Origin of the sequence: Aeromonas media (assembly GCF_020423125.1) — a bacterium.
Classification (GTDB): domain Bacteria; phylum Pseudomonadota; class Gammaproteobacteria; order Enterobacterales; family Aeromonadaceae; genus Aeromonas; species Aeromonas media.
This window is the reverse complement of sequence record NZ_CP075564.1, coordinates 2,144,951-2,260,293: the sequence shown is the minus strand read 5'-3', so window position 1 is coordinate 2,260,293 and position 115,343 is coordinate 2,144,951. Positions and strand designations below refer to the sequence as shown.

At 60.3% G+C, this 115,343-nt stretch carries 106 protein-coding genes (2 of these 106 running past the window's edge); 41 read left to right on the top strand and 65 right to left on the bottom strand.

The window, feature by feature from the left end; all coding sequences use genetic code 11:
• From KI797_RS10360 to KI797_RS10305, 12 genes are all read right to left on the bottom strand, one after another.
• On the bottom strand, positions 1 to 1,457 hold the 5' portion of the coding sequence (locus tag KI797_RS10360; protein ID WP_226172943.1) for a replication endonuclease. Its footprint begins 820 nt before the window's first position; only the first 1,457 of its 2,277 coding nucleotides appear in the window; its start codon is at positions 1,455 to 1,457; its stop codon lies beyond the left edge, outside the window.
• A complete protein-coding gene (locus KI797_RS10355; protein ID WP_042871646.1) occupies positions 1,454 to 1,711 on the bottom strand; it encodes a hypothetical protein in 258 nt (85 codons plus the stop codon). The genes KI797_RS10360 and KI797_RS10355 overlap by 4 nt, the downstream gene beginning before the upstream one ends.
• Complete coding sequence (locus tag KI797_RS10350; RefSeq protein WP_226172941.1) at positions 1,708 to 2,010, bottom strand: hypothetical protein; 303 nt, start codon at positions 2,008 to 2,010, stop codon at positions 1,708 to 1,710. The genes KI797_RS10355 and KI797_RS10350 overlap by 4 nt, the downstream gene beginning before the upstream one ends.
• Complete coding sequence (locus KI797_RS10345; protein ID WP_103472448.1) at positions 2,007 to 2,216, bottom strand: hypothetical protein; 210 nt, start codon at positions 2,214 to 2,216, stop codon at positions 2,007 to 2,009. Before KI797_RS10345 ends, KI797_RS10350 begins: the two co-directional genes overlap by 4 nt.
• Complete coding sequence (locus KI797_RS10340; RefSeq protein WP_226172939.1) at positions 2,213 to 2,410, bottom strand: hypothetical protein; 198 nt, start codon at positions 2,408 to 2,410, stop codon at positions 2,213 to 2,215. The genes KI797_RS10345 and KI797_RS10340 overlap by 4 nt, the downstream gene beginning before the upstream one ends.
• Positions 2,407 to 2,580, bottom strand: a complete 174-nt coding sequence (locus tag KI797_RS10335) for a hypothetical protein (RefSeq protein ID WP_201302844.1) — start codon at positions 2,578 to 2,580, stop codon at positions 2,407 to 2,409. The genes KI797_RS10340 and KI797_RS10335 overlap by 4 nt, the downstream gene beginning before the upstream one ends.
• Before the next feature lie 2 nt (positions 2,581 to 2,582).
• Positions 2,583 to 2,846: a helix-turn-helix domain-containing protein gene (locus KI797_RS10330; RefSeq protein ID WP_226172938.1), complete on the bottom strand. Its 264-nt coding sequence runs from the start codon at positions 2,844 to 2,846 to the stop codon at positions 2,583 to 2,585.
• Positions 2,847 to 2,848: 2 nt separating this feature from the next.
• Positions 2,849 to 3,037: a hypothetical protein gene (locus KI797_RS10325; RefSeq protein WP_226172936.1), complete on the bottom strand. Its 189-nt coding sequence runs from the start codon at positions 3,035 to 3,037 to the stop codon at positions 2,849 to 2,851.
• 66 nt (positions 3,038 to 3,103) lie between these two features.
• Positions 3,104 to 3,559 (bottom strand): hypothetical protein, encoded by a 456-nt coding sequence (locus KI797_RS10320; protein ID WP_226172934.1) that lies wholly within the window; start codon positions 3,557 to 3,559, stop codon positions 3,104 to 3,106.
• Between the two features lie 10 nt (positions 3,560 to 3,569).
• The gene (locus KI797_RS10315) at positions 3,570 to 4,079 is read right to left on the bottom strand and encodes a phage regulatory CII family protein (RefSeq protein WP_226172932.1); all 510 of its coding nucleotides are present in this window, start codon (positions 4,077 to 4,079) and stop codon (positions 3,570 to 3,572) included.
• A 37-nt stretch (positions 4,080 to 4,116) separates the two neighbouring features.
• Positions 4,117 to 4,386: a DNA-binding protein gene (locus KI797_RS10310; RefSeq protein WP_226172930.1), complete on the bottom strand. Its 270-nt coding sequence runs from the start codon at positions 4,384 to 4,386 to the stop codon at positions 4,117 to 4,119.
• Between the two features lie 21 nt (positions 4,387 to 4,407).
• Entirely contained in the window at positions 4,408 to 4,605 is a 198-nt protein-coding gene (locus tag KI797_RS10305) for a Cro/CI family transcriptional regulator (RefSeq protein ID WP_226172928.1), read from the bottom strand.
• A 119-nt stretch (positions 4,606 to 4,724) separates the two neighbouring features.
• On the opposite strand from KI797_RS10305, the gene KI797_RS10300 reads away from it, so the two are divergent.
• The 13 genes from KI797_RS10300 (at position 4,725) to KI797_RS10240 (ending at position 20,721) form a co-directional block, all read left to right on the top strand.
• Positions 4,725 to 5,423 (top strand): LexA family protein, encoded by a 699-nt coding sequence (locus KI797_RS10300; RefSeq protein ID WP_226172925.1) that lies wholly within the window; start codon positions 4,725 to 4,727, stop codon positions 5,421 to 5,423.
• Between the two features lie 124 nt (positions 5,424 to 5,547).
• Positions 5,548 to 5,958 carry a hypothetical protein gene (locus tag KI797_RS10295; protein ID WP_226172923.1) on the top strand — a complete coding sequence of 137 codons (411 nt, stop codon included), beginning with the start codon at positions 5,548 to 5,550 and terminating at the stop codon, positions 5,956 to 5,958.
• Positions 5,951 to 6,337 carry a hypothetical protein gene (locus KI797_RS10290; RefSeq protein ID WP_226172922.1) on the top strand — a complete coding sequence of 129 codons (387 nt, stop codon included), beginning with the start codon at positions 5,951 to 5,953 and terminating at the stop codon, positions 6,335 to 6,337. Before KI797_RS10295 ends, KI797_RS10290 begins: the two co-directional genes overlap by 8 nt.
• 380 nt (positions 6,338 to 6,717) lie before the next feature.
• The gene (locus tag KI797_RS10285) at positions 6,718 to 7,707 is read left to right on the top strand and encodes a phage integrase (RefSeq protein ID WP_226172920.1); all 990 of its coding nucleotides are present in this window, start codon (positions 6,718 to 6,720) and stop codon (positions 7,705 to 7,707) included.
• A 409-nt stretch (positions 7,708 to 8,116) separates the two neighbouring features.
• Complete coding sequence (pheS, locus tag KI797_RS10280) at positions 8,117 to 9,100, top strand: phenylalanine--tRNA ligase subunit alpha (RefSeq protein WP_226172919.1); 984 nt, start codon at positions 8,117 to 8,119, stop codon at positions 9,098 to 9,100.
• Between the two features lie 12 nt (positions 9,101 to 9,112).
• The gene (gene pheT, locus KI797_RS10275) at positions 9,113 to 11,500 is read left to right on the top strand and encodes a phenylalanine--tRNA ligase subunit beta (protein WP_226172918.1); all 2,388 of its coding nucleotides are present in this window, start codon (positions 9,113 to 9,115) and stop codon (positions 11,498 to 11,500) included.
• 3 nt (positions 11,501 to 11,503) lie between these two features.
• The gene (gene ihfA / locus KI797_RS10270; RefSeq protein WP_005300715.1) at positions 11,504 to 11,800 is read left to right on the top strand and encodes an integration host factor subunit alpha; all 297 of its coding nucleotides are present in this window, start codon (positions 11,504 to 11,506) and stop codon (positions 11,798 to 11,800) included.
• A gap of 54 nt (positions 11,801 to 11,854) precedes the next feature.
• A complete protein-coding gene (locus KI797_RS10265; protein ID WP_226173072.1) occupies positions 11,855 to 15,787 on the top strand; it encodes a response regulator in 3,933 nt (1,310 codons plus the stop codon).
• Position 15,788: 1 nt separating this feature from the next.
• On the top strand, positions 15,789 to 17,033 hold the full coding sequence (locus tag KI797_RS10260) for a response regulator (protein ID WP_226172916.1): 1,245 nt from the start codon (positions 15,789 to 15,791) through the stop codon (positions 17,031 to 17,033).
• A gap of 3 nt (positions 17,034 to 17,036) precedes the next feature.
• Entirely contained in the window at positions 17,037 to 17,651 is a 615-nt protein-coding gene (locus KI797_RS10255; protein ID WP_226172914.1) for a GNAT family N-acetyltransferase, read from the top strand.
• Between the two features lie 72 nt (positions 17,652 to 17,723).
• Positions 17,724 to 18,497, top strand: a complete 774-nt coding sequence (cobB, locus tag KI797_RS10250) for a Sir2 family NAD+-dependent deacetylase (protein WP_161507196.1) — start codon at positions 17,724 to 17,726, stop codon at positions 18,495 to 18,497.
• A gap of 86 nt (positions 18,498 to 18,583) precedes the next feature.
• Entirely contained in the window at positions 18,584 to 19,066 is a 483-nt protein-coding gene (locus tag KI797_RS10245; RefSeq protein WP_005329679.1) for a hypothetical protein, read from the top strand.
• The gene (locus KI797_RS10240) at positions 19,063 to 20,721 is read left to right on the top strand and encodes a GGDEF domain-containing protein (RefSeq protein ID WP_226172912.1); all 1,659 of its coding nucleotides are present in this window, start codon (positions 19,063 to 19,065) and stop codon (positions 20,719 to 20,721) included. The genes KI797_RS10245 and KI797_RS10240 overlap by 4 nt, the downstream gene beginning before the upstream one ends.
• Positions 20,722 to 20,784: 63 nt before the next feature.
• Here KI797_RS10240 and KI797_RS10235 read toward each other — a convergent pair whose 3' ends face one another.
• From KI797_RS10235 to KI797_RS10205, 7 genes are all read right to left on the bottom strand, one after another.
• On the bottom strand, positions 20,785 to 21,813 hold the full coding sequence (locus KI797_RS10235) for a substrate-binding domain-containing protein (protein WP_226172910.1): 1,029 nt from the start codon (positions 21,811 to 21,813) through the stop codon (positions 20,785 to 20,787).
• Positions 21,813 to 22,745 (bottom strand): ribokinase, encoded by a 933-nt coding sequence (rbsK, locus tag KI797_RS10230; RefSeq protein ID WP_226172906.1) that lies wholly within the window; start codon positions 22,743 to 22,745, stop codon positions 21,813 to 21,815. Before rbsK ends, KI797_RS10235 begins: the two co-directional genes overlap by 1 nt.
• 102 nt (positions 22,746 to 22,847) lie before the next feature.
• The gene (gene rbsB / locus KI797_RS10225; protein WP_041205808.1) at positions 22,848 to 23,723 is read right to left on the bottom strand and encodes a ribose ABC transporter substrate-binding protein RbsB; all 876 of its coding nucleotides are present in this window, start codon (positions 23,721 to 23,723) and stop codon (positions 22,848 to 22,850) included.
• A 21-nt stretch (positions 23,724 to 23,744) separates the two neighbouring features.
• On the bottom strand, positions 23,745 to 24,710 hold the full coding sequence (gene rbsC, locus KI797_RS10220; protein WP_041205806.1) for a ribose ABC transporter permease: 966 nt from the start codon (positions 24,708 to 24,710) through the stop codon (positions 23,745 to 23,747).
• Positions 24,707 to 26,278 (bottom strand): ribose ABC transporter ATP-binding protein RbsA, encoded by a 1,572-nt coding sequence (gene rbsA / locus KI797_RS10215; protein ID WP_161507192.1) that lies wholly within the window; start codon positions 26,276 to 26,278, stop codon positions 24,707 to 24,709. The genes rbsC and rbsA overlap by 4 nt, the downstream gene beginning before the upstream one ends.
• A gap of 21 nt (positions 26,279 to 26,299) precedes the next feature.
• Positions 26,300 to 26,719 (bottom strand): D-ribose pyranase, encoded by a 420-nt coding sequence (gene rbsD, locus KI797_RS10210; protein WP_226172903.1) that lies wholly within the window; start codon positions 26,717 to 26,719, stop codon positions 26,300 to 26,302.
• A 207-nt stretch (positions 26,720 to 26,926) separates the two neighbouring features.
• Positions 26,927 to 27,544 carry a glutathione S-transferase family protein gene (locus KI797_RS10205; protein WP_171269822.1) on the bottom strand — a complete coding sequence of 206 codons (618 nt, stop codon included), beginning with the start codon at positions 27,542 to 27,544 and terminating at the stop codon, positions 26,927 to 26,929.
• Between the two features lie 279 nt (positions 27,545 to 27,823).
• Between KI797_RS10205 and KI797_RS10200 the strand changes: the two genes are divergently transcribed.
• Complete coding sequence (locus KI797_RS10200) at positions 27,824 to 28,582, top strand: DUF2189 domain-containing protein (RefSeq protein ID WP_042648238.1); 759 nt, start codon at positions 27,824 to 27,826, stop codon at positions 28,580 to 28,582.
• Between the two features lie 16 nt (positions 28,583 to 28,598).
• Positions 28,599 to 29,276, top strand: coding sequence for a DUF2987 domain-containing protein (locus tag KI797_RS10195; RefSeq protein WP_139750708.1), 678 nt, complete (start codon positions 28,599 to 28,601; stop codon positions 29,274 to 29,276).
• Positions 29,277 to 29,348: 72 nt separating this feature from the next.
• On the opposite strand, the gene ttcA is transcribed toward KI797_RS10195, so the two are convergent.
• From ttcA to ccoN, 11 genes are all read right to left on the bottom strand, one after another.
• Positions 29,349 to 30,257: a tRNA 2-thiocytidine(32) synthetase TtcA gene (ttcA, locus tag KI797_RS10190; protein ID WP_042648240.1), complete on the bottom strand. Its 909-nt coding sequence runs from the start codon at positions 30,255 to 30,257 to the stop codon at positions 29,349 to 29,351.
• A 67-nt stretch (positions 30,258 to 30,324) separates the two neighbouring features.
• Positions 30,325 to 31,272 carry a universal stress protein UspE gene (gene uspE / locus KI797_RS10185; protein ID WP_042648241.1) on the bottom strand — a complete coding sequence of 316 codons (948 nt, stop codon included), beginning with the start codon at positions 31,270 to 31,272 and terminating at the stop codon, positions 30,325 to 30,327.
• 137 nt (positions 31,273 to 31,409) lie between these two features.
• Complete coding sequence (locus KI797_RS10180; RefSeq protein WP_005329643.1) at positions 31,410 to 32,165, bottom strand: FNR family transcription factor; 756 nt, start codon at positions 32,163 to 32,165, stop codon at positions 31,410 to 31,412.
• 68 nt (positions 32,166 to 32,233) lie between these two features.
• Entirely contained in the window at positions 32,234 to 32,920 is a 687-nt protein-coding gene (locus tag KI797_RS10175) for a sulfite exporter TauE/SafE family protein (RefSeq protein WP_041205801.1), read from the bottom strand.
• A complete protein-coding gene (gene ccoS, locus KI797_RS10170; protein WP_005329639.1) occupies positions 32,904 to 33,092 on the bottom strand; it encodes a cbb3-type cytochrome oxidase assembly protein CcoS in 189 nt (62 codons plus the stop codon). Before ccoS ends, KI797_RS10175 begins: the two co-directional genes overlap by 17 nt.
• A gap of 135 nt (positions 33,093 to 33,227) precedes the next feature.
• Entirely contained in the window at positions 33,228 to 35,612 is a 2,385-nt protein-coding gene (locus KI797_RS10165; protein ID WP_226172900.1) for a heavy metal translocating P-type ATPase, read from the bottom strand.
• 89 nt (positions 35,613 to 35,701) lie between these two features.
• Positions 35,702 to 36,190, bottom strand: a complete 489-nt coding sequence (locus KI797_RS10160; protein ID WP_005329637.1) for a FixH family protein — start codon at positions 36,188 to 36,190, stop codon at positions 35,702 to 35,704.
• Between the two features lie 125 nt (positions 36,191 to 36,315).
• Positions 36,316 to 37,293: a cytochrome-c oxidase, cbb3-type subunit III gene (ccoP, locus tag KI797_RS10155; RefSeq protein ID WP_042648242.1), complete on the bottom strand. Its 978-nt coding sequence runs from the start codon at positions 37,291 to 37,293 to the stop codon at positions 36,316 to 36,318.
• A complete protein-coding gene (locus tag KI797_RS10150) occupies positions 37,293 to 37,472 on the bottom strand; it encodes a cbb3-type cytochrome oxidase subunit 3 (RefSeq protein WP_005329633.1) in 180 nt (59 codons plus the stop codon). The genes ccoP and KI797_RS10150 overlap by 1 nt, the downstream gene beginning before the upstream one ends.
• An 11-nt stretch (positions 37,473 to 37,483) precedes the next feature.
• Positions 37,484 to 38,098, bottom strand: coding sequence for a cytochrome-c oxidase, cbb3-type subunit II (gene ccoO / locus KI797_RS10145; protein ID WP_005329630.1), 615 nt, complete (start codon positions 38,096 to 38,098; stop codon positions 37,484 to 37,486).
• 18 nt (positions 38,099 to 38,116) lie between these two features.
• The gene (gene ccoN / locus KI797_RS10140) at positions 38,117 to 39,541 is read right to left on the bottom strand and encodes a cytochrome-c oxidase, cbb3-type subunit I (RefSeq protein ID WP_005329626.1); all 1,425 of its coding nucleotides are present in this window, start codon (positions 39,539 to 39,541) and stop codon (positions 38,117 to 38,119) included.
• Between the two features lie 281 nt (positions 39,542 to 39,822).
• On the opposite strand from ccoN, the gene KI797_RS10135 reads away from it, so the two are divergent.
• The 14 genes from KI797_RS10135 to rmf all read left to right on the top strand — a co-directional run bounded on the left by KI797_RS10135 (position 39,823) and on the right by rmf (position 60,297).
• Complete coding sequence (locus KI797_RS10135; protein WP_041205799.1) at positions 39,823 to 40,281, top strand: hypothetical protein; 459 nt, start codon at positions 39,823 to 39,825, stop codon at positions 40,279 to 40,281.
• Between the two features lie 111 nt (positions 40,282 to 40,392).
• Positions 40,393 to 40,851, top strand: a complete 459-nt coding sequence (locus KI797_RS10130) for a GAF domain-containing protein (RefSeq protein ID WP_005329612.1) — start codon at positions 40,393 to 40,395, stop codon at positions 40,849 to 40,851.
• Positions 40,852 to 40,952: 101 nt separating this feature from the next.
• Positions 40,953 to 41,594 carry an RNA chaperone ProQ gene (gene proQ / locus KI797_RS10125; RefSeq protein WP_226172897.1) on the top strand — a complete coding sequence of 214 codons (642 nt, stop codon included), beginning with the start codon at positions 40,953 to 40,955 and terminating at the stop codon, positions 41,592 to 41,594.
• Positions 41,595 to 41,602: 8 nt separating this feature from the next.
• The gene (gene prc, locus KI797_RS10120; RefSeq protein WP_041205797.1) at positions 41,603 to 43,615 is read left to right on the top strand and encodes a carboxy terminal-processing peptidase; all 2,013 of its coding nucleotides are present in this window, start codon (positions 41,603 to 41,605) and stop codon (positions 43,613 to 43,615) included.
• 138 nt (positions 43,616 to 43,753) lie between these two features.
• Positions 43,754 to 46,378, top strand: coding sequence for an aminopeptidase N (gene pepN / locus KI797_RS10115; protein WP_226172894.1), 2,625 nt, complete (start codon positions 43,754 to 43,756; stop codon positions 46,376 to 46,378).
• Positions 46,379 to 46,441: 63 nt separating this feature from the next.
• The gene (locus KI797_RS10110) at positions 46,442 to 46,663 is read left to right on the top strand and encodes a DUF2835 family protein (protein ID WP_043131825.1); all 222 of its coding nucleotides are present in this window, start codon (positions 46,442 to 46,444) and stop codon (positions 46,661 to 46,663) included.
• 456 nt (positions 46,664 to 47,119) lie between these two features.
• The gene (locus KI797_RS10105; RefSeq protein WP_226172891.1) at positions 47,120 to 51,961 is read left to right on the top strand and encodes an NAD-glutamate dehydrogenase; all 4,842 of its coding nucleotides are present in this window, start codon (positions 47,120 to 47,122) and stop codon (positions 51,959 to 51,961) included.
• Positions 51,962 to 52,007: 46 nt separating this feature from the next.
• A complete protein-coding gene (gene pyrD / locus KI797_RS10100; protein ID WP_005329600.1) occupies positions 52,008 to 53,018 on the top strand; it encodes a quinone-dependent dihydroorotate dehydrogenase in 1,011 nt (336 codons plus the stop codon).
• 85 nt (positions 53,019 to 53,103) lie between these two features.
• Positions 53,104 to 53,640, top strand: coding sequence for a cell division protein ZapC (locus KI797_RS10095; RefSeq protein ID WP_226172889.1), 537 nt, complete (start codon positions 53,104 to 53,106; stop codon positions 53,638 to 53,640).
• A 284-nt stretch (positions 53,641 to 53,924) separates the two neighbouring features.
• Positions 53,925 to 56,096, top strand: a complete 2,172-nt coding sequence (gene rlmKL, locus KI797_RS10090; protein WP_226172887.1) for a bifunctional 23S rRNA (guanine(2069)-N(7))-methyltransferase RlmK/23S rRNA (guanine(2445)-N(2))-methyltransferase RlmL — start codon at positions 53,925 to 53,927, stop codon at positions 56,094 to 56,096.
• On the top strand, positions 56,096 to 56,326 hold the full coding sequence (locus KI797_RS10085) for a glutaredoxin family protein (protein ID WP_005329597.1): 231 nt from the start codon (positions 56,096 to 56,098) through the stop codon (positions 56,324 to 56,326). The genes rlmKL and KI797_RS10085 overlap by 1 nt, the downstream gene beginning before the upstream one ends.
• A gap of 68 nt (positions 56,327 to 56,394) precedes the next feature.
• Positions 56,395 to 58,305: an ATP-binding cassette ATPase Uup gene (gene uup, locus KI797_RS10080; RefSeq protein ID WP_043131835.1), complete on the top strand. Its 1,911-nt coding sequence runs from the start codon at positions 56,395 to 56,397 to the stop codon at positions 58,303 to 58,305.
• A gap of 8 nt (positions 58,306 to 58,313) precedes the next feature.
• Positions 58,314 to 59,960: a DUF3466 family protein gene (locus KI797_RS10075; protein ID WP_226172885.1), complete on the top strand. Its 1,647-nt coding sequence runs from the start codon at positions 58,314 to 58,316 to the stop codon at positions 59,958 to 59,960.
• A gap of 157 nt (positions 59,961 to 60,117) precedes the next feature.
• Entirely contained in the window at positions 60,118 to 60,297 is a 180-nt protein-coding gene (rmf, locus tag KI797_RS10070; protein WP_005315693.1) for a ribosome modulation factor, read from the top strand.
• 83 nt (positions 60,298 to 60,380) lie between these two features.
• Here the strand turns inward: rmf and fabA are convergent, their stop codons facing one another.
• The 4 genes from fabA to KI797_RS10050 form a co-directional block, all read right to left on the bottom strand.
• Positions 60,381 to 60,941, bottom strand: a complete 561-nt coding sequence (gene fabA, locus KI797_RS10065) for a 3-hydroxyacyl-[acyl-carrier-protein] dehydratase FabA (protein WP_005329590.1) — start codon at positions 60,939 to 60,941, stop codon at positions 60,381 to 60,383.
• 78 nt (positions 60,942 to 61,019) lie between these two features.
• The gene (locus tag KI797_RS10060) at positions 61,020 to 62,996 is read right to left on the bottom strand and encodes a Lon protease family protein (protein ID WP_226172883.1); all 1,977 of its coding nucleotides are present in this window, start codon (positions 62,994 to 62,996) and stop codon (positions 61,020 to 61,022) included.
• A gap of 201 nt (positions 62,997 to 63,197) precedes the next feature.
• Positions 63,198 to 64,475, bottom strand: a complete 1,278-nt coding sequence (locus KI797_RS10055) for a tyrosine-type recombinase/integrase (RefSeq protein ID WP_226172882.1) — start codon at positions 64,473 to 64,475, stop codon at positions 63,198 to 63,200.
• 288 nt (positions 64,476 to 64,763) lie between these two features.
• A complete protein-coding gene (locus KI797_RS10050) occupies positions 64,764 to 65,069 on the bottom strand; it encodes a YebG family protein (protein WP_139750698.1) in 306 nt (101 codons plus the stop codon).
• Positions 65,070 to 65,293: 224 nt separating this feature from the next.
• Between KI797_RS10050 and KI797_RS10045 the strand changes: the two genes are divergently transcribed.
• From KI797_RS10045 to rsmF, 4 genes are all read left to right on the top strand, one after another.
• Positions 65,294 to 65,938: a paraquat-inducible protein A gene (locus KI797_RS10045; RefSeq protein WP_226172881.1), complete on the top strand. Its 645-nt coding sequence runs from the start codon at positions 65,294 to 65,296 to the stop codon at positions 65,936 to 65,938.
• The gene (locus KI797_RS10040; RefSeq protein ID WP_182785493.1) at positions 65,916 to 66,524 is read left to right on the top strand and encodes a paraquat-inducible protein A; all 609 of its coding nucleotides are present in this window, start codon (positions 65,916 to 65,918) and stop codon (positions 66,522 to 66,524) included. The genes KI797_RS10045 and KI797_RS10040 overlap by 23 nt, the downstream gene beginning before the upstream one ends.
• 55 nt (positions 66,525 to 66,579) lie before the next feature.
• Positions 66,580 to 69,132 (top strand): MlaD family protein, encoded by a 2,553-nt coding sequence (locus KI797_RS10035; RefSeq protein WP_226172879.1) that lies wholly within the window; start codon positions 66,580 to 66,582, stop codon positions 69,130 to 69,132.
• Positions 69,133 to 69,261: 129 nt separating this feature from the next.
• The gene (gene rsmF, locus KI797_RS10030; RefSeq protein WP_226172877.1) at positions 69,262 to 70,692 is read left to right on the top strand and encodes a 16S rRNA (cytosine(1407)-C(5))-methyltransferase RsmF; all 1,431 of its coding nucleotides are present in this window, start codon (positions 69,262 to 69,264) and stop codon (positions 70,690 to 70,692) included.
• Positions 70,693 to 70,887: 195 nt separating this feature from the next.
• On the opposite strand, the gene KI797_RS10025 is transcribed toward rsmF, so the two are convergent.
• From KI797_RS10025 to KI797_RS09950, 16 genes are all read right to left on the bottom strand, one after another.
• Complete coding sequence (locus KI797_RS10025) at positions 70,888 to 71,145, bottom strand: RepB family protein (protein WP_226172875.1); 258 nt, start codon at positions 71,143 to 71,145, stop codon at positions 70,888 to 70,890.
• A gap of 199 nt (positions 71,146 to 71,344) precedes the next feature.
• Positions 71,345 to 72,373: a site-specific integrase gene (locus KI797_RS10020; protein ID WP_226172874.1), complete on the bottom strand. Its 1,029-nt coding sequence runs from the start codon at positions 72,371 to 72,373 to the stop codon at positions 71,345 to 71,347.
• Positions 72,374 to 72,660: 287 nt separating this feature from the next.
• Complete coding sequence (locus KI797_RS10015; RefSeq protein ID WP_226172873.1) at positions 72,661 to 73,440, bottom strand: TatD family hydrolase; 780 nt, start codon at positions 73,438 to 73,440, stop codon at positions 72,661 to 72,663.
• An 18-nt stretch (positions 73,441 to 73,458) separates the two neighbouring features.
• Positions 73,459 to 74,406 carry a DNA polymerase III subunit delta' gene (holB, locus tag KI797_RS10010; protein WP_226172872.1) on the bottom strand — a complete coding sequence of 316 codons (948 nt, stop codon included), beginning with the start codon at positions 74,404 to 74,406 and terminating at the stop codon, positions 73,459 to 73,461.
• On the bottom strand, positions 74,391 to 75,032 hold the full coding sequence (tmk, locus tag KI797_RS10005; protein WP_226172870.1) for a dTMP kinase: 642 nt from the start codon (positions 75,030 to 75,032) through the stop codon (positions 74,391 to 74,393). Before tmk ends, holB begins: the two co-directional genes overlap by 16 nt.
• On the bottom strand, positions 75,032 to 76,033 hold the full coding sequence (gene mltG, locus KI797_RS10000; RefSeq protein WP_226172868.1) for an endolytic transglycosylase MltG: 1,002 nt from the start codon (positions 76,031 to 76,033) through the stop codon (positions 75,032 to 75,034). Before mltG ends, tmk begins: the two co-directional genes overlap by 1 nt.
• A complete protein-coding gene (pabC, locus tag KI797_RS09995; RefSeq protein ID WP_226172867.1) occupies positions 76,023 to 76,829 on the bottom strand; it encodes an aminodeoxychorismate lyase in 807 nt (268 codons plus the stop codon). Before pabC ends, mltG begins: the two co-directional genes overlap by 11 nt.
• A gap of 67 nt (positions 76,830 to 76,896) precedes the next feature.
• Complete coding sequence (fabF, locus tag KI797_RS09990) at positions 76,897 to 78,138, bottom strand: beta-ketoacyl-ACP synthase II (RefSeq protein WP_226172866.1); 1,242 nt, start codon at positions 78,136 to 78,138, stop codon at positions 76,897 to 76,899.
• 81 nt (positions 78,139 to 78,219) lie between these two features.
• Positions 78,220 to 78,456: an acyl carrier protein gene (gene acpP / locus KI797_RS09985; protein ID WP_005300909.1), complete on the bottom strand. Its 237-nt coding sequence runs from the start codon at positions 78,454 to 78,456 to the stop codon at positions 78,220 to 78,222.
• 157 nt (positions 78,457 to 78,613) lie between these two features.
• Positions 78,614 to 79,348: a 3-oxoacyl-ACP reductase FabG gene (fabG, locus tag KI797_RS09980; protein ID WP_042866380.1), complete on the bottom strand. Its 735-nt coding sequence runs from the start codon at positions 79,346 to 79,348 to the stop codon at positions 78,614 to 78,616.
• Positions 79,349 to 79,361: 13 nt separating this feature from the next.
• Entirely contained in the window at positions 79,362 to 80,297 is a 936-nt protein-coding gene (gene fabD / locus KI797_RS09975) for an ACP S-malonyltransferase (protein ID WP_226173070.1), read from the bottom strand.
• A 72-nt stretch (positions 80,298 to 80,369) separates the two neighbouring features.
• Entirely contained in the window at positions 80,370 to 81,329 is a 960-nt protein-coding gene (locus KI797_RS09970) for a beta-ketoacyl-ACP synthase III (RefSeq protein WP_005329561.1), read from the bottom strand.
• Positions 81,330 to 81,335: 6 nt separating this feature from the next.
• Entirely contained in the window at positions 81,336 to 82,355 is a 1,020-nt protein-coding gene (plsX, locus tag KI797_RS09965) for a phosphate acyltransferase PlsX (protein ID WP_226172864.1), read from the bottom strand.
• Positions 82,356 to 82,364: 9 nt separating this feature from the next.
• On the bottom strand, positions 82,365 to 82,532 hold the full coding sequence (gene rpmF / locus KI797_RS09960; RefSeq protein WP_005300935.1) for a 50S ribosomal protein L32: 168 nt from the start codon (positions 82,530 to 82,532) through the stop codon (positions 82,365 to 82,367).
• A gap of 20 nt (positions 82,533 to 82,552) precedes the next feature.
• Complete coding sequence (yceD, locus tag KI797_RS09955; RefSeq protein WP_025326977.1) at positions 82,553 to 83,074, bottom strand: 23S rRNA accumulation protein YceD; 522 nt, start codon at positions 83,072 to 83,074, stop codon at positions 82,553 to 82,555.
• Between the two features lie 270 nt (positions 83,075 to 83,344).
• The gene (locus KI797_RS09950; protein WP_226172862.1) at positions 83,345 to 83,998 is read right to left on the bottom strand and encodes an START domain-containing protein; all 654 of its coding nucleotides are present in this window, start codon (positions 83,996 to 83,998) and stop codon (positions 83,345 to 83,347) included.
• Positions 83,999 to 84,142: 144 nt separating this feature from the next.
• On the opposite strand from KI797_RS09950, the gene KI797_RS09945 reads away from it, so the two are divergent.
• Positions 84,143 to 84,724: a Maf family protein gene (locus tag KI797_RS09945; RefSeq protein ID WP_226172861.1), complete on the top strand. Its 582-nt coding sequence runs from the start codon at positions 84,143 to 84,145 to the stop codon at positions 84,722 to 84,724.
• A gap of 72 nt (positions 84,725 to 84,796) precedes the next feature.
• Here the strand turns inward: KI797_RS09945 and KI797_RS09940 are convergent, their stop codons facing one another.
• Both KI797_RS09940 and rluC read right to left on the bottom strand, forming a co-directional pair.
• Positions 84,797 to 85,444 (bottom strand): HAD family hydrolase, encoded by a 648-nt coding sequence (locus tag KI797_RS09940; protein WP_226172860.1) that lies wholly within the window; start codon positions 85,442 to 85,444, stop codon positions 84,797 to 84,799.
• The gene (gene rluC, locus KI797_RS09935) at positions 85,444 to 86,388 is read right to left on the bottom strand and encodes a 23S rRNA pseudouridine(955/2504/2580) synthase RluC (protein ID WP_202619452.1); all 945 of its coding nucleotides are present in this window, start codon (positions 86,386 to 86,388) and stop codon (positions 85,444 to 85,446) included. Before rluC ends, KI797_RS09940 begins: the two co-directional genes overlap by 1 nt.
• 413 nt (positions 86,389 to 86,801) lie before the next feature.
• Here rluC and rne point away from each other — a divergent pair, with 413 nt between their 5' ends.
• Complete coding sequence (gene rne / locus KI797_RS09930) at positions 86,802 to 89,978, top strand: ribonuclease E (RefSeq protein WP_226172859.1); 3,177 nt, start codon at positions 86,802 to 86,804, stop codon at positions 89,976 to 89,978.
• Positions 89,979 to 90,625: 647 nt separating this feature from the next.
• On the opposite strand, the gene KI797_RS09925 is transcribed toward rne, so the two are convergent.
• From KI797_RS09925 to apbC, 4 genes are all read right to left on the bottom strand, one after another.
• Positions 90,626 to 92,098: an inorganic phosphate transporter gene (locus tag KI797_RS09925; RefSeq protein ID WP_226172857.1), complete on the bottom strand. Its 1,473-nt coding sequence runs from the start codon at positions 92,096 to 92,098 to the stop codon at positions 90,626 to 90,628.
• A gap of 348 nt (positions 92,099 to 92,446) precedes the next feature.
• Complete coding sequence (gene dcd, locus KI797_RS09920) at positions 92,447 to 93,028, bottom strand: dCTP deaminase (protein ID WP_005328350.1); 582 nt, start codon at positions 93,026 to 93,028, stop codon at positions 92,447 to 92,449.
• Between the two features lie 63 nt (positions 93,029 to 93,091).
• Positions 93,092 to 93,736 (bottom strand): uridine kinase, encoded by a 645-nt coding sequence (gene udk / locus KI797_RS09915; RefSeq protein WP_041205758.1) that lies wholly within the window; start codon positions 93,734 to 93,736, stop codon positions 93,092 to 93,094.
• A 108-nt stretch (positions 93,737 to 93,844) separates the two neighbouring features.
• On the bottom strand, positions 93,845 to 94,927 hold the full coding sequence (gene apbC / locus KI797_RS09910; RefSeq protein WP_226172855.1) for an iron-sulfur cluster carrier protein ApbC: 1,083 nt from the start codon (positions 94,925 to 94,927) through the stop codon (positions 93,845 to 93,847).
• 185 nt (positions 94,928 to 95,112) lie between these two features.
• Between apbC and metG the strand changes: the two genes are divergently transcribed.
• Positions 95,113 to 97,146 (top strand): methionine--tRNA ligase, encoded by a 2,034-nt coding sequence (gene metG / locus KI797_RS09905; RefSeq protein WP_226172853.1) that lies wholly within the window; start codon positions 95,113 to 95,115, stop codon positions 97,144 to 97,146.
• A gap of 67 nt (positions 97,147 to 97,213) precedes the next feature.
• Here metG and KI797_RS09900 read toward each other — a convergent pair whose 3' ends face one another.
• Together KI797_RS09900 and KI797_RS09895 are read right to left on the bottom strand one after the other, a co-directional pair.
• Positions 97,214 to 97,957 carry a CHAD domain-containing protein gene (locus KI797_RS09900; protein WP_226172851.1) on the bottom strand — a complete coding sequence of 248 codons (744 nt, stop codon included), beginning with the start codon at positions 97,955 to 97,957 and terminating at the stop codon, positions 97,214 to 97,216.
• Between the two features lie 19 nt (positions 97,958 to 97,976).
• The gene (locus tag KI797_RS09895) at positions 97,977 to 98,249 is read right to left on the bottom strand and encodes an acylphosphatase (RefSeq protein ID WP_226172849.1); all 273 of its coding nucleotides are present in this window, start codon (positions 98,247 to 98,249) and stop codon (positions 97,977 to 97,979) included.
• An 85-nt stretch (positions 98,250 to 98,334) separates the two neighbouring features.
• On the opposite strand from KI797_RS09895, the gene KI797_RS09890 reads away from it, so the two are divergent.
• Positions 98,335 to 99,765 (top strand): methyl-accepting chemotaxis protein, encoded by a 1,431-nt coding sequence (locus KI797_RS09890; RefSeq protein ID WP_226172848.1) that lies wholly within the window; start codon positions 98,335 to 98,337, stop codon positions 99,763 to 99,765.
• A gap of 139 nt (positions 99,766 to 99,904) precedes the next feature.
• Here the strand turns inward: KI797_RS09890 and KI797_RS09885 are convergent, their stop codons facing one another.
• A complete protein-coding gene (locus tag KI797_RS09885) occupies positions 99,905 to 101,479 on the bottom strand; it encodes a flagellin N-terminal helical domain-containing protein (protein WP_226172847.1) in 1,575 nt (524 codons plus the stop codon).
• Positions 101,480 to 101,775: 296 nt separating this feature from the next.
• On the opposite strand from KI797_RS09885, the gene KI797_RS09880 reads away from it, so the two are divergent.
• Positions 101,776 to 102,969, top strand: coding sequence for a class I SAM-dependent methyltransferase (locus KI797_RS09880; RefSeq protein ID WP_043131905.1), 1,194 nt, complete (start codon positions 101,776 to 101,778; stop codon positions 102,967 to 102,969).
• Between the two features lie 412 nt (positions 102,970 to 103,381).
• On the opposite strand, the gene KI797_RS09875 is transcribed toward KI797_RS09880, so the two are convergent.
• On the bottom strand, positions 103,382 to 104,026 hold the full coding sequence (locus KI797_RS09875) for a glutathione S-transferase family protein (RefSeq protein ID WP_226172846.1): 645 nt from the start codon (positions 104,024 to 104,026) through the stop codon (positions 103,382 to 103,384).
• Between the two features lie 329 nt (positions 104,027 to 104,355).
• On the opposite strand from KI797_RS09875, the gene selD reads away from it, so the two are divergent.
• Genes selD through KI797_RS09860 form a run of 3 tightly spaced genes read left to right on the top strand, consistent with a single transcriptional unit; the run spans position 104,356 to position 107,214 of the window.
• Positions 104,356 to 105,393 (top strand): selenide, water dikinase SelD, encoded by a 1,038-nt coding sequence (gene selD, locus KI797_RS09870; protein WP_226172845.1) that lies wholly within the window; start codon positions 104,356 to 104,358, stop codon positions 105,391 to 105,393.
• Positions 105,394 to 105,445: 52 nt separating this feature from the next.
• Entirely contained in the window at positions 105,446 to 106,576 is a 1,131-nt protein-coding gene (gene mnmH / locus KI797_RS09865) for a tRNA 2-selenouridine(34) synthase MnmH (RefSeq protein WP_226172844.1), read from the top strand.
• A complete protein-coding gene (locus tag KI797_RS09860) occupies positions 106,570 to 107,214 on the top strand; it encodes an MBL fold metallo-hydrolase (RefSeq protein WP_182788767.1) in 645 nt (214 codons plus the stop codon). Before mnmH ends, KI797_RS09860 begins: the two co-directional genes overlap by 7 nt.
• On the opposite strand, the gene KI797_RS09855 is transcribed toward KI797_RS09860, so the two are convergent.
• The 5 genes from KI797_RS09855 to hrpA form a co-directional block, all read right to left on the bottom strand.
• Positions 107,190 to 108,206, bottom strand: coding sequence for a response regulator (locus tag KI797_RS09855; protein ID WP_226172843.1), 1,017 nt, complete (start codon positions 108,204 to 108,206; stop codon positions 107,190 to 107,192). The two genes, KI797_RS09860 and KI797_RS09855, sit on opposite strands and share 25 nt — an antisense overlap.
• Entirely contained in the window at positions 108,203 to 111,373 is a 3,171-nt protein-coding gene (locus KI797_RS09850; RefSeq protein WP_226172841.1) for a hybrid sensor histidine kinase/response regulator, read from the bottom strand. The genes KI797_RS09855 and KI797_RS09850 overlap by 4 nt, the downstream gene beginning before the upstream one ends.
• Before the next feature lie 203 nt (positions 111,374 to 111,576).
• Positions 111,577 to 111,864, bottom strand: a complete 288-nt coding sequence (gene rplY / locus KI797_RS09845; RefSeq protein ID WP_041205748.1) for a 50S ribosomal protein L25 — start codon at positions 111,862 to 111,864, stop codon at positions 111,577 to 111,579.
• A 163-nt stretch (positions 111,865 to 112,027) separates the two neighbouring features.
• Entirely contained in the window at positions 112,028 to 112,870 is an 843-nt protein-coding gene (locus KI797_RS09840; protein ID WP_226172838.1) for a hypothetical protein, read from the bottom strand.
• Positions 112,871 to 112,968: 98 nt separating this feature from the next.
• On the bottom strand, positions 112,969 to 115,343 hold the 3' portion of the coding sequence (hrpA, locus tag KI797_RS09835; protein ID WP_226172836.1) for an ATP-dependent RNA helicase HrpA. The gene runs 1,552 nt beyond the window's last position; the window shows 2,375 of its 3,927 coding nt (coding positions 1,553-3,927); the start codon falls outside the window, past its right edge; it ends in the stop codon at positions 112,969 to 112,971.

Below are 115,343 nucleotides of genomic sequence, written 5' to 3'. Positions count from 1 at the left end.
CGCAGCTCGCGCCATACCCCGACCGGGGCGCCGCCTATTTGCTGGAAGGTACGGATCCCCCACCAACTAGCCCAGGCAACCGCATGCATGGCGGCTTCATTTGCGGGGGCATCAGCTTCTTCGTCGTCATCCAAATAGGCACCATCAATGTTCTTGGCGATGTACTTGGCGATATAGCCCGCCGCATCGCCTTTGGTTGGATCGATCTCCTTCCAGTCAAAGCGCGGAGTGAAGTCGGTATGAGAGGGGAGCCCCTTGGGATCACGGATCAACTCTGCACGGTCATGGCTCAAGGCATACCGCTGCAGAGTGCTGATCACCCGCCATTTGTCGGCAGGGCGCATAAACAGCAGCAAGTGCCAGTGTGGGGTGCCGTCGTGGTGAGCCTCGCAGACCCGAAAGCCATAAACAGGTGCATCGCCCCGTTTGAGGGCCGCGCGGGTCAGGCTCCACAGCTTGGCCAGATAGGCGCAGGTTTCGCGTGGTGTGGCGCCCTCGTATTTCTCATTTTCGACTGTCTTGCCATTGCGGCCAGTCTTCCAGGCATGGAAGCGGGAAGGGGCTGTCCAGGTGAAGAAGACGCCCACATGGCCCTGCTCCTCGGCGTAGTCGCTGAACCCCCGAGCACGCACCATCATCTCGTTGCGGCGGTTGACTGGGTTAGCATTGCTGGCCTCCCAGCAATCCTTCATCGAGATCACCAGATCATGCTTGGTGTTTATCACCTCCGATTCGGCCAGCCAGCGCATCATGGCCCGTTTACGCTCGCGCACTACCTTCATGGTGGCGTTCGACACATAAGCGGACACCCCTTTGCGTACCTTGCCGAGCAGGATGTTGATGTGTTCTTGCAGACGGTCCCAGGTGCGGTTGATTCGCTTCTCCCACCACTTGGCCGAGAGCAGGCGCACCATCACGCTCAAGATCCAGTTATCACGCACCTCCTCGGTTTTGAACTCAGGCAGCTCTCCAATAAACCCCCACTGGTCGGCCGGTTGGCGGATGGCTTCCCAGGTGAGTAGCAGATCCGGCTCCTCACCGGCTTTGATGCCTTGCTCGATGTGGCGCCAGATCGCGGCCGTCTGGTTGGCGAACAGGTGGGCGACACGCTTGCGCCCCTCTTCATCGCGCATGGTATGCGGGTCGGCCGGGATCGCCTGGATCAGGCCTCGCACCCACTTGGTCCGTTCACGCAGCCAGATGTTGGCGTTGCGGCAATTGCGGCTGGTGCCATCTTTGCGGCGGCGCACGTACTGCTTGAACAAGGTCAGAGTGAGCTGTTGTGACAGGCCATCGAGCAGTTGGATGGCCCAGACCAGATCGCTCTGGCCCGGGGTGCCGGTAAAGACGGGACCGAGGGCGCTGATGTCGAGGTGGGGCAGGGCGTTGGCAAGGGTATCGATGCGCTGCCGCAGTGTCCGTTTGGACAGCGGCAGCTTGGTGGTGTTGCGGGTCATTGGGCAGTAGTACCTAGCAGCGAGTTGAGGGCGCAGCGGTGGCCCTTGATCACGAAGGAGGAATGAGCACAGATGCGACGGGCCGCCGCGCACTGGCGCAGGGTCAGCGCTATGGTGGCCCTTGGCCGTGGCGAGAGTTGGCGGCACTCAATGAGCAGACGCTGGTAGCCCTGCAGGCGTGCACTGGCACCCCGCAGGTCCTCCCACCACCACCCCAAGTCCCGTTCCATCATTGATATCAGGCGGTAGTTCATTTGATGGTTTCCCCCAGACCGTGCATGGGCGACACATCTGCCCACCAGTTCGCAATGGTGGTCGCCAGTGCGGCTTCACCACAGCCCAGCGCCAGCCAGTACAAGGCGCGTATCGCGCCCAGTGCCAGCAGCTCCGCCACCTCGCCGTTCTCCGGGGCGATGAGGTATTCACCCATCGCCGCTTGCCAGTGTTTGGTCAGCTGGCTGACCGGTGCCGGTGGCTGCATATGGGCTGGGCCTGCTTCACCGCCGCCCGCGTCATCAACTGGGGCCTCCAGTTCAAACAGGCCTGCTGTCATGCCTCGTCCCCCATCACGGAATCGTCATCCAGCAGATCTTCCTGCTTGCTGGTCACGATCAATTGCACCTGGATGTATTGGTCGCCCGAGTAGAGATCCCCCAGGGCGATGCGGTTCTCCTGTTCGCCGCTGGCCAACAGCTCGGTTAGCAACGGCAACACGGCCAGCTCGGCTCGTTGGGCGATATGAATGGCGTCAATGCTCATGCCGACTCCCTCTGATTCAGCGCGCGAAACAGCTGATGCCAGCGCAGGTTTTGTTGGGCTTGAGCTCGAAGGGAGTTCCCCTCCGAGCCACGGTAGAGATAAGAATGCCGGGTATGGCCCTGGAGCCGGGTCGACAGCTCATGCAGGGCGGCGATGGCCGCCTGCGGATGAATGTGGTTAAACAGATCTTTCATGCGATCCCCTCCACGATGCGGATAGCGCCAGACGTCAGGCGTTCCATGCGGGCGTATCCGTGCTGGCCACGTAGCCAGGTAGTGCCGCAGTTGATGTAACCGCGGCTGGCCAGATAGGCACTGGCGGCCTTGATAGTGGGTTCGGTGTGGCGAGTGGTAACGGCGGCCATGGTTAGGTCTCCGCTATCTGGTTGGGGGCTTGCCCGGTCAGCAGCCAGTCGAGGTGCTGTTTCAGGTCTGCATGGTTGGCAATGAGCAGGAACAGGCCACCACCAATCTCGCGGTAGCCCAGCTCGTAGTTCTTGAGCGTGGTAGGGGGGATATCCAGCAGCGCTGCAAACTTGGGGCGGCTCAGAGCCAACTGCTCCCGCAACTGGCGCAGGCGCTTGGCGGCATGATGGTTCAACAGATTGATTTGGGTCGGTTGTGCGGTCATGGTCAGGCTCCTTGTTGAGCAGTGCAGGGGTTGATACGGTGAAACAGAGAGGCCCAAGCCAGGGCAGTGGAGCGCTCGATAAGTGCCACGCCGTCCGGGTGTTGGCTAAGACGGGTGCCATACCGGCCCGTCAGCTTGCGTTGCTGGATGCGAAGGTTGCGCAGGGCGCAGGGGATCGCTAAAGTTGTCATGTCGACTTCCTGTGGAGGTTGTTGATAAGGGCCCGCTTGGAGTTACAGCTCCGTAATGCGGGCTTTTTATTGCCCGATGGGTCGTGGGCCTTGTTGGCACATCGCAATACCTGCCGCGATAGCGCGTCTTTGTTGCAGCCTGGCTGCACGTTCCTTCTTCTCTCTTTCGATATCTCCGACAGGCCGGGTGACCGGTGCGGGATGCCATACTTTGCTGTCACAGCCGCCACTAAATTCCCCTTGATAATCCAGTGCCAGTACCGCCAAGCGGATTGCCTCGCGCTGCGAATGTGGCAGGGTAGAAAGGGTCGCCGTCATCAGCTGGCCGCGTGACTGACGGGCGATGGTGCAGATGGCGGCCTTCTTGGCTGAGCTGATCGCCAGCCAGTCGGTATCCAGACTGGAGCGGGTTTTGCCGAAAATCTCGCGCAGCAGCATGCAGCCTGCGGTGTTCATGGCGACCTGTTCCGCTGGGGTCAGGCCGGCGAGGTTGCGTTGTTCTGAATCAATGTGTTTTTGCATGGGTTCCCCCTTACATGGTCGCGGCTTGCATCAGGATGTCTGATGCACAGGCCAGGGCAGGTATCGCTTGAAAGCGTTGTTCGACGTCATGGATCAAGATGGCCAGTGAGCCCATGGCCGAGGTGGCCACGCTCACCAGGGTGTTGCGTTCAGAGCGGGTGATCCGGCCGCGGTCGGTCAGCTCCAGCGCCCGTTGGCCAATGCTGGCGATCTTGGCGTTCAGGTCGATCGCCTGATGGGGCAGGGAAGGGGCCCGTTCTGCTTGGGGGATGGCAACGGCCGTCAAGCCACAGCCAAACAGGGCACCATCGAACAGGGTTTCATCGCCGTCACTCGCTTGGGTGATGGCAATCAGCTCAGCTACCGTCAGTTCATGGGGCTGATCGGGGTTTAACTTGTTGCGCAGGAGCTGCGGGTTCATGCCGACTCGTTGGGCGATCTGGGCCATGTTGTGACTGGCCGCAAAGCGTTGGCAGGCGCTAATCCAATGCGGATGTTTGCTGGCGTATTCGGTAAACATGCGAGGTTCTCCTTGACCCGTTATGGTGTCTGCAGGCTCATGAGAGCGTCATGGTGACGAAGCGCTCGGCCTGATAACGGGCCTGCAGGAACAGGGCGTAAAGGTTGACCTCGCGAGGTGCGCCCGGACCGTCTTGCAAGATGGGCAACTGGCCGCGGTCGGCGCGTTTCTTGATGGCCCCAATGCTCATGCCCTGGCGTTTGGCATACTCCTCCAGGCTTTCGCTGACGCGATTGCCAAAGGGGTAATCGAGCGGCAGCTGGCTCACATCGCTGGGGATGCGGATGGGTTTGATACGAGTAGTCATGATGAATCCTTCTCAGGGGGTTCAAACACAGGGGGTGGGTTGTTGCGAGGTACTGCGAGAGTCGGCCTTTAACTTGCCGCCGGTCAGCACCTCGATTTGGTAGGCTCGACCTTTGGGGATGGTTTCGTCCCACTTGCTGACAGCGGCGTGAGAGATCCCAATGGCCTTGGCTATGGCAGTGATGCTGCCGAAGTGTTCTAAGACGTCATGTTTCTGCATTTCCGGCCTCATGAATATAACTTAAGGATCATTTATGGCTGGAGCGTAACTTATGTAATAAGCAGGAGTCAAGAGAGTTTGATACTTAAGTGTGACTTCAGAGTGGTAACTTAGGTTTCATGGAAACGATTAATGACCGCATAACTGCCAGCCGGCAGGCACAAAAAATGAGTAAGGCTGAGCTTGCTCGGCGTGTAGGCATTTCTCATGCGTCTGTTAGCAAGTGGGAGTCGGGACTTAACCAGCCAAAAGGTCGCTATCTCAATGATTTAGCTGCAGCGCTGGGGGTTACTGTTGACTGGCTTTTGACTGGGTACGGGGAGATGAGGGAACAGCCTGTACCAGAGGCAATGCCCGGATATCACAACGTCGAACCGGCAGTGATTCCTCAAGGAACGCGTGTGCCTGTGCTGAGCTATGTTCAGGCTGGCCACTGGCACGAGATGTGTGAGCAGGCCACCATGTTCGATGGCAATGTCGAGTTTGTGACGGCGGGGGTGGATGTCGGCCCTTGTGGTTTCGGTCTCTGGTTGCGTGGCAAGTCGATGGAACCCTTCTTCAAGGAAGGTGACCTCATCATCGTTGATCCTGACGAAGCGCCCCAACCAGGGGATTTCGTCGTTGCCAAGAACGGCAGCGAAGAGGCTACCTTCAAGAAGTATCGGCCCCGCGGTATCGACGAGAGTGGACAAGAGGTGTTTGAACTAGTCCCCCTCAACGATGATTTCCCCACCATGCATTCCGATCGGCAGCACATCCAGATAATCGGTGTGATGGTAGAGCACAGGTCATATAGAAAAAGACAAATAGGGCGCTGACTTTTTGGTGTTATCTTCAGAAGCAGCCTTCTATTAAGAAAGTTTTTCTAACTGTAAGTTACTGTATAGTTACCATGCCCCTACATATGGGTAATGTAATGCCCTACTATGGTGGAATTGTCTCTTGAAAGAAGAATCTGTAGAGCAAATTGTTAAAAAGAACCCCTTCAAGATTAGGATTACCCCTAAACAGCTTGATGATTTTTTTGTTGCTAAAAAGGTCAATTTAGTCTGTCCGATGTGCGGTAATGAGCACTTTAAGATGCCTACGGCTCTAATCCCAGAGCATGTAGTCGAAGACTCCAGTTCATCTGAAAGTGACAAATCTAAGACGGAATGGGTCGATGCCTCAGCGCAACTTTTCATACAAACCTTTGTTACAAATGGTTTATTTGATTTCAATCTCGCTGTTGCACCAATGGTGTGCAAAAAATGTGGGTATATAGCGCAGTTTTTGGCTGATGATATTGAGGAGTGGGTTAGCGCAGAAAAGCATAGTAATGATCTGACCACCAAAGGAGAGGATCATGCTTAAGCCTGTCATAGCCTATTCCGATTACACTCGCCCCACCAATAGTGGTGGCGGGGGAGGGAATGATGGTATGGAATCACGTGTAGCCAAGCTTGAGTCTGATGTTGATTACATCAAACGAGATGTTACCGATATAAAAACAACTCTGAGTAAGATTGACTCGGGAGTCACGGATATCAGAATCTCTATGGCCACACTGACATCAAAATTTGACTCGATTGAGTCAAAGCTTGATTCGTTTGATAAAAAATATGCAACTAAGGCAGACTTACAAGAAGCGTTCTCTAGCCAGTTAAAGTGGATAATTGGGACTATGCTGGGGCTTGCTAGCTTGGTTGCAGCTGTTGCTGTAGCTGCAACCAGAATATTTTCTGCTAGCTGAAATTAAAGACTACGCCTGAGGCCTTGTATGAGTCCTCATTGCGTCTGGTCATCAAGGCCTTTGAGGCGTAAGTCAAAATGGGAGGTGATCTCCTCCCAAATAACCTTGTTCAGTACCATTATCTCGATTACTTCGCTGCCCCAGATGTTTGGCTAAGAGATGGATAATGAGATCCTAATATAGCCCAACTCGATATCTACATCTCCAGCTTCCCTATGTATACAGTAGCCTCCCCGAAACACTATCCATCATGATTTTGTTCTGTATAAAGTCACATTTATTTGGTGGCGTGCAACGAGTGCGAGAGCACAGGTGTTAGGAACTATGTCACGGTGTCTTTTCCAAAGTATGGTGATTCCCTTCTTATATAAGGAGGTGCAATGAGCATCAAGTCTACTCCTGAGGGTTATGTGGTCGATATCCGTCCGCAGGGGAGGGAGGGCAAGCGGATCCGCAAGCGCTTCAAGACCAAGTCAGAAGCCCAGCAGTTCGAACGCTGGGTGATCGCCACCGAACATAATAAAGAGTGGGTTGATCGCCCAGCAGACAACCGGCCGCTCTCTGAGCTCATCGAGCTCTGGTGGCGTTACCATGGCCAGACTCTGAAGGCAGGGGAGGCGGTGCGCAAGAAACTCCACAATATAGATGCTGCTTTGCGCCATCCGCTGGCAAGGCAATTGACCCGGGCGCTGTTCTCCGAGTATCGGGCGCAGCGACTGCATGCTGGCCGTCAGCCCAAGACGGTCAACCGTGAGCAAGAGATGCTGGGTGGGGTGTTCTCGGTACTCATTGATCTTGGCCATTACCACCATGAACATCCGCTCAAAGAGATGAAAAAGGTCAAACTGGTTGAGCGGTCGATGGGCTACCTGACCCAGGAAGAGATCAGCGAAGTCTTGGCCGCGTTATCGGGTGATAACCTGAAGGTGGTCAAACTCTGTCTGGCCACGGGGGCGCGTTGGAGTGAGGCAGCCAATCTGCGCCGCGAGGATGTGCTGGCCAGTCGGGTGACCTACATCAACACCAAGAATGGCAAGAACCGCACAGTGCCGATCTCTGCCGAGCTGACTAAAGAGATAACAAACGGGGTAAACCGGGGCCCGCTATTCCGTGACCTCGACTATATGTTGGTGCGTGAGGTGATCAAGTCAGTGGCACCGGATCTGCCAGCAGGGCAGGCGGTGCATGTGTTTCGGCACACTTTTGCATCACATTTCATGATGTCGGGTGGAAACATCCTCGCGCTGCAAAAAATTTTGGGCCATCACAACATTCAGCAGACCATGACCTATGCCCACTTCGCACCGGACTACCTGAGCGATGCTGTGCGCTTCAACCCGCTGGAAAATCCGCTGCCACCACATGACTAAATGTCCACAAATTGCCCCAAACAGGGTCACCTGGTGTGACCAAGCGTCACCCCCTGTAGTACCTAACTCATTGATTGCTATCTAAGTCATTGTTTTTATTAGGTATAGCAAGGCGGCTCAGGCCTCCTTTTTTGTTGTCCGTTTTTTACTTTCGACCCTGTTTGCCACACAGCGCATCAGCTGTGGTTGCTGACGTGAAAATGTCTGATATGCCAACAAACTGCTACAGGTATTCAATATTTTAGCGAGTGAGAAGGACGACTTGAGACTCGCTTGATATAACAAAATGATTTATAGGGAGAAAAGCCCGCCGTAACTATGGTCAGCGAAGGGGCTTTTTTTGTATTATTCCCCTCTTGACCTTATTTAGCCTACAGGCTCCTGTTTCGGGAGTGGTGACGAGGAAGACATGCAACAGCTTGAAGAAGTAGTCGGCCAGGCCAAGGCCGAAATTGAGGGCGTGAGCGACATCGCCGCCCTCGACGAAATCCGGGTCAAATATCTGGGTAAAAAGGGCTTTTTTACCGAGCAGATGAAGGGCCTGGGTGCTCTGTCTGCTGAAGAGCGTCCCGCCGCGGGCGCCGTGATCAACCAGGCCAAGCAGCTGGTTCAAGATGCCTTGAACGCGCGTCGTGACGCCCTCGAAGTTGCCGTGCTGAACCAGAAGCTGGCCGCCGAGACCATCGACATCAGCCTGCCGGGTCGTCGCATCGAGAACGGTGGCCTGCACCCGGTGACTCGCACCATTGAACGCATCGAGCGCCTGTTTGGCGAGATGGGTTTCAAGGTCGAGCGCGGTCCCGAGATTGAAGATGGCTTCCACAACTTCGATGCGCTGAACATTCCGGCTCATCATCCGGCGCGTACCGATCACGATACCTTCTACTTCAATCCTGACCTGATGCTGCGTACCCACACCTCCGGTGTGCAGATCCGCACCATGCAGCAGCAACAGCCGCCGATCCGCATCATAGCGCCGGGCCGTGTCTATCGTAACGACTACGACATGACCCACACCCCGATGTTCCACCAGGTCGAAGGCCTGCTGGTCGACGAGCATGCCAGCTTTACCGAGCTGAAGGGCGTCCTGCACGACTTCCTGCGTAACTACTTCGAGGAAGACCTGACCATTCGCTTCCGTCCTTCCTACTTCCCGTTCACCGAACCGAGCGCCGAAGTAGACGTGATGGGCAAGAACGGCAAGTGGCTGGAGGTGTTGGGCTGCGGCATGGTGCACCCGAACGTGCTGCGTTCGGTCGGCATCGATCCGGAAAAATACTCCGGCTTTGCCTTCGGCATGGGCGTTGAGCGCCTCACCATGCTGCGCTACGGGGTCAATGACCTGCGTGCCTTCTTCGAAAACGACCTGCGCTTCCTCAAGCAGTTCAAGTAAGGGCGAGAGAACATGAAATTCAGTAAATCCTGGGTGATGGAGTGGGTCCGCACCGAGTTGAGTGACAACGCGCTGGCCGAGCAGATCACCATGGCCGGTCTGGAAGTGGACGCCGTGGAAGCGGTGGCTGGCCAGTTCAACAATGTGGTGGTGGGTGAGGTGGTCGAGTGCGCCCAGCATCCGGACGCCGACAAGCTGCGGGTGACCAAGGTCAACGTGGGTGAGGCCGAGCTGCTGGACATCGTCTGCGGCGCGCCGAACTGCCGCGCCGGCCTGAAAGTCTGCGTGGCCAAAGTAGGGGCGACCCTGCCGGGTGATTTCACCATCAAGAAGGCCAAGCTGCGTGGCCAGCCGTCTCACGGCATGCTCTGCTCCTTCAGCGAGTTGGGTATCGATGTCGAAGCCGATGGCATCATCGAGCTGCCGCTTGATGCGCCTATCGGGACCGATATCCGCGAATACCTCGCACTCAACGACGTCAGCATCGACGTGGATCTGACCCCGAACCGTGCCGATTGCCTCGGTATCGCGGGGCTCGCTCGTGAAATCGGCGTGCTCAACAGCGTTGACGTGGTCGAGCCGACCTGGGCGCCGGCTGTTGCAACTATTGATGCGACCTTCCCGATCCGGGTTGAAGCAACCGCCGATTGCCCCCGTTATCTGGGCCGCGTCATCAAGGGGCTGAACCTGCACGCCATGAGCCCGCTCTGGATGCAAGAGAAGCTGCGCCGTGGCGGTATTCGTTCCATCGACGCCATCGTCGACATCACCAACTACCTGCTGCTGGAATACGGTCAGCCGATGCACGCCTTCGATCTGGCCAAGCTGGAAGGGGAACTGGTGGTGCGCCGCGCCCGTAGCGATGAGCCGATGACTCTGCTCGATGGCAACGAGGTGAAGCTCAAAGAGACCACGCTCGTTATCGCAGACGCCCAAGGCCCTGCCTGCATGGCCGGCATCTTCGGCGGCGATCGCACCGGTGTGTCCGAGACCACCACCGACATCCTGCTGGAGTGCGCCTTCTTCGCGCCGCTCTCCATCACCGGCCGTGCCCGTGCCTACGGCCTGCACACCGACTCCTCCCACCGCTTCGAGCGCGGGGTGGATCCGGAACTGCAGACCAAGGTGATGGACCGTGCTACCCGTCTGCTGCTAGATATCTGCGGTGGTGAAGCCGGTCCGGTCATCGAGGTCAAATCCGATGCCCATCTACCCAAGTCTGCCCCCATCAAGCTGCGTCGCGCCAAGCTCGACAAGGTGATCGGCATCAGCGTGGCGGATGCACAGGTGGTCGAGATCCTGACCCGTCTCGGCATGCAGGTCACTGTGGATGCCGACGGTTGGACCGCGCTGGCGCCCTCCTGGCGTTTCGACATTGCCATTGAAGAAGACCTCATCGAGGAAGTGGCCCGCATCTACGGCTATAACAACATCCCGAACCTGAAACCGGCGGCCTCTCTGGCCATGGTTGAGCAGGCAGAAGGGCAGGTGACCTTGAAGCGGGTGCGCGACCTGCTGGTCGATCGCGGTTTCCAGGAAGCGATCACCTACAGCTTCGTGGATCCCAAGGCTCAGCAGACCCTGTTCCCCCAGAGCGATGCCATCGTGCTGCCGAACCCCATCTCGGTCGAGATGTCCGCCATGCGCGTCTCCCTATTCCCGGGTCTGGTGCAGGCTGTGGTCTACAACCAGAATCGCCAGCAGGGTCGTGTGCGTCTGTTCGAGCAGGGCCTGCGTTTCATCAAGGACGCGAGCGCCGAGAACGGCATCCGTCAGGAGCCCATGCTGGCCGGCATCATCACCGGCAACCAGAGCAACGAGCACTGGGACGTCAAGAGCCGTGGCAGCGACTTCTTTGATTTGAAAGGGGATCTGGAAGCGGTATTGGATCTCACCGCCGAAGGGGCCACCTTCAGCTTCGAGCGTACCGAGCACAGCGCCCTGCACCCGGGTCAGAGTGCCGTTATCCTGCGCAATGGCGCCGTCATCGGCCATATCGGCGTGATCCACCCTAGCCTCGAGAAGAAGCTGGGACTCAAGAGCCGCGCCGTGATGTTCGAGCTGGAGCTGGACAAGCTGACCCCTGCCAAGGTGCCGGTTGCAGCCGAAGTATCCCGCTTCCCGGCCAACCGTCGTGATATCGCCGTGGTGGTAGATCGTCAAGTTCTGGCAGGCGACGTACTGGCAGTAATTAAAAAAGTTGGCGGAAATCAGTTAGTTGGAATAAACTTGTTCGACGTATACCAGGGTGCTGGTATGGCAGAGGACAAGAAGAGCCTGGCCATCAGTCTAGTGTTGCAAGACACCCAGCGCACCCTGGAGGAGAAAGAGATTGCCGAGACCGTAGACAATGTCGTGCGGGCCCTTGGTGAAGAGTTGAATGCATCCTTGAGGGATTGATCTATGGCGCTTACCAAAGCCGACATTGCAGAGCACCTGTTCACCCAGCTCGGGATGAGCAAGCGTGAAGCCAAAGACATGGTGGAAGCCTTCTTTGAGGAAATCAGACAGGCGCTCGAGCGCGGTGAACAAGTCAAAATTTCAGGCTTCGGTAACTTTGATCTTCGTGAGAAGAACCAGCGTCCTGGACGTAACCCAAAGACGGGTGAGGATATTCCCATCAGCGCCCGTCGTGTGGTGACCTTCCGGCCTGGCCAGAAGCTCAAGGCCAGGGTAGAAAATGTTGAACCCAACGAGTAAAAGAAAGCCAGGCAGATGCCTGGCTTTTGCGTTTCTATGATAAAGACCCTATTTCTGCTCGGTGCGCTGCTGGCCCTGCCGCTGCATGCCGCCATACTCCCCCTGTCAGCCGAGACCCAGGCGTATACCGATACGCTCACCGAGCTGACTTTCTGTTACCCGGTCCTGCAGCGTCCTCCCTATCTGGAGGAGCAGGGGGGGTTGCTCATCGATCAGATGAAACGACTGGCCCTGCAACTGCCGGTGCCGCTGCGCTTCGAAAAATTGCCAAACTGGACGGCAACTCTGCAGGGCTTGCAGCACGGGCAGTGCGATCTCATCCCCCATGTGGGACCTGCCAGGGAGACCCTGCCCGGTACGGCCTTGAGCCGGGCCATGCTGGAGGCGGAGTCCGCCATCCTTTATCGGGGGGAGCTCGAGCAGGCGACCTTCCTGGTCTCGCCCATCTGGCAGGCAGAGGAGACCCTGCAGCGGCTCTATCCCCACTCTTCCCAGTTGCGCCTGACGGATGCGGAGAACTGGTATGGGGCTCTGGTGGCGGGCAGAGGCAGCGCCTACCTCGGCGACTATCTGCAACTGCGCTATCTGATGCGGGAGTTCCCGGATGAGGGGCTGCGCTTGCGGCGGTTGCGCAGCGACGATCTGGTGATCAGCTACCGGCTGATGATGGGCGACAGGCCGCAATTGCACGAGCTGATAGACACGGCGATCCGCTTCCTGCCACCGGGTAACCTCTACCGGGATCTGGGGCGCTATCTGCCCCAGAGCGAGCAGGACATCAATCCCTTGCACTTCACCGACAAGGAGCAGGCCTGGCTGGTCGGTAGCGCGCGCACCATCAAGCTGGTGGCGGATCCCGGCTTCATGCCCTATAGCGGCGTCAATCAGCAGGGTGAGCTCGTCGGCTGGAGCGGCGATGTGCTGCGGGAAGTGAGCCGCCAGACGGGGCTGAATTTCGAGCTCATCCCCGTGACAAGCAAGGAGGAGGCGCTGGCCAGGTTGCGCAGCGGGGAGGCCGCCATGATGGCCGGTCTGCTGGAGTCTCCGACCCTGCACGAGGAGTTCGAGTTCACCCGTGCGGTGGCAACCAGTCGCTATGCACTGGTCAGCCGCAAGCGGGGGGCTTATCAAGCCCTTGCCGAGGTCAAGGGCAAGGGCAAGGTGGTCGTGCCTCGTATGCTCTACGACACCAGCCTGCTGGCCCGGTTCGGGCAACACGACTGGGCGGTGACCGACAACCTGCAGCAAGGGTTGGCTGCGGTGCAGAGCGGTGAGGCCGATGCCATGCTTGCCGAGCTCTATCAACTGCAATATCCGCTGCGCAACAACCAGCTGAGTGAGCTGAGCATCACGGAGCTGCCGGAGGTGTTTGGCCTCGGCTTTGCCATCAGGCGGGATCAGCCAAGGCTCGCCGGGGTGCTGGAGCAGAGCCTGATGACGATTAACGACAGGCAGGTAAGCGAGCTGGTACAACGTTGGCGGCGCCTCGTCCTGAACCAGCAAGAGGGGGTCAGTTACGGATTCTGGCTTGGCTCTGTCCTGTTGGCGCTCTTGATCAGCGCGGCAGTGATCTGGTCAGTCTGGCGCTCCCGTCAGCAGCTGGCCCAGGAGGCGCGCGAGCGTCATAAGGCCGAGCAGGCGTTGGCGCTGGAGAGCAAGTTCAGGGAGTCCCTGTTCCAGGCGTTGCCCGTTCCCGTGTTTTTGCGCAATGACAAGGGGGAGGTGATCAAGCGCAACAAGCGGGCCAAACGGATGGAGGCGCGTTACGCCACCGATCTCGTCCTGCCGTCTCCCCAGTTGCAAGGGGCTGAAGGGGAGATCGCCTTGCGGGATCAGGTTTACTCCTATGCCCAGATCCCGCTGCGCCTGGGACCCCAGGCGCCCGCCGGGGACCTCATCGCCCTGTCCGACATCAGCGCCTTGCGCGAGCGCACCCGCTTGCTGCGCCAGGCGGAGCGCCGCCTGCGGGCCCTCACCAATACGGTGCCCGGAGTGGTGCTGCAGTTCACCCTGCTCGGAGGGGCCATCACCCGGGTGGAGTTTGTCAGTCGCGGCAGCCATGAGCTGCTGGGGCTGGCCAGTCAGCAGATCCGCCTCAATCCCAACGAGGCGCTCACCCGCATCTCGCACCAGGACAGGCGGGAGATGCGGGCTCCCATGCTGGCCATGTTGCAGGCCGGGCGCCCCTTCTCCCACCTGCTGCGCTACCAGCATCCGGGCAAGGGCACGCGCTGGCTGCAGTTCTCCGGCAGAGGGCGCCGGCAGGGGGAGGGGTGGCGTGTCTTTGGGGTGGTGCAGGATGTGACCAACCGGGTCGAGCAGGAGCACTCCCTGCAACTCTCCCACGAGCAGGCCCAGCAGGCTGTGCTCGCCAAGGGACGCTTCCTCGCCGCCGTGAGCCACGAGATCCGCACCCCCATGAACGCCATCCTGGGTCTGCTGGAATGGCTGGATCAGACCGAGCTCTCTGCGGAGCAGGCCTCGGTGCTGGCGCACGTCAGGCAGGCGGGCAACGAATTGCTGGGGCTGCTCAACGACGTGCTCGACTTCAGCCGCAACGAGAGTCGCCAGCTGCGGCTCTCCCTGCAGCCGACCGATCTGGTGGAGCTGTGCGAGCATGTGGCGGCGGTGCACTGGTCCAAGGCGCGTTCCAAACGCCTGCAACTGCGTCTCAACCTGGACCCGACGCTGCCCGCCCTGATGGCGCTGGATCCTCACCGGGTGCAGCAGGTGCTGCACAACCTGCTCTCCAACGCCATCAAGTTCAGCGAGCGGGGCGAGGTGGTGCTGTGGGCCCGCCGGCACGGGGAGTGGATCTGGTGCGGGGTAGATGACGAGGGGCCCGGCATCAGTGCCGAGTTGTTGCCTCGGCTGTTCCTACCCTTCGAGCAGGGGGAGGAATTGGGACAGCTGAGGGCCCAGGGTACTGGTCTCGGGCTGGCCATCTGTCGTCAGTTGATGGAGCAGATGGGAGGGAACATCCGGTTCGAGCCGGTGGCCACCGGCGGCAGCCGCTTCATTTGCGCCTGGCCACTCAGGCAGGTGCAGGAGAAGGCGCCCTGGCAGCCACGGTTCAAACAGATTTCTCTGCAGCTCCCCCCCGAGGCGCTGGCATACATGCGGGCCTGGCTCGCCGAGTTTGGCGTGACCGAGGAGGCGATGGCGCCCGTTCTTGCCGTCACCCTGGATGAGCAGGGGTTGAGTGCCTGGTCCTGGCAGGGAGAGCCCTGGATCCCGGGCTCTGTGGTGAGCCTGCTGCAACCCAGGTTGGTTCAGGGGGGCGGGGAGGTCGCGGATCTGCCGGGAGCCGGTATGCGTGTCCTCTTGGTGGAAGATCACGAGGTGAACCGGGTGTTGATCAGCATGCAGCTGAGTCAGCTGGGAGCCCAGGTACTGAGCGCCGCCAATGGCCGTCTGGCGCTGGACATCCTGAAATCGGAATCGGTGGATCTGGTGCTGACCGACCTGCAGATGCCGGTGATGGACGGTGCCGAGCTGTGCCGGCAGTTGCGGGCTTCGGCGCGCTGGCAGCAGTTGCCCGTCTATGTGATCACCGCCGATCTCAGCGAGCAGGCGGCGCAACGTCTGGCCGATTGTGGTTGCCAGGGCCATCTGGACAAACCCGTCCTGTTGAAGGAGCTGGCCATCTTGCTGCGCACCGTCTCGGGTCGCAGCAGTGTGCCTCTGGCGGAGGAGGCGGCCGTCAATGCCACGCCCATGACGACCCTGCTCAATCCGGTACTCATCAACCTCTACCTGGTGTCGGCTCGCCAGGATCTGGCCGACATTGAGGGGTGCGTCACGGCAGGGGATGAAGGCGCCCTCAATACGGCTTTACACAAGATGAAGGGGGCCGCCAAAATGGTGGGGGCCGCCGCCTTGGTTCAGGTGATCGAACGCTGGCAGCGAGCCCCCGGGCAACCCCTGGTGGAAGAATTGAAGCCGGCCGTGGAAGAAGTCTGCCGGCAACTGGGCGAGAGAGCATGAAATGATCATCACAGATGAAGAGTTATTGGCGTTGCTGGAGTCTGATGTCAGCCAGGAACCCGTATTTCACCCCGTCAGCGTCTATGCCCTGGACGCTGTCTCACACCGGGCAGCAAAGGAGGCAGGCTTGCCGGCCTATGCCAGCCTGCACCGTACTCGACCCGACGCGAGCTGGCAGTGGGAGGGGTTGTTCGCCGCCGGGGCCATCGCCCTGTTCGATCCCGCCTCCCATGCGGGAACCGACTATCTGCCGCGGCTGCAGACCCCAGGGGTGGGGATTTATCGCCTGTCGGATCCCTGGCTTGAGGGGGTGGAGGTTCGGGAGCAGGGGTGGCGGGAGTGGCTCGCCCAGCTCCAGATCCTGCTGCTCGAGGATCATCCCTTCCAGGGAGCCTGCATCCAGCAGGAGATCCAGGCGCTGGGACTGCCCTGCCACTGGGTGCAGGACGGCGAGGGTTGCCTGCAGGTGCTGGAAGAGGGGGATGTGGGACTGCTGGTCTGCGATCTCAGTCTGGCGGAGCAAGATGCCATCAGTCTCTTGATGAACCACCCCCAGTACCGTCGTTTGCCCATCATATTGCTGTCCGCCCACGATCAGACCCTGATTGACGGGGCCAGACGCCTGCTGCACGACGCCGGTTTCAACGTGCTGGCCGCGTTGGCCAAACCGCTGCAGAGCGACGATCTGCTGCGTCTGCTCAAGACGCTCTATCTGGGGCCGCAGCGTCAACGCAGACTGGGTGGCTTGAAGCGCACCATTCGCAGCTGGCAGGGAGAGGCGCGGGGTCAGCTTGGTTTGCTGGCGGATGCGGCCTCTTGCCCTCTGCCGGTCTGGCTGGCCGTGAGCAGCCTGCCCCCGCACTGGGAGCCCCTCAAGGCATGGCTGGAGCAGCATGGCCGGCAGGCGAGCGAGCTGACCCTGGTCATCCACCGGCGGGATCACCTGCTGAGCCAGGCGGATCGCTTCGCCCTGGTGTTGCAGGCGAGTCTGGCGGGGGCCAGGCTCGCCCTGCTGCTCGACAATGCCCAGCACCTGCCTTTCGATCAGCTGGAGCGACTGCCGCTCCAGAGCCTGCTGCTGGGGCAGCATCTGCTGCCGGAGCTGGAGGCGATGGCCGCGGACTCCCTGCTGGCGCGCTTTATCGGGCGGGCTCGCGAGCTCGGCCTGGCGCTCTATCTCGACGATCCCTTCAACCTGCAGGATGCCGCCCAGTGGCAGGATCTCGGCATGGCGGGGCGCTGGTAGCCGGTGGCGCGCTACCTCTGCTGGCCTCCCGATGAGGCGCGCCTGCAGCGGGCCCTGACGGGCTGGGTGCACCCCGGCTCGCGGGCCGCGCTGCCCTTGATGATGGAGGTGGGTGGCATCCCCTGCCGGCTGCAGGAGCTGGCCGGCGCCGATCCTGAGCGGCTGAAGGCGGCCTACGAGGCCCTGAGCGAGCAGAGTGTCTATCTGCGCTTCATGCGCGCCAAGCAGCCCGCCACCGCCGAGCAGCTCGCCTTCTTTCTGGACTATCCCAGAGCGCCCCAGATAGGCTTGCTGCTCACCGACGAACAAGGCGCTCCGCTGGCCATGGCCCAGTCCATCCGGCGCCGTCTGCATACCGACAGGGCCGAGTTCTCCTGCATAGTCGCGGATCATTTTCAGCATCGGGGCGCCGGGCGCCGCCTCTTGCTGGCGCTGGCCCTGCTGGCGCGCGGGGAGGGGATCCGCGAGTGGACCGCCGAGGTGCTCGGACAGAATCGTCCCATGCTGGCCCTGCTGAAGGGGTTGGGGCTTCCGCTCACCCTGGTGACGGGCCGGGAGATGGTGTTTGTCCGGCTGGACTTGAGCGTCCTCGATACCCTGATGCCCCGACATGCATAAGACCAAGGGCGAATGTGCCGGGCCGACCTGCTGTGCTAAGGTCAGCCTGTCACCCGTTGGAGGAAATCAACCATGGTGCAGTCAGCCAAACATATCGTGATCCTCACCGGCGCCGGCATCTCGGCCGAATCCGGTATCAAGACCTTTCGGGCCTGCGACGGCCTGTGGGAGGAGCACAGGGTGGAAGACGTGGCCACCCCGGAGGGCTACGCACGGGATCCTGAGCTGGTGCAACGCTTTTACAACGCACGGCGCCATCAGTTGCAACGAGTCGAGATCCACCCCAATCCCGCCCATTATGCCCTCGCACGCCTCGAGCGCCTGCTGCCGGGTCGCGTGACCCTGGTCACCCAGAACATCGACAACCTGCACGAGAGCGCCGGCAGCAAGAACCTCATTCACATGCACGGAGAGCTACTCAAGGCCCGTTGCCCGGTTTCCGGGCAGGTGATCGAGTGGCGCGGGGAGCTTCATCAGGCGGAGCTCTGCTCCTGCTGCCAGTTGCCCCAGCCGTTGCGGCCTCATGTGGTCTGGTTTGGCGAGATGCCGCTCGGACTGGATCGCATCTACTCGGCACTGGCGCAATGCGATCTCTTCATCTCCATTGGCACCTCGGGTGCCGTCTATCCAGCGGCGGGGTTTGTGCATGAGGCGGGCCTCAACGGTGCTCACACGGTCGAGCTCAACCTGGAGCCGAGCGAGGTTGGCAGCCAGTTTGACGAGAAGCGCTATGGCCCTGCCTCCCTGCTGGTGCCGGCTTTCGTGGACGAATTGTTGCAAAGCTGCGGCATACACCAGCCCAAACAGATCGACGGTCATAACTGGATGGAGATGCGTGGACCATAGTCTATTGAGTCACAACATAGTTGCATTGGCTCAATGAAGCCGCCACACTGACCCGTAAAATAGAGGATGCAGCTGGCGCAAGGTATATGGACATTTTCAAGCGTGGGACCGTTTTTCTTCTGCTGGTGCTGACAACGTTCAGCACTCAGGCCGCCGCTTCCTCACCTCTGTTGCTGCTGATCCTGCCAGACAAGCGGGAGATCCCTCTGGATGAGGCGACACTGGCCGCCTTGCCGCAGACAGAGTTCGAGACGGCGACCCCCTGGACCGTCGGGGTTCACCGTTATCGTGGCCCGACCCTGAAGGCGATGCTGGTGGCTCAGGGGCTCAAGGATGTCACTCAAGTCCGGGTGACCGGCCTCAATGACTATCAACAACAGTTCAATCTTGCCCGGTTTGCCCAAGTGCCGCTGACTCTGGTGCGCTATCAGGATGACAAGCCGTTGACCCGTCGCAACAAGGGGCCAGTCTGGCTGCTGATGCCCTTCTCGGAATATCCTGAACTCGATGTCTCCTCCATCCACAGCTACATGGTGTGGCAACTGGTGCGCATCGAGGTCATCCCGTGACTCGTCGACAGCGCCACAATCTGCTGCTCGCGGCCATCTCTCTGCTGTTTCTCTTTTCTTCCGTCTGGGGACTGTTGCTGCAGAATCGGCACGAGCAACTGGTCGATATGTTCTATCGCAACACCCACTGGAACATCAGCCAGGTCATGCTGGAATCCCAGCGTTTCCTTTACGATTTGCGCCTCTATCGGGCGGGAGCCCTCGAGATGGAGACCCTGAGCCTGGATTACGATCTGCTGTGGAATCGGCTGGATGTGTTTCTGGTCAGCAGCGAAACCGCCGATGCGCGCACTCGTCATGGATTGGGAAGCGTGCTGGCCAGGTTGTTTGAGGAGGTCAAGGCACTCGAACCCCAGATGCAGGCCGGTAAGCTGCAAGAGGGCAAGGCCCTTGTCCGTTCGCAGGCCCGGATTGCAGCACTGACCCGCCAGGTGGAGCAGATAGGGGATCATATTCTCTCCGGGCAGGAGCGGGAAGCCTCGCTCAATCAACTGCGCCAGAGCCTGTTCTGGATCCAGATCTGGCAATTGATCCTGCTGGTGATGGGAGGCGTGCTGGTGTTTGCCCTGATCCGTACCAATCTGCAGAATCGCCGCCTCTCCCTGCTCGACCCCATGACCCGGCTTGGCAATCGCCGCGCCTTGCAGGGACAGCTCAGACAATCCCTGCAGCGCAATCATGCCCAGGCCCTGGTGGTGCTGGATCTGAAACGGTTCAAGCAGGTCAATGATCTGCTCGGTTACCAGGTCGGCGATCGCCTGCTGCAGGCGGTCTCCGCCCGGCTGCGGCAAGCCTATCCTGGTCGGGCTTACCGGCTGGGGGGGGACGAATTTGCAGTGGTCCTGGCCGGCGAGCAGCCCGGCCTCGAATCCCAGATGGACGCCATGGTGAGCCTGTTGCAGTTCGAGTTCGTGACCCGGGAGAGCAGCTTCGATCTTGCCTGTCGTTTCGGGGTAGCCAGGGCTATGGAAGGGGAGGACGCGGATCAGCTGTTGGAGCAGGCCATACTGGCACTGAATCAGGCCAAGCGGGACAATGCGACCCTGATCTGGTTCCAGCCAGCGATGAAGGCCTCCCTGAGCATGAGTCAGCGTCAGCTGCATCAGTTGCGGGAGTGGTTGGCAGGGACGGCACCCTCGCCGCTGGAGACGATATCACAGACCCTGGAGGATGAGCGGGGGCAGCGGGTGCTGAACATCAGCCTGCGCTGGCGGGTGGGACAGCAGGGGTGCGACATGGACTGGATGCAGGAGCGCGGTGTGCTGGGACAAGTGGTGGCCAGGTTGCTGACGGACGCCGAGCATCAGCAGCCGTTGCTGCTGGTGCTCCATCAGCAGTCTCAGCTGGCTCATGTCCTGGCCTACCTGCCCCCCTTGGAAGAGAAAGTGCTTATCCTGGCGCTGCCGACCCTGACGGAGGATGCCGCCCTGCTGGAAAAAGTCAGCCAGCGCGGCTGCGTACTGGCATTGCGTGAGCTGGGCAGTCGCGCCCCCGCACTGTTGCGCGCGGGCTGGCCGGTGCGCTACTGGCTGCCCGACCCCTCGGATCACGATGTCTTGTTGCAGCCCCTGGCGCGGCAATTGGGGCTGTTGCGTCTGGGTCGCCCGGCAGAAGAGCAAGAAGGGGAGATGAGGAAACAGCGGGAGCCCTGTTGACTCGGTGGCGATGAAGGAAAACGACAAGGGCGGCCCGAGGCCGCCCTTGTCGTTTTGAGCAAATCACTGCGGGTGGAGGGCCGCGGGGGGCGGGAAGGGGGCGCAGGAGTCTCTGATCACCATATCTGGGTCCACGGTGATCATGCGATTATCTATCCGTTCACCGTTGATCCGCGCCAGCAAGCGGGTGACGGCGAGGCGACCCAGTTCCTCTTTCGGTTGATTGACCGTGGTCAGCGGGGGGGACATAAACTCGGCCAGTGCCACGTTGTCATAGCCGACGAGGGAGAGATCCCGCGGTATGACGAGCCCGGCTTGATGGGCGGCACTGATGACCCCCATCGCCATCATGTCATTGCAGACGAAGAGGGCGGTGGGGCGTGCAGGCAGGGCAAGCAGGCGGGTCATGGCGGCAAAGCCGCTGGCGCAGTCGAAATCCCCCTCCTGGATCCAGGCCGGATTGATGGCCCGTCCGGCCTCCTGCATGGCCTGCTCGAAGCCAGCCAGGCGCTGATTGGCTGGGGCGCGGCGGTGGGGCCCGGTGATGCAGCCGATGTCGGTATGACCGAGTGAAAGGAGATGGCGGGTGGCGAGATAGCCGCCGCGATGGGAGTTGTCGGCGATGAGATCCACCTCCTTGCTCTCCATGCCCCAGTCCATCACCACCACCGGCAGGCTCTTGAGCCAGTCGAGCTGGTTGAACACCTCCTGCTGTCCTTCGCTGCACATGATGAGCAGACCGTCGACCCGTTTGCGCAACATCATTTTCAGGTAGGAGAGGGCCGTCTCGGCCTGCCCCTCGGTGTTGCCCAGCATCAGGTTGTAGCCCTGCTCGAAGCAGTAGCGCTCCACCCCGCGCACCACCTCGGCGAAGAAGGGGTTGCTGGAAGTGGTGACCAGCATGCCGATGCTGTTGGTCTCCTTCACCTTGAGGCTGCGGGCCACCAGGCTGGGGGCGTAGTTGAGATCGCGCATGGCACTGAAGACCCGCTCCCGGGTCTCCTCGGCCACGAAACGGGTCTCGTTGATGACGTGAGAGACGGTGGTGGTGGAGACGCCCGCTCGCGCCGCCACCTCCTTGATATTGGCCATCAGTGCCCCTGCGCCGCTTGTGCCTGCAGGAAGGTGTCGACCTCCTGCTTGCTCGGAATGGAGCTTTGGGCGCCGAACCGGGTGACAGAAAGCGCCGCCGCTCCGTGGGCGAAGCGCACCGCCTCATGGAAGTCAGCGCCGGCCAGCTCCGCCGCCAGCAGGGCGCCGTTGAAGGTATCTCCGGCGGCCGTGGTGTCCACCGCCTCGACTCGAAAGCCTGGAATGAGCGCCTGTTGTCGGCCGTTGCTGCAATAAACGCCCTGAGAGCCCAGGGTGATCATCACCTCCCCAATGCCCATTTGGTGGAAGCGGGCGGCCGCCTGTGCCGCACTCGCCTCGTCACTCACCTTGACCCCGGTCAGCAGCTCCGCTTCGGTCTGGTTGGGGGTGATGAGATCCACCAGCGCCAACAGCTCGGCCGATAGCGGCCGGGCGGGCGCCGGATTGAGCACCACCTGGGTGCCGTGGGTGCGGGCCAGACGGGCAGCCTCGAAGACGCTCTCCAGCGGTACTTCCAGTTGCAGCAGCAGGGTGTGGGCATCCGCAATCAAGGCTTCGTGGCATTTCACCACGGCAGGAGTGAGGGCGCCGTTGGCCTCGGCGGAGATGCCGATGCTGTTCTCCCCCTCGTCACTCACATAGATGATGGCGATGCCGGTGGGGAGGTGCTCGTCCTGCTCCACTGCGCTCACGTCGATGCCATCGTTGGCGAAGCCCGCCTTCATCTGGCGGCCGATGGCGTCGTCGCCGATGCGGGCGATAAAGGAGACGGCAGCACCGAGGCGAGCGGCGGCCACCGCCTGATTGGCCCCCTTGCCGCCGGGCACCACCTGATAGCTGTGACCGGTCAGGGTTTCACCCGGGCGAGGAAAGTGGGGAACGCGCAGCACATGGTCTGCATTGACACTGCCCAGAACGACGAGACGATTCATGTTGACTACTCCTGATGCATCTTGGTTTGGACGCTCGGGTTGGAGCACCCAGGCCGGGAGGCATGGTAAGAGAGCGGGGGAGGCGAGCCTCCCCCGTCATGCTTACTTGCTGACGATTTGCAGCGGTACCGGGATGGACTGCTCCACCGGCTGGCCCTTGAGCACCTTGTCGGCGGTTTCCACGCCGATGGCACCGATCAGCGCCGGCTGCTGGGCCACGGTGGCGGCCAGTTTACCTTTGGCCACGGCGGCCTTGCCATCGTCGGTTCCATCGAAGCCGACGATCATCACCTCTTTGCCGGCGGCTTGCACGGCGCGGATGGCACCCAGCGCCATCTCGTCGTTCTGGGCGAACACCGCCTGTACGGTCGGGTGGGCCGCCAGCAGGTTCTCCATGACGTTCAGACCCTTGGTGCGATCGAAGTCGGCGGGCTGGGATGCCAGCACCTGCAACTTGTTGGCGGCCACGGCCAGGGCGAAGCCCTCGCCACGGTCACGGGCGGCAGAGGTGCCGGCGATCCCTTCGAGCTGGATCACCTTGGTGCCGGCACCCAGCTTCTCGGTGATGAAGTCACCGGCCAGCTTGCCACCGGCCACGTTGTCGGAGGCGATGTGGGCCTTGACCTCCCCCTGGGCCGCGCCGCGGTCCAGGGTCAGCACCGGGATGTTGGCCTTGTTGGCCAGGCGGATGGCGTTGCCCACCGCTTCTGAGTCGGTCGGGTTGATCAGGATGGCGTTGACCTTGCGCACGGTGAGATCTTCCACGTTGGAGAGCTCCTTGGCCGGGTCATTCTGGGAGTCCAGCACCACCAGCTCGTAACCAAGCTCCTTGGCCTTGGCTTCGGCACCCTCCTTCATGGTGACGAAGAAGGGGTTGTTGAGGGTGGAGACCACCATGGCCAGCGTCTGATCGGCGGCCTGGGCGGTACCCAGCACGGACATGATGGCGGCAGCGAGCAGGGTATTGAGCTTTTTCATCATTTCATTCCTTGTGTGTGCTTACTTGCTTTTGTTATCGATCATCACGGCGAGCAAAATGACGCTGGCCTTGGCGATCATCTGGTAATAGGAAGATACGTCGAGCAGGTTGAGGGCGTTGTTGAGGAAGCCGATGATGAGCGCCCCGATCAGGGTACCCATGATGCGGCCCTTGCCGCCCATCAGACTGGTGCCACCCAGCACCACGGCGGCGATGGCATCCAGCTCGTAACCCATGCCGGCAGTTGGCTGGGCCGAGGAGAGGCGGGAGGTGACGATGAGCCCCGCCAGCGCAGACAACATGCCGCACAAACCATAGACCGCGAGCTTGACCCTGGCCACGTTGATGCCGGAGAGGCGGGTGGCCGATTCGTTGCCGCCGAGGGCATAGATGTAGCGACCGAGGCGGGTGTGGTTGAGCAGGTACCAGGCCAGCAGGAAGACGATGGCCATCAGCCAGATGGGCACCGGCAGGCCGAACAGGTAACCGGTACCCAGCCAGGCGAAGTGATCGGCGCCGTCACTGAAACCGGTGGAGATGGGACGCCCCTCGGTGTAGACCATGGTCACGCCGCGCAGGGCGGTCATGGTGACCAGGGTGGCGATGAAGGCCTGCACCTTGCCCTTGGCAATGATGAGGCCGCTGACGCCGCCGAGCAGGGCACCGGCCCCCAGGGTGAGGGGTACTACCAGCCAGATGGGCAGCTCCATGGCCACCATGGTGGCCGCCAGGGCGCCGCACAGGGCCAGCACAGAGCCGACCGACAGGTCGATGCCGGCGGTGAGGATGACCAGCGTCATGCCGACCGCCATGATGGCGTTGACCGAGGTCTGGCGCAGTATGTTGAGCAGGTTGTCGGCGGTGAAGAAGTTCGGGCTCAGGAAGGAGACGACGCCGATCAGCACCAGCAGCGCTACCAGGGATTTGTTCTCGATCCACCAGGCCTTGCTCATGACGCCGCGGCGGGAAAGGGTTTGGGTTGTCATTGTGCTGCCTCTTGCTCTGCTTGCCACTGTTTGCCGACTGCCGCCGCCATCAGTTTCTCCTGATTGGCCTCGCGGGTGTTGAACTCTGCGCTGATGCGCCCTTCGTGCATCACCAGGATGCGATCACTCATGCCGAGCACTTCCGGCATCTCGGAGGAGACCAGGATGATGCTCATCCCCTCCTTCTTGAACTGGTTGATGAGTTGATAAATTTCCTTCTTCGCCCCCACGTCGACGCCGCGGGTCGGCTCGTCGAGGATCAGCACCTTGGGCCTTGTCAGCAACCCCTTGGCGATGGCCACCTTCTGCTGGTTGCCGCCGGAGAGGAGCTTGATCAGCTGATCCTGACTCGGAGTCTTGATGTTGAACAGGCGCACATAGTCACCCACCGCCTGGCGCTCGGCCTTGCCGTCTATCTTGCCGTGAGTGATGAACTCGTCGAGGGCGCACAGGCTCATGTTTTCGCGTACCGAGAGCTCCAGCACCAGGCCATCCCCCTTGCGATCCTCGGAGATGTAGGCAATACCGGCGGCCAGACCGTCGGCGGGGGTGCGTGGCACCAGCACCTTGCCATCGACTTCGACCGCGCCGCTGCTGATGGGGCTGGCGCCGTAGATGAGCTTCATCAGCTCGGTGCGCCCGGACCCCATCAGGCCGCTGAAGCCGAGAATTTCCCCCTGGCGCAGGGAGAAACTCACCCCGCGCACGCCGGGACCGGCCAGATCCTTCACTTGCAGGCTGACGGGACCGAGCTCGCGCGCGAGGCGCGGGTATTGCTCCTCCAGCCGGCGACCCACCATCATCTCGATGATCCTGTCTTCGTCGAGCTCACTCACCGCCTGCTCGCCTATCCACTTGCCATCGCGCAGCACGGTGACCCTGTCGCAGATCTGGAAGATCTCCTTGAGGCGGTGGGAGATGTAAACGATGCCGCAACCCTGCTCGCGCAGCTCGCGGATGACCACGAACAGCTGCTCTGTCTCGGTGTCGGTCAGGGCGTCGGTGGGCTCGTCCATGATGATGACGCTGGCATCGAATGACAGCGCCTTGGCGATCTCCACCATCTGCTGCTCGCCAATCGACAAATCCCCGAGCCGGGTGTCCGGCCCGTGCTTGACGCCGAGGCGGGCCAGGAGGGTGCTGGCCCGCTCGCGCAGTTGCTTGTGGTCAATGCTGCCAAAGCGGGTGCGCGGCTCGCGGCCGAGGAAGATATTGGCGGCGATGGAGAGCTCCGGCAGCAGGTTCAGCTCCTGGTGGATGATGCTGATCCCCTGATCCTGGGAGTCGCGCGGTCCCTTGAAGTGGACCGGCTGGCCACGATAGCTGACGGTGCCGGCATCGGCCTGGTAGATGCCGGTCAGTACCTTCATCAGGGTGGACTTGCCAGCGCCATTCTCGCCGAGCAAGGCCATCACCTGACCCGGGTAGACCCGCAGACCCGCTTCGTCGAGAGCGCGCACCCCGGGGAAGGTCTTGACGATCCCGGTGAGCTCAAGAATGGGCGAGGGGGGCGTGTTAACGCTCCCGGTGAGCCCAACAAGGGGTGAGAGGGGGGAGGTTGTGCTCATTTGCAGCTTCCTTGAAGAGGCTTAAAACGCCACACCGGCGCAGAGAATAATATTGGCGTAGGGGGTGACCTCGCCGCTGCGCACGATGGCCTTGCTCTGGTGGGAGCGGGCTTTGAACGCCTCGTGCAGGCAATATTCGACGGCGATGGGTTTGCCCTGGGTCAGGGCGTGAGCCTCGATCTGCGCGACCAGCGCCTGATGGGCATCCGGGCTGATCAATTTTATTTCGCTCGCCATGATCACCTTCTCCACCACCAGATCGGTGAGCAGAGCGGTCAGCACGGTGTCCAGGCTGGGAGTGCCCGCCATCAGTGCCAGATCGATGCGCTCAGGCCCCGCCGCAATGGGCAGGCCTGCATCGCAGACGGTGATCTCGTCGGTATGACCCATTCGTGCCACCAGAGCACTCAGGGGAGCATTGAGCAGCTTGCCTCGTTTCATACAACACCTCGGCGGCCTGTGACCGCATCGTCGATATTTATTTGGGCAACCGGTTACGCAACCGGTTGCGTCGTTGAGGTGAAAGATAGGCGCTAACCGTTAACGGGTCTAGGAACAGATGACGAAAATGTGAAAACGATCTCAATGAAGTGGCTGACCACAGGAAAACGGGTGCCAGAAGAGCACCCGTACAACCAGAGGAGGGGATCAGAGAATCAGGGCCTCCTGCACGGCGGGGCGTGCCAGCATGCGTCGGGCATGGGCCGCCACCTTGGGAAACTCGTCGATGGCGACCCCGTCGCTCGCGAGCCAGCTGGCCACCACGAACAGGTAGATATCGGCCAGGCTGAAACGTTCCCCCAATACCCAGGGACCGGCCAGATAGTGGTGCTCTATCTCGGCGAAACCGTCGCGCATGTTTTGCGGCATCCTGGCCTTCATGGCAGCGATGGCGTGTTCGTCATCCGCCCAGCGGCTACCGCGACGGCCATGGGCATGGGCGACGTGCACCGTCGAAGCGAGGAAGCTATGCACCTCCTGCATTCTGGCCAGCAGGAAGGGGTCATCCAGGGGCGCCAACCCGGCATCCGGGAAGCGCTGGGCCACGTACAGCAGCAAGGCCGGGGTTTCGGTCAGTACGCCGCGCTCGGTCACCAGGGCCGGCACCCGCCCCTTGGGGTTGATGGCAAGATAGGCGGGGGTGCGTTGCTCCCCGGCGGCGAGATCGAGGCGCTTGATCTGGTGCGGGGCACCGGCTTCCACCAGGGCGATGCGCACCGCCATGGCACAGGTACCGGGGGCGAGATAGAGCGTCAGTTCGGACATTGCAGCTTTCCTTGTGTAGGTTATCCGGGATGGACTGCGCGAGAGTGCGAGTCTGTCGAGTCTTGGTCATCCATCCTACGCCCATGCCGGGCGAGGGCCAAGCCAGGCAACCTCGGGGCACGAACACCGGGCTGGCGACAGTGCCCTTGTCAGTGAAATCAATGGCTTTCTGAACGGAAGATAACAGGAAAAACGACTACGCATGCCCGGTCAAACCGCTATAATGTGCCACCTTGGAACAGTCGTATTTGAATGTTGGATAGTCAATTGAGTAATAGAATGCGGATCGGTGGAACCCTCGAACAGTCCCTCAGCCAGGGATACCGTCTGGACCTGCAAGGGGTGTTGAAAGAGGCCTGGCAACAGACTCGTCGTACCGGTTTCGGTCTGGCGCTGGCCATCGCCGGGGTCATGGCAATCTGGATCCTGCTGAGCAACACCCTGCTGGCCCCCTATGTCAGCCAGGAAGGGGGTGACATGGACATGGCCCTGATATTGAGCCTGCTCATCACCGTCATCATGTCCCCCATGACCTCTTCTCTCGACATGCTGGGACTGCAGCAGTCGGTGGGCGTGCGGGCCCGCCCTAACCAGGTGTTCGACTTCTTCCGTCACTTTCTGCGTCTGGGCTCCCTGAGCCTGCTCGGCAGCCTCATCACCAGCCTGTTCGGTCCCCTGTTCGAGCTGCTGGGGCTGCCGGTGATGCTGGCCTTTGTTCCTTCTGCCCTGGTGGGCATGGGGCTGGTGTTCACCGTGCCCCTGGTGCTGGAGCGTGGTCTGTCACCGGCCCAGGCCATCCTGGTCTCCCTCAAGTTGTTCGCCCGAGGCTGGCCCAGCATAGTGCTGCTGCATGGCGTCATGCTGGCGCTGTTCTTCCTGGCCCTCATTCCCATGGGCATAGGCCTCATCTGGGTGGCCCCCCTCTATTTCAACCTCAAGGGGATCCTCTATCGGGATCTGTGTGGGGTTGCCGTGGAGGTGACCGAAGTGGCGGACAATGCAGCCTCCGGGCAGGGGCCCGATCATTTCAACGCGTGATGCAAAAGGATGGCATATGAAGCTGGTTCGACATGGCATGGCGGCAAGTCTGCTGATAGTGCCGGCGCTGTGCGTGGCGGCGCCCTCGCTGGATCTGCAATACAGCACCTTCTACAGCCAGATGAAGACCTTTGCCAAGGGCGAGTTTGGTGATGCCAGGCTGGGGTTTTATCTGACCGATCCGCAAACTGGCCAGCGCTGCGGGCTCGCCTCGGCAAGGGTCTCGACCCTTGATCGGGATGTTGCCGCCGAGGTGACCATCGACAGCGAGCTGCGTCTGCCCTATGACGACGATCTCAATCTCGACAAGGCGACCGTGGTGGTGGAGCTGATCGAACCACACGCCGCCTGCGACATGTCGGTACAGGTGATGGCCGATGCGCCCCCAGCGTCGGATAGCCAGGGGTTCAGGGTGAGCGAGGTGGTGACACGCCAGCAGGAGATGCAGTCGCTGCTGGACAAGCTGGCAGGCATGGTGGGCAAGTACTTCCTGCCGGAGATGGCGGGGGTGCGGGTGACCCTGGTGCAGCCGAGCGGCACCGCCTACCTCATCGATGGAGCCCGTCAGCAACCACTCCCCTGGCAGGATGGCCAGCTGCTGCTTCGCAATGAGCAACTCGCCGATTTCGCGGCGGGCAGGTTGCAGCTTGCGGGAGAGATACTGCGACTGACCCCCTGGTTGCACAAGGGCTGAAAAAGCCGGGTGAAAGACAGATAAAGAAAAGGAGCGCATGGCGCTCCTTTTTCGTGGTGGCTGGCAGGGCGCTCAGCGCACCTCGATCACATCCAGCACGTCCATCTCGTCGATGTTGAGCAGGGGCGCGGTCGGCAGCTCGGGGGGATCGAATGCCTTGTCGCCGCCGTCGATGATGCCGGAGTCGCGGTTGATGCTCTTGAAGTCAAACAGCTTGTGATCGAGCAGGTGGCTCGGGATCACGTCCTGAATGGCGGTGAACATGGTCTCTATCCGGCCGGGGAATCGGCGATCCCAGTCCTGCATCATCTGCTTGATGGCCTTGCGCTGCAGGTTCTCCTGCGAGCCGCACAGGTTACACGGGATGATGGGGAAGGCCTTGACCTCCGCATAGCGCACCAGATCCTTCTCCTTGCAGTAGGCCAGGGGGCGGATCACCACGTTCTTGCCATCGTCGCTCACCAGCTTGGGGGGCATGGACTTGAGCTTGCCGCCGTAGAACATGTTGAGGAACAGGGTCTCGAGGATGTCATCCCTGTGGTGGCCGAGGGCAATCTTGGTGCAACCCAGCTCTTGGGCGGTGCGGTAGAGAATGCCGCGGCGCAGGCGGGAGCAGAGGGCGCAGGTGGTCTTGCCTTCCGGCACCTTGTCCTTGACGATGGAGTAGGTGTCTTCCTCGACGATCTTGAAGTCGACGCCGAGGGTGGCCAGGTATTCCGGCAGCACGTGTTCGGGGAAGCCGGGTTGCTTCTGATCCAGGTTGACGGCCACGAGATCGAAATGGATGGGGGCGCTGGCCTTCAGGCTCATCAGGATGTCGAGCATGGCGAAGCTGTCTTTGCCGCCAGACAGGCACACCATGATCTTGTCACCCTCTTCAATCATGTTGAAGTCGGCGATGGCCTGACCCACGTTGCGCCGCAGGCGTTTCTGCAGCTTGTTGAAACTGTATTTCTCTTTGGCGTTAAGCTCTTCTAGCATGGCCTCAAACCCGGGACAAAAATAAGCGGCTTATTATAGCCATGTCCCGGGGGAGGGCAAGAAACGCTTATGCAGGATGACGCTTGTCATCCACCGGGCAGCTGTAATCGTCCGGTTTGAGGATCAGGATGTCGCAGTCGAGCCGATCGACCACATGCTCTGCCGTGTTGCCGAGCAGGGCGGCGGAGAGGCCGGTACGGCCGACGCAACCCATGATCATCAAAGTGGCCTTGAGCTCGTCCGCCATGTCAGGCAGCACCTCCTCCGGTAATCCTTCCGCCACCTTGGTCCACATGTGATTGATGCCGAAGTGATCGGCATGTTCTCGCAGCAGATCTTCGTGATGCTTGCGGATGGCATCGTTGTAAGCGTTGGGATCGAACTCGGGCAGCTCGATGGCCACATTCACCGGTGTGCCGGGGTAGGTGTTGACCAGATAGAGGTTGGATCCAAGCAGATCGGCGATGGCGACGCCTTCGCGGGTGATGCGCTCATTGAGGACTTTCTGCTCCAGGTCATCGCTCGAGCAGTTGATGGCGGCGATGATGTTGCCGCCCCGCTGCCAGTGACCCTCTTTGACCAGCAGGACGGGACAGGGGCACTTGCGCAGCAGGTGCCAGTCGGTCGGGGTGAAGATGAAGGTTTGCAGGAAGGAATGCTTGTGGGTCGCCTTGACCACCAGATCGTGGCGATGCTCCAGCACTTCCTGGATAACACACTCGAAGGGACGATTGTGCCACAACACCTTGATCTCGCACTCCAGGCCTCTGGCGCGATAGGGTTGGAGTATCTCGTCCAGCCACTCCCGACGCTGGGCAATGACGCCGTGGCGCATCTCTTCCCGCTCATCCACCGACAGCATGGCTGTCATCTCGTACGAGAAATCGTAAATCGTCAGGAGCAGGGTCAGCTGGGCGCCCTCGTCCAGCTCGGCGACCTTGACCGCGCGCTCGAGCGCGATCTGGCGCTCCTCCTCCGGGTTGATCACCACCAGAATATTTCGGTACTTGACCATGTTCTCCTCCTTGGCAAAAACGCCAATGATGGCAACTCTTTAGCCATTACAGCTTAGCCCAAGGGGGGAGACGGGAAGGTGTGCCGGATCAAATTTCAGGGTGAACCGATCCGGCAATACAGTGGGAAAGGGCGTGATCAGCCGCAGGGAGGGCGAGTGGCACCGGCCATGACGCCGAGGGCCACGTGATCCAGCACGGTAATGTATTTGCCCTTGACACTGATGAGGCCGGACTTCTGGAAACGACCGAGCAGACGGCTGATGGTCTCGACGGTGAGGCCGAGATAGTTGCCGATGTCGCCACGGGTCATGGAGAGACGGAACTCCTTGGCGGAGAAGCCGCGCTCGGAGAAACGTACCGACAGGTTGTGCAGGAAGGCGGCGAGGCGCTCTTCCGCATTCTTCTTGGAGAGCAGCAAGATCATCTCCTGATCCCCCATGATCTCGTTGCTCATCAGTCGCATGATCTGCTGGCGAAGCTTGGGCATCTTGCCGGAGAGATCGTCGAGTACATCGAACGGGATCTCGCACACCATGGCGGTTTCCAACGCCTGGGCGAAGGAGGGGTGCGCCTGCTTGTGGATGGCATCGAAACCGACCAGATCCCCTGCAAGGTGGAAGGCGGTGATCTGCTCATCGCCCTGCTCGGTGATGGTGTATGACTTGATGGTCCCGGAGCGGATGGCGTAGAGCGATTTCAGTTCATCGCCAGCCTTGAACAGTTCCTCACCCTTCTGGAACGGCTTCTTGCGCTCGATGATGCTGTCCAACTGATCGAGCTCACTGTCGTTCAGGGTGAAGGGGATGCAGAGCTGGCTGATGCTGCAATCCTGGCAATGAATTGCACAGCCACCGCTCTGAACACGTCTGCCAGGTTTCTTGTCCGGGATCATAGGCTCATATGAATAATTGATTTATATCAAACAAGTTTACCACCAACTCATCCGTTTTGGATAGGGTTTCAAAAGGACGCCAGCCCGATCCAGAGGGTATGCAGCCCATAGGCAATGAGCAGCAAGGCTCCACCCAGACGCAGGCTGCGCAGGGTCAGCCAGTAACGCAATTTGTCTGCCAGCCCGCCCAGGGCAAACAGGGTCGGCAGGGTCCCAAAACCAAAACTCAGCATGATGAGCGCCCCGTCGCCAGCGGAGCCCGCTGCCGCGCTCCAGGTCAGCATGGAGTAGACTAGGCCGCAGGGCAGCCAGCCCCACACCATGCCAAAGGGGAGCGCCTGCCAGGCCGACGTAAAGGGAATGAACTTGCCCGCCAGCGGCTTGATGAAGGGCCACATCTTGGCGCCGAGCCGCTCCAGCAGCAGGATCCCTTGCCACCAACCCGCCAGATAGAGGCCGAGGGCTATCATCAGCAGGGCTGCAATGAGGCGCAAGCCGGCGATGGCATGCTTGCCGGCCCCGAGCTCGCTGGTGGTGGCCAGTAGCCCGCCTACCAGAGCGCCAGCCAGCACATAACTCAGGATCCGGCCCAGGTTGTAGTTGAGCAGGTAGCCAAGGCGCCCCCAGAAGTGCTGTTTCTCGGCGGGGATGGCCATGGAGAGGGCGGCAGAGACGCCACCGCACATGGCGATGCAGTGGCCTGAACCTGCCAGCCCCACCAGCAGGGCCCCCATCAGGTCAAGGCTGCTGGTCATCGCGCGGCTTATCCTTGCTCTTGGTGGCGGGTTGCTCCTCGTCAAACAGTATGTTGGAGCCCTGGCGGTCGAGATCCTCGAACTGCTCCGAGCGAATGGCCCAGAAGAAGACGGCCCCCGCGATGATGACGAACAGGATGGCGATGGGGATGAGGACAAAAATGATGTTCATGGAAACTACCTTGACATTTATCCGTGGCAATCGACCCCCATGGTAACCCTGTTCGGGCAGGGGGCCAGCCGCTATCAGTGAGAAATGTGGCCTGAATCGGAGGCAGGCCACATGTTCAGCGTTTTCCCTGCTTGCTCATCGATTGAGACGCATCGAGTTGGTGACGACTATGAGGGAGCTCAGGGACATGCCTGCCGCTGCCAGATAGGGGGGCAGCCAGCCGCTTGCCGCGAGTGGCAACACCAGCAGGTTGTAACCGATGGACCAGGCAAAGTTCTCCTGGATGATCCGGCGGGTGCGCAGCGCCAGGGTGCGCGCCGTCAGCAGGCGGGAGAGGTCATCGGCCAGCAGGATGGCGTCGGCGCTGTTCTTGGCCAGATCCGTGCCGCCTGCCATGGCGAAGGAGGCATGGGCACCGGCCAGCACGGGGGCGTCGTTGATGCCGTCGCCCACCATGATGCTGATATCCCCAGCCGTTTCCCGCGCCTTGAGGTACGCGAGCTTGCCATCTGGGGTGACCCCTTTCACCAGCTCATCGACCCCGAGTTCACGGGCAACAGTGTCGGCCTGAGGGGAGCTGTCGCCGGTGAGAATGGTGGTTTGCAGGCCGGCCGCCTTGAAGGCCTGGATCAAGGCCCCTGCATCCGCACGCACGGTATCGGCCAGGGTGAAGCGGGCCAGCGGCCTAGTCTCGTCGGCCAGATAGATGGCCAGCCCCTGAGCGGCATTCTGTTTGTCACTCAGCCCGAGCCAGCGGGCACTACCGATGCGGTAATGTTTGCCTGTGATCCTGCCCTCGATGCCGTGGCCGATGACGGGCGTCACCCCGCTGGCTGCCAGCAGCACGGCATCGTCTGCTCCTTTGCTGCGAAACGCGCGGGCTATGGGGTGTTCGGAGTAGGCTTCCAGCGCGCGGGCGATGGCCAGGCACTCGTCTTCGCCAAGCTCCGCCAGGGGCTGGACGCCCACCAGGCTGATATTGCCGGTGGTCAGGGTACCTGTCTTGTCCATCACGATCCGGTTGGCCCGGGTCAGCACATCCAGCACGTGGCCGCGGCGCAGCAGGATGCCGCTGCGGGTCAGGTGGGCGGTGGCTGAGGTGAGCGCCGTCGGGGTCGCCAGTGACAGGGCGCAGGGGCAGGTGGCCACCAGCACTGACAGGGTGACCCAGAAGGCCCGCTCCGGGGCATGGAAGTGCCAGAAGGTCCAGACCGCGGCGGCGATGAGCAGCAGCACCAGGATGAAATGGCGGGAGAGCACATCCGCCAGCTGGGCGATGGCGGGTTTGTCATCCAGCGCGCTGTCCTGCAACCGCATGATCTGGGCGAGGCGCGACTCTTCGATGGGGTGGTTGACCCGGATCTCCAGCGGCGCATCCGTGCTGATGGTGCCGGCGAAGACGGGATCTCCCGCCTGCTTGAGCAGGGGCAGTTGCTCGCCGGTCAGCATGGCTTCGTTGAGGCTGGCCTGCCCCAGGGTGATGATGCCGTCTGCGGGCAGGGTGGCACCGGCCAGCACCCGGACCCTGTCCCCCACCCGCAGTGTCTTGGCGGGCACCTCGTGTTCGCCATCTGCATCGATGCGGGTGGCCATGATGGGCACCAGCCGTGCCAGGTTGGAGCTGGACTCGGACGCCTTGCGCCTGGCCCTCAGCTCGAGCAGGCGCCCCAGCAGCAGGAAGAAAACGAACATGGTGATGGAGTCGTAATAGACCTCACCCGTGTTGAAGACGGTGGCCCAGATGGAGGCGACGAAGGCACCGATGAGGGCCAGCGACACAGAGACATCCATGGAGAGGTGGCCCTGTTTCAGGCTGCGCCAGGCGCCCACGTAAAATGGCTGGGCCGAGTAGATCATGATGGGGGTGGAGAGCAGCAGGCTTATCCACTTGAAGTAGATCATGAACTCCTCTTCCACGCTGATGAAGAAATCCATGTAGAGCGCCACGGCGCACATCATCACCTGCATGGAGCCAAGACCAGCCAGCGCCATGCGGAACATGTAGCTGCGCACCTCGCGGGCGTAGAGGGCTTCCTGGCTGTGGGTCTGGAAGGGGTAGGCGCGGTAGCCTATCTTGGCGAACCCCTTGAGGATGTCGCTTAACGAGAGCCTGTCCGGATCCCACTTGATGCGGGCGCGGTGGGTGGTGGTATTGACGTTGACATAATGCAGGCCCGCGAGCCCCATCAGGTGGCGCTCGATGAGCCAGGCGCAGGCGGCGCAGGTCAGCCCTTCCACGCTGAGCTGGATTTCCCGCAGCGTGCCCGTCTCGGTGACGAACTCCTGCTGCACTTCGGCCAGATCGTAGTGGGTGAGGGCCGCCAGCTCGCTCGGCACCAATTCCCCCTTGATGCCGGGGGCGGTGCGGTGCTCGTAGTAACTGGCAAGGCCGCATTCGAGAATGGTCTGTGCCACGGCCTGGCAACCAGGGCAGCACATGGGTTGCACTATCCCCTTGATCTCCAGGGTAAAGTCACTGCCAGTGGGAACCGGTTCACCACAGTGAAAACAGCCGGTCATGGTCATTATCCCTCTTGGAAGCTGCCCGCGTGGGCGAGAAAAGGGAGGACGCCGTCATGCCTGGATGAACGCTGCCGCTCATTCCGGGTTCAGCGTCCCCTGGGATCGAGTTCCACCGGGGCCTTGGTCGGCAACTGCGCCGTCTCTTGCAGGCGCCACTCGTGGTTGAAGGCATCGACCCGGATGTGCCACTTGCCGGTGAGGGGCTTGTCCAGCATCAGGCGATAGACTCCCTTGCCATCGGCAGTGAGCAGATGATCGCTGTCCAGACCGGCCAGGGTCGGGTGGAACAGGGAGAGGTGCAGCGCCTGACCGGCGGGGATCTCACCCGACAGGGGCTTCAGGGTCAGCTCCTTGTCGCTGACCGAGAGCTCGACGCGGATGCCGAGGGCCTCGGCGCGATCGAACTTGCTGAGATCCTGATTAATCTCCTTGCCCTGCTTGTAATAGTCTTCCGCCACCAGGTTGACCCCATCCTTGCTGGCGATGATGGCGGTGGCGATGCTGCCTACCACGGCGGCGCAGGGGAGGGCGATGATGAACCAGGGCCAGAATTGGCGATACCAAGGTTGAGTCATGGTGCTACCGAAACAAATGGTTAACGAAATGGAGGGATTCTAGCCAACACAAGATAACAAAAAGCCTCGAAGAGTCGAGGCTTTTTGCTGCGTAATCACGTGCTTATCACATGTTACTGCTTATTTTACTGCGCCTGGTGGGACAAACTATAGACATAGGACGCCAGCAGGTGGACCTTGTCTTCTCCCAGGATATCCTTCCAGGCTGGCATCACGCCGTGACGCCCATGGGTGATGGTCTGCTCGACCACCTGACGGGAGCCGCCATACAACCAGGTGTTGTTGGTGAGATCCGGCGCGCCGAAGGCGATGCCGCCCTTGGCATCCGGGCCGTGACAGGCGGCGCACATGGCGAAACGGGCTTCCCCCTTCTTGGCTTCCACCAGATCCACCTTGCGACCGGAGAGGCTCAGCACGTAGGAGGCCACTTCCTTGACCCCGTCCTGACCCAGGATCTCGCCCCAGGCGGCCATGATCCCCTGACGACCGCCCATGATGGTGGTCTTGATCTGATCCGGCGCTCCGCCCCACTGCCATTCGCTGTCGGTCAGGTTCGGGAAACCGCGACCACCGCGGGCATCGGAGCCGTGGCACTGGGAGCAGTTCTGCAGGAACAGACGCTGACCCACTTTCAGGGCTTCCGGGTCCTTGGCGATCTCGGTGATCTCCTTGTAGTTCTTGCCGTCGGCCTGGTAGGTCAGCTCACGGAACTTGGCGCCATAGACCTCGTCGGCCTTGGCCAGTTCCCGATCATACTCCACCGCGCGCCCTTCGTCCTTGGCAGAGGCAGCCGCCGCCTTGGATTCGGCCAGGGAGCGAACGTCCTGGTTGGAGCTCTGCCAGCCCAGCAGACCCTTGAAGTTGCCCAGACCCGGGAAGGCGAGCAGGTAGATGAGACCGGTGACGATGAAGAAGAGGAACATATAGGACCACCACTTCGGCAGGGGATTGTTGATCTCCTCTATGCCGTCGAAGGTGTGCCCCATGGGCTTGCCCTCTTCGGTCCCCATCTTGTCCTTCATGCACCACATCAGCAGCAGGAAGCAGCCGAGTATGGTGCCCAGACTTATGACGGTCACAAAAATGCTAAACAAAGTGCTCATTATTGCTTCGCTCCTGCGTTCTTGTTATCAGCACTGGGTTGCTCGTCATCGGCAAAGACCAGGTTGGCAGCCTCATCGAAGGAGGCCTTGCGGCGTTTGCTGTATGCCCAGACGATGATGCCGATCATGATGATCATCAGCAGCAGGGTGTACAGGCCGCGAAATGTGCCGTAATCCATATCCCGACTCCTTATTTCAGGGCATGACCCAGTGATTGCAGATAGGCCACCAGGGCATCCAACTCGGTCTTGCCCTTGACTGCCTCAGACGCACCCTCGATGTCGGCATCGGTATAGGGCACCCCGAAGTGATCCCGGAACAGCGCCAGCTTCTTGCCGGTCAGCTCACCGGTCAGGACGTTGGTCTCGAGCCAGGGGAAGGCGGGCATGTTGGATTCCGGTACCACGTCGCGCGGGTTGATGAGGTGGGCGCGATGCCAGTCGTCGGAGTAGCGGCCGCCGACCCGGGCCAGATCCGGACCGGTACGCTTGGAGCCCCACAGGAAGGGGTGCTCCCACACGCTCTCACCGGCGACCGAGTAGTGGCCATAGCGCTCGGTCTCGGCACGGAACGGGCGGATCATCTGGCTGTGGCAGACGGTGCAGCCCTCGCGGATGTAGATGTCGCGTCCTTCCATCTGCAGGGCGGTGTAGGCCTTGAGGCCCTCCACCGGCTCGTTGGTCTGCTTCTGGAAGAACAGTGGCGTGATCTCGACCAGGCCCCCCAGGCTGATGGCAAAGATGATGCCTATCACCAGCATGGGGACGCTCTTTTCAAAAATTTCGTGACGGTTATTGTTGCTCATGCTTTAAACCCCTTCAGATCAGGCTGGCTGTGCGACGGGTTCCAGGGAACCCTTGGGCGCAGTGACGGTGCGATAGGCGTTGTAAGCCATCAGCAGCATGCCGGTGACGAAGAAGCAGCCACCCAGGAAGCGCACGAAGTAGAAGGGATAGGAAGCTTGCAGCGCCTCCACGAAGCTGTAGGTCAGGGTGCCGTCATCATTGACCGCACGCCACATCAGACCCTGCATCACCCCAGAAATCCACATGGAGACGATGTAGAGCACTGTGCCCACGGTCGCCAGCCAGAAGTGGACGTTGATCAGGCGGATGCTGTACATGCGGCCCTGATCGAACAGGTTCGGGATCAAGTGATACACGGCGCCGATGGATACCATGGCAACCCAGCCCAGGGCACCGGAGTGGACGTGACCTATGGTCCAGTCTGTGTAGTGGGAGAGGGCGTTGACCGTCTTGATCGCCATCATGGGGCCTTCGAAGGTGGACATGCCGTAGAACGACAGGGACACGATCAGGAAGCGCAGGATGGGGTCATAGCGCAGCTTGTGCCAGGCACCGGACAGGGTCATGATGCCGTTGATCATGCCGCCCCAGGAGGGGACGAACAGGATGAGGGACATCACCATGCCCAGGGACTGGGCCCAGTCAGGCAACGCGGTGTAGTGCAGATGGTGCGGACCGGCCCAGATATAGAGGGAGATCAGCGCCCAGAAGTGCACGATGGAGAGGCGGTAGGAGTAGACCGGACGCCCCGCCTGCTTGGGCACGAAATAGTACATCATCCCCAGGAAGCCGGCGGTGAGCAGGAAGCCGACCGCGTTGTGGCCATACCACCACTGCACCATGGCATCCATGGCGCCGGAATACATGGAGTAGGACTTCATGCCGGAGAGTGGCACTTCCATGTTGTTGACGATATGCAGCACGGCCACCGTGATGATGAAGGCACCGAAGAACCAGTTCGCCACATAGATGTGGGAGGTGGTGCGCTTGACCAGGGTGCCGAAGAAGACAATGGCATAGCTCACCCATACCACGGCGATGGCGATGTCGATGGGCCATTCCAGCTCGGCATACTCCTTGGAGGTGGTGTATCCCAGTGGCAGGCTGATGGCGGCGGCGAGGATGATCGCCTGCCAGCCCCAGAACACGAAGGAGGCGAGCGGGCCGCCAAACAGTCTTGCCTGGCAGGTGCGCTGTACCACGTAGAAGGAGGTGGCCATCAGGGCACTGCAACCAAACGCAAAGATGACCGCGTTGGTATGCAGGGGACGCAGGCGACTGTAGGTCAGCCAGGGGGTATCAAAGTTGAGGGCAGGCCAGATCAACTGGGCTGCGATCAGTACACCAACCGACATACCGACAATTCCCCAGACAATCGTCATGACGGTGAACTGGCGCACAACGGTGTAGTTGTACTCAGGGTGGTTTGTTGTATGGCTCATCGTTGTATTCCGCTTCCGATGCTGTTGTTTGTTTTTCGCCCGGTAATCGGGGCCATTTTCACCCCTGATTTGCAAAATCCTCTCGTTAACATCTGTTAATAAAAGGAAAAGCAAAAGGTGGTTAAATGAAAATTCATTGAGAATGATACTGAACTGACCGGTAAAATAACAGTACAAACAGTGATATATTTGGCTCCAGCGGGTCTGGTGCCCGCCAGTTTTTACCTTGCGCAAGATCACGAAAATCGCATTTTTAAAGTACCTTACAGGGCTGTTTTTTCATGAAAGAGAGACTCACTTCACGCAAAATCGTGCACTTGACGATCGTTTTGGCCATTTTGCTCTCCCTGATGACCTATCGGACCTGGTTTTCGGGCCCGCCGAGCGGGGAGGCGAGGGCAACAAATGATCAGATTTGTGATCTGTCCCACAGCAGTTGTTCCCTTCTCGTCGGCGATCAGCCCCTGACGGCCAGCGTAGACGGCTTGCCGATCCGCCCTGAACATGACTTTGTGCTGCGTCTTCAGGGAGGTTCTCCCGCCATCACCCCCATCAAGGCCTGGCTGGAGGGCAGAACCATGTTCATGGGACGCATTCCCGTGCAATTCGAGGCGAAGGAGGGGGGCTGGCAGGGGGCCGCTCAGGTGGGGAGTTGCACCACTGAGACCATGGAGTGGCTGCTCAATATCGAGTGGAGCAATGGCCAGCGCCAGCAACTGACACTGGGAATTTCCCCCTGACAGGAGGCTGACGTTTGTGGCCCAGGAGGGGGGATAAGTGAAATTTGATTTGAATTTTTCAGGCAGGTCGGTACCTTGCATTCATTATCAAGGAGTGAAGTTCATTTAATCATGATTGAAAAACAAGCATTTTATCGCACCCTCAACCAACAGGCCCAGGCGCTGCTGGAGGGTGAACCCGACCTGATTGCCAACCTGGCGAACCTGTCTGCCCTGCTCAATCAGGAGCTGGCTGACATCAACTGGGTCGGTTTTTATCTGTTGCAAGGGGAAACCCTGGTGCTCGGCCCCTTCCAGGGCAAGCCGGCCTGCGTGCGCATTCCGGTGGGCCGCGGCGTCTGCGGCACGGCGGTGGCCGAGGGCAAGACCCAGCTGGTGGACGACGTACACCAGTTCACGGGTCACATCGCCTGCGACGGCGCCAGCAATTCGGAAATCGTGATTCCGCTGCGTCGCGGTGGTGAGATCATCGGGGTGCTGGACGTGGATAGTCCGATTTTTAACCGTTTCGACCAGGAGGACCGGATTGGCCTCGAAGAAACGGTGCAAATTTTGGAAAGCATGCTCTAAGTCATTGCTAGATGGTTCGCAAAAGGTCCCAAGCTCTCTATAATAGGGCCTTTGTTGTGTTCGGGCATGCCCGTGCGTCTATATGAAAGCCAAGGTTATACATGGAAAACACTGAAAAGCTGAAGAACAGTAAAGAGATCGTTGCCTACCTGGTCGAGGAATTCCCGGCCTGCTTCATCGCTGAAGGAGAGGCCAAGCCACTCAAGATTGGCATCTTCCAGGATCTGGCCGCGCGTCTTGCTGATGACGAGAGAGTCTCCAAGACCATGCTGCGCTCTGCTCTGCGTCAATACACCTCCAGCTGGCGTTACCTGCATGGCCTCAAGGCTGGCCAGGCCCGTGTCGATCTGGATGGCAACCCCGGTGAGCTGCTGACCGAAGAGCACATCGAGCATGCCAAACAGGCGCTCAAGGAGAGCAAAGAGCGTGTCTTTGCCAGCCGCCGCACCAACACCAAGGAGAAGGAAGACAAGCCCAAGCAGCCGCGCCGCAACGCGCCGCGCAAGGCTGATGCGCCCCGCTCCGACAAGCCCAAGACTGCTGCCCCCAAGGCCGCACCTGTAGCCGATGCTCCCCTGGTCAAAGTGGATGCCGCCACCCTGAAAGTGGATCAAGGCGTGCGCGTCGTGCTGGGCAAATCTCCCGTGCCTGCGACCATCAAGGAAGTGACCAAGGATGACGTACAGGTTCAATTGCAGACCGGCATGATGTTGCGGGTCAAGTTCGAGCATCTGGTTCTCTAAGGAGACGAATGTTGAAGCATGGCGTGATTCGTTTTTCCCTCGTTGCCTGTAGCCTGGCGCTCGCCGGGCTCGCACAGGCCATCGAGCCGGTGCTCAAGGAAAGTGATTTGCCTGTGTTGGCTCAGGAGAGCCAACATGCTACGGCCAGCAAGCGAATTGCCAATCTGTTTACCCGCTCTCATTACAAACAGTTCAAGCTGGACGATGCCTTTTCCTCCGTGATTTTTGACAAATATCTGGAGAATCTGGACTACAGCCGCAACCTGTTTCTGGCCTCTGACATCAGCCGTTTTGAAAAGTACCGTACCGGTTTTGACACCGACCTCGAGAGAGGGCGTCTGGCTCCGGCCTACGAGATGTTCAACCTGAGTCAGCAGCGGCGTTACGAGCGGTTCGAATACGCCCTCAAACTGCTCGACACTCCCCTGGATTTCACCCAGCCCGACAATTACATCTTCGATCGGGAAGGGGCTCCCTGGCCCAAAGACGAGGCTGAGCTCGACGAGCTGTGGCGTCAGCGGGTCAAGTTTGATGCCCTGAGTCTCAAGCTCAGCGGTAAGGAGTGGCCCGAGATCAAGGAGCTGCTTGGCAAGCGTTACAACAATGCCATCAAGCGGATGTCCCAGACCGAGAGCGAGGATGTGTTCCAGCTCTTCATGAACTCCTTCGCCCGTGCCATCGAGCCCCACACCAGCTACCTCTCGCCGCGCAGCGCCGATCGCTTCAACACCGAGATGAACCTCTCGCTGGAAGGTATTGGGGCCGTGCTGCAGGCGGAAGATGACTTCACCGTCATCCGCTCCCTGGTGCCCGGCGGCCCGGCAGCCAAGTCCAACCACCTCAAGCCCGATGACAAGATCACCGGGGTGGGGCAGGACGACGGCAAGATTGTCGATGTGATCGGCTGGCGTCTCGATGATGTGGTCGAACTCATCAAGGGCCCGAAAGGCAGCAAGGTGAAGCTGGAGATCCAGCGCGGCAAGGGCGCGACCGCCAAGACCGAGCTGGTTGAGCTGACCCGTGACAAGGTGCGTCTGGAAGACAGGGCCGCCAAGTCCAAGGTGATCACCGCCGAAGGCAAGAAGATAGGGGTGCTCGAGGTCCCGAGCTTCTACGTCAATCTCCATGACGACGTCATCAAGGAGCTCTCCAGTCTCAACAAGCAGAAGATCGATGGTCTCATTGTCGATCTGCGTGGCAACGGCGGCGGTGCCCTGACCGAAGCCTCGGCCTTGAGTGGTTTGTTCTTCGCCAGCGGTCCCGTGGTGCAAATTCGTGATCATATGGGCCGTATCACGGTCAATGGTGACGACGACGGCAACGTCTACTACGGCGGCCCCATGTCGGTGATGATTGACCGTTACAGCGCCTCGGCCTCCGAGATCTTCGCCGCTGCCATGCAGGATTACGGCCGCGCCCTGATCCTCGGTGAGAACTCGTTCGGCAAGGGCACGGTGCAGCAGCATCGCAGCCTCGCCAAGGTCTACGACTTCTACGAGCAGCCGCTGGGTCACGTGCAGTACACCATCGCCAAGTTCTACCGGATCGATGGTGGCAGCACCCAGAACAAGGGGGTGGCACCGGACATCGGCTTCCCGACCGCGGTTTCGCCGGACGAGACCGGGGAGAGCCGGGAGTTCAACGCCTTGCCCTGGGACAAGATAGCTTCGGCCAGTTACGACAAGCTGGGGGACTTCTCCAGTCTGCTGCCCAGGTTGAAGTCGGCTCACGATGCGCGGATCGCCAAGGATCCTGAATTTGCCTACGTGCTGCAGGACATCAAGGAGTATCAGGCGGATCAGGACAAGAAGTCGGTCTCCCTGAACGAAGCCGAGCGACTGGCGGATCAGGCCAAGCAGGACGAGAAGGCGCTGGCGCGAGCCAACGAGCGACTGACCCGTCTTGGCAAGCCAACGGTGAAGAGCCTGGATGAACTGCCGACCGATTTCGAGGCCCCTGACGAGTATCAGATTGAAGCCGCGAACATCACGGCGGATCTGGCGAGGCTCAGCAAGGGCTGAGAATCCAGGGTACATCAGCATGAATACAAGGGCGACTTCGGTCGCCCTCTCTTTTGGCGGAATGCAAACTATTTGACCCTGCCGAATCGTTGTGACAGCCTCTGACACGTCAATAACAAAGCGTGGAAGCACACAATAATGACCGATCACTCCCAGGCCATGACGGCCAAGTATCGCCAGGATTACCGGGCGCCCCCCTACTGGATCGACAGCATCGATCTCGATTTTCAACTGCAGGAGCCCCTGACCCGGGTCACCGCCATCTCCCGCCTGCGCCGCAACGGCGAGCACAACGAGCCGCTGGTGCTGGATGGGGAAGGATTGGTCTTGCACAGCGTCAGCGTGGACGGTGTCCCCTTCACCCAGTTCGAGCAGGGGGAGAGCAGTCTGACCCTGTTCAACCTGCCTGCCGAATGTGTGCTGACCATAGTCACGGATCTGGATCCCGCCGCCAACACGGCGCTGGAAGGGCTCTACAAGTCCGGCGATGCCTACTGCACCCAGTGTGAGGCAGAGGGCTTTCGCCGCATCACCTATTACCTGGACCGGCCCGACATCCTGGCCCGCTACAGCACCCGTATCAGCGCCGACAAGGCCAAATACCCCTACCTGCTCTCCAACGGCAACAAGGTCGATAGCGGTGGTCTGGATGGCGGTCGCCACTTTGTGCAGTGGCAGGATCCCTTCCCCAAACCCAGCTACCTGTTTGCCCTGGTGGCCGGTGATTTCGACGTGGAGCGGGGTAGCTACGCTACCCAAAGTGGCCGCGAGGTGGCTCTGGAGATCTTCGTCGACAAGGGGAACCTCGATCGCGCCGGTTTCGCCATGGAGAGCCTGATCAACGCGATGCGCTGGGACGAGCAGCGTTTCGGCCTCGAGTATGACCTCGACATCTATATGATCGTGGCGGTGGACTTCTTCAACATGGGCGCCATGGAGAACAAGGGGCTGAACATCTTCAACTCCAAGTTCGTGCTGGCCAACCCGGCGACCGCCACCGACAGTGACTACCACGGCATCGAGCGGGTCATCGCCCACGAATACTTCCACAACTGGACCGGCAACCGCGTTACCTGCCGCGACTGGTTCCAGCTCAGTCTCAAAGAGGGGCTGACGGTGTTCCGGGATCAGGAGTTCTCCTCGGATCTGGGCTCACGCGGCGTCAACCGCATCAACAACGTGCGTACCGTGCGCGGGCCGCAGTTCGCCGAAGATGCCGGCCCCATGGCTCACCCCATTCGCCCGGATGTGGTGATCGAGATGAACAACTTCTACACCCTGACCGTCTACGAGAAGGGCTCTGAAGTGATCCGCATGCTGCATACCCTGCTGGGTGAAGCTGCCTTCCAGGCCGGTATGCGTCTCTACTTCGAGCGTCACGATGGCTCGGCCGCCACCTGCGATGACTTCGTGCAGGCGATGGAGGATGCCTCCGGTGTGGATCTCGGCCGTTTCCGCCGTTGGTACAGCCAGTCCGGCACGCCCGAGCTGACCGTGACCGACGAGTACGATGCCGAAAGCGGCGTCTATCGCCTGCACGTGCGCCAGCACACGCCGCCGACCCAGGATCAGCCGCAAAAATTGCCGCTGCACATCCCCCTCGACATCGAACTCTATGACGAGCAGGGTGCCGTCATTGCGCTGCAATATCAGGGCAAGGCCATCGGCAACGTGCTCGATGTGCTGGAAGAAGAGCAGACCTTCGAATTCGATCAGGTGCCGGTCAAGCCGGTTCCCTCCCTGCTGCGGGACTTCTCCGCGCCGGTCAAGCTGCACTATGACTACAGCGATGAAGCGCTTGCCTTCCTGATGCGCTTTGCTCGCAACGAGTTTGCCCGCTGGGATGCTGCCCAGATGCTGATCAACAAGGCGGTCATCGACGGGGTGGCGCGGGTGCAGCAGGGGCAGGGGGTTGAGCTCTCCCAAACCCTGCTGGCGGCCTTCGTCGCCATTCTGGACGAGGCCGAGCTGGACTCGGCTCTCAAGGCGGAGATCCTGGCGCTGCCAGGTGAAGCGACCCTGGCCGAGCTGTTCGAGGTGGCCGACATCGATGCCATCCATCGGGTGCGGGATGCCATCCACAGCCAGCTCGCCGAGGCCTTCGGCACGCGCCTGGCCACCACCTATGAGCGCCTGCGGCTGATGGGGTATAGGGTGATCCATGGCGACACCGCCAAACGTGCCCTCAAGGGGGTGGTGCTCGGCTATCTGGCGGCGCTGGATGCAGATCATGCCGATGCACTGGTGCGCGAGCAGTACGCAGCGGCCGACAACATGACCGACACCCTGGCGGCGCTGCAGGTGGCCAACGGCTATCTGCTGCCATGCCGCGCCGCACTGATGGCCGACTTCGAAGGCAAGTGGGCCCATGACGGCCTGGTGCTGGACAACTGGCTGCGCCTGGTGGGCAGCAAGCCTGCCGCCGACGTGCTGGATGAGGTGAAGTTGGCGATGGCCCACCCCACCTTCAGCATCCGCAACCCGAACCGGTTGCGGGCGCTCATCGGCAGCTTCGCCATGAACAACCAGGTGCAGTTCCACGCGGTGGATGGCAGCGGCTATCGCTTCCTGACTGATCTCTTGATCGCGCTCAACGAGGTCAATCCCCAGGTGGCGTCCCGCCTCATCACCCCGCTCATTCAGTTCAAGCGACTGGATGAAGGGCGCAAGACGCTTATCCGGGCCGAGCTGACCCGTCTGGCCAACCTCGAGGGGCTGGCGCGGGATCTGTTCGAGAAGGTAAGCAAGGCACTGGCGCAGTAAGGGTGCAGGTCACGGGCAGGGGAGCCAGGCTCTCCTGCCCGTTTTTCATCAAGAGGAGGGGGAATGAGGCAGTACACCTTTCGGCTGGCCCTTGGCCGCGACGAGATCATGCTGATGTACCAGGGCCAGGCCAGACGGCTGGTGGTGCGCACCGAGCAGGGGTTGACCATAGAGTTGAGCCTGGAAAAGATCCGCTCCTTCGTCAGCGTCAACGGGGTGCACGGCTACTTTCGGCTGGTCACCCAGGAAGATCACCGCTTTGTTCGCCTGGAGAGGCTCTCCTGAGTGCCGCTCACTCTCTAAGAGAGCAGTGTTCTTCTTGGATCATTCCGTAGGCTTCTGCCTCGAAAGGGTCGCTTGCCGTAGTCGAACCACTCGTGTGAGCGTCCTATATAGGGGAATACGCCTGCTTGCGACGCCAAATACAGGACGATGAACGCCTGGCTAGCCCGAAACGCATAAATTAACAAAACATGAACACAATTCCGGGTAAATATCTGCTTTAAGTCACTATCTATCCGGTTAATCGACTAACAGCCAGTGCGATTTTCTAAATTTTAGCGACTTGGCAAAATTTATCACAACCCAAGCCGTGATCTGCCCCTTGTTTTTAACATCCCGTTATCACCTTTGCTCGCCTTCCTTGATCCAACTCATTACACTTCGCAGCAACTCTGTACCGGCGCACATCCTGGGTGGATGTCGCCGTGTCTGTGATGTCGTCCGATAAGGAAACTAGCAATGGCATTGAAAGACGCCCCTACCTCAGTTCTGCTCGAAAACGTTCTCAGCCTGATCCATCAGAAATTGCCCAAGAACAGCGCCTCCCTGGTCGAATGCTTCGTCGCCAAGTTCTACGGCAACATGGCGAGCACCGACCTGCACGATCGCAATGACAGCGATCTCTACGGGGCGGCGCTGAGCCTGTGGAATGCGCTCAACCAGCGCACCAGCACAGAGCCCTATATCCGGGTCTACAACCCCGAGCTGACCCGCCACGGATGGCAGTCTCCCCATACCATCGTCGAGATCATCCTGCAGGACTCCCCGTTCCTGGTGGATTCCATCCGCATGGCCCTCAAGCGTCGGGGCATCACGGCCCACATGATGTTGCACCAGCCGCTGCACCTCATTCGCGGCAGCGAAGGCAAGATAGGCGCCATCCTGGATCTCGACAATACGGCTTCCCAGACCTCGGTCGAGACCGCCTTCCTCATCGAGATCGATCATCTTACGGATGAGGAGCAGATGGATGCCCTGACCGCCGAGCTCAACTCGGTGGCGAGGGAAGTGGCCCTGGCGGTCGGGGATTGGCAACCCATGCTGGGTCGCCTGAACGAGATCATCGAGGAGTTGCCCAAGCGCAAGAACCCGGTCAGCCAGGCCGAGGTGGACTCCTGCGTCGCCTTCCTGAAATGGGTCGCCGCCCACAACTTCACCCTGATGGGCTATCGCCGTTATGACGTCAAGGCGGTGGAGGGGGATCACGAGATCCTGCCCCAGCCGGAATCCAGCCTGGGCCTGATGAAGAACTCCATCAAGGACGAAGGCCAGCGCCTGGGCAGCATGCCCGCCAGCGCCCGTCACGCGGCCCTGAGCTCTGACTTGCTGATCCTCACCAAGTCCAACGCCAAGTCCCGGGTACACCGTCCGGCCTATGTGGATTACATCGGCATCAAGCGCTTCGACGAACACGGTAAAGTGGTGGGGGAAGATCGCTTCATCGGTCTCTACGCCTCCTCCATCTACAACACCAGCGCCACCCAGATCCCCCTCATCAGCCACCGCCTTGAGCGCATCATGGCCTCCTCCGGTCACGAGAAGGGCTCCCACGCCTACAAGGCGTTGCTCAACGTGCTGGAGACCTATCCGCGCGACGAGCTTATTCAGGCCCGTGAAGAGGAGCTGCTGGCCACCGGCCTCGGCGTGCTGGAGATGCAAGAGCGTGACATGCTGCGCCTGTTCGTGCGTCGCGACGTCTACGGCCGTTTCTTCTCCTGCATGGTCTATGTCACCAAGGAGCGCTACAACACGGCGCTGCGGGTCAAGACCCAGCAAATTTTGCAGAAGTATTTTGGCAGCAGCTTTGATGTGGAGTTCAACGTCTACTTCACCGAAGGCGTGCTGGCACGGACCCACTACATAGTGCGGGTCAACAACAACAACGTGGATGTGGATGTGAACGAAGTACAGAACAACCTGATTGAAGCGGCCCGCAGCTGGGACGACCGCCTGGACTCCGTGCTGCTCTCCCATTATGGGGAAGCCCGAGGCAACGAACTGCGCCGCCGTTTCAGTACTGCCTTCCCCCGTGCTTACAAGGAAGACGTGCTGCCGGGCTCTGCCGTGGCCGACATCATGGCCCTCGATGGCCTGAGTGAAGCCGAGCCGCTGGGCATGCTGTTCTACCGTGCCCAGGAAGAAGAGAACGATCGCCGGGTGCGTCTCAAGCTGTTCCACCGCACCGAACCCATCCACCTCTCCGACGTCTTGCCCATGCTGGAAAACATGGGGCTGCGCGTCATCGGTGAGACGCCCTATCAGGTGCGCACCCCGAGTGGCGAGATCTTCTGGATCCTCGACTTCTCCATGCTGCTGCGCGGCGATCAGCCATTCGATCTGGCACAGAGCCAGCAGCGCTTCCAGCAGGCCTTCGCCGCCATCTGGAACAAGACCCTGGAAGATGACGGTTTCAACCGCCTGGTGCTGGGGGCCGGTCTCACTGGTCGCCAGGTCTCTGTGCTGCGCGCCTATGCGAAATACATGCGCCAGACCGGCGTCTCCTTCAGCCAGTCCTATATCGAGGAGACCCTGACCCGTTATCCCGACATCGCAGAGCTGCTGTTCACCCTGTTCGAGCAGCGACTCAACCCTGCGATCAAGCAGGATGCCAAGGCCCAGACCAAGCTGCACGAGCAGCTCGCCGCCAAGCTGGATCAGGTGGCCAACCTGGACGACGATCGCATCATCCGCCGCTATATGGAGATGATCGACGCCACCCTGCGCACCAACTACTACCAGCCGGATCAGGAGGGTCAACCCAAGCCCTACATCTCCTTCAAGCTGGCCCCCTCCAGCATCACCGACATGCCGCTGCCGCTGCCGAAATTCGAGATCTTCGTTTACTCGCCGCGAGTGGAAGGGGTGCATCTGCGCTGGGGCAAGGTGGCCCGTGGCGGCCTGCGCTGGTCCGATCGCAAGGAAGATTTCCGCACCGAGGTGCTGGGGCTGGTCAAGGCGCAGCAGGTGAAGAACACCGTCATCGTGCCGGTCGGCGCCAAGGGTGGCTTCTATTGCAAGCAGATGCCGGTGGGCGCGCCCCGCGCCGTCATCCAGGAAGAGGGCAAGGCCTGCTATCGTCTCTTCATCCGCGGCCTGCTTGATGTCACCGACAACATCATCAAGGGGGAGGTGATCCCGCCGAAATCCGTGGTGCGTCACGACGAGGATGACTACTACCTGGTCGTGGCCGCCGACAAGGGCACCGCCACCTTCTCCGACATCGCCAACGAGATAAGCCAGGAGTATGGCCACTGGCTGGGCGATGCGTTCGCCTCCGGCGGCTCGGTCGGTTATGACCACAAGAAGATGGGCATCACGGCGCGCGGCGCCTGGGAGTCGGTCAAGCGTCACTTCCGGGAGATTGGCGTCAACTGCCAGACCACCGACTTCACCTGCGTGGGGATAGGTGACATGGCCGGCGACGTGTTCGGCAATGGCATGCTGCTCTCCGAGCACACCCAGCTGGTGGGCGCCTTCAACCACATGCACATCTTCATCGACCCGACGCCCGATGCGGCCAGGAGCTTCGTCGAGCGGCAGCGGCTGTTCGAGCTGCCGGGTTCGAGCTGGGATGACTACAACCGGGAGCTCATCTCGGCAGGGGGCGGCATCTTCCTGCGCTCCGCCAAGTCCATCAAGTTGAGCCCGCAAATTCAGACCCTGCTCGGCACCGACAAGGCCAGCATGGCCCCGAACGAGCTGATCAAGGCGCTGCTCTGCCTCAACGTGGACCTGCTCTGGAACGGCGGCATCGGCACCTATGTGAAGAGCGCCCGCGAGAGCGACGCCGACGTGGGGGATCGCAGCAACGACGTGCTGCGGGTCAATGGCCGTGACCTGCGTGCCCGCATCGTGGGAGAGGGCGGCAACCTTGGCTTCACCCAGCTCGGCCGGGTGGAGTACGCCAGCCAGGGCGGTCACATCAACACCGACTTTACCGACAACGTGGGCGGGGTGGATTGCTCCGACAACGAGGTCAACATCAAGATACTGCTGAACCAGCTGGTGGCCGCAGGCGACATGACCCTCAAGCAGCGCAACCAGATGCTGTACGAGATGACCGACGACGTAGCCCAGATAGTCATCACCAACGCCTATCGCCAGTCCCAGTCCATCTCGGTCACCGCCTTCCGTGGCGCCGAGCAGTTGAAAGAGCAGCAACGCTTCATTCAGGGGCTGGAGCGCGAAGGCAAGCTGGACCGTGCGCTGGAGTTCCTCCCTTCCGACGAGGAGCTCTCCGAGCGGATGGCGGCAGGGCAGGGGCTGACCCGTCCCGAGCTGGCGGTGCTGGTGGCCTACGGCAAGATGGTACTGAAAGAGCAGCTCAACTGCCCGGAAGTGACCGAGGAGCCCTTCCTCGCCAACATGCTGGTCACCAGCTTCCCGGCCCAGTTGCAGCAGCAGTTCGGGACCGAACTGGCTCAGCACCCGCTGCGAGGTGAAATCATCGCGACCCGGGTGGCCAACATGCTGGTCAACGACATGGGGCTCAACTTCGCCAGCCGGATGAAGGACGAGACCGGTGCCTCGGTGGCCGAAGTGGCTTGCTGCTTCGCCATGGCCCGGGAGGTGTTCGGTCTGGGTACCCTGTGGCGCGACATCGAAGGGTGTGACAACCTGGTGAGTGCCGAGACCCAGCTCGAGCTGATGTTCTACAGCCGCCGCATCGTGCGCCGGGCCACTCGCTGGTTCCTGCGTGCCCGCAACCGCAGCTGGAGCATCGGCGAGAACATCGCCTTCTTCCGTCCGGCCTTCGGGACCCTGGGGGAGCACCTCTACGAGGTGATGGACGAGAGCGAAGTGGCCGAACATCGCCAGGCCGTCGCCGCCCTGGTGGCCAAACAGGTGCCGGAAGCCATCGCCCGTCAGGTGGCTCACATGAGCAGCCTCTTCTCCAGCCTGGATCTGGCGCAGATTGCCGCGGAGCACAAGACCGACATCCTGCGCGCCGCCAACGTTTACTACCGCCTCGGCGCCAAGCTCGATCTGCACTGGTTCCTCGAGCAGATCAACCATCAACCGGTGGGCAACCACTGGCAGGCGATGGCCCGGGCCTCCTTCCGCGAGGATCTGGACTGGCAGCAACGCAGCCTTACCTCAGTAGTACTGGAAGGGTGCAAAGAGCAGGGAGAATGCGCTACCATACTGGCCGACTGGATTTCGGAGCATGAGCAACTCTTGTCCCGTTGGACCCACATGTTGGCCGACTTCAAGACCACGAGCACTCACGAGTTCGCCAAGTTCTCGGTGGCCTTGCGAGAGTTGAACCTGCTCCAGTTGAATTGCCGAACCTCGGCATAACCCCAAAAGCCCCGGCCAGTTGCCGGGGCTTTTTTAAGGAGCAAACATGCTGTACCCCCTCGCCAGGCATTTTCTGTTCAAACTCAATCCCGAACAGGCACACGATCTCTCCATCAAGTATTTGCCCCGCCTTCTCGGTACACCGCTCGATTGTTTCTTCCGTCATTCACTGCCCCAACGCCCCGTCACTGTCATGGGGCTTAATTTTGCCAATCCGGTGGGACTGGCGGCCGGTCTCGATAAAGACGGGGAGTGTATCGACGCATTTGGTGCCATGGGGTTCGGTTTTATTGAAGTAGGCACTGTGACCCCCAAACCCCAGAGCGGAAATGACAAGCCGCGGTTGTTCCGGGTAATTCCGGCGGAAGGGATCATCAACCGGATGGGATTCAACAACAAGGGTGTCGATCATCTGGTGGCCAAGGTGAAAGAGGCCAAATATCAGGGGGTGATCGGCATCAATATCGGCAAGAACAAGGACACTCCCATCGAGCAGGGCAAGGACGATTATCTGATCTGCATGGACAAGGTCTATGATCATGCCGGTTATATTGCCGTCAATATCTCTTCCCCCAACACCCCGGGGCTGCGTTCGCTGCAATATGGAGAGGCGCTGGATGAATTGCTGGCTGCCCTCAAGGTGCGCCAGCAGGAGCTGGCCGCGCAATATAAGAAGTACGTGCCGCTAGCCGTTAAAATTGCCCCCGACCTCAGCCTGGATGAAATTAATCAGGTTGCCGCCTCCTTGATCAAAAACGGGATCGATGGCGTCATCGCCACCAATACCACCCTGGAGCGCGACATGATTTATGACATGCCCCATGCCGGTGAAGCAGGGGGCCTCAGTGGTCGTCCGCTCCAGCACAAGAGCACAGAGGTGATCCGCCTGCTGGCCAAGGCCCTCAATGGGGCTCTGCCGATCATAGGGGTGGGCGGTATTGACAGCGCCATGGCCGCCCGGGAGAAATTAGCGGCGGGTGCCAGTCTGGTCCAGATTTACAGCGGCTTTATTTATAAGGGCCCGAGTCTGGTCAAAGAGATCGTTACCCATATTTAAAAGATAACCGGTTGCCCTTATTTAAAGTTGCTCAAATTCTCGACATGGAATAAAGTCGAGGAACGGCTTAAGTAAGGGCAACTCCATGTGTATCCAACCCAATGACAATTGGCAGTGGCATTATGATGCTCAAGATGATCGTCTGATGCTGGATTTATCCGATCGCATGATATTCGCCACCGAATATAAGGGGCGACAACTCGTCCCCAGCTCCTTCACGACCCAGCCTTTTTGCGTGGACGATGCCGCCCTCTATTATCAGCTGATGGACAAGGCCGCCGAACTCGATTGGAGTGTTCCCCATCAGGTTCAGCTGGTACTCAACGCCATCGCCGTCAGCCGCTTTTATAAACCCTTGATGCCACAAAGCTGGTTCTTTCATGAACAGCAGACTCACTTTATTCCGGATATGGGCTCCCTGGTGTGGATGGAGACTCCCCATGGGCGGGGAGAGTTCATGGTCATCGAGGCTGGTGAACAGGCGAGCGTCTGCCTGAACCTGACCGAGGAACTGGTGCTGACCGCCAGCAAGATCCTGCCAAGGTTCGCGGTGATCAAGGTGATGAATAACCGGATGCAGATCAGGACCCGTACCCAGGCACAATATCGACAGGTCAGCTGATACTGCCTCTGCTCGTTATTTTTGGTTGATATTCATACGCCCTCGAAATAACCGACACCGGTTATTTATCGCTCGTCTCTCCCATGCCGTTGCGGCAGCTTCCTTGAGTCAATTCGTCGCCGTTTGGCGCGTGCCCTTCTGCGCTGGATATTGCATTGCATCATCTTGCCCGCGCCTCTGTGTTGGCGACAGGAGCAAGAACGGGGGCAATTGCGCCGGCCAGCCCCCTTTATATTCGCGCGAACCCCAAGGTTCGGATGCCGAGTGCGGGCCGATAAGGTATAATGCGGCACTATTTTTATGGCATCCCCGTGAGCGTGATGAAAGAATTTTTTGCAACCTGCCCCAAGGGGCTGGAAAACCTGCTGGCCGTCGAGCTGACCACCCTGGGCGCGGAGCAGGTCCGTGAGACCGTGGCCGGTGTCCACTTCAAAGGCGAACTGGCCATCGGCTACAAGGCCTGCCTGTGGAGCCGTTTTGCCTCCCGCATCGTGCTGGTGCTCTCCGAATTCCAGATGAACGACGATCTGGATCTCTATCTCGGTGCCCACACCATTCCCTGGGAAGAGCACTTCCCCGGCACTGCCACCATCGCCGTGGACTTCACCGGTACCAACCCGGCCATTCGCAACACCCAGTACGGCGCGCTCAAGATCAAGGATGCCATTGTTGACCGCTTCACCAAGCGTGGCCATGTGCGCCCGGACGTCGACAAGAAGTCGCCGGACATCCGCATCATGGCGCACCTGGGCAAGGGCAAGGCCAATATCACTCTGGACCTGTCCGGCCCGGCGCTGCACCAGCGCTTCTACCGTCAGGGCACAGGCGAAGCGCCGCTCAAAGAGAACCTGGCCTGCGCCATGATCGCCCGCAGCGGCTGGACCGGCGAGCCCATGATGGACCCCATGTGCGGCTCAGGTACCCTGCTCATCGAAGCGGCCTTCATCGCCGCCGACATGGCGCCGGCCCTGCGCCGCGAGCGCTTCGGTTTCGATCGCTGGCTGCAACACGATGGTGAGTTGTGGCAGAGCCTGATGATGGAAGCCCAGGTGCGTGCCAAGCGCGGCATGCAGCGCTGCGAAGCCAAGCTGTTTGGCTGCGATGCCGACCCTCGCGTGCTGATGAAGGCCCGTGACAACGCCAAGGCGGCCGGGGTGGCCCACCTCATCACCTTCAAGCAGGCCGACGTGACCGCGCTCGAGAACCCGCTACCGATGCCTGCTGTGGAAGGGGAGGCCCGCGAGATCGGCATGCTGATCTCCAACCCGCCTTATGGCGAGCGTCTTGGCGAGTTCCCGGCGCTCCTGGAAGTTCACCAGGCCCTGGGCGATGCCCTGCGCCGCAGCTTCCAGGGCTGGAAGGTCACCATTCTGTCTGCTTCCCCTGAGCTGCTGAGCTGCCTGCGCCTGCGGGCCGACAAGCAGTATCGCCTGTTCAACGGCGCGCTGGAGTGCCAGCTGCGCAACTACCAGATTGCGCTCGACTCCGTGGCCTCCCAGAAAGAGGTGGCCCAGGACTTTGCAAATCGTCTGCGCAAGAATCTGAAGACCCTGGAGAAGTGGGCCAGCAAGGAGGGGATCGACTGCTATCGCCTCTATGACGCCGACTTGCCGGAATACAACGCCGCCATCGACCGCTATCGGGACTACCTGGTGGTGCAGGAGTATGCCGCGCCCAAGGACATCCCCGCCCAGAAGACCCGGCAGCGTCTGCTCGACATGGTGCAGGCCGCCATCAAGGTGACCGGCATGGACGGCGAGAAGGTGATCCTGAAGGTGCGTGAGCGTCAGGAAGGCAAGCAGCAATACCAGAAGCTGTCCGAAGAGCAGCACCGGATGGAGGTGCAGGAGTACGGTGCCCGTCTGTGGGTCAACCTCTACGACTACCTGGATACCGGCCTCTTCCTCGACCACCGTCAGACCCGTCGCATGCTGGGTCAGATGGCCCGCGGCAAGCGCTTCCTGAACCTGTTTGCCTATACCGGCAGTGCTACCGTGCACGCAGGCCTTGGCGGTGCGAGCGAAACCACCACGGTGGACATGTCCCACACCTACCTGAACTGGGCGCAGGACAACATGCGTCTCAACTCGCTGGTGGGCCGTCAGCACAAGTTCGTCCAGGCCGACTGCCTGAAGTGGCTCTCCGAGGCCGAGGATCAGTACGATCTCATCTTCATCGATCCGCCCACCTTCTCCAACTCCAAGCGGATGGACGAGAGCTTCGACGTGCAGCGGGATCACCTGCTGCTGATGCAGCACCTCAAACGCCTGCTGGCGGCGGACGGCACCCTGGTGTTCTCCAACAACAAGCGTCACTTCAAGATGGATCTGGCCGGTCTCGAGGCTGCAGGCCTCAAGGCCCAGAACATCACCAGCAAGACCCGGCCGAAGGATTTTGAGCGCAACCAGCATATCCACAATTGCTGGATCATCACCCACGCCGAGACGCAGGCCTGATGCTGACCCTGTTTCACACCGACGGCTGTCACCTGTGCGAACAGGCCTGGGCGCTGGTGGAAGAGGCTGGCCTTGCCGCCAGTACTCGCCAGTGTGACATCCTGGAGGACGAGCAGTGGCTTGCGGCCTACCGGGTGCGCATCCCGGTGCTGCGGGATGACGCTGGCCGCGAACTGGGCTGGCCCTTCACCCTGGCACAGCTCAAGGGCTGGCTTGCCCGTCAGGGGTGAGACTGATTTGACGATGAAACGGGGGCAGAGTCTGCCGCCCGTTTTTTCATAAGTAACAAGGAACAAACATGGCACTTTTGACATTGCACGGCGCTTGTCTGTCGTTCAGTGATTTCCCGCTGCTCGACAACGCCGAGCTGACCATAGAGCGCGGCGAGCGCCTCTGTCTGGTGGGCCGCAACGGGGCTGGCAAGTCCACCCTGATGAAGGTCATCGCGGGCGAGCTGTCTCTGGATGACGGCCGTCTGGTGTTGCAGCAGGACTTGAAGGTGACCCGTCTCGAGCAGGATCCGCCCGCCTCGAGCGAGCTGACCGTGTTCGACTATGCCGCTGAAGGGCTGGCCGGGGTGGGGGAGTTGCTCAAGCAGTACCACCACATCTCCCTGGAGCTGGGCCATGATCCCTCCGACGCCAACATCCGCAAGATGAGCGAATTGCAGGAGCAGCTCGACTACCAGAACGGCTGGCAGCTCGAGACCCGCATCAATCAGGTGCTGACCCTGCTGGGGCTGGACCCTGACGTGACCCTCGACAGTTTATCCGGTGGCTGGCTGCGCAAGGTGGCCCTGGCCCGTGCGCTCGCCTGCGACCCCGATCTGCTGCTGCTGGACGAGCCGACCAACCACCTGGACATCGACGCCATCAACTGGCTGGAAGAGTTCCTAAAGGATTTTCGCGGCGCCATCGTCTTCATCTCCCACGATCGGGAGTTCATTCACAAGCTGGCGACCCGGATCATCGATCTCGATCGGGGCGCCATCACCTCCTGGCCCGGCAATTACGATCAGTACCTGCAAGGGAAGGAGGAGTGGCTGCGGGTCGAGGAGCTGAAAAACGCCGAGTTCGACCGCAAGCTTGCCCAGGAAGAGGTGTGGGTACGCCAGGGCATCAAGGCCCGCCGCACCCGCAACGAAGGCCGGGTGCGCGCCCTCGAAGCGATGCGCATGGAGCGCAGCCAGCGCCGTGAGCTGCAGGGCAAGGCCAAGCTGCAGATGGACGACGTCAACCGCTCCGGCAAGCTGGTGTTCGAGACCGAAGGGCTGGGCCTCGACTTTGGCGATCGCACCCTGTTCCAGGGGCTGGATCTGCAGGTGCTGCGAGGCGACAAGATTGCCCTGGTCGGCCCCAACGGCTGCGGCAAATCCACCCTCATCAAACTCTTGCTGGGTCAGCTCGAGCCGAGCCGCGGGCGGGTCAAGGGCGGCACCAATCTGGAAGTGGCCTATTTCGATCAGTACCGCGAGCAGCTCGATCCCGAGCAGACAGTGGTGGACAACGTGGGGGAGGGCAAGCAGGAAGTGATGGTGCGTGGCCGCTCCCGTCATATTCTGGGCTACCTGCAGGACTTCCTGTTTGAACCCAAACGGGCGCGGACTCCGGTCAAGGCCTTGTCAGGGGGCGAGAAAAACCGTCTACTGTTGGCCAAGTTGTTCCTCAAACCCAGTAACTTGTTGATTCTAGATGAACCAACCAACGACCTGGATGTCGAAACGCTGGAACTTTTGGAAGAACTGCTGACCGATTATCCAGGTACCCTGCTGCTGGTCAGCCACGATCGTCGCTTCATCGACAATACGGTGACCGGCTGCTGGCTGTTTGAAGGAGACGGGCGGATCAGCGATTATGTGGGCGGCTATGCCGACATGATGGCCACCCGCGCCCTGCAGAGTCAGCAACAGGCGGCCAAGGCAGCTGCGGCCAAGGTGGCAGAGCCTGTCGCGTTGGCGGCTGAGCCGGCGAAAAAAACACGCAAACTCTCTTACAAGTTGCAACTGGAGCTGGATAATCTGCCAGCCCGGCTGGAGCAGCTGGAAACGGAACTCGATGCCCTGCAGGCGGAGATCAACCATCCCGGGTTCTTCTCCCTGCCGGCGGAGCAGACCCAGTCCAAACTCGATGCATTGCATGCGGCAGAGTCCGCATTGGAACACGCCTTCTCCCGTTGGGAGGAGTTGGAAGCGTTGAAACATCAAGACTAAGGAAGTAGATGAAAAAGCAATTATCCATGCTGGCCATCCTGGTCGGCGCCAGCCTCAACGCGCAGGCGGCACAAAGCTCCTTCTTCACCATTGTCGATGACGAAGTCAAAGGATATGCCAGCGGGATCAGTGCCGATGGCAGCGGACTCATCGGGATCAACACCAAGAACAACATGGCCGAGTACTTCTCGACCGTGCGCTCTGCCGACTTCCTGGTCGATCGTTTCCGCTTTGAGCAGGGCTGTTTCCTCTCAAGCTCCGTCTGTGACTCCTTCTGGAATGACAACCCCGGGTTTGCTTACCAGTGGCGCCGCGATTTCCTCGATGGTGTCGATCAGCGCAGCGGCGTCGGTTATGTCGTCAGCAGTGAGACAGATGGTCTGGTGACGGCACTGGGTGAGACACCGGACACCCAGGTGGGCTACAAGATGAATGGCAAATTGCGCACCGCCTTTGCGGTCGCGGGGGATGGCAACACTGTTGAGCTGAAAGATGCCGCCAGCACCCACAGCCTGAGTGTCCCGACCAGCATCAAGAAACTGGACAACGGTCAGTACCTGGTGACCGGGACGGCCGCCAGCGGCAAGTACCGCCACAACGTGGGTGGTGACTTCTATAACTGGTGCTTTGCAGGCAATGACGACGAATACGGCGACTTCCGTTACTGTCCCGGGGTCGATACCCAGGCCAGCTTCTGGCTGCTCAATGGCTCAGGTGGCTTCAACAAGCTGATGCAGGCCACTACCTATGGCCGTCAACGCGACGAAGTGCTGCAGACGGCCTCTGCTTTCGGTGCTGCGACGTTCAATGGCACCCTGTACGGCGTGGGCTACAGCTCCACCGGTGAAGTGGGTTCGGGGGATCTCGACGGCCGCAACCTGGCCAGTTACTGGACCCTGGATCTCGATGCCGGCACCGTGGGTACCACCAAGATAATCCCGCTGCCCGATGGCGAGCCGGGCAAGGATGACAGTGTGCTGCAAAATAGCTGGGCGGTATCTGTCAACGAGAATGGTTATGTGATCGGCAACCAGCGTTACAGCATCAACAAGGGTCAGAACCGTCCGACCGAGATGTTCTTGTTCAATCTGAACAATCCGAGTTCGGCGGCAACCATACCCTTGCAGGACAAGCCGCTCTCCGGCTCCGGCTCCGAGGGCGCGGCCATCAACGATCACAACATGGTGGTCGGCTGGCGTGACTCCCGTCATCAGACCCAGCCTGTGGCCAACGGCACGAACCGCATGCAGGAAGCCTTCCTGCTCAATGCGGCCTCCCCGAGCAACAACTGGTACCTGAACGACCTGATCTGTGGTCTGGATGATGCCGGCGCCAAGCAGTGTGCCCAGAATGGCAAGTATTACCATATCGCTTACGCCAGCGGTATCAGCAGCGATGGCACCATAGCCGCCACCGCCTATCGCTATAACAGCGAGAGCGATCTGAACCTGCGTACCAACGCGACCGTGGTCGCTGTCAAGCTGACGCCGACCGTGGCGGACTATCAGGGCAACACACCGGCCAACTATGTGGTCAGCAATGCGCCGGTCAACAACCAGACCGGTCAGGATGGTGAAGATGGCGGTGGTGGCAGCCTGTTCTGGTTGACGCTGTTGGCCTTGCCTTTCGCCTGGCTGCGCCGTTACCAGCGATAAAAAATGCGTCATCAAAAATTAATGCAGTTCAGTATCTTGTGTCACAACGTCTGAATAGCATGGAATTTTTTGTTTGACCCTGCTTCCCCCCTGGGGTAAAGATGAAAGCGACCGGTGAAAACTTGGTCGCTTTTTTGTTCCACGAAGAGGGTCGTAGATGATGAAGAGACAGAAACGGGACCGTCTGGAGAGAGCTCGCGCTCGTGGTTATCAGGCTGGCGTAGTCGGCAAACAGAAAGAAGCGTGTCCGTATCAATGCCTGGATGCCAGAGGGCACTGGCTTGGTGGTTGGCGCGACGCCATGGAGGGGCGAGGCTCAGGCCTCTTCATGAAGTAACCGAAACTTCATCACTCATTACAAAAGGAAAGGGGCCATGGCGGCCCCTTTACGTTGTCACTCTCTGACCGGGTCAGAGCAGATCAGAATGCGGTGGTGTCTTTGAACAGGCCCACTTTCAGGTCGGTCGCGCTGTAGATCGGACGACCATCCACCTCGACCACGCCGTCGGCAATCCCCATCACCAGCTTGCGGTTGATGACGCGTTTGAAGGTGATCTTGTAGGTCACTTTCTTGGCGGTCGGCAGGATCTGGCCGGTGAATTTCACCTCGCCCACGCCCAGAGCGCGTCCCTTGCCCGGACCGCCTTTCCAGCCCAGGAAGAAACCGACCAGTTGCCACATGGCGTCGAGACCCAGACAGCCCGGCATGACGGGGTCGCCAGGGAAATGGCAGTCGAAGAACCAGAGATCCGGAGTGATATCGAGTTCGGCCAGGATTTCGCCTTTGCCGTGCTCACCACCGTTGTCATTGATCTTGACGATGCGATCCATCATCAGCATGTTGGGGGCGGGCAGTTGGCTGTTACCCTCACCAAATAATTCGCCACGGCTGCAGGCAAGCAGCTCTTCACGGGTAAACGACTCTTTACCCTGTTCACACAGGGAGAGGCGGGGATTAGTGGTGTCGTTATCTAGGGTCACGCTGTTTATCCTTCATATGGGTCAAAGCCGGGTCAATTTAGCTTACAGTTGTTCGCTAAACAACTCCGATCACTTTATTTAGAGGCCGAATAGACGGCCCAGCAGGTTGCGCAGCACACCACTCTTGGGGGTAGTGCCATTGAGTTCATCCAGCCTGTCCTGGATCCGGCCAAACAGGGTGTCCGGCATGTCAGGCTCGCCGGCCACACAGCCGGTCAGCAATTCGATGGCCTCTTCCACATGATCTACCGGGTGGATATGGAACTGGCCCGCTTCCACGGCGGCAATCACCTCATCGGAGAGGTTGAGCTGCTGGGCGTTGGTACCGGGCAGAATGATGCCTTGCTTGCCGGTGATGCCGTGGATCTTGCACACCCGGAAGAAGCCTTCGATCTTCTCGTTGACGCCACCCACAGCCTGCACGTTGCCAAACTGATCGACCGCACCGGTCACCGCGAAACGCTGGGAGATGGGTTGGCGGGCGAGGGCAGATAGCAGGGCGCACAGACCGGTCAGAGAAGCGCTGTCGCCGTCAATCTCGTGATAGGACTGCTCGAACACCAGGTTTGCCGAGAGGGGCGAGGGGTTCTCTGCGCCGAACTTGTTGGAGAGATAGCCGTGGATGATCATCATCGCCTTGGCGTGAATATGACCGGCGAGCTCAGCCTTGCGCTCGATGTCGGCCACGTCGCCATCCCCCAGATGCACAGTGGCGGTCAGTCGTACCGGTTCACCGAAGTCATAGGGATGACCGGCCACCTGGATGACGGAGAGGCCGTTGATCTGGCCCACCTCTTCACCGTCGGTCTGCAGCAGGATCTGGCCATCGATGACCCCCTGATCGGATTGTTCCACCAGGTAGTTGAGACGGTAATCCTGCTCCTCCAGGGCGAGCAGTATGTGCTCGTCGGTCACCTTCTCCGCCTCCAGCTCCCGGGCCAGGCTGTCAGCCATGCGCATGATGGCGCTGAGCTGCACCTCCGAGAGGGAGAGCCACTCCTGATGGTCACAGAGACGACTGGCATGGCGACACAGGGCGAGGAGGGCACCCGGAGTGAAGTCCAGCAGGTTCCAGCGCAGCCGCAGCCAGGCCAAGTATTGCAGAAACTCGGGCAAGTCCTCTTCGATGTTCACCTCGGACACCAGATCGGCGCGCAGGAAGATGCGTTCGGACATGTCCCTGTCCAGCATCTGGAATTCGGCCACATCCAGCCGGTCGCCCACCAGGATCAGTTTGAACCGGATAGGCGTGGCCTCTGGGGTGAAGAAGGGGGTCAGGGTCTTGCCTTCCTGATAGGCATTCCAGTCCAGCTCGCCTTTTTGCATGGCGTTCTTGAGCTTGAACCAGAGATGGGGCTGATCGAGCAGCTCGTCGAGTTGCAAGATGAGGTAGCCGCCGTTGGCTTCCCGCAGCAGGCCCGGCTCCAGCAAGTGCTGGTTGGCATAGACGGAGCCTTGCTCGGTCTGGTAGTTGATGGAGCCAAACAGAGTGTCCCAGTTCAAGTCCCGACCATAGATGACGGGGGCTTGCTGCTCTTCGTGATGGATCAGCAGGTTGATGAGCACCGGGTGCTGGAATTCGAGCCCCTGGGCCACGTGCGCCGCCAGATCGGAGAGAAAGTCCACGATCTTGGGGTCATTTTCCTGCTTGCGGATGATGCGGGTGACTAGGCGCTCGGCATCCAGATGATGGCTCATCAGCTTGAGCAGTTCACCAACCATCTCGCAGAATTCAAACCCGGTACCGGGTTGCAGGCGTAGCCAGATAGGCTTGAACGGGTTGTTGAGGTTTTCGGTGTAGCAGAGATCGAACAGGTCGCCATCCTTGCCATTGGAAGAGGCGATCAAGGTCTGGCAGACACTCTCATAATCTGCACCCGGGAATCCATTGAGCAACATGACCGGGCAGTCACCATCAAAACTGGCCAGTCGCTTGATGCCGGAAATTGCTCTGGGTTGCAGGGCGGCAAAAGGGATGGGTTCGAGCTCGCTGAGCGTGGGGAACTGCTCAATCGTGAAAGCGGGTTTTAATTGTTCTGATGTTAATTCAGCCACTTAAGACATCCGGTCGGGGATAGGATCAATTGTTTCCATTATACACAGTTCAATTGGCGGTAACAGGAATCAAGCATACATCATTTAACATAATATACATTATGCGCGGTTAGGTTGATGGGTGACTGGCAGGCATATTTTCCCGCAATCTGACACTTGGCCGATACACTGATGCTTTTTGCGCAGTCTGCGTACCGGCACTCATTCATGCAGGAGATTCAGAGGCTTATGGTTGGCACTCTCGTGCCGCTCGATGTTGCCGGTGTGCAGGTATTTGGAGGTGGTGTCTATGCTGTCGTGTCCAGCGTCGGCTTGCACGTGTGACAGCGGCCGGCCATGCAGATTGATGTCGTGGGTGATGCCGGTATGGCGGATGGAGTGTGGCGTCAGGGTGCGCATCTCGGCGGCATCCTGAGCAAAGCCATCCTGCTCGGCCAGGTTGGCGGCATGCTCGAAGACCGCCATCACCAGGTCCCGCAGTTGGCGGATGCCGAGATTGGCATTGAGCTCGCCTTGCTCACGGCCATGGGCGGCCGCCTTGTGGCGCACGAAGAGCGGCGTCTGTTCGCCCGGGGCTGGCAGCGGCGAGAGCCCAAGAAAGGTGCGATAGCGTGCCAATGCATCCAGCAAGGCTTGTGAGACGGCCACTGTGCGGCGTTTGCCACCCTTGCTGCGCGGTATGTCATAACCCCAGACCCCGGTCTTGCTGTCGCGGCGAAACTGGCTCATGACGGGGCTGAAGCCCGGTCTGGCCGCCACCTCGGAGATACGCAGATAACAGGCGTACATGAGGCAGATGAGAAACCGGCTGCGTTCATGCTGGGCCGGGCATTCGGTTGCCAGCTGTTCGGCAGCCTGCATCACATAGGACCACTGCAATTCGGTAAAGGACTGGGCCTCTTCACCGGCGTCCTGGCTGTTCGGCCGCTTTACCCGTTGCAGCAAGAGTGCTGGATTGCGGTCTATGTACTCCTCCTGGATCAGGAATTGAAAAAAGGCCGACAGTATGGCGAGCTTGGTTTTCATCGCTTGCTCGCTCAGGCGATATGGCAGCTCGCGGCCCAGTTCCCGCTTGCCGAGAAACGGTCGCCACAAGGGGTTGGGCAGCCGCTCTCCCCACTCCTTGTCGAGCACGAACTGGGCTACGTTTCGGTATGCGATCAGCGCCTGTGGCGGTGCCTGGCAGTAGTCGAGGTAGCGCATCATGATGCGCCTGGTGAGGTCCTTGGGGCTGATGGCCACTTCGCAGAAACACCAATGCAGGAAGGTGGTCAGCTCGCTGCGGTAGGTCTTGTAGTTGTTCTCGCTGTGGCGTTGCTCCAGCAGCCAGTCGACGGTCAGCTCATAGACGAGGCCGGCATCGGGGACATTGCCCAGGCTGAGGGTGGCCAGATACTGGTTGACCTGGGGGTTGCCCGCCTCCAGATGGAGCAGATTATCGAACAGCGGCATGGCGGGCGGCAGTGACGGATGAGTCATGATGGTGCTTGTGAGTCTTGTTGAGTGAGGCTGGCCCGGTGCCGCGCAATCCTGATGCCGATAAATGGGGTTATCGGCATCAGGGGATACCAGATGGCGCGAGGATGTGTCGTCGAGGGTCTCCTGACAGACACCGGTCAAGATGGAACACGGTATTTATTCAATGAATATGCACTCTTGTTGGAGATTCCTCGGGGTAAATAGCGACAAGAATGACTGGAAATGGGCCCTGCATGAATATTGTGGTGCGGGGCTCAGGGCTGGATGCCCTGCCCCGTCCTTTCCTTGTCAGGCTACGCTCTTGAGGGATTTTCCCTTGGGCTTCTCGGCGTCCACCTTGTCTTCCTTGGGGCTGATCCCCTGCCCCTTGCCACCGCGCAGCACGTTTTGCAGCAGATCCCGCTGCTCGGCCAGGTAAAAGGCCAGGCTCTCCTGCTGCTCGGGCGCCAGCTGGACAGGCGCTCCGGCCAGCAGCGTCATCAGTTCATCGGCGGTATCCAGCAGCTTGTCATAGGCATCCGCCTCTTTCTTGCTGGCAAAGGTCATCTTCTCCACTCCCCCACGCACGACAACATACTTGATCTCAACGGCCATAGTGGCGTACTCCTCATGATAGTGACTGCAAGTATATGTATGAATATACAGTATTGCAAATATCACTCAGGATCCGCCAACGCGCCCTCTGTCCCGTGTTTCTTTCTATTGCCCTGGGAGTTGGCAGGCCGGGCCATCTTTTCTTGGCCAGAGACGGAGCTCCGGCAAGACAGCGAAGGTGTTTTAGGGTAAATTTTATCAATTCCTTCAACAGGTTGAATCGTATGTCGGATCCCCACTCCGTGATCGTCTGCCCGGCGTGTGACTTGCTGATCGAACGCAAGCTGTTGCCCCTGCGTCGTCACGCCCATTGTCCTCGCTGTCACCAGCATCTCTATGGTCGCTATGCCTTTCGTCCTTCCCAGTTGATGGCCCTCACCATCACCGGCTTCCTGCTGCTGCCCTCCACCCTCTTCGAACCCCTGCTCTACCTGCGCCTGGCCGGTGTCAATTCCGATGCCAACCTGCTCAAAGGCATTCTGATGCTGTTTGGGGAGGGCGAACTCTGGGTGGCGAGCCTGGTGCTCTGGTGCGCAGTGCTGGCGCCAGTGGGGCTGCTGCTCGGCATCTTTGCGCTCGCCTCCGGCCTTGCCAAGCGCTGGCACATACTGGCCCCGACGCTCAAGGCCGTAGAGGTGTTCCGGCATTGGGCCATGCTGGAGGTCTACATCGTCAGTCTGATGGTCGCCCTGTTCAAGCTCATTGACATCGCCGACGTGCGTCTGGGGGGCGGCCTGCTCAGCCTGGGAATCTTGATGCTGCTCAACATGACGCTGCTGATCCTCTTTGATCCTGCCCCCTATTGGGAGAAGATACCGCTACAAAACGCCTCGCAGGAGCCGGATCATGATCCCGACCAGCGCCCGTGAACTGGGGCTTTGCCGCTGCCACACCTGCGGCCTACTGGTGCGTTACCAGAGCGCCATGAGTTGCCCCCGCTGCCACAGCCCTTTGCAGATGCGGATCCCCCATTCGCTCGCCTGGTCATGGGGGCTGCTGGCGCTCGCCAGCTTCATGTTGCTGCCCGCGAATCTGCTGCCCATCACCCACTTCTACAACAAGGGATTACTGCAGTCCGATACCATTTTCAGCGGTATCATTGCGCTCTATCGCAGCAAGATGTCGGGCATCGCTACCATAGTGCTGACTGCGAGCATCATAGTCCCCATCGGCAAGATACTGGGGCTGGGCTGGATCTGCTGGCAGTTGCAACGCAGCAAACCGGTGCGGCGCAAGCGTCAGCTCATCATGTATCGCATCATCGATTTCATCGGTCGCTGGTCCATGCTGGATCTGTTCGTGATCTCGCTGATGGTGGCTCTGGTGGACCGCGGGGTCTTGCTCAACGTACGGGCCGGGCCTGGGGCAACCGCCTTTGCCGGCGTGGTGATCCTCACCATGATGTCGGCCCGGATGCTAGATACCCGTCTGTTATGGGACAAGGCGGCCCGTTAATGCATTTTTTCTGTATCGGATGTGCTGTGCATCACAGCCAACTTAAGGAGTCGGTATGATCGGGGCTGAACCCGTCATTGAGAAACGTCGCTGGTTATCTCCAGTCTGGCTGTTGCCCTTCATCGCCCTCTTGCTGGCAGGGGGGTTCATCTACCAGCAGTGGACAACCAGTGGTCAGCTCATTCGCATCAACTTTGCCCAGGGTAACGGCATCTTGCCGGGCAAGACCCAATTGCGTTATCAGGGGGTGGCCATCGGGGTGGTTCAGGAACTGGAGCTGGCTCAGGACGGTCGCAAGATAGCCGTGCTCGCCAAGGTCGACAGCCGTGCCCGCCCGCTCATTCGCAAGGGGTCTGACTTCTGGCTGGTAAGCCCCAAGGCCTCCCTCACCGAGATCTCCGGTTTAGATACCCTGGTCTCCGGCAACTACATCAACCTGCAACCTGGCCGTGACAACAACCCGCTGGAGGATGAGTTCGATGCTCTGGACGGCCCTCCCCCCGGCTATCAGGCCCAGGGGCGGACCCTGCACCTGACCGCCGATTCGCTGGGCTCGGTCGGCATCGGAGCCAGGATCTACTTCCGCGGGATCGAGGTCGGCAGTGTCATCAATACCCGCCTGGGAGAGGACAACCAGAATGTGATCCTGGATCTGGTGATAGAGCCGCGCTTCGAGCACCTGGTCAAGGTGGATACCCGTTTCTGGAACATCAGCGGCATCAAGGGCTCCTTCAGCCTGGCTGGCGTCAGCGTGGAGGCAGGTAGCCTCACCTCCATCCTGAGCGGCGGCATTGCGTTCGACTCCCCCAAAGCGTCGCCTGTCGCGCAAAAGGGGCTCAATTTCACCCTTTATAAAGGGCTGGCAGAGGCGGCCCGGGGCGAGCGCATCACCATCCAGGCGGGCTCTCTGCCCGTCAAGGATGGCATGCCCATCCTCTATGAAGGGATCGAGATTGGCAGGATTGATCCCATTCGCCTGACCGAGCAGGGCCGGGTCGTCACGGCGCTGATCAACCCCGAGCAGGCATTTCGCATGACCGGCAAGAGCCGCCTGGTCTGGGAGACGGTCTCCCTCTCCCCCACAGGGGTTAAGCACGCGGATCGCCTGCTGACCGGACCGGCCATCCGTCTCGACTATGTGGCGGGCGAGCAGGTCAAGACCATGGCGCTGGAGAGCCAGGCCCAGATCAGCGGGATCAAGCTCACCCTGCAGGCGGACGATCTCGCCGGGTTGAACGAGAGTGCACCGCTCTGGTTCAAGGGGTTGCAGATAGGCCAGCTGGGGGCGCTGACCCTGGATACCAGCGGCAATGCCAGCGTCAGCCTGGTGGTGAATGAGCGCTATCAACATCTGCTGAAACGGGCCCGTTTCTATCGCGCATCCCCTTTGCAGGTCCAGGCCGATCTGAGCGGCGTCAAGGTGGAGACCAGCCCGGCAAGTGCCTGGCTGGCGGGTGGGATCAAGCTGGTCCAGGCTGCCGGGGGGGATCGTATCGACCGCCTCTATCCGAGCGAGGAACTGGCCCTGCTCGGTAGTCGCAACGCCCAACCCGAGCGCTGGACACTGCACGCCGAGCAAGCAGACGGGATTGGCGTGGGTTCCCCCGTCCTCTATCTGGGGTTGGAGGCGGGCAAGGTCAAGGCGTTGAAAGCCGAGGAACGCGGGGTGGCCATCACCCTGGAGATCGACGCCGTCTATGCGCCCCTGCTCAGGCAGCAGCCCCAGTTCTGGAAGAAGGCGGCCATCGAGGGCAAGATCCGGCTCGACGGCGTGCAGGTCAAGATGGGAAACCTCGCCACCCTGCTGCGGGGTGCCATCGAGTTTGACCTGCTCGGCACCGGCCGCAGCAGCCATCAGCTGTTTGACAGCAAGGCGCAGGCCAGTACCCAGGTCCGCACCCTCACCCTGACCGCCGACAGCAACCCCGGACTCGGAGTGGGCAGCCCCATCCGTTATCGCGGTGTGGACATCGGCAAGGTGGAGCAGGTTGAGCTGGATCCCACCTTGGGCCAGGTGCGTTTCAAGGCCGAGCTGGATGGGCAGTATGCCGCCCGCTTCCTGCAGAGCGGAGCACGCTACACCCTGGTGCAGGCCAAGCTTGGGCTGGGGGGCGTCTCCCATCTGGACACCCTGATCAAGGGCGCCTTCGTGGAGGCAAGCCCGGGCCAGGGCGCGGGCAAGGAGCACTTCCCCTTGAGTCTGAGCGCCCCCATCGGATTGGCCCTGACCCTCAAGAGCCCCTCCGTGAACGGCATCAGCGTCGGCAGCCCCCTGCTGTTTCGCAAGATGGTGGTGGGTAGCGTCAGCGGTGTGGCGCTGGCCCGTGATGGCAGCGAGGTGCTGTTCGAGGTGAACGTCGACAGGAATTACGCTCACCTGGTGCGCGCCAACAGCCGCTTCTGGAACGTGTCCGGAGTCAAGGCCGACATCGGCCTGACCGGCGGCACCATAGAGGTGGAAACAGTGCAGAGCCTGCTGGCCGGCGGCATCGCCTTCAACACCCCGGAGCGGGAGATGGGGCCGACCGTCAAGGCCGGCCACAGCTACCCGCTTCATGGCAAGGCGGAGAAGGAGTGGCTGGAGTGGAGCCCCCGCATCCAGCCCTGATGCTCCCCTGACCCTTTGACCCAAGCCCGGCCCAGTGCCGGGCTTGTTCGTTTTACCCATCGCCCATTCAGAATATTCCGACCCCTGTGGTACTATGTCGCCCCTCTTTTGGGTCAGCGAGACTGCACTGTGCACGACAATACCTACCTTCCCGAACACTTCCTGCGTCATATCGCGGACATCATGCCGACCCACCTCTCCATGGATGCGTTCGTGGCGAGCTGTCGGCGGCCGCTGCGGCGCAGCATCCGGGTCAACACCCTCAAGATCTCCGTGCCCGACTTCGTGACACGCATGGCGTCACTGGGCTGGCAGCTGGATCCCGTGCCCTGGTGCGAAACCGGCTTCTGGCTGACCCGGGCCGACGAGAGCGTGCCCCTTGGCAACACTGCCGAGCACCTGTGCGGCCTCTTCTACATCCAGGAGGCGAGCTCCATGCTGCCGGTGACGGCGCTCTTTGCCAGCGAGCGGATAAAGCACGATGGCATGCTGCTGGATGCGGCGGCGGCGCCCGGCTCAAAGACCACCCAGGTAGCGGCCCTGATGAACAACCAGGGCATGCTGGTTGCCAATGAGTTTTCCAGCAGCCGGCTCAAGGTGCTGAGCGCCAATATCCAGCGCTGTGGCGTGACCAATGTGGCCATGACCCATTTCGATGCCAAGGTGTTTGGTCAGTGGTTGCCGGAAACCTTCGATGCCATCCTGCTCGATGCCCCCTGCTCGGGGGAAGGCACGGTGCGCAAGGATGAAGATGCCCTGCGCAACTGGAGTCTCGAGAGCATCGAGGAGATTGCCGCTGTGCAGCAAGGGCTGCTGGAGAGCGCCTTCCACGCCCTCAAACCCGGTGGCGTGCTGGTCTACTCTACCTGCACCCTGAGCCTGCAGGAGAACCAGGCGGTCTGTCAGTCGCTACAAGACAAGTTCGGCGACGCCCTGAGCGTCGACTCCCTGGCCTCTTTCTTCCCCGGTGCCGGGCAAGCCTGCACCCCCGAGGGTTACCTGCATGTCTGGCCCCAGATCTTCGACAGCGAGGGCTTCTTCGTCGCCAGGATCAGCAAGCACCACTCAGTGCCCAACACCATGTTCAAGCCGGGCAAGCTCGGCAAGTTCCCCTTCTCCCCTCTGCCGGCGAAAGAGGCCGAGCCCATGTTGCAGGAGATAGAAGCGAGCTTCGGGGTCGCTGCGCGGGGTCAGCTGTTTGGTCGCAATGACGAGATCTGGCTCTTCCCTCACGCCTTTGAGCAGGTGCAGGGCAAGCTGCGCTTCGATCGCATCGGCATCAAGCTGGCAGAAACCTTCAAGAAGGGTTATCGCCTCACCCACGAATGGGCACTGGCCTACGGCAGTCTGGCCACCCGGGGGTGTGTCGAGCTGGATGCTGCCAACGGGCGTGAATTCATGATGGGACGGGATGTCTGGCCCGAGCTGGCCCCGGGAACGGGGGAAGTGATCGTCCGTTATCAAGGTCACCCGCTTGGTATGGGGAAATGGGTCGGGAGCCGCATCAAGAATGCCCTGCCCCGTGAGCTGGTGCGGGACAACAACTTGTTCAATGAGTGAGATGCCGGCGGCCATTTCAAGGACTGACACCTGTTCGAGTCTGGAAAACCCACACTCTGGTTGAACTTTTAGTCACTTCTTGAAATGCCTCGCACCTTGTCTAAGCTTAAGGCAATCCGCATATCAATTAGCGCACGGCTCTGCAAGGAGCCAATTCCCCTATGCCAGGTACAAGGAATTCGTACCTGGCTTTTTTTATTCGCTGATCTCCGCGAGTGCTTTCTCCGATCGCCACTGGGGCACCAGCTCGTGCTGGTAAAGCAGATCGATCGCCTGCTCGATGAGGGAGGCCTGATTGTCCTCCAGGTGCAGACCGAGTTCTTGCAACCGCTGGGCATGGCGATTGCTGATCCAGCATTGCAGCCTGCTGTGGGTTTCCTGCTTGCGTTTCACGTGTTGGCGTTGCCGCTCGGCATTGTCTTGCGCCACATTCATCTTCATTTCCTGGCTCATGTGACCTTGCTAACTAAGAGTTCCTGGTTTGTTATCTCTCATTCTATTCGGCAGGATGAGACTCTCCCTTGCCAGGGGTGAGAGCCGCCGTCTGTGCCCGGCTCTTTTCCCTTCACCGGCACTGCGTCGGAGTGCGATAAATATATCATCAAATCAATCGGATGGTATTTAACATAAAAAATACCTAGACGCGGTTATTTTACAGTAAGCCAGCGAGGGCATGATCGGAGAACTTGTGCGCATCGTCGAAATACTCCTGCAGGGTACGCATGTCCTTGTGCCGTGTCACCTCGATGATCTTGTTCATGGGCTTGCCCGCGGTCACCGCCGAGGTGATGAAGCCTCGGCGCAGGCTGTGGCCACTGACATAGAGATCGTCGATGACCTGGCCGGTTCGCCGCTTGATCATCAGGTTGATGCCTTGCGGGCCCAGGGGATCTGCGGTGAGCTGCCCCCAGCGGGTCATGCGGCGAAACAGCGGACCCTGGCTTATGCGGCTCGCTTTCAACCAGCGGCCAAGAGCGGTTACCGGGCAATAGTGCTTGCCGGGGATGAGCGCGATTTCGGTTTCATGGAGTTGATGCTTGCTCGGCTTGAGCCGTAGCCGGATCCCCTGCCCCACGAAGTCGAGATCGCTCACCTCGATACGAGCTGCTTCTGAGCGGCGCAGGGCGCCGCTGAACATCAAAAGCAGCAGGGTGTGGTCCCGCAGCCCCGCCAGGGTGGAAGTGTCTATCTCGTCGAGCACCTGGGTCAGGGGTTGCAGAGTCAGGGCTCCCGTCTTGCGTTTGCGGTTATCCCCGAGGCGCACTATGCCCCGCATCATCTCCTTTATTTCCGCATGCTCGGTCGGCATGGGATGAATGCCCTTCTGCTTGAAGGCATAGCGGATACCGGCGAGCCGCCGCACCAGGGTGGCCGGTTTTCGAGGCTCCCCGTTGCGCAGCTCCCCCTTCCCCTCCTCTTTATCCAGCCATACCCAGTCGGCCAATATGCCGTCAGCCTGATCCGCCAGAAAGTTCATGATGTCGTGATGGCTGGTTTGCAGCGGATCAAGTCCATGCAACTGGCACCAGAATACGAAGATACGGGTGTCTGCCTGATAGGCATTGAGGGTGGAATCCGCTTTTGCGCTGCGCAGGAAACGCCGCGCCCGGCTATTGAGTGCAGGATCGAATACCGCCTGCAGTGACTGATGAACAGGTGGTGAAATGGTTGGATAGGTCACGTAAGTCTATGATTCGATATGGAGTTTAGGAGGATCTTACAGGATCTTTCCGATCCATCAAGTATCGATAATGAATATTATCGATACTTAAAAAGTATTGATTCAATGCCTCCAACCTCACGGAGATAATAAACTGGCTTACTCTATATCCGGAGAAAACGTTATCCAGAAGATGGGTCCGTGTCGGATACGGAGTGAGAGATAACGAGGCGGGTGGTTGATATTGCCGTGGGCAATCAGGCTGATGATTTTAAATAAAGAGCCCCGTCTGTCGGGGCTCCTTGGGGTTATTTTTTCGCCAGCTTGAATAGCTCAAAGAAATTGTGGCTGGTGGCCTCTGCCAATTCGGCAAGCGATATCTGCCGTAGATCGGCAATAAATTGCGCGACGTCTCGTACGAAGGCAGGCTCGTTCTCCCTCCCCCGGTGAGGAACAGGGGCAAGATAAGGAGAGTCCGTCTCTATCAGCAATCGCTCCAGTGGCAATGCCTTGACCACGGCCTGCAGTGCCGAGGCATTCTTGAAGGTGGCTATCCCCGAGATGGAGATGTAAAAGCCCATCTCCATGGCGGCCTCGGCCATCTCTAGCGATTCGGTGAAACAGTGCAGCACGCCTCCCACCTGATCGGCTCCCTCTTCGCGCATGATCTGCAGGGTGTCTTGCTGGGCATCCCGGGTATGGATGATGAGGGGCTTGTTCAATGCCCGGGCTACCCGGATATGTTCCCGGAAGGATGCCTGCTGCACATCCTTGTTTTCCGGCGAATAGAAGTAGTCGAGCCCGGTTTCGCCTATGGCCACCACGCGAGGGTCGGCGGCCTGGGTCAACAGCAAGGCGGCATCCACCCCGGGATCCTGATTGAGCGGATGGACGCCACAGGAGGCAAACACCTGGGGATAAGGGGCGATCGCCGCCAGCATGGTCGGGAACTGCGCCTGGGTCACGCTGACACAGAGAAAATATCCCACATCCAGTTTCGCGGCCTTGGCCAAGACATCGGCCATGTCGGTCTGCTTGCTGCCGTAGCTGAGACGGTCGAGATGGCAATGGGAATCAACGAGTAACATAGACAACCTTGTATCTTGTCATAACCAGCGATTGAGCCAGTTCATCAGATGGATGGTGGGATTGGAGAGCTGACCCGGCTGGCAGGCGGCTTTCAGGGCGACGAGCTGCTGCTCCGCCTCCAGTAATCTTTCGCTGGAGTGGCGCTTGGCCAGCTGCTCGCTGAGGGCGGCCAGATCCGGCATCGCCAGCTGGTGGTGGCCACAGCCCGCCTGGGTCTTGAGGGCATCGCACAGGAAGAGTTGCAACCAGTGCAATCTGATCTGGCTCTCCTCCGCCAGCTGGGAGCAGACACTCGCCGCCCTGGTCGGCGTCTGCGACAGGGAGACGAAGCTCTCGAGCAGCGTCCGTCTGGCTCCATCCTGCTGCTCTTCGAGGTAACTGAGTACCCGAAGCGGCGCCCCCTGACAGATCCGCACCTGGGCCTGGGTGGCCTGATGGCCCTGTTCACTCAGCCAGCGCAGGGTCTCCCCCTCCGTCGGCAGCTGACAGACATGCTTGTGACAACGGCTGAGGATGGTGGGCAGCAGGCGAGAAACCTGAGATGCGATCAGCAACAGCAGACTGTCGCCGGCCGGCTCTTCCAGGGTTTTCAGCAGGGCGTTGGCGGCGGACTCCGTCATCCGCTCCGCGTCCGGAATGATCACCACCTTGCCGCGCCCCAGTTGGGAGGTGCTCTGCAGGCGGCCGCAGATCTCGCGAATCGCCTCGACCCCTATGCTCTTGCTATCGGCGCTAATAGTGCCGAGATCCGGATGATGACCCTTGTCGAGCAACTGGCAGGCGTGGCAGTGACCGCAGGGTTCACCGCGATCCGGCTGCTGGCAGAGGTGCAGGTGCGCCAATCGTTCCGCAAGCTGCTCCTTGCCAAGGCCGGGATCCCCGAGCAGCAGCCAGGCGTGGCCCAGGCGACCGGCCTGGGCGGTCTGGCTCAGGGCCTGCCAGTCCGGGATCAGCCAGGGATACATGGGAACTCATCTTTCAGGTTGTCGGCCAGTGCAGCCTCGATGGCGGCCTTGACCCGATCCGGCGTCTGACTCGCATCGATCACCAGGATGGTGTCATCCCTGGCCGCGAGTTCCAGGTAGCGGGCGCGGGTGCGCTCAAAGAAACTGAGTTGCTCCAGCTCAATCCTGTCGAGCTCACCGCGATGGCGTGCTCGTTGCAGACCGAGGGCGGGATCGATATCGAGGTAGAGGGTCAAATCCGGCTTGAAGTCACCGAGTACCGCCTGCTTGATGGCGCCAATGAGCTGGGCATTTATGCCGCGACCGCCCCCCTGATAGGCCTGGGAGGAGAGATCGTGACGATCACCGACCACCCAGATGCCCTCGGCCAGCGCCGGCTTGATCCGGGTCTCCACGAGCTGCACCCGGGAGGCATACATCAGCAGCAATTCGGCCTCGACGGTGAGGCGCTCGTCGTGCACCTCCTTGACGATGGCGCGCATCCGCTCCGCCAGGGGGGTGCCACCCGGTTCACGGGTGCACTCAATCCTGTCGATGCCATGGGCATGCAGGTAGTCGGTCACATAGCGCACCGCGGAGCTCTTCCCTGCCCCTTCCAGTCCTTCAATCACGATAAATTTAGACATTAGGGTTTCTTCAATATGTATTCGCGGACCGCCCGATTGTGTTCATCGAGGGTCTTGGAGAAATAGTGGGCCCCGCCCCCCTTGGCGACGAAATAGAGATAGTCGGTCGACTTGGGGTTGAGCGCCGCCTCGATGGAAGCCTTGCCCGGCATGGCGATGGGGGTCGGCGGCAAGCCATCGATGACATAGGTGTTGTAGGGGTTCACATCGGTGAGATCGCTGCGGCGAATATTGCCATCGTACCTGTCCTTCACCCCGTAGATGACGGTGGGATCGGTCTGCAGCTTCATGCCAAGGCGCAACCGATTGACGAACACGGAAGCGATCTGCGCCCGCTCGTCCGGTTGGCCCGTCTCCTTTTCGATGATGGAGGCCATGATGAGCGCCTCATAGGGCGTCTTGTAGGGCAGATTGGCCTGCCGCTTCTCCCAGTTCTCCTGCAGGAAGGTCTTCATGTCCTGATAGGCACGGCGCAGGATGGAGATGTCGCTGGCATGGGTGGTGTAGGCGTAGGTTTCCGGCAGGAACCAGCCCTCCAGCTTGCCATTCTCGATGCCAAGCTCCTGCGCCAGCTCAGTCTCGCTCTGCTCCACGGTCAGCCGCTCCAGGTAAGGGGCGCTCGAGAGCTGTTTCAACCAGTCCTCGAAACGGGAACCTTCGACAAAGGTCAGGCTGAAATGAAATTCCTTGCCGGAAGCAAACAGGGAGAGAGTCTCCTTGAGCGGGGCCCCTTCCTTGATCTCATAGGTACCAGACTTGATGGCGACCAGTTCGGGGTGGCCACGCAGCCAGAGCCGCACCGCCCAGGGGCTGGTTTCCCCCTCCCCCAGTTCGGCAATCAGGCGCGCCGCATGGGCGCCTTTTTCGACGGTAAAGAGGCGCGTCGGCCCCTTGTTGGTGAGCGTCTCCACCTCTTGCCATTTGTAATATACATAACCCCCGGCGACGGCAACGGTCAGGGCTGCCCCCGCGAGCAGGGTGTAGAGCCAATTAAACTTCAATGACCAAACGCTCCTGTAAACGGCGGATCAATACCGGGCTGGGATAGTGCATATCCCCAATGCTGGTGACCGGCACTATGCCCATCAGGGTATTGGTCAACCAGACTTCTTCGGCCTGCCACAGTGACTCCAGCGGAGCCTCCACGACACGCAGTTCAATACCCATCTGTTTAAGCATCATCATCACGCGCTTGCGCATGATGCCATCGATCCCGGCGCGGGCGAGATCCGGTGTGAACACCGTCTTGCCACGGCGCCAAAACAGATTTGCACTGACCCCTTCTACCAGAAATCCACGGCTGTTCAAGACTATACCTTCGACTCCGCTCCGCGCGGCAAGTTCGCTTTTGAGCAGAACTTGTTCCAGACGACCCAGGGTCTTGAGCCCTGCCAGCATGGGAGCATCACCAAGCTGCTGCTGACAGACCAGGGCCGCGATGCCGTTTTGCTGCCAGTCAAGATAGTGGGCCGGGTATGGCGCCAGGGAGACAATGCGGGTAGGCGTATTGCATCCCGCGCCGTCATAGCCCCGTCCCCCACTGCCACGGGTCAGCACTATCTTGGCGACAGCCTGCGTCTGCCCTGCTGCCACTTGCGCCACTTCGGCGGCCAGGCTATCCCAGGGAAGCTCAGCAAACCCCAGTCTGGCGCAGGCATGCTGCAACCTGGCGAGGTGTGCCGGCCACCAGATCACCTGCCCCTGTTTCACCAACATGGTAGTGAAATGGCCGTCCCCGTATGTCAGCCCTCGATCCCGGGCGGACACTGCTTCTGTCGGTATTCCATTAATCAGCAAGGGGATCCCTCCGATAAAAAAGGCCCGATACAGTCGTATCGGGCCTTATCATTTCGCCCAAAGCGAATTATACGCGTTTGAAGATCAGGGAGCCATTGGTGCCGCCGAAACCAAACGAATTGGAGAGGGCATATTCAAACTGGCCGGGTTTGGCCACATGGGGCACCAGGTCCAGATCGCACTCCTCATCCGGGTTGTCCAGATTGATGGTGGGCGGTGCCACCTGATCACGCAGGGCCAACACAGTGATGATCGCCTCGATGGCCCCCGCCGCCCCCAGCAGGTGGCCGGTCATGGACTTGGTGGAGCTGATCATCAGGGACTTGGCATGATCGCCAAACACCTCTTTCATGCCACGCAGTTCGGCCACATCACCCAGCGGGGTGGAGGTACCGTGGGCATTGATGTAACCGATCGCCTCCGGCGCTATGCCGGCATCCTTGATGGCATTCTTCATGGCGCGAGCGCCACCGTTGCCATCAGCGGGCGGTGCCGTCATGTGATAGGCGTCGCCACTCATGCCAAAGCCAACAAGCTCGGCATAGATCTTGGCGCCGCGGGCCCTGGCGTGTTCGTACTCTTCCAGTACCAGCACACCGGCGCCATCACCCAGCACGAAACCATCGCGATCCTTGTCCCACGGGCGGCTTGCCTTTTGCGGCTCGTCGTTGCGGGTAGAGAGCGCCTTGGCCGCCGCGAAACCACCCATCCCCATCGGGGTGGAGGCTTTCTCGGTACCACCGGCCACCATCACGTCCGCATCGCCGTAGGCGATCATGCGGCCGGCCATGCCGATGGCATGGGTACCCGTGGTACAGGCGGTGGTCACGGCTATGTTGGGGCCTTGCAGTCCCTTCATGATGGAAAGATGACCGGACACCATATTGATGATGGTGGACGGTACGAAGAAGGGGCTCAGCTTGCGCGGGCCACCGTTGATCAGGCTGCTGTGGTTCTGTTCGATCAGACCCAGACCACCGATGCCGGAACCTATGGCAACGCCAACCCGCTCTGCGTTCTCTTCGTTGATCACCAGACCCGAGTCATCCAGTGCCTGGATCCCCGCCGCCACGCCGTACTGGATGAAGGGATCCATCTTGCGGGCTTCTTTGCGGTTGATACCGTACTGTTCGGGATCAAACTCTTTGACCTGGCCTGCGAAACGGGTCGCAAACTCGCTGGCATCAAAGTGTTCGATGGGAGAAATGCCGCTCTGCCCGTTGAGCAGGGCTTGCCAGCTGGATTCGGCAGTGTTGCCCACCGGGGAAAGCATCCCCAGGCCGGTCACCACGACTCTGCGTTTTGACACTGAGCTAGTCTCCGAAAGCTATTTTGAAAAGGGTAAACATAAAAGAAGCGGCCCTTGGGCCGCTTCTTTCAGAACAGGAACTTATTCCTGATTAGCGGTGATGTAATCGATAGCCGCTTGAACAGTGGTGATCTTCTCGGCTTCTTCATCAGGAATTTCGGTATCGAATTCTTCTTCCAGCGCCATTACCAGTTCAACGGTATCCAAAGAGTCAGCGCCCAGGTCGTCGACGAAGGAGGCAGCGTTTTTAACGTCTTCCTCTTTAACACCCAGTTGTTCGATGATGATTTTCTTTACGCGTTCTTCGATGTTGCTCATGACCTGAATTTTCCTTTAAAAATACGCTATTGCGTCTGGTTGGGGTAGTTTATTCAATTGACGTGAGTTTGCAAGTAGCTTGCCGCTGGTCAAACCACGAAATTCGCCAAACTTCGGCGTACTATCGCAAATTTGAACAGATCTCACGACAAATTGATTACACCATGTACATCCCGCCATTAACATGCAGGGTTTCGCCAGTGATATAGGCGGCGTCATCAGATGCCAAGAATACCACAGCTGCGGCAATTTCTTTTGGATCGCCCAAACGGGCGGCAGGCACCTGATTCATGATGCCGGCACGTTGATCGTCATTCAGGGCACGGGTCATGTCGGTCTCGATGAAACCGGGCGCAACCGCATTCACTGTGATACCACGGGACGCCACTTCCCGTGCCAACGATTTGGTAAAGCCAACCAGGCCTGCCTTGGCGGCGGCATAGTTGACCTGGCCCGCATTGCCCATGGTACCAACCACGGAGCCAATGCTGATGATGCGACCGTGACGCTTCTTCATCATGGCACGCAATACCGGCTTGCTCAGACGGTACAGTGAGGTGAGATTGGTGTCGATGATTTCATTCCATTCATCATCTTTCATGCGCATCAACAGGTTGTCGCGGGTGATGCCGGCATTGTTGATCAGGATGTCGATGTCGCCAAAACGTGCCTTGATGGCCGCAAAGACAGTTTCGATGGATTCCGGACTGGTCACGTTCAGTGCCATGCCGCAACCCTGCTCACCTAGATAGGCGCTGATCGCCGCTGCGCCGCTCTCGCTGGTTGCAGTGCCGACGACTTTCGCGCCACGGGCCGCAAATGTTTCGGCAATCGCCCGGCCGATGCCACGACTGGCACCGGTCACCAACACAACCTTATCGGTAAAACTCATGATCTGCTCCTGTTTACTTGGACTGGGCCAGCGCCAGCTCGAAAGAGGCGGCATCGTTGGCGTGAATACCTTCCACGCGCTTGTCGATGCGCTTGGCCAGCCCGGTCAATACCTTGCCCGGCCCCATCTCGATCTCGAGGGTGACACCCTCATTGGCCATCCGCTCCACCGTCTCGGACCAACGGACCGGACTGAACAGCTGACGCACCAGGGCCTGCTTGATGGCGGCCGGATCCTGTTCACAGGATACGTCGACATTATTGATGACTGCGATGGTTGGAACCTTGATCTCGATCCCGTCCAGCGCAGCCGCCAGTTTTTCTGCCGCCGGTTTCATCAGGGCACAGTGGGAGGGTACGGAGACCGGCAACGGCAGCGCACGCTTGGCGCCAGACTCTTTCATCAAGACGTTGGCGCGCTCAACCGCTTCCTTGTGACCGGCGATCACCACCTGGCCCGGAGAGTTGAAGTTGACCGGGGACACTACCTGACCTTGCGCCGCTTTTTCGCAGTTGGCGGCGATGGCCTCATTGTCCAAACCTATGATGGCGGCCATGGCGCCTGTCCCTTCCGGTACCGCTTCCTGCATGGCCAGACCACGCAGTTCAACCAGTTTGACCGCGTCGCCAAAGGCCAAAGCACCGCTGCACACCAGGGCGGAATATTCCCCCAGGCTGTGACCGGTCATGACGGCGGGGGTTGCCCCACCCTGCTGTTGCCACAGACGCCACAGAGCGACGGAGGCGGTCAGCAGCGCTGGCTGGGTACGCCAGGTCTTGTTCAGATCTTCAACCGGACCATCCATGACCAGAGCGAACAGGTCATAACCCAGCACCTGGCTCGCCTCGGCGAAGGTTTCCTTGATCACGGCGTGTTGCTCGGCCAGCTCGGCCAGCATGCCGACGGTTTGGGAGCCTTGTCCCGGGAAGGCAATGGCAAATTGGGTCATCATTGATTCCTTTAAGGTAAGACGAAAACGAAATCGGTCGCGGGATGGTGCAGGGCCCCCTCCCGCTGAAGATCAGAGGCGAACCAGCGCTGAGCCCCAGGCAAAACCACCGCCGAAGGCCTCCAGCAGCACCAGCTGACCCGGTTTGATCCGGCCGTCACGTACCCCTTCATCGAAGGCGATGGGCACGGAGGCGGCGGAGGTGTTGCCGTGGCGATCCAGGGTCAGGATCACCTTGTCGAGCCCCATGCCTAGTTTCTTGGCGGTGGCGTTGATGATACGGAAGTTGGCTTGATGCGGGACCAGCCAGTCCAGCTCGCTCGGATCGATATTGGCGGCAGCCAGGGTCTCGGTCACGATCTCGCTCAGGCGCGTCACCGCGACCTTGAAGACATCGTTGCCCTTCATGTACATGTAGGCTTCGAGCTCGGCACCCGGCATGCCACGGCGAGGCTGCGGCAACTTGAGCAGTTCGCCATAACGGCCGTCGGCATGCAGGTGGGTAGACAGTATCCCGGGTGTCTCGCTCGCGCCGATCACCACGGCCCCGGCTCCATCCCCGAACAGAATGATGGTGCCCCGGTCTTCCGGATCGCACATGCGGGAGAGCACGTCGGCACCGACCACCAGGACGTGGCGAGCGGCGCCGGACTTGACGAACTGATCGGCAATGGAGAGCGCATAGGTGAAACCGGCGCAGGCCGCCGCCACGTCAAAGGCCGGGATCCCCGGTACCTCGAGCAGCCCCTGCAGTTCGCAGGCCGCGGCCGGGAAGGCGTTCTCGGCGCTGGTGGTCGCCAACACTATCATGTCCAGATCGGCGGCGGTCAGGCCTGCGGCATCCAGCGCCCGCAAGGCCGCCTGATGAGACAGGGTCGCGACGCTCTCGTCGCTCCCGGCGATGCGGCGTTCACGGATCCCGGTACGTTCCACGATCCACTCGTCACTGGTTTCAACCATCTGCTCAAGATCGGCGTTGGTACGAACCGAACTCGGCAGATAACTGCCAGTACCCAGAATTTTGCTATGCATAGAGTTTTATAAATCCCTGTCGGAAAAGACAGATTCAAGGCGATCTGCAATTTGCAATGGAAGTTGGTGTTTGGCTTCTTGTGCGGCCAGCAGAATCGCATGACACAGAGCGCGGCGCTCGGCCCGCCCATGGCTTTTTACCACAATGCCGCGCAATCCTAACAGACTCGCGCCATTATACTGGTCGGGGTTCAGGTAAGAAAAACGCCGTTTGAACATAAATCCGGCGAGTCGACCAAGAAAACTGCGTTTTTTGCGAGGATATCCTGCCAGTTCGGCCATCATTCGCACCACGCCCTCGGCGGTCTTGAGCGCCACGTTGCCGACGAAGCCGTCACAGACGATGACGTCGCTGTCACCGCTGAAGATCCTGTCCCCCTCGATGAAACCGACAAAATTGAGCGCGGCGCACTGGCGCAACAACTCGGCACTGTGGCGTACCAGGTCATTGCCCTTGATCTCCTCCTCCCCCACGTTGAGCAGCGCCACCCGGGGGGATGCTATCCCCTCGACCTGCTCAGCCACGACGGAGCCCATCACCGCAAATTGCAGCAGGGTGTCGGCATCGCAGCTCACGTTCGCCCCCAGATCCAGCATTACTGTGCGTTTTCCGCTCAATGTCGGCAGCGCCTTGATGAGGGCGGGCCTGTCGACCCCAGGCAGGGATTTGAGCACGCATTTGGCCATGGCCATCAGGGCACCGGTATTGCCGGCACTGACGCAGGCATCGGCCTCACCGGCTTTCACCAGATTGAGCACAACCCGCATGGAGGAGTCTTTCAGGGTACGCAGCGCCACGATCGGCTTTTCGCCCATGCCAACCACTTGGGATGCATGTACGAGACGAACGCGGGGATGAGTCAGCAAGCCATGTTGCTGCAACAGAGGGGAGATCAGGTGTTGGTCACCGACCAGAACAAGATTTAGTTGAGGCAGAAGAGACAGTGCCTGCACGGCGGCAGGCACTGTTTCAGAGGGGCCAATATCTCCCCCCATTATGTCTAGCGCGACAGTTTGCGTAGACAAAGGCAATCCTTAAGCGATTACCTTTTTACCGCGGTAGAAACCATCGGCAGTCACGTGGTGACGACGATGAATTTCGCCACTGGTCTGATCAACAGTCAGGGCTGCAGTGGTCAGCGCATCGTGGGAACGACGCATGCCACGCTTGGCGCGGGTTTTACGGTTCTGTTGTACGGCCATGGTAGGCTAACTCCTAAAATTCACTTACGTTTGAGCTCTTCAAGAACTGCAAAGGGATTCGGCCGCTCATCAGCAGGTTCGATGTCACCCCAAGTCATTTCCATGTTTCCTCGCGGGCAGACATCCATGGGATGCATGGCCACCTGAGGCAACGAGAGGATGAGTTCATCCTCCAGGATTTGATGAAGATCTATCTCGCCGTTTTCGTCCAACTCAATGGGCTCATAAGCTTCCGGCAGCTCTTCCTCGTTTGTTCTCTCGAACAGCGGAGTGTAAATAAAACTAGCTTCACAAAGGTGCTCGAAAGCCTCTCCACAACGCTGGCAAACCAGGTCAACCTTGGCATGGGCAGTGCCTTTCATAACGGTCAACTTCTGGACATCTTTGCCAAACTGCAGAGTGACGTCCACATCACTTCGCAAGCCTTCGGTTGATGCTTCCAGTCTGGGCATCTGCGACTTTTCCACTATCCCGACATAATCGAGTAGCTTCAAGGCATTACGGACTGGATCAACCTTAACGGGCAACTTCACCTTTTGCATAGGGCGCGAATATTATAGGTCCAACAAGGGATAGTCAAAGGAAAAAGTCCTTACCGCCGATGATTTTACCTGCACAAGCCCCTGCATGCAGGAACTTGTGTTCATCGGTGGCCGATTATGCCATAAACCACGGGATCCCGCACAGGATCCTGTGCAGTCATCCCCCTTGGCCAGGATCTCGGGGTCAGTGAGCCTTTTATGCCGTTGCACATCCCTCCCCCATCCCGTGCCCCGCTCGCCAGGTACCCGGCTTGACCTCCATTTCCAGATTCAGGACGCGGCAGGACAGCCTCCACCGCCGAGCAGGTGTTGCCTAGGCGCGGCTCTGGGTTGGGCCTCCATCAACCGACGTATGGCCTGAAAGCTGCCCAGCGCCGCCTTGATGGCCATTGGATTGACCAGCCAGCCTGGCAAATGGCTGCCCGGGTTGGTATGGCTTTCGAGCCTGATCAGGGTGCTGCCATCGCGTTGTGGCAGCGCCTCCCAGCGACCGGCACTCTCCCGGATCCGGTACAGACCTGGGCGAGGCGCCAGGGCGTCCGGCTCGGCCCACACCTCCAGCACCAGCGCGCAGCCAGCCCGCAAGCTCAGATGGGAGCGTGTGATCAGTTCCCTGTCTTGCACCGGCCAAGGGGACGCCAAGCGGGTGTAAACCAGATCATCATCGGGGCCGGATTTTGCCAGCAACCGTACCTCGCGACTGGACGGCAACCACTCCCGATGGCGCGCGGTGTCTCGCAGCACGGTCAGCAACGCCATTGGATCTGCCTTGACCCGCATCTCCAGGCGCAAGGCCAGAAAGGGGGACGGAGGGCGCGCCTGGGTCCAGAGCTGTACCCCGCCCTCTCCCTTTCCTGGTTGCCACTCCTGCCCCCAGCTCGCGAGGGAGAGCAGCATCAGGGCCAGCACACCGAATCTTGTCATGTCGTACTCCTGCCTCATCAAGCGGTGTTATCGCCGTTCTCGGTCACCAGCATGCGTGTTGCGCTGGCGCTCGGGGTGGTTTGCGTGGACCTTCTGCCACAGTTAGAATCAACCAATTGATTTATAAATGGATATCATCAACATATGCACACGCCCTTGATCCTCGCCTCCACTTCCCGTTATCGCAAGGCGCTGCTGGAAAAACTCGGCCAGCCGTTCCTATGCGCCTCCCCCGAGGTCGATGAAACCCCGCTGCCCGGGGAGCCGGCCGAGGCACTGGTCAGCCGCCTGGCCCATGCCAAGGCGAGTGCCATCACCCGCCAACATGATCAGGGGTTGATCATCGGCTCGGATCAGGTGTGCGTCTGTGACGGCCGCATTCTCGGCAAACCGGGTACGGTGGATAACGCGGTGGCACAGCTGATGATGGCCCAAGGCAAGAGCGTCACCTTTTATACCGGCCTGTGTGTGCTGAATGCCGCAAATGGCCGGGTCGAGCAGCTCGTGGAGCTCTTCACCGTACATTTTCGCTCCCTGGATGAAGCGGCCTTGCGCCGTTACGTAAAGGCTGAGTTGCCCCTCGATTGTGCCGGCAGCTTCAAGTGTGAAGGCATGGGCATCATGTTGTTCAAGGGGCTAGAAGGGCGGGATCCCAACGCCCTGATCGGTCTACCCCTGATCGGCCTGATCGAGTTGCTGGCACGTCACGGCCTCAATCTGCCCTGAGCAGGAAACAGAAACAACAATGGGAGCCAAGGCTCCCATTGTTGTTTCTGTGTTCATCAACCCGGTGCGCACTCAGCCCAGCAGTTGCCTCAGCTCATCCATGGTATCGACGATGGCAACGGGATGATGTTCGGCCAACTTGGCACGATCATGAACACCCCAAGTGACGCCGATGCGTGGCATCTGCAACGCCTCAGCCATCGCCATGTCATGGATGGAGTCGCCAATCATCACCGCCTGGTGCGGCGCAAAACCCAGCTCATCCAGAATTTGCGTCAACATCAGGGGATCGGGTTTGGAGTTCGCTTCATCCGCACCACGGCTGGCGGCAAAGAGAGGACGCAAACCCGTTTCATCCAGCACACTGTCGAGGCCCCTTCGGGACTTGCCCGTGGCGATTGCGAGGCCAATGCCCTGTGCCTGCCAGCCAGAAAGCAACTCGCGAGCGCCGGCAAACAGCGGGCTGGGTGTATCGTCATGCAGATAATGGTGACGATAACGGGCGATCAGGGCCTGGACCCGCTCACTCCCCTCTGCCAGATTGAACAACTGGGGAATGCCGACCGCCAGGCTGAGCCCGATGATCTGATGGATGGACTGCGGCTCGGGCACTTCCTCACCGCAGTCGCGGGCGGCAACTTGCACACAGGAGACGATCCGCCCCACCGAATCCATCAGGGTGCCGTCCCAATCGAAAATGGCGAGTCGGACGCGCTCCATCAGCGCGCCAGCTTGTTCAGGAAGGCATCGAGCTCGGGAGCGAGCGGCGCCTCCACCTGCATCTCGCGATCATCGGCCGGATGGGTGAAGCTCAGTTTCCAGGCGTGCAAGAAGAGCCGCTTCAGCCCCAGGGTCCGCATCTTCTCATCAAACGCCGCCTCACCGTATTTGTCATCACAGGCGATGGGATGGCCGGCATGCTGGGTATGAACCCTGATCTGGTGGGTACGACCGGTGATCGGGCTGCACTCTACCAGGGTCGCTTCGGCAAATTGACGGGCAATGCGGAAGCGGGTTTCGGAGGGCTTGCCGTCACTGCTGACCCGAACCACTCGCTCGCCGGATTGCAGATCGTTCTTGCGCAGCGGCGCATTGACCACCTTGACGTGTGACTGCCACTGACCGCGCACCAACGCCAGGTACTGCTTGCGCATGGTCTTGACCCGCAACTGCTCATGGAGGCTGCGCAGGGCACTGCGCTTCTTGGCAACCAGCAGCACGCCGGAAGTGTCGCGATCGAGCCGATGCACCAGCTCCAGGAAGCGGGCTTCCGGGCGCAGGGCACGCAGCCCCTCGATGACGCCAAAGCTCAAGCCACTGCCGCCGTGCACCGCCATGCCGGACGGCTTGTTCAGCACTATCATGGCCTCGTCTTCAAACAGGATCTGGCTCTCCAGACGCTGGATGCTGCCGAGGTTGGCAGAGGGCAATTCGTTCTTCTCGGCCACGCGCACGGGAGGGACCCGCACCTCGTCACCGGCGCAGAGTTTGTATTCCGGTTTGATGCGTTTCTTGTTGACGCGCACCTCTCCTTTTCGAAGGATGCGATAGATCAGGCTCTTGGGGACGCCCTTTAACTGAGTCTTGAGAAAATTGTCGATGCGCTGCCCTTCATGCTCAGCTTCGATGGTGAGCAGCTGCACTTGTTGATGTATCTGTGTCATGGCGCGGATTTTAACACCGCCGGCAGCCCTTGGCTGCATGCTTTGTTAAAAAATGGCGTCTTGCTATAAAAGTGGTTTAAATGGGATAATAAACAAGGTTTTGTCATTGTGTTCAAGCCTTGTACTAAGTGGCCAAAAAGTATGCCACCCAATCCCGAAACACCGTGTATACAAGAACATGACGGTTCCCGGGTGCGAGGTACAACGCATGGAGAACGCAAACAGAACCGATTTAATTGTCTCCACACCGGTATCCTTAATTCATGCCTTCTCGAGAAGACTGAACCAGAGTGCCCTTAGTTTGCGCCTCATGCATACCCCAACCGGGAGGTTGCCCAAGCATGCTGAAGACCCGAGGCCGGCGCCGGCAGGATCCTGTGGAGGAATCAAAATGACAAAATAATGAGAACTCAATGAAAAGAATGCTAATCAACGCGACTCAGGAAGAGGAGTTGCGCGTAGCGCTGGTTGACGGACAACAGCTCTACGATTTGGATATTGAAAGTCCGGGACACGAGCAGAAAAAAGCGAACATTTACAAGGGTAAAATCACCCGCGTAGAACCCAGTCTTGAAGCTGCTTTTGTTGACTATGGCGCCGAGCGCCACGGTTTCCTGCCGTTAAAGGAAATCGCCCGCAATTACTTCCCCTCCGGTTACTCCTATCAGGGTCGTCCCAACATCAAAGAAGTGGTCCGCGAAGGCCAGGAAGTGATCGTCCAGATCGACAAGGAAGAGCGTGGCACCAAGGGTGCGGCCCTCACCACCTTCATCAGTCTGGCCGGCAGCTATCTGGTGCTGATGCCGAACAACCCCCGTGCTGGCGGTATTTCCCGTCGTATAGAGGGTGACGAGCGGACCGAGTTGAAAGAAGCCCTGAGCGGACTGACCGTGCCGGACGGCATGGGCCTCATCGTGCGTACCGCCGGTGTCGGCAAATCCCCGGAAGAGCTGGAATGGGACTTGAACGTTCTGCTCAACCACTGGGACTCCATCCACAAGGCGTCACAGGACCGTACCGCGCCAGTGCTCATCCACCAGGAGAGCAACGTGATCGTGCGTGCCATTCGTGACTATCTGCGTCGCGATGTCGGCGAGATCCTGATTGACAACCCGGTCATCTTTGAACGTGCCAAGTCGCACATCGAGCTGGTGCGCCCCGATTTCCTCAATCGCGTGAAGCTGTACAAGGGTGATGTCGCCCTGTTCAACCACTTCCAGATCGAGAGCCAAATCGAGTCTGCCTTCCAGCGTGAAGTGCGTCTGCCCTCCGGCGGCAGCATCGTCATCGATCCGACCGAAGCGCTGACCTCCATCGATATCAACTCCTCCCGCGCCACCAAGGGCGGCGATATCGAAGAGACGGCGCTGCAGACCAACCTGGAAGCGGCCGACGAAATTGCCCGTCAATTGCGTCTGCGTGACCTGGGTGGCCTGATCGTCATCGACTTCATCGACATGACGCCGGTTCGCCATCAACGCGAAGTGGAAAATCGTCTGCGTGAAGCGGTCCATCAGGACAGAGCCCGCATCCAGCTGGGCCGGATCTCCCGTTTCGGTTTGCTGGAAATGTCTCGCCAGCGTCTGCGTCCCTCCCTCAACGAATCCAGCAGCCACATCTGCCCCCGTTGCCAGGGTCAGGGTGTCATCCGTGACAACGAATCCCTCGCCCTGTCCATCCTGCGTCTCATCGAAGAAGAGGCCATGAAGGACAACACCGAGCAGGTTCACGGCCAAGTGCCGGTCGATGTCGCCGCCTATCTGCTCAACGAGAAACGCGCCGCCATCGCCAGCCTGGAACAGCGTAATGATGTTCGTGTTTACATCATTCCGAACCAGCATCTGGAAACCCCGCACTACGAAGTGACCCGCATCCGTCAGAACGAGATCCCGGAAGCGGCCAGCTACGAGCTGAAAACCGAGATTGCCAAGCCGGTCTACCAGCCCAAGCAGGCTCAGGTCATTGAGCGCGAGCAGCCGCTGCTGCAAGGCTTCGTCCAGGCACCTCAACCGGCCGTCTCTGTTGCCGCCCCTGCCCCCGTCACAGCACCGGCACCGGTCGCCGCCGAAGCGGGTCTGTTTGGCAAGTTGTTCAAGGCCATCTCCGGTCTGTTCGGCTCCGACACCGCCCAGGTTGAGGTGAAAGCACCCGCCGAGAAACCGGCCGCCCAACGGGAAGCGCGCAAGGATGAGGGTCACCGTCATCAGCGTGACGAAACCCGCAGCCGTGGCCAGCGTGGTCGTCGCGATGACAACCGCAGTAACCGCAACCCGGCCGACGCTGGCGAGAAGCGTGAAGGCGCTGCCAACCGCGAGGGAGGTGAGAGCCGCAACCGTCGTCCGCGTAAAGAGCGCGAGCCCCGTCAGGAGCGTGAAGCCCGTGGTGAAGTGCGCAGCGAACAGCGCATGGAACGTGAACCCCGTGGTGAAGTGCGTAGCGAACCGCGTATGGATCGCGAACCCCGTGAGCCCCGTCAGGAACGTGAACCCCGCGCCCCGCGCCCGGCTCGCGAACCCCGTGCACCTCGTGAACCCCGTGCCGAGGTCGTGGTTGAAGCGGTAGAAACCGTCGAGACTGCCGCCGTCAGCGCCGAACCGCGCCAGGAAAAAGAGCAGAAAGTGGCCGAGCGCCGCGAACGTCGCCAACTGCGCAAGCAGGTTCGGGGCGATGTCGCCGCCTCCGACACCCCTGTCCTGCCGGTAGACGAGCAGGCTCCTGATCTGGCCGAGACTGCGGCCGTGGTCGGTGAGCAAGAGGAGCAGACCGAAGGTCAGCGCCGCTCTCGCCGTACTCCGCGCAGCCAGCGGATCGAAGGCCAGCGTCGCAAACGCATCAACGAAGATGCCCGTGGCCAGCGTGATGATGAACCTCAGGCCGACGTGCAACTGACGACAGCCGCCCAGGCGGATGCTGCTCAGGTGAAGGTGGAAGAGCCCGCCGTGCCTGTCATCACCATCCCGAGTGCCGAAGCCGTTGCCGCCGCGCTGCAAGCCTCCTCCGCCCTGACCGAGCACGTGGTCGCTGAAGCCGTGGCCGAAGAGGCCCATGAGCAGGCGCAAGCGGCTGCGACCGAAGTCGCCGCCCCTGTGGTCGCCGAGGTGGTTGAAGCCCCCGTTGCAGTCGAAGCGGCTCCTGCCGCCATCGAGCCGGCCCCGGTAGCAATCGAAGCAGCTCCTGTCGCTGCCGAACCTGTGACCGAGGTGGTTGTCGAGGAGACTCAGGTCGTGGTCGAGGCCAGCATCGCTGACCAGGCTGTGGTAGAAGCCGCCCCCGTTGTGGTGGAGCCGGTTCCTGCCCCGCAAGCCGAGGAAGTAGTTCCTGCAGCCGAGCAGGTTGCCCCTGTGGTTGCACAGCCCGAGCCTGTTGTCGCCCCGCTAGTAACCAAGCCGGTTGCCAAAGGCGCTGGCGTACTGGCTCGTGCCCGCAAGGCTTCAGCCCCCATGGCAACGCCGGCAGCCGTGCCTGCCCCGGCCCCCCATGAGCCGGTTGAGCAGGCCCCGCTGGAGCGTAGCGAAGTCGTAAGCTCAGGCCGCCACGGTGGCAGCACAGCCGCCGTCAATGTAGCAACCAGCCCGGCGGGTCGTCCCTGATCCCCTAGCTTGTCTAGTCTGATAAAAGAGCCACACCTCGTGTGGCTCTTTTTTTGCCTGACAATTGGTCTGTGTCCTCAATCCCTTGCCCCCTTGCCCCCTTGCTCCTCTTCCTCTTTCAGGGAAGACAAACTCTGGTACCGGGGTTCTCTGCTCTGCACTCCCCTCCATCTCTTGCTTTGTCGCGACCAAGATGCCACGGACAATGCCATGGGGCGCCGCCCTAGCTCCTGTTATCCAGCCCTCTCGCTTTGTGGCAAGAGAGCCCGTCACAGGGCAAGTGCAAGTTTCCCCGCAACTCGACAAGGAATCATGGTCGGTCACACCGATGCCGAGCGGCGTGCGTCATGAGCGGATGCATTCAAGGAATGAAGGACGAGAGCCGAAGCCCTGATGAGAGGGTGAGACGATGGCTTAGCCCCCTAACAGACGAGATGGGCTGCGGTCAGCCCCTTCTGCTGACAAGAGGGGTAAATGAGGAAGAGGAAAGCTGGCGGGAAATTATCAGTAAATGAACACTCTTGTTTGATGGCATATGTGGCTTGTTTTGTCGGTTGCCGAGCATGGCGGCTAGCAGTGGCCGAATCGATCCCAGCCATGAAAAAAGGGCCCGCAGACCCTTTGTCATTGATGCAGTGTTTTAGCTATCAGCCACCAAACAGGTTGTTGCTGATCAGGAACAGCCCGCCGGAGAGCAGCATGGTGAGCGGCAGGGTCAGGACCCAGGCCAGCAAGATGGTCTTGATGGTCTGGCTCTGCAGGCCTGATTTGTTCGCCACCATGGTCCCCGCCACCGCAGAAGAGAGGATATGGGTGGTGGACACCGGCATGCCGGTCAAGCTGGCCACCCCGATGGAGGCAGCAGCCGTGATCTGGGCGGCGATGCCCTGGCTGTAGGTCATGCCGGAAGAGCCGATCTTCTCGCCCACTGTGTAGACGATACGGCGCCAGCCCACCATGGTGCCACAGCCCAGCGCCAAGGCGATGGAGACGATGACCCAGGTCGGCGCGTATTCGGCCGTAGCGGTCAGATCCTTGCGCCATTTGGCCAGATCGGTCAGCTCCTTGGCTGGCAGCGGCAGCTTGGAGACCTTGCGAGCGGTATCATCGATACAGAGCAGCAGACGGCGCACCTCGCGGCGATCGGTCAGACTCATCTCCTCGTAGGTACGCACCTGGCCCAGACGGTTGTCCAGGGTGGCCATGGCCTCGAGGGCCTCACCGGCCTCGCAGTGAGTCATCAACTCTTCCTGGGCATGGGCAGGCACACTGAAGTTCACAACAGTGGAGACCTGCTCCTGGTTGCGCTGGTAGATTTCCATGATGCGCTGGTTGGCATCTTGGGTGCGGTCCAGATCGTAGGAGCGGCTGCTCATGTCCAGTGCGAAGTAGGCGGGCGCCATGCAGATCAGCACCAGCATCACCAGACCAATACCCTTCTGACCATCGTTGGAGCCGTGCACGAAGCTCACCCCCATGGCGGAACAAATCAAGGTCACACGGGCCCAGAACGGCGGATGTTTCTTGCCATCCACCAGCAGTCGCTCTTCCGGGGTTTTGTGGATCTTGCTGCCAAGCCAGACTCGCTTCATGGCGAACAGCAGCAAGGCGGCGATGATGAAGCCCACGGTGGGAGAGATGATGAGGGAGAGCATGATGTCGATCGCTTTACCGACGTTGATGCCCTCTTTCAGAGGCTGATCACTGATCAGGGCATAGGCACCGCCTACCCCCAGAATGGAGCCGATCAGGGTGTGAGAGCTGGACGCCGGGATGCCGAAGTACCAGGTTCCCAGGTTCCAGACAATGGCCGAGAACAGCAGGGAGAACACCATGATCAGACCCTGGGTCGAATCCATGCCGAGCAGTAGATCGATGGGCAGCAGATGGACAATGGCATAGGCCACCCCCAATCCCCCCATCATGACCCCGGCAAAGTTGAACAGGCCGGAAGCCACTACCGCGGTGTGTGCGGGCATGGCCTTGGTATAGATAACCGTTGCTACCGCGTTGGCGGTATCGTGAAAGCCATTGATGAACTCATAGGCCAGCACAAAAAAAACGGCCAATACCAAACCGATTGACCACCACAAACCCAAACCACTAAACATTTCAAACATAAAAAACGAACCTGTTTATGAGTTGCGGCGGATTATGCCAGAAGGCTCGGTGTGCCATACCCGTTGTTGAAATATTTCAGTAAGAAAAAAAAAGGGCATTCCGTCAGAAAATGTCTTAGGCCCAGCAGGAATGGGGCTTGTCATGGATTAATTAAAGGCCGTCTACACCTTGTGGATAGGCGCCAATCAACACCAAACATCCATCATTGGGCCACCAAACCAGCGATTTTATACGCGTTTTACCATCACGGCAGCGCATGGGGCGCCGTACAGCACGTCCCCTTCCCTTCGCAGAAAAAGCAAGAGGGTGCCGAAGCCCCCTCTATATAAGCAGCATGAAGGCGGACATCAGTCCTGGTTGATGCGGCTGGCCACCGCCCCTTGCTGGCTCTTGTACTTGGCGTTTTCCCGCTTGTTGTAGGGACGGGCCGCGGCGCCGGAGAGCATCTCGAAGTTCAGGGCCCCTATCTTCATCTTGGGGCGCAGCGCCAACGGCAGTTTGCCGCCGTTGTAGAACTCCAGCACGATGCGACCGGACCAGCCCGGATCGATGCGGTGCGCGGTCACGTGGACCATCAAGCCGAGGCGTGCCAGGGAGGAGCGTCCGTCCAGCCAGCCGACGATGTCCGCAGGCAGGGTCACGGATTCGTAGGTCACCGCCAGCGCCAGTTGCCCCGGGTGCAGATAGAAGGCTTCGCCGTCCGGGATGTGGATCTCGTCGCTCATCACCCGATCGATGGCATCGGCCATCTCGGCACTGGTACCGCCGAGGTCGATATAAGGCGCGGCATGATCGCGAAACACGCGAAACTCGTTGCCGAGCAGCACATCGACGCTGACGCCACTGATCCGCTCAACACCGGGCCTCGGCTCAATGACGATCTTGCCTTCATCCAGATGGCGTTCGATATCGGTATCACAAAGACGCATTCGGCGACTCTCCTGACAAAAGTTTCATTTAAAAAAGCCGGGCATCACCCGGCTTGTTTCATATCAACCAATCAACATGTGGCGGATACGCGCCTTGAGCATGTCGATGGCGATGCGGTTCTTGCCGCCACGGGGTACGATCACGTCCGCATACTGCTTGGACGGGTCAATGAACTGCATGAACATGGGTCGTACCGTCTTCTGATACTGCTTGAGGACGGAGTCCATGGTACGACCACGCTCTTGCACGTCACGCACCAGACGGCGCAGCAGGCAGATGTCCAGCGGGGTATCCATGAAGATGGAGGCATCCATCAGCTCCCGCAGACGACTGTCGGTCAGCAGCAATATGCCTTCCAGGATGATGACCCGGCGCGGTGCGAAGGCGGTGACTTCGCTCATGCGCGTGTGTTCGGTATAGGAGTATTGGGGGATATTGACGGCATCCCCTTGCACCAGCTGGGTCAGATGCTGCACCAGCAGATCGTGATCCAGGGCATTGGGGTGGTCATAGTTGGTCTTGACCCGCTCTTCCATGGTCAGGTGGGTCTGATCACGGTAGTAGCAATCCTCGGTGATCACACCAATCTGACCTGCGCCCAGCTCGGCCACCAGCTCTTCGTAGATGGTTTGAGCGATAAGACTCTTGCCGGATGCGGACGCACCAGCAATACCGATGATCACACACGAATGTTGAGTATCAGACATTGAAAATACCTAAAGAGAAGAGCACTGGGGATTGTTTAAACCGATCCATTATATAAAAAAGGGTGAGCCATGCCCACCCCAAATCCATTGCAACCGGCCGACAGCCGATTATTCGTCCAGCGCCACCGTGTAGAGCGGGGTCGCAATCGGTTTACCGCTGAAATAGAGTTCAGCCCCCACCCGACGGGCCAGTTTCAGATAGGCCTCAGCCAGTCCTCCCTCCGGTGAACCGAACACGGTGGGACAGCCATCGTCCATGTGCTGGCGGATATCGATGTGCAGCGGCAACTGACCAAGCAGAGCCATTTGATACTGCTCTGCCATCTTCTTGCCACCGCCGGTACCGAACAGCGCCTCGTGATGACCGCAGGCGCTGCAGACGTGATAACTCATATTTTCGACGATGCCGAGCACCGGCACATTGACCTTGTTGAACATGGCGATCCCCTTGCGGGCATCCGCCAGTGCCACATCCTGCGGAGTGGTGACGATCAGGGCGGCCGTCGTAGGCACCTGCTGGGCCAGGGTGAGCTGGATGTCCCCTGTGCCCGGGGGCATGTCCACCACCAAGTAATCCACCTCGCCCCAGCGGGTCTCGTGGAGGATCTGCGCCAGCGCCTTGCTCGCCATGGGGCCGCGCCAGATGGTGGCATCCTGCTCCGCCACCAAATAACCGATGCTGTTGGTCTTGAGACCGCAGGCCATGACGGGCTCCATCAACTTGCCATCCAGGCTGTGGGGGCGCTCCTTGAGGGTCCCCATCATGGTCGGAATGGAGGGGCCATAGATGTCCGCGTCCAGAATGGCGACCCGCCCCCCCTCCTTTTGCAGCGCCAGCGCCAGGTTGACGGCGGTGGTGGACTTGCCCACCCCTCCCTTGCCGGAGGCCACCACCAGGATGTTGCGAATGCCCTGTACCGCCGCCAGTTGCTGGGCGCGAGGCATGCTCGCCACCTCGATGTCGCACTGCCAGTCGACGATGGCGGCGCCCGTGGCGGCCCTGATGCGCGCATCAAACGTTTCTTTCATCTGTTCAAACAGGGTCTGACCGGCAAAGGGCAGCACCATCTTGATGGTCAGGGTCTGCCCATGCTGCTCGACGGCACGCACAAAACCGGCTGCAACCAGATCCTGGCCCCATCCGGCCGGCTTAAATTCGGCAAGGATCTGTTTTACTGAATCAATCACCATTAACTCCCCATTATGTTGTCGTTATCCTGAGGTGAACGGTTACCGCACACAAATCAGTGGCTTGCCGACGCCTTGCTGATGCCGTCAGCCAAGGCCCCGGGGGCCACAACCCTAGGCAGGCCGCCCCCAATTCGGGTAACATGCTCGGCACTGTATCATCCCAACAGGCACATCAAGAACGTATTATGGCAACTGATCCTCGTAGAATGCTGGTAACCTGCGCCCTCCCCTATGCCAACGGCTCCATCCATCTTGGCCACATGCTGGAACACATCCAGGCCGATATCTGGGTTCGTTATCAGCGAATGCGTGGCAATCAGGTGCATTTCGTCTGTGCCGATGACGCGCACGGCACCCCCATCATGCTCAAGGCGCAGCAGATGGGGATCACTCCCGAGGAGATGATCGCCGCCGTATCCCAGGAGCATCAGGGGGATTTTGCCGGCTTCAACATCAGCTTCGACAACTATCACTCGACCCACAGCGACGAGAACCGCGAGCTGGCCGGGCTTATCTATGGCCGCCTCAAGGAGTCCGGCAAGATCAAGATCCGCACCATCTCCCAGCTGTTCGATCCGGAAAAGTCCATGTTCCTGCCGGACCGCTTCGTCAAGGGTACCTGCCCCAAGTGCAAGTCCCCGGAACAGTACGGTGACAACTGCGACGCGTGCGGTGCCACCTACAGCCCGACCGAGCTCATCGATCCGAAATCCGCCGTCTCCGGTGCGACCCCTGTGATGAAGGACTCCGAACACTTCTTCTTCGATCTGCCCCAGTTCGAAGCCTGGCTCGCCGACTGGGTGCGCGGCTCAGGCGCCATCCAGGAAGAGATGGCCAACAAGATGCAAGAGTGGTTCGAATCCGGTCTGCAGCAGTGGGACATCACCCGCGACGCCCCCTACTTCGGCTTCGAGATCCCGGGCGCCCCGGGCAAATATTTCTACGTCTGGCTGGATGCCCCCATCGGCTATATGGCGTCGTTCAAGAACCTGTGCGACAAGCGCGGCGACATCGACTTCGACAGCTACTGGAAGGCAGACTCCGACGCCGAGCTCTATCACTTCATCGGCAAGGACATCGCCTACTTCCACTGCCTGTTCTGGCCGGCCATGCTGGAAGGAGCGGGTTTCCGCAAGCCGACCAAGGTCAACGTGCACGGCTATGTGACCGTCAACGGCGCCAAGATGTCCAAGTCCAAGGGCACCTTCATCAAGGCCTCCACCTACTTGAAGCACCTGGATCCCGAGTGCCTGCGTTACTACTACGCCGCCAAGCTCAACAGCCGCATCGACGATCTGGACTTAAACCTCGAAGACTTCGTCTCCCGGGTCAATGCGGACGTGGTCAACAAGCTGGTGAACCTGGCTTCCCGCAACGCCGGCTTTATCGCCAAACGTTTCGACGGCAAGCTGGCCGATGTGTGCAGCGAACCCGAACTCTATAACGAGTTCGCGAGCGCCCGTGCCTCTATTGCCGATGCCTACGAGGCCCGTGAGTTCAGCCGCGCCATCCGCGAGATCATGGCGCTCGCCGACAAAGCCAACCGCTATGTGGATGACAAGGCTCCCTGGGTCATTGCCAAGCAGGAAGGGGCGGATGCACAGCTGCAGGACGTCTGCTCCGTCGGCATCAACCTGTTCCGGGTGCTGATGGCCTACCTCAAACCCGTCATGCCGCACCTGGCCGAGCGCGCCGAAGCCTTCCTGGGCGAGACCCTCTCCTGGGATGGTGTGGCCAAGCCGCTGACCAACCACCAGCTGGCCCCGTTCAAGGCGCTCTTCTCCCGCATCGAGCCCGCCAAGGTGGAAGCCATGGTGGAAGCCTCCAAGGAAGATCTGGCCAAGGAGCAGGCGCCAAAAGCGACAGGTCCCCTGGCAGACGACCCCATCAGCGAGATCATCAGCTACGAGGATTTTGCCAAGATTGACCTTCGCGTCGCCCTGATCAAGAAGGCAGAAGCCGTACCGGAAGCGGAGAAGCTGCTCAAGCTGCAACTGGATATCGGTGGCGAGACCCGTCAGGTGTTTGCCGGCATCAAGTCCGCCTACAATCCGGAAGACCTGGAAGGCAAGCTGACCGTGATGGTAGCCAACCTGGCACCGCGCAAGATGCGCTTTGGCATGTCCGAGGGCATGGTGCTGGCCGCCGGCCCGGGCGGCAAGGATCTCTGGATCCTGGAGCCCCAGGAAGGCGCCCAGCCAGGCATGCGCGTCAAGTAAGCGCAGCCGACATCCAATTGAAAAGAGAGGCCCGGCGCCTCTCTTTTTTTATCCCTCTTTCTTCCCGCTAATCTTGGCGCTGCAACGCCATCCGCAGACCAACAAGCTCCGCCTGCCGGCAGTCCAGCTGGTGCAACTGGCAACGTATCGCCTCCCGCAGGGCGCGTACTTTCTTGTCACGCCCCTTCTCGCGACGCAGCCGCCTGCACCATTGTCTGGGGTCCTGCAACTGACCCAGCCTGTCCTGCCACTCGATCAACATGGAGAGCCAGGCCGGATCGCCCTCCCCCTGTGCCACCAGCAGCTCCACCCCATAGCGGGTCTGCTTCAGGACCAGCCGCAACCTGTGCCAGTAGCGCAGCCGCAGCCTGTTGCCGGCCGACGGTCTCTCCAGCCCGGACTCGGCCAGGCAATCCGCCAGACCGAGCGCGAGATGCATCTGAAAAAGCGGCATGGGATTGAAGTCGGCAGGGACCAGCAACAATCGGTCCAGCCAGCGAGCCAGTCGCACCGTCAGCATGGGCACCCGGGGCACAACCTCGGGTTGGGCCTTGTCACCAAAGTGCGCCGCATAGACCTGGGCGTCCCGCAGGGCGGAGAGCCGGCCCGCCGCACGCATCAGTCGCCGCTCCAGCCCGGGCTCATGGATCAGGGGACGCCAGAGGGCGAGCAAGGCCAGCAGGCGGCGGGTCGCTATCCGATAGGCATGGACCTCCTCCTGCCCCGCCCGCTGACGCAGGGCCAGGGTGGCGGCCCAGTATTGATCCATGAGACAGCGTGCCTGCTCTAGCCCCTTGCCCTGATCCATCATCTGCCGGCCTCCTGCCTGCTCAGTTGGTATGAAAACCGGATCCCGTGGGGGGCAATGCCCGGGTGCACTCCATCTTGGTCACAGTGGCCGTCCGGGGCCCGTGCTCCAGCCAGCCCAGCATCATCTGCATCTTCTGCTCAGGGCCGGCGATGAGGATCTCCACAGAGCCATCCTCCAGGTTGTAGGCATGCCCCCTGAGCCCCAGCTGCAGTGCCCGCTCCCGGGTGAAGTAACGAAACCCCACCCCCTGTACCTGGCCCCACACCCGCACGACAAACGATTGCTCTCCCATTTATCACACCTTCCCCTTAAGAAATTTTCCCCCAAGGCGATAATGAGCACGACACTCTCTCTCCCTTGCAGGACGCAATACCATTATGAAAGAAGTTAAATTCCGGTGGGTTGACCGTTATCTCATTCACCTCACGATCAGCGAAAAATTTCTCATCACCTTCTGGTGCCCCTTGTTGTTCATCGCCTTCCTCACCTGGTACCTGCTGGCCGACGGTCATGATCAGCAGATGCAGATCCGGCTGGATCAACTCAAGCAACGGGTAGAGACCACGGCCCAGCTGATCACCCAGCAGCCCACCCTCACCCTGCCGGCCGAGCTCACCCTGGCCCCCACCGGCAGCGCCGGTCTGACCCAGCAGGGCGATCGCTTTCAATATAGTGCCCAGGCCGGTCAGGCCGGTTTTGTCAGTGGCACCCTGGATGCCGGCAACTTTTCCATGTTGGATGGACAGGGGACGACCCTCACCATTATCGCCGTGCTGGCCGCCCTGCTTGCCCTCATCACCCACTATCTGATGACCTTCGTCTCCGGGGCCCTCTACTCCACCAACAAGGCGCTGCAGACGGTGGCGAACGGGGATCTCACCTTCCGCCTCAACTTTTTCCCGGTGCGGGACGAGTTCTCCATCCTGGCGGGCAGCATAGACCGCTTCACCGATCGTCAGCACAAGATAGTGAAACTGGTGGAGGAGTCCGCCGAGGCACTCACCATGGCCGCCGACGAGTTCCGCGAGCACGCCAGTGACGGAGAGACCCTGGCCCGCGCCCAACGCCAGCACATGGACTCCCTGGCCACCGCCATGGAGCAGATGTCGGCGGCCATCCGCGAAGTGGCGCGCAACGCCAACGACACCCTGCTGCAGACCCGCCAGTCGAGCGAGGAGGCGGCCAACGGCGCTCAGCGGGTGGCTCGCACCATAGCCGCCATCCGTACCCTGGCGGACGAGATAGGCAACGCCTCAGGCGCCGTCGAGCGGCTGACCCACAATGCCAACCGCATCAACGAAGTGGTCAACGTCATCAACGCCATCTCCCAGCAGACCAACCTGCTGGCGCTCAACGCCGCCATCGAGGCCGCCCGGGCCGGCGAGCAGGGCCGCGGCTTTGCCGTGGTGGCAGACGAGGTGCGTACCCTCGCCAGCCGCACCCAGCAGGCCACGGTGGAGATCCAGCAGATGATTGAAGAGCTGCAGGCCGGCACAGGGGCGCTCAACGACATCATGGAGAAGACGGTCGGGCGCGCCGCCAGCAGCCAGCAGCTCATCACAGAAGTGGGGCAGGACATCGACAAGCTGAGCAACCACAGCGACGCCGTGCTGGAGATGAGCACCCAGATCGCCACCTCCAGCGAAGAGCAGAGCTCGGTAGCTGAAGAGATCACCCGCAACCTGGATCAGGTGCGCCACGAGGCCAGCCGGGTGGAAGAGTCCGCCAGCGCCTCGGTCGCCGGCACCGCCGGCCTCAAGGCCACCGCCACCGAGCTCGGCCAGGCCATGACGGGCCTGCGGATCTAAAGTACTGAGCATGTCCGGTCCTGGGATAGGACAAGATCATTCCAACTTGCCTTCTGTTACTCAAATTCCCCGATGTTCCGCATCGGGGAATTTAATTTAAGAGTCTCATTTGGCCGTTACAGCTCCATATGCAACAAGCTCAGGACTGCAACAAACTCAGCGCCAAGTTGGGGCGGCTATTGGCCTGACTCAATATGCTGGTACTGGCCTGCTGCAAGATTTGGATTCGAACCATGCGTGCAGACTCGCTGGCCATGTCGGCATCCCGGATCCGTGAGCGGGCAGCACTCAGGCTTTCATTGCTGATGCTCAAATTACGCCCCCTTGCCTCAAGTGCATTTGCTTGAGCCCCAATATGGGAACGCTGTACACCGAGCTGCTTCATACCTGCATCCAGTGTCTTGATGGCACGACTGGCATTGCTCTCGTTCAGTACGTCTATGTTGTCTACCGTATATTTCTGCTTATCTTGAAGGAAAAAACCAAGGGAGCCCAAGGTGTTACCTTCCATATCAATATTTGAATATTGAGTACCCGATGAGCTGAGCTCAAGTTGTCCAATATAGGTCGTGCTGCTCACATCCGTGAGCAAGGCCGAGAGTGACGGATTGGCGGAGATAGGTGGAACTGGGGGTGCTGGAGGGGCTGGCTGAGGTGGCTGGGGTGGATGAGTGGTGCCATTCGCCAGAGTAAGACTCTTTCCCTGGGAGCTATTGATGGTGAGCTGATTATTGGCAGGATCGTTGCTATATGAGCCACTGACAGAAAAACCAAGACCGGCGGATTGTGCCGCCAGGTTGATCCGATGGACAACCGTTGCCATCAACCAACTATTCTCCGATGTTGGGTTCACAGGATCCCAGCCAGTCATGTTGATGCCCGTCGTCAAATCCACCGTCTGTCCTTCGATATCGATATAGGAGGGAAGAGTGGACAGATCGATTGACGACCTTACCGAAAATGGATGCTGTACAGCCTCCACCGGACCCTGATTATTGGGAAAGCTGGTGCTATTGATGTCGGAGACAAAGGCTTCCATCGTTGAATAGTTCTTGTCAAACGTCACACCATTGAGCGTGATTGGCTGTACCCCAAGCTGTAAACCATCAATGCTGTGAGCGCCGGGTTTGCTGCTGACTGGGCTGCGGGACTGCCAGACCATTTCGCCCAAATTTTTGGTCTGTGCATTCATATCCGTGATGACCATGTTTTGGCCAGCATAAGCCCCGATAGAAAATATCCCCTTATATGTCCCGGCCAATAGACTTTGCCCGGCAAACGTCGTCTTGGTCGCGATCCTATCCATTTCCAGGCGCATCTGCTGGAATTCAGCATTGAGTGCGGCGCGGTCATCCGCCGAATTGATGCCACTGCCCGCTTGCAGAGCAAGCGTCCGCATACGCTGCATGAGATTCATCGATTCATCCATCGCCCCATCGGCCACATTGATGACGGAGATGGCATCGTTGACATTGCGAATAGCCCCATTGGTACCATTGATTTCGCTGGTCAGACGATTACTGATCTGAAGTCCTGCCGCATCATCCGCTGCACTGTTGATACGCAGACCCGAGGATAAACGCTTGAATACACAGTCAAAAGTACCCAATGTACTACCGAGATGACGTTGTGCCGTCATCGCGGAAACATTGGTACGAACAGAGAGTGACATGATGTGTCCACCGAAGAAGATAAGATTCAATTTAGTCTTCAATCACTATCGACATCACCATATGAATCTTTATAAAAAACTGACTGGCAAGATGCAAAATATTAATAATTTCAACGTTCCCAAGCATCGATGACCTCTTCATGGCGCTTCGCGATGAGATAAAAGGTCATCATGACTGCCATCCCACAGTTGCTTTCACCTTGAGAAACACCTCACGGCGTTTTCTTGCTATTGACCATCTGCAACAGCCCATCTTATCCATGCACGCAAACTCTGGCTTAGCAACGCAGTTGCACTTAGAATGTGGCCCCTTTTCTATTGACCATCTGGCAACTCCCATGAGCGCTTCCATCTATCTCGTCAAAGGCCGCGAAAAATCCCTGCTGCGCCGTCACCCCTGGATCTTCTCCAAGGGGATCGACAAGGTGCAGGGCAACCCCATCGATGGCGATACCGTCGAGATCTACTCAAACGATGGCAAGTGGCTCGCCCGGGGCGCCTGGTCAGGCAGCTCCCAGATCCGTGCCCGGGTCTGGACCTTCGACAAGGACGAAACCGTCGACCTCGACTTCTTCATCCGCCGCCTCAAATATGCGCAAGAGTCCCGGGATCCGCTGATCAAGCGTCAGGGTCTCACCGGCTATCGCCTGTGCGCCGCCGAATCCGACGGCCTGCCGGGCCTGACCATAGACCGTTACGCCAACTTCCTGGTGTGCCAGATCCTCTCCGCCGGTGCCGAGTTCCAGCGCGACCTCATCACCCAGGCCCTGCGTACCCTCTACCCCGAGTGCAGCATCTATGAGCGCTCCGACGTGGCGGTACGCAAGAAGGAAGGGCTGAAAGAGCGCACCGGCGTCATCCATGGCGAGACCCCGACCGAGCCTGTGGTGATCGAGGAGAACGGTGGCGTCAAGATCCTGGTGGACATTCGCAACGGTCACAAGACCGGCTTCTATCTGGATCAGCGTGACAACCGCCAGGCCGCCGCCAAGTACACCGAAGGCAAGCGGGTGCTCAACTGCTTCTGCTACACCGGCGGTTTTGGCGTCTATGCCCTCAAGGGCGGCGCCAGGGAAGTGGTCAATGTGGATCTCTCCCAGAATGCGCTGGACATCGCCCGCCAGAACGCTGAGCTGAACGGGCTGGATACCAGCACCACCCAGTTCGTGCGTCACGACGTGTTCAAGCTGCTGCGTGAATACCGCGAGAAGGGCGAGAAGTTCGACGTCATCGTGCTGGATCCGCCGAAGTTTGCCGAGAGCAAGGCCCAGCTGCTGGGTGCCTGCCGCGGCTACAAGGACATCAACATGCTGGCGTTCCAGCTGCTGGCGCCGGGCGGCGTGCTGCTGACCTACTCCTGCTCCGGCCTGATGGAGCAAAGCCTGTTCCAGAAGATCGTTGCCGATGCGGCGCTCGATGCCGGTCGCGATGCCCAGATCCTGGAGCTCTTGTCCCAGGCTTCCGATCACCCCATAGGTACCGCCTATCCGGAAGGCTTCTACCTCAAGGGTCTGGTGGTGCGCGCCCGCTAAGCCGCGCCAACCAGCGCTGGCACAGTGCCAGACCAAGGCTTGATGGCAAGCCATACCCTAGAGAAGGCCCGCTAGCGATAGCGGGCCTTCTCTGTTTTGCGTCCCCAAGAGATAACGAGGCTCACTCCGTCTGTCCCCTCCTCAACTGGCCGCTACTCCTCACGTGCCCTCGCCTTTAGCCAAGGTTCATGCTCATCGGCAGATGGCACTCACCAGCAGTGAACATGGTCGATTACTTTATGCAAAAACATGAAAATAAAATCACATGCCTTGGAAAATCCTCGGGGAAATATCAGAAAAAAGCGCATCAAAACTCATTTTCCTGCATATAACACGCCCCCCTCTCCCGACCATTCCCCCGTCCGACATCAGTGCTGGGTTCGCTGCCTTCTGCCGGGATCTCGCGCCCGGCTCAGTCACGGGCCGGCGCCCCCAGGGGGAAGTAGTGGCGGTAGGGCCTCGCCTCATCCACCACCCGGACGATGGAGGGCTGACCCAGCAGACGGGCACGGTAGGCACGCAGCCTGGTGAGTGAGTGCGGGATCTCATGGGCCCAGTCGGCATAGAAGAGCGAGGGGGCGGCGGCGCAATCGGCCAGGGTGAACGCCTCCCCTGCCGCCCAGGTGCGTCCGGCAAGGTGTTCGTCAAGCCAGGGGTAGATCTTGTCCAGCAGCTCTCTGGCCTGGGCGACGCCATAGCCATCGTGATCCCCCGCCGGGCGCATCCTGTCCAGCACCACCTTCTGCATCGGCGTCATCACATAGTTGTCAAACAGGCGATCGAGCATGTGAACCTCGATCCCATCCTCCCCCGCGGGCACCAGACAATGGGGGCCGGGGTGCGCGCATTGGAGATATTCGATGATGGTGCTGCTTTCTATCAGGGTGCGCCCCTGATCCACCAGCACAGGAAAGCGCTTGAGGGGCCAGAGGCTGGCGAGTTCGGCCTTCACCGCCGCCGCCTCCAGGTTCAAGTAATCGAAGGGGACGTCATTCTCGTAGAGGGCGATCAACACCTTCTGGCTGTAGGACGAAAAGGGATGGGCATAGAGTTTCATCGGGTGGGCTCCTTGTGTGGGTGGCGCCCTGCCAGTTTATTCCCATCTGCCCTCGTCTGCCGCCTGGGCCATCCAGAACACTGATGAGGCAGCAGTCTCTTGGCCCTCTTGCCGTCAATGGGGTTCGGAATCCTCACCCTCTTTGTGGCATAATGCGCCGTCCCGTGACTCCGTTGGCGCGACCCTGGGGGCCAGACTCTCAATGCCATCCGGCACACCCTGCCGGCCCGCCGCCCATCCGGATCACCCGTCTCTGGTGGACCCTCACAGGGGTCGCACCCTTATCGCGTCACGCGCGCCGACATGAGTTTGAACCAAGAGGGGTAAGCATGTCTTCCATTCGTCTGACCCAGTACAGCCACGGCGCTGGCTGCGGCTGCAAAATCTCCCCCAAGGTGCTCGACACCATTTTGAAGAGCCAGATCCCGGGCTTTGACGACCCGACCCTGATCGTCGGCAACAGCAGCAAGGATGACGCCGCCGTGGTGGACATCGGCAACGGTCAGGGCATCGTCTCCACCACTGACTTCTTCATGCCCATCGTCGATGACCCCTTCACCTTTGGCCGCATCGCCGCCACCAACGCCATCAGCGACATCTACGCCATGGGTGGCAAGCCCATCGTCGCCATCGCCATCCTCGGCTGGCCCATCAACACGCTCGCGCCGGAAGTGGCCCAGCAGGTGATCGACGGTGGTCGTCAGGTGTGTCACGAGGCGGGCATTTCCCTCGCTGGTGGTCACAGCATCGATGCCCCCGAACCCATCTTCGGTCTCGCGGTGACCGGCATAGTGCCGCTGGGTGCCATCAAGCAGAACGACACAGCCCAGGTGGGAGACACACTCTATCTAACCAAGCCCCTTGGCATCGGCATCCTCACCACGGCCCAGAAGAAGGGCAAGCTCAAACCCGAGCATGAGCAGCTGGCCCCGAATGCCATGTGCACCCTCAACAAGATTGGCCAGCAGTTTGCGGCCCTGCCCGGCGTGCATGCCATGACGGACGTGACCGGTTTCGGGCTGGCGGGCCACCTGCTGGAGATGTGCGAAGGCTCAGGGGTGTGCGCCCGCCTGGATTTCAAGGCGCTGCCATTGCTAGACGAGGTGGATCACTACCTGAGCGAGGGCTGTGTGCCGGGCGGCACCCTGCGCAACCACGACTCCTATGGTCACAAGCTCGATGCCATGGACGAACGCACCCGCAACATACTGTGCGATCCGCAGACCAGCGGCGGCCTGCTGGTGGCCGTCGGTCAGGAAACCGAGGCCGAATTCCTCGCCATTGCCGAGCAGGCCGGGCTGGCCCTCTCCCCCATTGGCCGCTTGCAGCCACTGGATGGCGCGCGCTTTATCGAGGTCATCCAATGAGTGCACTGCGGTTTGTCGCCCCGACGGTTCTGACCTGTCAGGGGGATGCACGATGAGTGAACTGCCGCTCGAAACGAACCTGGCGCGCATCTTCTTGGAAGACGTGCCCCTCATCGATCTGCGCGCCCCCGTCGAATTCAAGGAAGGGGCCTTCCCCAACGCCGTCAGCCTGCCGCTGATGACGGATGACGAACGTGCCCAGGTGGGTACCTGTTACAAGCAGCAAGGTCAAGCGGCGGCCATCGAGCTCGGCCACAAGCTGGTGGGGGGCGCCGTGCGCGCCGCCCGTATTGAAGGATGGCTGGCGCAGTTGCGCCAGCAGCCCGATGCCCTGCTCTACTGTTTTCGCGGTGGCCTGCGCTCGCAGACAGTGCAGCAGTGGCTGGCTGATGAAGGTGTCATCCGCCCGCGGGTGGCCGGCGGCTACAAGGAGCTGCGCCGCTTTCTCATCGATACCCAGGAGAGCGCCAGCGCCCAGTGTCACTGGAGTGTGCTGACCGGCATGACCGGCTCCGGCAAGACCCACATGCTGGCGAAGATTGCCCAGTCGGTGGATCTGGAAGGGCACGCCCATCACAGGGGATCCTCCTTTGGCCAGTTGCCGGGGGGACAGCCCAGCAACATCAACTTCGAGAACCGGCTGGCCATCGAGCTGCTCAAGCGCCGTCACAATGGCGAACATGCCTTCGTGGTCGAAGACGAGAGCCGCCTCATCGGTCGCTGCGCCCTGCCGCTGAACCTCTATGAGGCCATGTGTCAGGCTCCCCTGGTGGTGGTAGAGGTGCCTCAGGAGGAACGGGCCGAGCAGATCCGGGTGGATTACGTGCAGGATCTCTGGCAACGCTATCTGGAGATGTACGGCAGCGAGGCGGGTTGGCCACAGTTTGCCGGTTACCTGACCGATGCCCTGGCCCGCCTCAAGCGTCGCCTCGGTGACAAGGACCACCGGGAGCTGGATGACCTGATGCAGGCAGCACTCAATGAGCAGGCCAACACGGGGGATACGGCGCTGCACCTCGCCTGGATCCGCCTGCTGCTGACCCGCTACTATGACCCCATGTACCTCTATCAACTGAACAACAAGCGCGAGCGGATCCAGTTTCGTGGTGACAAACAGGCCTGCCTCGCCTTCTTCGCCGAACAGCACACCCGTCAGACCCATCAGGAGAGTCCCACATGTTGAAGTTCGAGGTGATCCCGGTCACCCAGTTTGCCCAGAACTGCTCCCTCATCTGGTGTGACGAGACCAACCAGGCTGCGCTGATTGACCCCGGTGGCGAGGCACAGAAGCTGCTGGCGGCCATCGCCAGGCGGGGGCTGACCCTGACCCATATTCTGCTGACCCACGGGCATCTGGATCACGTGGGGGCGGCGGCCGAGCTGCGGGAGAAAACCGGTGTGGCCATCACGGGGCCCCACAAGGAGGATGCCTTCTGGCTCGACATGCTGCCCCAGCAGAGCCAGATGTTCGGCTTCGCCCATACCCCCGCGTTCACACCGGATCACTGGCTTGAGCAAGGTGACAAGGTGCAGTTGGGCCAGTGCGAGCTGGAGGTCTATTTCTGCCCGGGCCACACCCCGGGGCACATAGTGCTGCTCAGTCAAGCCGAGCGACTCGCCTGGGTGGGAGACGTGCTCTTTGCCGGCAGCATAGGCCGCACCGATTTCCCCCGCGGGGATCATGCCACCCTGATCCGCTCGATCACCGAGACCCTGCTGCCCCTTGGGGATGACATCGTCTTCGTGCCGGGCCATGGCCCCAGCTCCACCTTGGGTCGCGAGCGGGTCAGCAATCCCTACCTGACGCAACCTATCTGGTAATCCCCCCGCGCCTCGCGGGTGTCCCACTGAGTCTTGAGGCGCAAGATCTCCGGCATGATCTCGAGAAAACGTGCGAGCAGCCGGGGATCGAAGTGCTGACCAGCACCGTCACGCATCGTCGCCAACACCTGCTCCAGAGGCCAGGGGTCCTTGTAGGGGCGACGCACGCTCAGGGCGTCAAACACATCGGCGATGGCCACGATCCGCGATGCCTCGGGGATCCCTTCGCCGGTTTCTCCTGCGGGGTAACCCGAGCCATCCCACTTCTCGTGGTGATGCAGGGCAATCTCCGCCGCCATGCGAAAGATGAGCCCGTCGGAGCGTTTCAAGATTTCGTAACCGATACGCGGATGGGTGCGCATGATGGCCCACTCCTCTTCGGTGAGGGGGCCGGGCTTCTTGAGGATGTGATCGGGGATCCCGATCTTGCCCATGTCATGCATGGGGGCCGCCAGCTCCAGCAGGTCCGACTGCTCCGGGCTCCAGCCAACCGCATCGGCCAGGGCACGGGCATAGGCGGCCATGCGCCAGATATGCACACCGGTGTCGGTGTCGTTGTAGTGACCCGCCTCGCTCAACATCACGATGGCGGTACGGTAGCTGCGCTCGAGCTGATCGAGACGCACCAGGGAGAGGTGGTTGCGCACCCGGGCGCGCACCGTGCTCGGGCAGACCGGCTTGTAGATGTAATCCACCCCGCCCGCCTCGAAGCCCTGACTCTCGCTGTCTGCGTTGTCGCTCGCCGTGATAAAGAGCACCGGGATCCCGGCATACGCCGGATCGGCCTTGAGCCGGCGGCACATCTCATAGCCGTCCATGTCGGGCATGCGCACGTCAAGCAGGATCAGGGCTGGCTCGTGGCGCCCCACGGCGGCCAGCCCTTCCTCCCCCCCCTTGGCAAAGAAGAGGTTGTACTCTTCCTTGAGGATTTGCCGCAGCAGCCCAAGGTTACTCGGCTCGTCGTCGATGATCAGCACTCGCGGTCGATTCATGGTGCAGGTTCCTCACGCTCCTCCAGATAATCCTCCAGCTTGCGGGTGGCGAACGGGATATCGAACAGCTCCAGAGCCGCACTTATTTCACTCACCAGCTCGCAAGGCAGGTAACTCTTGGCCTGACTCAGCGCCGGCTCAATCAGATCCAGATCCTCACTCACCAGAGCCTGATGCAGGGCGTGCAAGCACGCCTCCCGCGCCTCCCCCTGGGCCTGCGGGGAGCTGACTGCGCCCGGCTCGCGCCCGGCATAGGTGTCGATGGACTGTTGCGCCCGCTCCAGCGCCTCGAGGAAGGGAGCGATGAGCTGACTGGTGTCGCCTCCCTGCTCGATGGCCTCGTTCAGCTCGGCGCTGACGCGCGCCACATCGGTGAGCGACAGGCTGCCCGCCACCCCCTTTATCTTGTGTGTCAGGCTCGCGGCCGCATCGGTCTCGTGCTGGGCGATATAGTCCGGCAACACGGTGCCGACCGTCATGTAGTCATCGCGAAAACGGCGCAGGTATTTGAGATAGACCGAGGCCTCGCCCCAGTTGCGAAGTCCGGTATCGATATCGATGCCGGCCACCGGCTCCTGGACGAGGGGCTCGTCGCTCACGGCGAGCGGCAGGACGCTGTCCGGGAGATAGCGCAACAAGGTCGCGATGAGCTGCTCCACATCGAGCGGCTTGGCGATGAAGTCGTTCATGCCACTGGCCAGCGCCGCCTCGCGCTGATCCTTGAACACCCCGGCGGTGAGTGCCAGCACGGGCGTCTCCTCCCGTCCCGGCAGCTGGCGCAGGCGACGGGTCGCCTCGTAGCCATCCATCACCGGCATCTGTACGTCCATGAGCACCAGATCGATGCGTCGCGCCGGATCGGCGAGGCAAGCCAGGGCCCGCTCTCCGTCGATGGCGGTGATCACCTCAGCCCCCTCCCGTTGCAGCAAGCGGGTCGCCACCTCCAGGTTGATGTCGCTGTCATCGACCAGCAGTACATGTACGCCCGGCAGCCGCAGACGACGCTGGCCACTCTCCAGCGGCTCCACGTGATCGCGCTTCTCGTGGATGAGGCGTGCCACCGCGTTGTAGAGGCTGGAGCCGGTGACCGGTTTGTGCAGCACCAGATCCACCTGCTCCGAGCCGGGACGGTGCATCAGTTCGTCCTGGGAATAGGCGGTCGCCATGATGATGATGGGTGAACGCTCCTGCCGCTCGAAGGCACGGCGAATAGCCAGGCAGGTTTCGAGCCCGTCCATGCCCGGCATGATCCAGTCGAGCAGGATCACGTCGAAGCGCTCACCCTGGCGCAGCAGGTGGTGCAGCGCCTGCTCACCGGATTCCACTACCCGTGACTGCCAGCCGAGGGAACCCACCGTCATCGACAGGGCGTCGCGGGTCACCTGATTGTCGTCGGCGATGAGCAGCGAGATATGTTGCAGACGCTCGTTCAAGGCCTCGGGCCGTTCCACCTGCTCAAGCCGGACGCGGAACCAGAACTCGCTCCCCTTGCCCAGTTCACTGGTGACGCCGATCTCTCCCCCCATCAGGTTCACCAGGCGGCGACTGATGGTCAGGCCAAGCCCGGTTCCCCCGAAACGGCGGCTGGTGGAGGAGTCGGCCTGGGAGAAGGCATTGAAAATATTGGCCTGCTGCTCGGGCGGAATGCCGATCCCGGTGTCGCGCACCCGAAACAGCAAGGTGGCCATGCCATCTTGCTCGGCTTCCAGCTCGACCTTGACCTCCACCTCCCCGCGCTCGGTAAACTTGATGGCATTGCCGGTCAGGTTGAGCAACACCTGCTCGAGGCGCAGGGCATCCCCAATCAGATGGGAAACCTGCTCGGGGGCACTGCTCACCACCAGTTCGAGGTGCTTCTCGCCAACGCAGGTAGACATGATGGCCGCCACGTGATCGAGCACCTCTTCCATGCTGAATGGCACCCGCTCAAGCTCGAGCCGGCCCGACTCAATCTTGGAAAAATCGAGGATGTCGTTGATGATCCCGAGCAGCGCCTGTCCGGCCTGGTGGATCTTGCGTACCAGAGCATGCTGACCATCGTCGAGCCCTCCCTGCTCGAGCAGGTAGGTCAGCCCCATGATGGCGTTCATGGGGGTACGGATCTCGTGGCTCATGTTGGCAATGAAATCCCCTTTGACCTGCGCCAGCCTGGCCGCCTCCTGCTGCGCCAGTTGTTCCCGACGCCGGCTGCGTACCAGCGCGGCCACGCCGGCACCGAACAGCAACAGCAGCATGGCGCAGGTGACCGAGATACTCCCCCAGATGTGAGTGCGAATGGCCAGCAGCTCGCTGCGCGGTACCAGAGAAGCGGCTTTCCAGATCAGCTGATCGTGATTCTGTGCCGGGTATAGGGTGGTCCAGCTCCACAGCCCATCGGCAGACTCCATCTGGCCACTCGGAGCGCCCCAGAACGCATGCCAGGCCTGGGGAGAAGCGTGCTTCAGGGTGAGATCCGGGCGGTCGAGCATGAAACCCCACTCCTGAGATGGGTCCGGGCTACGCAGCCAATAACCGTCCTGGTTGAACAGCATGGTGTGATCCGTCGCCTTGCCGCTGCTGTTGGCGAACGCCTTGAGCATACGAGCAGCCTGCACGTTGATGAGCAGCAAACCAAGATCATGTCCCCCAAGGCGAAGGCGCTTGGCAATGCGGATCATGGGGTTGAAGGGGCGATCGATCACCCCGTGTTCAACGTTGAGATCGAGCGGAGAGACGTAGACTCGCTCCCAGGGCAACGCCATGGCGTCGCGAAAATAATAACGCTCCACCTTGTTCTGCAACTGCTCGTCCGCCACACGCAGCAGGCGCTGGCCCTGACGATCGATGCGTACCCGCTCCATTCCATCCGGGGCCAGCCAACGCACCTGGGCATAGTCGGGATTACGGTTCATCAGGATGGTGAACTGGACTGCCATGGTGTCACGGTCATTGCGACTCGCCGCCTCGAGCAGGATGGGTTCTTCCGATATGCTGCGCACATGGCGCAGCGGCACCGCCAGCTCGTCGTCAAGACGGCCGCTGGCGAGCGCCAGGAAGGTGCTCTCATCGCTGCGAACGCGGTAGAGCTCGCGCTCAATCAGTGCATTGCCCAGCAGATACCCCCCCGCCAGGACCAACAGCAGAATAGGTGAAAACAGCAGGAAATATGCCCGTACGATTCCCTTCATAACGGTCAACATCACCCCAGAAAATGGCCTTGAATGAATACCTTGTGGACATCAGAGCACCACAACACGTGTCCTGCTGTCAATCATGCCTGCAAGTAAAGACCAATAGTGCTGTTCGAGTATTTTATTTTCCCGACAAAAATACCGTAAAACAAAGAGGCCACCCGATTGGGTGGCCTCTTTACAGGAAAGTTCGTTGCCGATTAGACGCGAACGAAATCCAGGTGAACCAGCTTGTAACGTACCGGGTGACGTTGGATCGCCTTGACGTTTACTTTTACTTCTTCGCCGTTGATGACCAGGGTCAGCTCGGAGGAGTAGAACTCCGGCTTCTCTTGGGCCAGGATCAGCTTTTTGTGGTCCAGGGTAACGGACACGGCTTCTTTACCTGCACCGTAAACGATGGCAGGAACTTGGTCAGCATGACGCAGGCGGCGGCTCGCACCTTTCCCCAGGTCAGAACGGACTTCAGCTTGGAATACGAAAGACATAGTGGTTATCTCTTTTAAGATGAATATATGGTGTTGACTGCGACCGGTCAGCACCTCGCAAAACGAGCGCGAATACTAGCATGGGCCTGGGGTGGATACAAGGTACGAGCGACTCGCCATCCATACCTCCCTGCCGCGGCACCAGATCTTATCCGAACGCGGCTCAGCGCTGCTGCTCCAGACGGGCAAATTGCTGCTGACGCTGGGCCGGGCTCATGGCGTCGAACCGAGCCAGGGTCTCGGCATTGGGGCAATAGAGACGCTGGCCTGTTTGTACCCTTATCCCCTTGCCCATCCCGGGGCGATTCTCCTCCACCAGCGCCAGCAGATAGCTGTAGGTATCAGACCCGCTGCCCACCTGCGCCTGGAGCTGGCTGGCGATGCGCCAGAGCGTCTCCCCCGCCGCGACCTGGTGGCAGACTCGCGATGCCCCTTCCGCCGCTGTCGTAGATAGAGTCAGAGTGGTCCCTTCGGCTCCCTGGCCGAGGGCAGCGATCTGAACAGCCCCGATCTGAGCGGCGGTTCTCTGAGGGATAGGCGCCGCCCGCCCCATCAGGTTGGCCAGCAGCGGCTCAGCCTCCAGCATTCGTCCCCTCTCCGCACTCGTCCCCGGCAAGGAGAACTCGGCGATGAAGGGTGCCACCCCCAGTTCCTGAGAGGAGAGAGAGGCGGTGGTGACGGGCAACACGGATGAATGCGGGGCCATGCCATAGGCCATCTCATCGATGCGCTTGAGCCTGGCCAGATAGGCCTTGGAGAGCTGGGCCCCCCCTTCGAACAGATCGAAGGGGGGCACCAGACGGGCAGGAAACAGGATCTGCCAGCGACCGTTCTTTTTTTTCTGCTCCAGCGGCGGGAACTGATTGCCCCGCCAGGCGGCGAAGATGGGCGGCACGGCCCTGTGCACCGGATAGTACTCCGGATTGAGCTGCACCCAGGTTTGCTCCGCAATGGGCTGATAGCCGCTGATGTTGACCAGCGCAACCCCCAACCAGATCCCCAGCATGTGATGGCCTCCCTTCCTGCGTTTCCCTGGCTCTTATCGCCACACTCTTCGCCACGCTCTTCGTCACACTATGGCTCAGAAAACAGACACATAGCAGCTTAGCACTGGGCTATGGCGCTCTGCACCCGTTTATCCGAGATGGGGTAGGGTGTCCCCAACTGCTGGGCGAAGAAGGAGACCCGCAGCTCCTCTATCATCCAGCGGATATTGGCCACCTCCGGCGGGATCGGCTGGGATTTGGGGATCTTGGCGAGCAGCGCCTTGTAGTCGCTCTCCACGCTCTGCACCTTGAGCATATGGACCCGGTCCCGGTTGGGATCGATGGCCAGTTTCTCGAGGCGCCGCTCGATGGCACGCAGGTAGCGCAGCAAGTCAGGCAGTCGCTGCCAGCCGGTCTCGGTGACAAATCCTTTGTGAATGAGGTTGCCCAACTGCTGCTGGATGTCCGACATGGCAAAGGCGGTGTCGAGCTGCATCTTGCCCTTGAGCCGCTTTTTGATCTCGTGGGAGAGGGTCAGCACGGCCTCCACCTGCTTGGCCACCTCCACCACCGCATCGTTGAGCTCGGCGCGCACGAACTCCTTGAGCGACTCAAACCCGGCCTCATCCCAGGCCAGGCCGCCGTGCTGCTCGATCAGCTTGTCACAGCCACAGGCGATACAGTCATCAATCAGCTCGGCCACCTTGCCGAAGGGGTTGAAGTAGAGCCCGAGCTTGGCCTTGTTCGGCAGCTTCTCCTGCAGATACTTGATGGGGGATGGCACGTTGAGCAGCACCAGCCGGCGCTGGCCTGCCCACATAAGCTGCTGCTGGGCCACCGGGCTCTCCACCAGCTGGATGGCGACTGAATCTTTCTGATCCACCAGGGTCGGATAGGCCTTCACCTCGAAGCCGCTGCGCTTCTGGCTGTACTCCTGAGGCAGTTCACCAAAGCTCCACAGGGTGAGACCGGACTGCTCGATATCGTCGTCCGCCACCTGGGAGAGGGTCTCCTGCACCTTGCCGCGCAGCGACTCTTTCAAGGCCTCGAGATCCTTGCCCTCGGCGATAGGCTTATGCCTATCGTCCACCACCCGGAAGGTGAGTTTCAGGTGATCGGGCACCGCATTCCAGTCCCAGGCTTCGCGGGGTACGGTGACACCGGTCATGCGGCGCAACTGGCGTTCCATCTCGTCCAGCAGCGGGCCCTGCTCGGGATTGAGGGTGGCGAGCAGCGCATCGGCGTAGTTCGGCGCCGGCACGAAGTTCTTGCGCATCGGCTTTGGCATCGACTTGATGAGGGCGACCAGCAGCTCATGACGCAGCCCGGGGATCAGCCATTCGAACCCTTTCACCTCCACCTGGTTCAAGAGCGGCAGCGGGATATGCAGCGTCACACCGTCCGCAGCCTCCCCCGGCTCGAACTGGTAGGTCAGCTTGAGCTTGAGGCGCCCCTGCTGCCAGAAGTTGGGGTAGTCGAGATCACTGATGTGGGCGGCATCCCCCTTCATCAGCATCTCTTTCTCAAAGTTCAGCCGCTCGGGATCCTGCTTTTGCGCTTCCTTCCACCACTTGTCGAAGTGGCGGGCGGAGATGACGTCCTCCGGCAGGCGGGCGTCGTAGAAGCGGAACAGATCTTCATCATCCACCAGGATGTCGCGACGGCGCGACTTGTGCTCCAGCGCCTCCACCTCGGCCAGGAGTTTGCGGTTCTCGCCAAAGAAGCGGTGACGGGTTTCGAAGTCCCCTTCCACCAGGGCGCGGCGAATGAAGAGCTCGCGGCACTGGGCCGGATCGATACGGCTGAAGTTGATGGTGCGCTCATTGACCAGGGTCAGGCCGTAAAGGGTCACCTTCTCCTTGGCCATGACGGCGCCGTTTTTCTTCGACCAGTGGGGATCGCTGTGGTGGAACTTGATGAGGTGTGCCGCCAGCGGCTCCACCCATTCGGGCTCAATCTTGGCGTTGATGCGGGCGTAGAGGCGGGAGGTCTCCACCAGCTCTGCGGCCATCACCCACTTGGGCGGCTTCTTGAACAGACCCGAGGCCGGGAACAGGTGGAAGCGGCCGTTGCGGGCACCAAGGAATTCGGGCTTTTCCAGATCCTTGTTGCCGATATGGCTCAAGAGGCCGGTCAGCAATGCGCAGTGCACCGTCTTGAAATCCGCCGGTTCATGGTTGGCCTTGAAGCCCAGCTCTTTCACCGTCTGGCGCAGCTGGAAGTGGATATCCTGCCACTCGCGCACCCTCAGGTAGGAGAGAAACTCCTTCTGGCACATGCGGCGGAACGGGTTGCTGCCCAGCAGATCCTGCTGCTCTTTCAGGTAATTCCACAGATTGACGAAGGCGAGGAAGTCGGAATCCTTGTCCTCGAAGCGCCTGTGCTGCTCGTCGGCGGCCTGTTTCTTCTCCATGGGCCGCTCGCGGGGATCCTGGATGCTGAGGCCCGCGGTGATCACCATCACCTCGCTCAGACAGCCGGTTTGCGCCGCCG

Bases quoted from the DNA above. Each gene is read 5' to 3' on its own strand.
- KI797_RS10355 (WP_042871646.1), bottom strand. From the start codon at position 1,711: ATGAACTACCGCCTGATATCAATGATGGAACGGGACTTGGGGTGGTGG.
- KI797_RS10350 (WP_226172941.1), bottom strand. From the start codon at position 2,010: ATGACAGCAGGCCTGTTTGAACTGGAGGCCCCAGTTGATGACGCGGGC.
- KI797_RS10345 (WP_103472448.1), bottom strand. From the start codon at position 2,216: ATGAGCATTGACGCCATTCATATCGCCCAACGAGCCGAGCTGGCCGTG.
- KI797_RS10340 (WP_226172939.1), bottom strand. From the start codon at position 2,410: ATGAAAGATCTGTTTAACCACATTCATCCGCAGGCGGCCATCGCCGCC.
- KI797_RS10335 (WP_201302844.1), bottom strand. From the start codon at position 2,580: ATGGCCGCCGTTACCACTCGCCACACCGAACCCACTATCAAGGCCGCC.
- KI797_RS10330 (WP_226172938.1), bottom strand. From the start codon at position 2,846: ATGACCGCACAACCGACCCAAATCAATCTGTTGAACCATCATGCCGCC.
- KI797_RS10325 (WP_226172936.1), bottom strand. From the start codon at position 3,037: ATGACAACTTTAGCGATCCCCTGCGCCCTGCGCAACCTTCGCATCCAG.
- KI797_RS10320 (WP_226172934.1), bottom strand. From the start codon at position 3,559: ATGCAAAAACACATTGATTCAGAACAACGCAACCTCGCCGGCCTGACC.
- KI797_RS10315 (WP_226172932.1), bottom strand. From the start codon at position 4,079: ATGTTTACCGAATACGCCAGCAAACATCCGCATTGGATTAGCGCCTGC.
- KI797_RS10310 (WP_226172930.1), bottom strand. From the start codon at position 4,386: ATGACTACTCGTATCAAACCCATCCGCATCCCCAGCGATGTGAGCCAG.
- KI797_RS10305 (WP_226172928.1), bottom strand. From the start codon at position 4,605: ATGCAGAAACATGACGTCTTAGAACACTTCGGCAGCATCACTGCCATA.
- KI797_RS10300 (WP_226172925.1), top strand. From the start codon at position 4,725: ATGGAAACGATTAATGACCGCATAACTGCCAGCCGGCAGGCACAAAAA.
- KI797_RS10290 (WP_226172922.1), top strand. From the start codon at position 5,951: ATGCTTAAGCCTGTCATAGCCTATTCCGATTACACTCGCCCCACCAAT.
- KI797_RS10285 (WP_226172920.1), top strand. From the start codon at position 6,718: ATGAGCATCAAGTCTACTCCTGAGGGTTATGTGGTCGATATCCGTCCG.
- pheS (WP_226172919.1), top strand. From the start codon at position 8,117: ATGCAACAGCTTGAAGAAGTAGTCGGCCAGGCCAAGGCCGAAATTGAG.
- pheT (WP_226172918.1), top strand. From the start codon at position 9,113: ATGAAATTCAGTAAATCCTGGGTGATGGAGTGGGTCCGCACCGAGTTG.
- ihfA (WP_005300715.1), top strand. From the start codon at position 11,504: ATGGCGCTTACCAAAGCCGACATTGCAGAGCACCTGTTCACCCAGCTC.
- KI797_RS10260 (WP_226172916.1), top strand. From the start codon at position 15,789: ATGATCATCACAGATGAAGAGTTATTGGCGTTGCTGGAGTCTGATGTC.
- cobB (WP_161507196.1), top strand. From the start codon at position 17,724: ATGGTGCAGTCAGCCAAACATATCGTGATCCTCACCGGCGCCGGCATC.
- KI797_RS10245 (WP_005329679.1), top strand. From the start codon at position 18,584: ATGGACATTTTCAAGCGTGGGACCGTTTTTCTTCTGCTGGTGCTGACA.
- KI797_RS10235 (WP_226172910.1), bottom strand. From the start codon at position 21,813: ATGGCCAATATCAAGGAGGTGGCGGCGCGAGCGGGCGTCTCCACCACC.
- rbsK (WP_226172906.1), bottom strand. From the start codon at position 22,745: ATGAATCGTCTCGTCGTTCTGGGCAGTGTCAATGCAGACCATGTGCTG.
- rbsB (WP_041205808.1), bottom strand. From the start codon at position 23,723: ATGAAAAAGCTCAATACCCTGCTCGCTGCCGCCATCATGTCCGTGCTG.
- rbsC (WP_041205806.1), bottom strand. From the start codon at position 24,710: ATGACAACCCAAACCCTTTCCCGCCGCGGCGTCATGAGCAAGGCCTGG.
- rbsA (WP_161507192.1), bottom strand. From the start codon at position 26,278: ATGAGCACAACCTCCCCCCTCTCACCCCTTGTTGGGCTCACCGGGAGC.
- rbsD (WP_226172903.1), bottom strand. From the start codon at position 26,719: ATGAAACGAGGCAAGCTGCTCAATGCTCCCCTGAGTGCTCTGGTGGCA.
- KI797_RS10205 (WP_171269822.1), bottom strand. From the start codon at position 27,544: ATGTCCGAACTGACGCTCTATCTCGCCCCCGGTACCTGTGCCATGGCG.
- KI797_RS10200 (WP_042648238.1), top strand. From the start codon at position 27,824: ATGCGGATCGGTGGAACCCTCGAACAGTCCCTCAGCCAGGGATACCGT.
- KI797_RS10195 (WP_139750708.1), top strand. From the start codon at position 28,599: ATGAAGCTGGTTCGACATGGCATGGCGGCAAGTCTGCTGATAGTGCCG.
- ttcA (WP_042648240.1), bottom strand. From the start codon at position 30,257: ATGCTAGAAGAGCTTAACGCCAAAGAGAAATACAGTTTCAACAAGCTG.
- uspE (WP_042648241.1), bottom strand. From the start codon at position 31,272: ATGGTCAAGTACCGAAATATTCTGGTGGTGATCAACCCGGAGGAGGAG.
- KI797_RS10180 (WP_005329643.1), bottom strand. From the start codon at position 32,165: ATGATCCCGGACAAGAAACCTGGCAGACGTGTTCAGAGCGGTGGCTGT.
- KI797_RS10175 (WP_041205801.1), bottom strand. From the start codon at position 32,920: ATGACCAGCAGCCTTGACCTGATGGGGGCCCTGCTGGTGGGGCTGGCA.
- ccoS (WP_005329639.1), bottom strand. From the start codon at position 33,092: ATGAACATCATTTTTGTCCTCATCCCCATCGCCATCCTGTTCGTCATC.
- KI797_RS10165 (WP_226172900.1), bottom strand. From the start codon at position 35,612: ATGACCGGCTGTTTTCACTGTGGTGAACCGGTTCCCACTGGCAGTGAC.
- KI797_RS10160 (WP_005329637.1), bottom strand. From the start codon at position 36,190: ATGACTCAACCTTGGTATCGCCAATTCTGGCCCTGGTTCATCATCGCC.
- ccoP (WP_042648242.1), bottom strand. From the start codon at position 37,293: ATGAGCACTTTGTTTAGCATTTTTGTGACCGTCATAAGTCTGGGCACC.
- KI797_RS10150 (WP_005329633.1), bottom strand. From the start codon at position 37,472: ATGGATTACGGCACATTTCGCGGCCTGTACACCCTGCTGCTGATGATC.
- ccoO (WP_005329630.1), bottom strand. From the start codon at position 38,098: ATGAGCAACAATAACCGTCACGAAATTTTTGAAAAGAGCGTCCCCATG.
- ccoN (WP_005329626.1), bottom strand. From the start codon at position 39,541: ATGAGCCATACAACAAACCACCCTGAGTACAACTACACCGTTGTGCGC.
- KI797_RS10135 (WP_041205799.1), top strand. From the start codon at position 39,823: ATGAAAGAGAGACTCACTTCACGCAAAATCGTGCACTTGACGATCGTT.
- KI797_RS10130 (WP_005329612.1), top strand. From the start codon at position 40,393: ATGATTGAAAAACAAGCATTTTATCGCACCCTCAACCAACAGGCCCAG.
- proQ (WP_226172897.1), top strand. From the start codon at position 40,953: ATGGAAAACACTGAAAAGCTGAAGAACAGTAAAGAGATCGTTGCCTAC.
- prc (WP_041205797.1), top strand. From the start codon at position 41,603: ATGTTGAAGCATGGCGTGATTCGTTTTTCCCTCGTTGCCTGTAGCCTG.
- pepN (WP_226172894.1), top strand. From the start codon at position 43,754: ATGACCGATCACTCCCAGGCCATGACGGCCAAGTATCGCCAGGATTAC.
- KI797_RS10110 (WP_043131825.1), top strand. From the start codon at position 46,442: ATGAGGCAGTACACCTTTCGGCTGGCCCTTGGCCGCGACGAGATCATG.
- KI797_RS10105 (WP_226172891.1), top strand. From the start codon at position 47,120: ATGGCATTGAAAGACGCCCCTACCTCAGTTCTGCTCGAAAACGTTCTC.
- pyrD (WP_005329600.1), top strand. From the start codon at position 52,008: ATGCTGTACCCCCTCGCCAGGCATTTTCTGTTCAAACTCAATCCCGAA.
- KI797_RS10095 (WP_226172889.1), top strand. From the start codon at position 53,104: ATGTGTATCCAACCCAATGACAATTGGCAGTGGCATTATGATGCTCAA.
- rlmKL (WP_226172887.1), top strand. From the start codon at position 53,925: ATGCGGCACTATTTTTATGGCATCCCCGTGAGCGTGATGAAAGAATTT.
- KI797_RS10085 (WP_005329597.1), top strand. From the start codon at position 56,096: ATGCTGACCCTGTTTCACACCGACGGCTGTCACCTGTGCGAACAGGCC.
- uup (WP_043131835.1), top strand. From the start codon at position 56,395: ATGGCACTTTTGACATTGCACGGCGCTTGTCTGTCGTTCAGTGATTTC.
- KI797_RS10075 (WP_226172885.1), top strand. From the start codon at position 58,314: ATGAAAAAGCAATTATCCATGCTGGCCATCCTGGTCGGCGCCAGCCTC.
- rmf (WP_005315693.1), top strand. From the start codon at position 60,118: ATGATGAAGAGACAGAAACGGGACCGTCTGGAGAGAGCTCGCGCTCGT.
- KI797_RS10055 (WP_226172882.1), bottom strand. From the start codon at position 64,475: ATGACTCATCCGTCACTGCCGCCCGCCATGCCGCTGTTCGATAATCTG.
- KI797_RS10050 (WP_139750698.1), bottom strand. From the start codon at position 65,069: ATGGCCGTTGAGATCAAGTATGTTGTCGTGCGTGGGGGAGTGGAGAAG.
- KI797_RS10045 (WP_226172881.1), top strand. From the start codon at position 65,294: ATGTCGGATCCCCACTCCGTGATCGTCTGCCCGGCGTGTGACTTGCTG.
- KI797_RS10040 (WP_182785493.1), top strand. From the start codon at position 65,916: ATGATCCCGACCAGCGCCCGTGAACTGGGGCTTTGCCGCTGCCACACC.
- KI797_RS10035 (WP_226172879.1), top strand. From the start codon at position 66,580: ATGATCGGGGCTGAACCCGTCATTGAGAAACGTCGCTGGTTATCTCCA.
- KI797_RS10025 (WP_226172875.1), bottom strand. From the start codon at position 71,145: ATGAGCCAGGAAATGAAGATGAATGTGGCGCAAGACAATGCCGAGCGG.
- KI797_RS10015 (WP_226172873.1), bottom strand. From the start codon at position 73,440: ATGTTACTCGTTGATTCCCATTGCCATCTCGACCGTCTCAGCTACGGC.
- holB (WP_226172872.1), bottom strand. From the start codon at position 74,406: ATGTATCCCTGGCTGATCCCGGACTGGCAGGCCCTGAGCCAGACCGCC.
- tmk (WP_226172870.1), bottom strand. From the start codon at position 75,032: ATGTCTAAATTTATCGTGATTGAAGGACTGGAAGGGGCAGGGAAGAGC.
- acpP (WP_005300909.1), bottom strand. From the start codon at position 78,456: ATGAGCAACATCGAAGAACGCGTAAAGAAAATCATCATCGAACAACTG.
- fabG (WP_042866380.1), bottom strand. From the start codon at position 79,348: ATGAGTTTTACCGATAAGGTTGTGTTGGTGACCGGTGCCAGTCGTGGC.
- fabD (WP_226173070.1), bottom strand. From the start codon at position 80,297: ATGACCCAATTTGCCATTGCCTTCCCGGGACAAGGCTCCCAAACCGTC.
- KI797_RS09970 (WP_005329561.1), bottom strand. From the start codon at position 81,329: ATGCATAGCAAAATTCTGGGTACTGGCAGTTATCTGCCGAGTTCGGTT.
- rpmF (WP_005300935.1), bottom strand. From the start codon at position 82,532: ATGGCCGTACAACAGAACCGTAAAACCCGCGCCAAGCGTGGCATGCGT.
- yceD (WP_025326977.1), bottom strand. From the start codon at position 83,074: ATGCAAAAGGTGAAGTTGCCCGTTAAGGTTGATCCAGTCCGTAATGCC.
- KI797_RS09950 (WP_226172862.1), bottom strand. From the start codon at position 83,998: ATGACAAGATTCGGTGTGCTGGCCCTGATGCTGCTCTCCCTCGCGAGC.
- KI797_RS09945 (WP_226172861.1), top strand. From the start codon at position 84,143: ATGCACACGCCCTTGATCCTCGCCTCCACTTCCCGTTATCGCAAGGCG.
- KI797_RS09940 (WP_226172860.1), bottom strand. From the start codon at position 85,444: ATGGAGCGCGTCCGACTCGCCATTTTCGATTGGGACGGCACCCTGATG.
- rluC (WP_202619452.1), bottom strand. From the start codon at position 86,388: ATGACACAGATACATCAACAAGTGCAGCTGCTCACCATCGAAGCTGAG.
- rne (WP_226172859.1), top strand. From the start codon at position 86,802: ATGAAAAGAATGCTAATCAACGCGACTCAGGAAGAGGAGTTGCGCGTA.
- KI797_RS09925 (WP_226172857.1), bottom strand. From the start codon at position 92,098: ATGTTTGAAATGTTTAGTGGTTTGGGTTTGTGGTGGTCAATCGGTTTG.
- dcd (WP_005328350.1), bottom strand. From the start codon at position 93,028: ATGCGTCTTTGTGATACCGATATCGAACGCCATCTGGATGAAGGCAAG.
- udk (WP_041205758.1), bottom strand. From the start codon at position 93,736: ATGTCTGATACTCAACATTCGTGTGTGATCATCGGTATTGCTGGTGCG.
- apbC (WP_226172855.1), bottom strand. From the start codon at position 94,927: ATGGTGATTGATTCAGTAAAACAGATCCTTGCCGAATTTAAGCCGGCC.
- metG (WP_226172853.1), top strand. From the start codon at position 95,113: ATGGCAACTGATCCTCGTAGAATGCTGGTAACCTGCGCCCTCCCCTAT.
- KI797_RS09900 (WP_226172851.1), bottom strand. From the start codon at position 97,957: ATGATGGATCAGGGCAAGGGGCTAGAGCAGGCACGCTGTCTCATGGAT.
- KI797_RS09895 (WP_226172849.1), bottom strand. From the start codon at position 98,249: ATGGGAGAGCAATCGTTTGTCGTGCGGGTGTGGGGCCAGGTACAGGGG.
- KI797_RS09890 (WP_226172848.1), top strand. From the start codon at position 98,335: ATGAAAGAAGTTAAATTCCGGTGGGTTGACCGTTATCTCATTCACCTC.
- KI797_RS09880 (WP_043131905.1), top strand. From the start codon at position 101,776: ATGAGCGCTTCCATCTATCTCGTCAAAGGCCGCGAAAAATCCCTGCTG.
- KI797_RS09875 (WP_226172846.1), bottom strand. From the start codon at position 104,026: ATGAAACTCTATGCCCATCCCTTTTCGTCCTACAGCCAGAAGGTGTTG.
- selD (WP_226172845.1), top strand. From the start codon at position 104,356: ATGTCTTCCATTCGTCTGACCCAGTACAGCCACGGCGCTGGCTGCGGC.
- mnmH (WP_226172844.1), top strand. From the start codon at position 105,446: ATGAGTGAACTGCCGCTCGAAACGAACCTGGCGCGCATCTTCTTGGAA.
- KI797_RS09860 (WP_182788767.1), top strand. From the start codon at position 106,570: ATGTTGAAGTTCGAGGTGATCCCGGTCACCCAGTTTGCCCAGAACTGC.
- KI797_RS09855 (WP_226172843.1), bottom strand. From the start codon at position 108,206: ATGAATCGACCGCGAGTGCTGATCATCGACGACGAGCCGAGTAACCTT.
- KI797_RS09850 (WP_226172841.1), bottom strand. From the start codon at position 111,373: ATGAAGGGAATCGTACGGGCATATTTCCTGCTGTTTTCACCTATTCTG.
- rplY (WP_041205748.1), bottom strand. From the start codon at position 111,864: ATGTCTTTCGTATTCCAAGCTGAAGTCCGTTCTGACCTGGGGAAAGGT.
- KI797_RS09840 (WP_226172838.1), bottom strand. From the start codon at position 112,870: ATGCTGGGGATCTGGTTGGGGGTTGCGCTGGTCAACATCAGCGGCTAT.